The 115,343-nt window shown below is 47.0% G+C and carries 120 protein-coding genes, 1 riboswitch and 1 other annotated feature (2 of these 122 running past the window's edge); of the genes, 103 read left to right on the top strand and 17 right to left on the bottom strand.

The genetic code is table 11. From position 1 onward, the window contains the following. From lysA to ytfJ, 12 genes are all read left to right on the top strand, one after another. Positions 1-1,255, top strand: the 3' portion of a protein-coding gene (gene lysA, locus ACWGXJ_RS15015) for a diaminopimelate decarboxylase (protein WP_250268718.1). Its footprint begins 113 nt before the window's first position; the window shows 1,255 of its 1,368 coding nt (coding positions 114-1,368); the start codon falls outside the window, past its left edge; its stop codon occupies positions 1,253-1,255. Positions 1,256-1,417: 162 nt separating this feature from the next. Beyond that, entirely contained in the window at positions 1,418-1,852 is a 435-nt protein-coding gene (locus ACWGXJ_RS15010) for a peptidylprolyl isomerase (protein ID WP_013310775.1), read from the top strand. Between the two features lie 251 nt (positions 1,853-2,103). Then, entirely contained in the window at positions 2,104-3,117 is a 1,014-nt protein-coding gene (locus ACWGXJ_RS15005; RefSeq protein WP_452567070.1) for a 2-oxoacid:acceptor oxidoreductase family protein, read from the top strand. Further along, positions 3,117-5,405, top strand: coding sequence for a thiamine pyrophosphate-dependent enzyme (locus ACWGXJ_RS15000; protein ID WP_452567069.1), 2,289 nt, complete (start codon positions 3,117-3,119; stop codon positions 5,403-5,405). Before ACWGXJ_RS15005 ends, ACWGXJ_RS15000 begins: the two co-directional genes overlap by 1 nt. Before the next feature lie 219 nt (positions 5,406-5,624). Then, positions 5,625-6,092 carry an IDEAL domain-containing protein gene (locus ACWGXJ_RS14995; protein WP_013310772.1) on the top strand — a complete coding sequence of 156 codons (468 nt, stop codon included), beginning with the start codon at positions 5,625-5,627 and terminating at the stop codon, positions 6,090-6,092. A gap of 68 nt (positions 6,093-6,160) precedes the next feature. Then, a riboswitch (FMN riboswitch) is annotated at positions 6,161-6,334 on the top strand. A gap of 330 nt (positions 6,335-6,664) precedes the next feature. Next, on the top strand, positions 6,665-7,330 hold the full coding sequence (gene ribE / locus ACWGXJ_RS14990; RefSeq protein ID WP_165177259.1) for a riboflavin synthase: 666 nt from the start codon (positions 6,665-6,667) through the stop codon (positions 7,328-7,330). Between the two features lie 60 nt (positions 7,331-7,390). Next, positions 7,391-8,074: a 3,4-dihydroxy-2-butanone-4-phosphate synthase gene (gene ribB, locus ACWGXJ_RS14985; protein WP_029517303.1), complete on the top strand. Its 684-nt coding sequence runs from the start codon at positions 7,391-7,393 to the stop codon at positions 8,072-8,074. A gap of 78 nt (positions 8,075-8,152) precedes the next feature. Continuing rightward, positions 8,153-8,617, top strand: a complete 465-nt coding sequence (gene ribH / locus ACWGXJ_RS14980; protein WP_023989205.1) for a 6,7-dimethyl-8-ribityllumazine synthase — start codon at positions 8,153-8,155, stop codon at positions 8,615-8,617. Positions 8,618-8,790: 173 nt separating this feature from the next. Then, positions 8,791-9,585, top strand: coding sequence for a segregation and condensation protein A (locus tag ACWGXJ_RS14975; protein ID WP_029517304.1), 795 nt, complete (start codon positions 8,791-8,793; stop codon positions 9,583-9,585). Further along, positions 9,554-10,165, top strand: coding sequence for an SMC-Scp complex subunit ScpB (gene scpB / locus ACWGXJ_RS14970; RefSeq protein WP_452567068.1), 612 nt, complete (start codon positions 9,554-9,556; stop codon positions 10,163-10,165). Before ACWGXJ_RS14975 ends, scpB begins: the two co-directional genes overlap by 32 nt. A 166-nt stretch (positions 10,166-10,331) precedes the next feature. After that, the gene (locus ACWGXJ_RS14965; RefSeq protein ID WP_061829235.1) at positions 10,332-11,045 is read left to right on the top strand and encodes a DUF2953 domain-containing protein; all 714 of its coding nucleotides are present in this window, start codon (positions 10,332-10,334) and stop codon (positions 11,043-11,045) included. 166 nt (positions 11,046-11,211) lie between these two features. Next, positions 11,212-11,703 (top strand): GerW family sporulation protein, encoded by a 492-nt coding sequence (gene ytfJ, locus ACWGXJ_RS14960; protein ID WP_254351441.1) that lies wholly within the window; start codon positions 11,212-11,214, stop codon positions 11,701-11,703. A gap of 92 nt (positions 11,704-11,795) precedes the next feature. On the opposite strand, the gene ACWGXJ_RS14955 is transcribed toward ytfJ, so the two are convergent. Continuing rightward, the gene (locus tag ACWGXJ_RS14955; RefSeq protein ID WP_452567067.1) at positions 11,796-12,518 is read right to left on the bottom strand and encodes a protein-glutamine gamma-glutamyltransferase; all 723 of its coding nucleotides are present in this window, start codon (positions 12,516-12,518) and stop codon (positions 11,796-11,798) included. A gap of 206 nt (positions 12,519-12,724) precedes the next feature. Here ACWGXJ_RS14955 and ACWGXJ_RS14950 point away from each other — a divergent pair, with 206 nt between their 5' ends. The 6 genes from ACWGXJ_RS14950 to ACWGXJ_RS14925 all read left to right on the top strand — a co-directional run bounded on the left by ACWGXJ_RS14950 (position 12,725) and on the right by ACWGXJ_RS14925 (position 18,435). Further along, positions 12,725-13,987: a D-alanyl-D-alanine carboxypeptidase family protein gene (locus ACWGXJ_RS14950; protein WP_452567066.1), complete on the top strand. Its 1,263-nt coding sequence runs from the start codon at positions 12,725-12,727 to the stop codon at positions 13,985-13,987. A gap of 59 nt (positions 13,988-14,046) precedes the next feature. Beyond that, the gene (locus ACWGXJ_RS14945; RefSeq protein ID WP_452567065.1) at positions 14,047-14,790 is read left to right on the top strand and encodes a nucleoside recognition domain-containing protein; all 744 of its coding nucleotides are present in this window, start codon (positions 14,047-14,049) and stop codon (positions 14,788-14,790) included. A gap of 7 nt (positions 14,791-14,797) precedes the next feature. After that, positions 14,798-15,328, top strand: a complete 531-nt coding sequence (locus ACWGXJ_RS14940) for a spore maturation protein (RefSeq protein ID WP_013310760.1) — start codon at positions 14,798-14,800, stop codon at positions 15,326-15,328. A 78-nt stretch (positions 15,329-15,406) separates the two neighbouring features. Continuing rightward, positions 15,407-16,165 carry a pseudouridine synthase gene (locus tag ACWGXJ_RS14935; RefSeq protein ID WP_023989197.1) on the top strand — a complete coding sequence of 253 codons (759 nt, stop codon included), beginning with the start codon at positions 15,407-15,409 and terminating at the stop codon, positions 16,163-16,165. A 109-nt stretch (positions 16,166-16,274) separates the two neighbouring features. Then, a complete protein-coding gene (locus ACWGXJ_RS14930) occupies positions 16,275-16,991 on the top strand; it encodes a response regulator transcription factor (protein WP_039271023.1) in 717 nt (238 codons plus the stop codon). Between the two features lies 1 nt (position 16,992). Beyond that, a complete protein-coding gene (locus ACWGXJ_RS14925; RefSeq protein WP_071641423.1) occupies positions 16,993-18,435 on the top strand; it encodes an ATP-binding protein in 1,443 nt (480 codons plus the stop codon). Between the two features lie 221 nt (positions 18,436-18,656). Here the strand turns inward: ACWGXJ_RS14925 and serA are convergent, their stop codons facing one another. After that, positions 18,657-20,249: a phosphoglycerate dehydrogenase gene (gene serA, locus ACWGXJ_RS14920; RefSeq protein ID WP_452567064.1), complete on the bottom strand. Its 1,593-nt coding sequence runs from the start codon at positions 20,247-20,249 to the stop codon at positions 18,657-18,659. A 261-nt stretch (positions 20,250-20,510) separates the two neighbouring features. Then, positions 20,511-20,760, bottom strand: a binding site (T-box leader). Positions 20,761-20,945: 185 nt separating this feature from the next. Between serA and ACWGXJ_RS14915 the strand changes: the two genes are divergently transcribed. Both ACWGXJ_RS14915 and ACWGXJ_RS14910 read left to right on the top strand, forming a co-directional pair. Then, the gene (locus ACWGXJ_RS14915; RefSeq protein ID WP_039271027.1) at positions 20,946-21,533 is read left to right on the top strand and encodes a type II CAAX endopeptidase family protein; all 588 of its coding nucleotides are present in this window, start codon (positions 20,946-20,948) and stop codon (positions 21,531-21,533) included. After that, complete coding sequence (locus ACWGXJ_RS14910) at positions 21,530-21,871, top strand: hypothetical protein (RefSeq protein ID WP_039271029.1); 342 nt, start codon at positions 21,530-21,532, stop codon at positions 21,869-21,871. The genes ACWGXJ_RS14915 and ACWGXJ_RS14910 overlap by 4 nt, the downstream gene beginning before the upstream one ends. A 105-nt stretch (positions 21,872-21,976) precedes the next feature. Here ACWGXJ_RS14910 and ACWGXJ_RS14905 read toward each other — a convergent pair whose 3' ends face one another. After that, complete coding sequence (locus ACWGXJ_RS14905) at positions 21,977-22,903, bottom strand: polysaccharide deacetylase family protein (RefSeq protein WP_254351447.1); 927 nt, start codon at positions 22,901-22,903, stop codon at positions 21,977-21,979. Between the two features lie 94 nt (positions 22,904-22,997). On the opposite strand from ACWGXJ_RS14905, the gene ACWGXJ_RS14900 reads away from it, so the two are divergent. From ACWGXJ_RS14900 to spoIVA, 15 genes are all read left to right on the top strand, one after another. After that, complete coding sequence (locus ACWGXJ_RS14900) at positions 22,998-23,375, top strand: hypothetical protein (RefSeq protein ID WP_452567063.1); 378 nt, start codon at positions 22,998-23,000, stop codon at positions 23,373-23,375. Between the two features lie 197 nt (positions 23,376-23,572). Further along, positions 23,573-24,187 (top strand): genetic competence negative regulator, encoded by a 615-nt coding sequence (locus ACWGXJ_RS14895; protein ID WP_013310751.1) that lies wholly within the window; start codon positions 23,573-23,575, stop codon positions 24,185-24,187. 86 nt (positions 24,188-24,273) lie between these two features. Further along, on the top strand, positions 24,274-24,969 hold the full coding sequence (prsW, locus tag ACWGXJ_RS14890; protein WP_452567062.1) for a glutamic-type intramembrane protease PrsW: 696 nt from the start codon (positions 24,274-24,276) through the stop codon (positions 24,967-24,969). A gap of 265 nt (positions 24,970-25,234) precedes the next feature. Beyond that, a complete protein-coding gene (gene ypeB, locus ACWGXJ_RS14885) occupies positions 25,235-26,620 on the top strand; it encodes a germination protein YpeB (RefSeq protein WP_061829227.1) in 1,386 nt (461 codons plus the stop codon). A 165-nt stretch (positions 26,621-26,785) separates the two neighbouring features. Next, positions 26,786-27,445, top strand: coding sequence for a flagellar brake protein (locus ACWGXJ_RS14880; protein WP_069289830.1), 660 nt, complete (start codon positions 26,786-26,788; stop codon positions 27,443-27,445). A 129-nt stretch (positions 27,446-27,574) separates the two neighbouring features. Next, complete coding sequence (gene cmk, locus ACWGXJ_RS14875) at positions 27,575-28,282, top strand: (d)CMP kinase (protein ID WP_250261094.1); 708 nt, start codon at positions 27,575-27,577, stop codon at positions 28,280-28,282. Further along, positions 28,279-28,872 carry a lysophospholipid acyltransferase family protein gene (locus tag ACWGXJ_RS14870; RefSeq protein ID WP_013310746.1) on the top strand — a complete coding sequence of 198 codons (594 nt, stop codon included), beginning with the start codon at positions 28,279-28,281 and terminating at the stop codon, positions 28,870-28,872. The genes cmk and ACWGXJ_RS14870 overlap by 4 nt, the downstream gene beginning before the upstream one ends. Before the next feature lie 120 nt (positions 28,873-28,992). Beyond that, positions 28,993-30,219, top strand: a complete 1,227-nt coding sequence (rpsA, locus tag ACWGXJ_RS14865; protein WP_013371699.1) for a 30S ribosomal protein S1 — start codon at positions 28,993-28,995, stop codon at positions 30,217-30,219. Positions 30,220-30,366: 147 nt separating this feature from the next. After that, entirely contained in the window at positions 30,367-31,689 is a 1,323-nt protein-coding gene (gene der / locus ACWGXJ_RS14860) for a ribosome biogenesis GTPase Der (RefSeq protein ID WP_013310744.1), read from the top strand. A gap of 11 nt (positions 31,690-31,700) precedes the next feature. Beyond that, entirely contained in the window at positions 31,701-32,309 is a 609-nt protein-coding gene (gene plsY, locus ACWGXJ_RS14855) for a glycerol-3-phosphate 1-O-acyltransferase PlsY (RefSeq protein WP_039271041.1), read from the top strand. Beyond that, complete coding sequence (locus ACWGXJ_RS14850) at positions 32,302-33,342, top strand: NAD(P)H-dependent glycerol-3-phosphate dehydrogenase (protein WP_039271042.1); 1,041 nt, start codon at positions 32,302-32,304, stop codon at positions 33,340-33,342. Before plsY ends, ACWGXJ_RS14850 begins: the two co-directional genes overlap by 8 nt. 166 nt (positions 33,343-33,508) lie before the next feature. After that, the gene (locus tag ACWGXJ_RS14845; RefSeq protein ID WP_013310741.1) at positions 33,509-33,784 is read left to right on the top strand and encodes a stage VI sporulation protein F; all 276 of its coding nucleotides are present in this window, start codon (positions 33,509-33,511) and stop codon (positions 33,782-33,784) included. 178 nt (positions 33,785-33,962) lie between these two features. Next, positions 33,963-34,613, top strand: coding sequence for a hypothetical protein (locus tag ACWGXJ_RS14840; RefSeq protein ID WP_061829224.1), 651 nt, complete (start codon positions 33,963-33,965; stop codon positions 34,611-34,613). Between the two features lie 39 nt (positions 34,614-34,652). After that, complete coding sequence (locus tag ACWGXJ_RS14835; RefSeq protein ID WP_235309581.1) at positions 34,653-35,003, top strand: 2Fe-2S iron-sulfur cluster-binding protein; 351 nt, start codon at positions 34,653-34,655, stop codon at positions 35,001-35,003. Positions 35,004-35,424: 421 nt separating this feature from the next. Next, positions 35,425-36,903, top strand: coding sequence for a stage IV sporulation protein A (spoIVA, locus tag ACWGXJ_RS14830; protein WP_023989182.1), 1,479 nt, complete (start codon positions 35,425-35,427; stop codon positions 36,901-36,903). A gap of 181 nt (positions 36,904-37,084) precedes the next feature. Here spoIVA and ACWGXJ_RS14825 read toward each other — a convergent pair whose 3' ends face one another. Further along, on the bottom strand, positions 37,085-37,996 hold the full coding sequence (locus ACWGXJ_RS14825; RefSeq protein ID WP_452567061.1) for an MmyB family transcriptional regulator: 912 nt from the start codon (positions 37,994-37,996) through the stop codon (positions 37,085-37,087). A 131-nt stretch (positions 37,997-38,127) separates the two neighbouring features. On the opposite strand from ACWGXJ_RS14825, the gene ACWGXJ_RS14820 reads away from it, so the two are divergent. The 5 genes from ACWGXJ_RS14820 (at position 38,128) to ACWGXJ_RS14800 (ending at position 43,521) form a co-directional block, all read left to right on the top strand. Then, on the top strand, positions 38,128-39,060 hold the full coding sequence (locus ACWGXJ_RS14820; protein WP_061829222.1) for a zinc-binding dehydrogenase: 933 nt from the start codon (positions 38,128-38,130) through the stop codon (positions 39,058-39,060). Positions 39,061-39,311: 251 nt separating this feature from the next. Next, the gene (locus tag ACWGXJ_RS14815; RefSeq protein WP_452567060.1) at positions 39,312-40,433 is read left to right on the top strand and encodes a sugar ABC transporter substrate-binding protein; all 1,122 of its coding nucleotides are present in this window, start codon (positions 39,312-39,314) and stop codon (positions 40,431-40,433) included. A gap of 67 nt (positions 40,434-40,500) precedes the next feature. Next, positions 40,501-42,018, top strand: coding sequence for a sugar ABC transporter ATP-binding protein (locus ACWGXJ_RS14810; protein ID WP_452567059.1), 1,518 nt, complete (start codon positions 40,501-40,503; stop codon positions 42,016-42,018). Continuing rightward, positions 42,015-43,001 carry an ABC transporter permease gene (locus ACWGXJ_RS14805; RefSeq protein WP_452567058.1) on the top strand — a complete coding sequence of 329 codons (987 nt, stop codon included), beginning with the start codon at positions 42,015-42,017 and terminating at the stop codon, positions 42,999-43,001. The genes ACWGXJ_RS14810 and ACWGXJ_RS14805 overlap by 4 nt, the downstream gene beginning before the upstream one ends. 247 nt (positions 43,002-43,248) lie before the next feature. After that, on the top strand, positions 43,249-43,521 hold the full coding sequence (locus ACWGXJ_RS14800; RefSeq protein ID WP_013310732.1) for an HU family DNA-binding protein: 273 nt from the start codon (positions 43,249-43,251) through the stop codon (positions 43,519-43,521). Between the two features lie 71 nt (positions 43,522-43,592). On the opposite strand, the gene ACWGXJ_RS14795 is transcribed toward ACWGXJ_RS14800, so the two are convergent. Next, positions 43,593-43,886 carry a hypothetical protein gene (locus ACWGXJ_RS14795; protein ID WP_250261099.1) on the bottom strand — a complete coding sequence of 98 codons (294 nt, stop codon included), beginning with the start codon at positions 43,884-43,886 and terminating at the stop codon, positions 43,593-43,595. Positions 43,887-43,923: 37 nt separating this feature from the next. Here ACWGXJ_RS14795 and mtrB point away from each other — a divergent pair, with 37 nt between their 5' ends. The 29 genes from mtrB (at position 43,924) to ACWGXJ_RS14650 (ending at position 69,856) form a co-directional block, all read left to right on the top strand. Continuing rightward, on the top strand, positions 43,924-44,154 hold the full coding sequence (gene mtrB / locus ACWGXJ_RS14790; protein WP_013310730.1) for a trp RNA-binding attenuation protein MtrB: 231 nt from the start codon (positions 43,924-43,926) through the stop codon (positions 44,152-44,154). Positions 44,155-44,252: 98 nt separating this feature from the next. Then, positions 44,253-44,804, top strand: coding sequence for a hypothetical protein (locus ACWGXJ_RS14785; RefSeq protein ID WP_452567057.1), 552 nt, complete (start codon positions 44,253-44,255; stop codon positions 44,802-44,804). 116 nt (positions 44,805-44,920) lie between these two features. Beyond that, the gene (locus ACWGXJ_RS14780; RefSeq protein ID WP_452567056.1) at positions 44,921-45,790 is read left to right on the top strand and encodes a heptaprenyl diphosphate synthase component 1; all 870 of its coding nucleotides are present in this window, start codon (positions 44,921-44,923) and stop codon (positions 45,788-45,790) included. Between the two features lie 9 nt (positions 45,791-45,799). Next, positions 45,800-46,528, top strand: coding sequence for a demethylmenaquinone methyltransferase (locus ACWGXJ_RS14775; RefSeq protein WP_061829257.1), 729 nt, complete (start codon positions 45,800-45,802; stop codon positions 46,526-46,528). Beyond that, on the top strand, positions 46,521-47,393 hold the full coding sequence (locus ACWGXJ_RS14770) for a UbiA-like polyprenyltransferase (protein ID WP_061829215.1): 873 nt from the start codon (positions 46,521-46,523) through the stop codon (positions 47,391-47,393). Before ACWGXJ_RS14775 ends, ACWGXJ_RS14770 begins: the two co-directional genes overlap by 8 nt. Continuing rightward, a complete protein-coding gene (locus tag ACWGXJ_RS14765) occupies positions 47,393-48,052 on the top strand; it encodes a UbiX family flavin prenyltransferase (protein ID WP_061829214.1) in 660 nt (219 codons plus the stop codon). Before ACWGXJ_RS14770 ends, ACWGXJ_RS14765 begins: the two co-directional genes overlap by 1 nt. Next, on the top strand, positions 48,009-48,875 hold the full coding sequence (locus tag ACWGXJ_RS14760) for a menaquinone biosynthetic enzyme MqnA/MqnD family protein (RefSeq protein WP_452567055.1): 867 nt from the start codon (positions 48,009-48,011) through the stop codon (positions 48,873-48,875). The genes ACWGXJ_RS14765 and ACWGXJ_RS14760 overlap by 44 nt, the downstream gene beginning before the upstream one ends. Further along, positions 48,872-49,846 carry a polyprenyl synthetase family protein gene (locus ACWGXJ_RS14755; RefSeq protein ID WP_061829212.1) on the top strand — a complete coding sequence of 325 codons (975 nt, stop codon included), beginning with the start codon at positions 48,872-48,874 and terminating at the stop codon, positions 49,844-49,846. The genes ACWGXJ_RS14760 and ACWGXJ_RS14755 overlap by 4 nt, the downstream gene beginning before the upstream one ends. Before the next feature lie 110 nt (positions 49,847-49,956). Continuing rightward, positions 49,957-50,400, top strand: a complete 444-nt coding sequence (ndk, locus tag ACWGXJ_RS14750) for a nucleoside-diphosphate kinase (protein WP_061829211.1) — start codon at positions 49,957-49,959, stop codon at positions 50,398-50,400. Between the two features lie 30 nt (positions 50,401-50,430). Further along, positions 50,431-51,231: a CheR family methyltransferase gene (locus ACWGXJ_RS14745; protein ID WP_023989169.1), complete on the top strand. Its 801-nt coding sequence runs from the start codon at positions 50,431-50,433 to the stop codon at positions 51,229-51,231. 229 nt (positions 51,232-51,460) lie between these two features. Further along, positions 51,461-52,630: a chorismate synthase gene (aroC, locus tag ACWGXJ_RS14740; protein WP_452567054.1), complete on the top strand. Its 1,170-nt coding sequence runs from the start codon at positions 51,461-51,463 to the stop codon at positions 52,628-52,630. 1 nt (position 52,631) lies between these two features. After that, on the top strand, positions 52,632-53,726 hold the full coding sequence (gene aroB / locus ACWGXJ_RS14735) for a 3-dehydroquinate synthase (protein WP_235309590.1): 1,095 nt from the start codon (positions 52,632-52,634) through the stop codon (positions 53,724-53,726). Between the two features lie 2 nt (positions 53,727-53,728). After that, a complete protein-coding gene (gene aroH, locus ACWGXJ_RS14730) occupies positions 53,729-54,103 on the top strand; it encodes a chorismate mutase (RefSeq protein ID WP_452567053.1) in 375 nt (124 codons plus the stop codon). Between the two features lie 385 nt (positions 54,104-54,488). After that, complete coding sequence (trpE, locus tag ACWGXJ_RS14725) at positions 54,489-56,039, top strand: anthranilate synthase component I (protein ID WP_235309591.1); 1,551 nt, start codon at positions 54,489-54,491, stop codon at positions 56,037-56,039. 34 nt (positions 56,040-56,073) lie between these two features. After that, the gene (gene trpD / locus ACWGXJ_RS14720; RefSeq protein WP_452567052.1) at positions 56,074-57,120 is read left to right on the top strand and encodes an anthranilate phosphoribosyltransferase; all 1,047 of its coding nucleotides are present in this window, start codon (positions 56,074-56,076) and stop codon (positions 57,118-57,120) included. Continuing rightward, positions 57,110-57,904, top strand: coding sequence for an indole-3-glycerol phosphate synthase TrpC (gene trpC / locus ACWGXJ_RS14715; protein ID WP_061829207.1), 795 nt, complete (start codon positions 57,110-57,112; stop codon positions 57,902-57,904). Before trpD ends, trpC begins: the two co-directional genes overlap by 11 nt. After that, positions 57,901-58,572 carry a phosphoribosylanthranilate isomerase gene (locus ACWGXJ_RS14710; protein ID WP_250261107.1) on the top strand — a complete coding sequence of 224 codons (672 nt, stop codon included), beginning with the start codon at positions 57,901-57,903 and terminating at the stop codon, positions 58,570-58,572. Before trpC ends, ACWGXJ_RS14710 begins: the two co-directional genes overlap by 4 nt. After that, positions 58,569-59,765: a tryptophan synthase subunit beta gene (gene trpB / locus ACWGXJ_RS14705; protein ID WP_452567051.1), complete on the top strand. Its 1,197-nt coding sequence runs from the start codon at positions 58,569-58,571 to the stop codon at positions 59,763-59,765. The genes ACWGXJ_RS14710 and trpB overlap by 4 nt, the downstream gene beginning before the upstream one ends. Beyond that, complete coding sequence (gene trpA, locus ACWGXJ_RS14700) at positions 59,762-60,568, top strand: tryptophan synthase subunit alpha (protein ID WP_250268701.1); 807 nt, start codon at positions 59,762-59,764, stop codon at positions 60,566-60,568. Before trpB ends, trpA begins: the two co-directional genes overlap by 4 nt. Before the next feature lie 54 nt (positions 60,569-60,622). Continuing rightward, positions 60,623-61,726, top strand: a complete 1,104-nt coding sequence (gene hisC, locus ACWGXJ_RS14695) for a histidinol-phosphate transaminase (RefSeq protein ID WP_061829204.1) — start codon at positions 60,623-60,625, stop codon at positions 61,724-61,726. A 26-nt stretch (positions 61,727-61,752) separates the two neighbouring features. After that, the gene (locus ACWGXJ_RS14690) at positions 61,753-62,841 is read left to right on the top strand and encodes a prephenate dehydrogenase (protein WP_069289822.1); all 1,089 of its coding nucleotides are present in this window, start codon (positions 61,753-61,755) and stop codon (positions 62,839-62,841) included. Between the two features lie 856 nt (positions 62,842-63,697). Next, positions 63,698-64,294, top strand: coding sequence for an RNA polymerase sigma factor (locus ACWGXJ_RS14685; protein WP_172828252.1), 597 nt, complete (start codon positions 63,698-63,700; stop codon positions 64,292-64,294). Beyond that, positions 64,291-64,917 carry a hypothetical protein gene (locus tag ACWGXJ_RS14680; RefSeq protein WP_061829202.1) on the top strand — a complete coding sequence of 209 codons (627 nt, stop codon included), beginning with the start codon at positions 64,291-64,293 and terminating at the stop codon, positions 64,915-64,917. Before ACWGXJ_RS14685 ends, ACWGXJ_RS14680 begins: the two co-directional genes overlap by 4 nt. 70 nt (positions 64,918-64,987) lie before the next feature. Continuing rightward, positions 64,988-65,590 carry a histidine phosphatase family protein gene (locus ACWGXJ_RS14675; protein WP_452567050.1) on the top strand — a complete coding sequence of 201 codons (603 nt, stop codon included), beginning with the start codon at positions 64,988-64,990 and terminating at the stop codon, positions 65,588-65,590. Positions 65,591-65,756: 166 nt separating this feature from the next. Next, complete coding sequence (locus tag ACWGXJ_RS14670) at positions 65,757-66,866, top strand: hypothetical protein (RefSeq protein ID WP_452567049.1); 1,110 nt, start codon at positions 65,757-65,759, stop codon at positions 66,864-66,866. Between the two features lie 52 nt (positions 66,867-66,918). Then, complete coding sequence (locus ACWGXJ_RS14665) at positions 66,919-67,425, top strand: gamma carbonic anhydrase family protein (RefSeq protein ID WP_023989153.1); 507 nt, start codon at positions 66,919-66,921, stop codon at positions 67,423-67,425. A 22-nt stretch (positions 67,426-67,447) separates the two neighbouring features. After that, positions 67,448-67,627, top strand: a complete 180-nt coding sequence (locus tag ACWGXJ_RS14660; protein WP_013371655.1) for an IDEAL domain-containing protein — start codon at positions 67,448-67,450, stop codon at positions 67,625-67,627. A gap of 173 nt (positions 67,628-67,800) precedes the next feature. Next, on the top strand, positions 67,801-68,445 hold the full coding sequence (locus ACWGXJ_RS14655; protein WP_061829199.1) for a DUF1405 domain-containing protein: 645 nt from the start codon (positions 67,801-67,803) through the stop codon (positions 68,443-68,445). Between the two features lie 565 nt (positions 68,446-69,010). Next, positions 69,011-69,856 carry a sporulation protein YpjB gene (locus tag ACWGXJ_RS14650; protein WP_322171484.1) on the top strand — a complete coding sequence of 282 codons (846 nt, stop codon included), beginning with the start codon at positions 69,011-69,013 and terminating at the stop codon, positions 69,854-69,856. 77 nt (positions 69,857-69,933) lie between these two features. On the opposite strand, the gene ACWGXJ_RS14645 is transcribed toward ACWGXJ_RS14650, so the two are convergent. Further along, the gene (locus tag ACWGXJ_RS14645; protein ID WP_452567048.1) at positions 69,934-70,803 is read right to left on the bottom strand and encodes a YitT family protein; all 870 of its coding nucleotides are present in this window, start codon (positions 70,801-70,803) and stop codon (positions 69,934-69,936) included. Positions 70,804-71,017: 214 nt separating this feature from the next. Between ACWGXJ_RS14645 and ACWGXJ_RS14640 the strand changes: the two genes are divergently transcribed. The 16 genes from ACWGXJ_RS14640 (at position 71,018) to ACWGXJ_RS14565 (ending at position 86,370) form a co-directional block, all read left to right on the top strand. Continuing rightward, positions 71,018-71,347 (top strand): nucleotide pyrophosphohydrolase, encoded by a 330-nt coding sequence (locus ACWGXJ_RS14640; RefSeq protein ID WP_013310697.1) that lies wholly within the window; start codon positions 71,018-71,020, stop codon positions 71,345-71,347. Positions 71,348-71,397: 50 nt separating this feature from the next. After that, a complete protein-coding gene (locus ACWGXJ_RS14635) occupies positions 71,398-71,916 on the top strand; it encodes a tetratricopeptide repeat protein (RefSeq protein ID WP_013310696.1) in 519 nt (172 codons plus the stop codon). A gap of 31 nt (positions 71,917-71,947) precedes the next feature. Beyond that, positions 71,948-72,751, top strand: a complete 804-nt coding sequence (gene dapB, locus ACWGXJ_RS14630; RefSeq protein WP_069289816.1) for a 4-hydroxy-tetrahydrodipicolinate reductase — start codon at positions 71,948-71,950, stop codon at positions 72,749-72,751. Positions 72,752-72,807: 56 nt separating this feature from the next. Beyond that, the gene (mgsA, locus tag ACWGXJ_RS14625; RefSeq protein ID WP_013310694.1) at positions 72,808-73,245 is read left to right on the top strand and encodes a methylglyoxal synthase; all 438 of its coding nucleotides are present in this window, start codon (positions 72,808-72,810) and stop codon (positions 73,243-73,245) included. Further along, entirely contained in the window at positions 73,242-73,934 is a 693-nt protein-coding gene (bshB1, locus tag ACWGXJ_RS14620; protein ID WP_061829194.1) for a bacillithiol biosynthesis deacetylase BshB1, read from the top strand. The genes mgsA and bshB1 overlap by 4 nt, the downstream gene beginning before the upstream one ends. Before the next feature lie 85 nt (positions 73,935-74,019). Beyond that, entirely contained in the window at positions 74,020-75,183 is a 1,164-nt protein-coding gene (gene bshA / locus ACWGXJ_RS14615; protein WP_061829193.1) for an N-acetyl-alpha-D-glucosaminyl L-malate synthase BshA, read from the top strand. A 55-nt stretch (positions 75,184-75,238) separates the two neighbouring features. Continuing rightward, the gene (locus ACWGXJ_RS14610) at positions 75,239-76,561 is read left to right on the top strand and encodes a CCA tRNA nucleotidyltransferase (protein WP_322171486.1); all 1,323 of its coding nucleotides are present in this window, start codon (positions 75,239-75,241) and stop codon (positions 76,559-76,561) included. Then, positions 76,554-77,528 carry a biotin--[acetyl-CoA-carboxylase] ligase gene (locus ACWGXJ_RS14605; protein ID WP_452567047.1) on the top strand — a complete coding sequence of 325 codons (975 nt, stop codon included), beginning with the start codon at positions 76,554-76,556 and terminating at the stop codon, positions 77,526-77,528. Before ACWGXJ_RS14610 ends, ACWGXJ_RS14605 begins: the two co-directional genes overlap by 8 nt. 345 nt (positions 77,529-77,873) lie before the next feature. Beyond that, a complete protein-coding gene (gene panB / locus ACWGXJ_RS14600; protein ID WP_452567046.1) occupies positions 77,874-78,773 on the top strand; it encodes a 3-methyl-2-oxobutanoate hydroxymethyltransferase in 900 nt (299 codons plus the stop codon). Next, a complete protein-coding gene (gene panC, locus ACWGXJ_RS14595) occupies positions 78,770-79,708 on the top strand; it encodes a pantoate--beta-alanine ligase (RefSeq protein WP_452567045.1) in 939 nt (312 codons plus the stop codon). The genes panB and panC overlap by 4 nt, the downstream gene beginning before the upstream one ends. After that, positions 79,701-80,084 (top strand): aspartate 1-decarboxylase, encoded by a 384-nt coding sequence (gene panD, locus ACWGXJ_RS14590; RefSeq protein ID WP_013371641.1) that lies wholly within the window; start codon positions 79,701-79,703, stop codon positions 80,082-80,084. The genes panC and panD overlap by 8 nt, the downstream gene beginning before the upstream one ends. Positions 80,085-80,166: 82 nt before the next feature. Beyond that, a complete protein-coding gene (locus ACWGXJ_RS14585) occupies positions 80,167-80,799 on the top strand; it encodes a tetratricopeptide repeat protein (protein WP_061829188.1) in 633 nt (210 codons plus the stop codon). A gap of 155 nt (positions 80,800-80,954) precedes the next feature. Then, a complete protein-coding gene (gene dinG / locus ACWGXJ_RS14580) occupies positions 80,955-83,822 on the top strand; it encodes an ATP-dependent DNA helicase DinG (protein ID WP_061829187.1) in 2,868 nt (955 codons plus the stop codon). A 44-nt stretch (positions 83,823-83,866) separates the two neighbouring features. Further along, the gene (locus tag ACWGXJ_RS14575) at positions 83,867-84,520 is read left to right on the top strand and encodes a redox-sensing transcriptional repressor Rex (protein WP_023989135.1); all 654 of its coding nucleotides are present in this window, start codon (positions 83,867-83,869) and stop codon (positions 84,518-84,520) included. Continuing rightward, positions 84,507-85,808: an amidohydrolase gene (locus tag ACWGXJ_RS14570; protein WP_069289812.1), complete on the top strand. Its 1,302-nt coding sequence runs from the start codon at positions 84,507-84,509 to the stop codon at positions 85,806-85,808. The genes ACWGXJ_RS14575 and ACWGXJ_RS14570 overlap by 14 nt, the downstream gene beginning before the upstream one ends. A 37-nt stretch (positions 85,809-85,845) precedes the next feature. After that, entirely contained in the window at positions 85,846-86,370 is a 525-nt protein-coding gene (locus tag ACWGXJ_RS14565; protein ID WP_061829184.1) for a cell wall elongation regulator TseB-like domain-containing protein, read from the top strand. Positions 86,371-86,475: 105 nt separating this feature from the next. Here ACWGXJ_RS14565 and ACWGXJ_RS14560 read toward each other — a convergent pair whose 3' ends face one another. Continuing rightward, positions 86,476-86,724, bottom strand: coding sequence for a hypothetical protein (locus ACWGXJ_RS14560; protein ID WP_452567044.1), 249 nt, complete (start codon positions 86,722-86,724; stop codon positions 86,476-86,478). Positions 86,725-86,907: 183 nt separating this feature from the next. Between ACWGXJ_RS14560 and ACWGXJ_RS14555 the strand changes: the two genes are divergently transcribed. The 11 genes from ACWGXJ_RS14555 (at position 86,908) to ACWGXJ_RS14505 (ending at position 97,379) form a co-directional block, all read left to right on the top strand. Further along, on the top strand, positions 86,908-87,441 hold the full coding sequence (locus tag ACWGXJ_RS14555) for a hypothetical protein (protein WP_452567043.1): 534 nt from the start codon (positions 86,908-86,910) through the stop codon (positions 87,439-87,441). Continuing rightward, a complete protein-coding gene (locus tag ACWGXJ_RS14550; RefSeq protein WP_069289810.1) occupies positions 87,434-88,936 on the top strand; it encodes an AAA family ATPase in 1,503 nt (500 codons plus the stop codon). The genes ACWGXJ_RS14555 and ACWGXJ_RS14550 overlap by 8 nt, the downstream gene beginning before the upstream one ends. Before the next feature lie 136 nt (positions 88,937-89,072). Further along, entirely contained in the window at positions 89,073-89,945 is an 873-nt protein-coding gene (locus tag ACWGXJ_RS14545; protein WP_069289809.1) for a 3-hydroxyacyl-CoA dehydrogenase family protein, read from the top strand. Next, positions 89,942-91,138 (top strand): acetate/propionate family kinase, encoded by a 1,197-nt coding sequence (locus ACWGXJ_RS14540; RefSeq protein WP_013310675.1) that lies wholly within the window; start codon positions 89,942-89,944, stop codon positions 91,136-91,138. The genes ACWGXJ_RS14545 and ACWGXJ_RS14540 overlap by 4 nt, the downstream gene beginning before the upstream one ends. 132 nt (positions 91,139-91,270) lie before the next feature. Next, complete coding sequence (gene asnS, locus ACWGXJ_RS14535) at positions 91,271-92,566, top strand: asparagine--tRNA ligase (protein ID WP_341163904.1); 1,296 nt, start codon at positions 91,271-91,273, stop codon at positions 92,564-92,566. A gap of 3 nt (positions 92,567-92,569) precedes the next feature. Further along, the gene (locus ACWGXJ_RS14530; protein WP_069289808.1) at positions 92,570-93,298 is read left to right on the top strand and encodes a DnaD domain-containing protein; all 729 of its coding nucleotides are present in this window, start codon (positions 92,570-92,572) and stop codon (positions 93,296-93,298) included. Between the two features lie 70 nt (positions 93,299-93,368). Further along, entirely contained in the window at positions 93,369-93,989 is a 621-nt protein-coding gene (locus ACWGXJ_RS14525; RefSeq protein ID WP_155729679.1) for an RNA polymerase sigma factor, read from the top strand. Then, positions 93,986-94,456, top strand: a complete 471-nt coding sequence (locus tag ACWGXJ_RS14520; protein ID WP_061829178.1) for a hypothetical protein — start codon at positions 93,986-93,988, stop codon at positions 94,454-94,456. The genes ACWGXJ_RS14525 and ACWGXJ_RS14520 overlap by 4 nt, the downstream gene beginning before the upstream one ends. 95 nt (positions 94,457-94,551) lie before the next feature. After that, positions 94,552-95,820, top strand: coding sequence for a multi-tm2 domain protein (locus tag ACWGXJ_RS14515; RefSeq protein WP_069289806.1), 1,269 nt, complete (start codon positions 94,552-94,554; stop codon positions 95,818-95,820). A gap of 1 nt (position 95,821) precedes the next feature. Continuing rightward, positions 95,822-96,604 carry a hypothetical protein gene (locus tag ACWGXJ_RS14510; RefSeq protein WP_250261123.1) on the top strand — a complete coding sequence of 261 codons (783 nt, stop codon included), beginning with the start codon at positions 95,822-95,824 and terminating at the stop codon, positions 96,602-96,604. 163 nt (positions 96,605-96,767) lie between these two features. After that, on the top strand, positions 96,768-97,379 hold the full coding sequence (locus tag ACWGXJ_RS14505) for a flavin reductase family protein (RefSeq protein WP_250261124.1): 612 nt from the start codon (positions 96,768-96,770) through the stop codon (positions 97,377-97,379). 166 nt (positions 97,380-97,545) lie between these two features. On the opposite strand, the gene ACWGXJ_RS14500 is transcribed toward ACWGXJ_RS14505, so the two are convergent. The 7 genes from ACWGXJ_RS14500 to ACWGXJ_RS14470 form a co-directional block, all read right to left on the bottom strand. After that, positions 97,546-98,202: a methylthioribulose 1-phosphate dehydratase gene (locus ACWGXJ_RS14500; protein WP_254325424.1), complete on the bottom strand. Its 657-nt coding sequence runs from the start codon at positions 98,200-98,202 to the stop codon at positions 97,546-97,548. Beyond that, positions 98,203-98,880, bottom strand: a complete 678-nt coding sequence (locus ACWGXJ_RS14495) for a 2-hydroxy-3-keto-5-methylthiopentenyl-1-phosphate phosphatase (protein WP_452567042.1) — start codon at positions 98,878-98,880, stop codon at positions 98,203-98,205. Next, positions 98,877-100,088 (bottom strand): 2,3-diketo-5-methylthiopentyl-1-phosphate enolase, encoded by a 1,212-nt coding sequence (locus tag ACWGXJ_RS14490; RefSeq protein WP_452567041.1) that lies wholly within the window; start codon positions 100,086-100,088, stop codon positions 98,877-98,879. The genes ACWGXJ_RS14495 and ACWGXJ_RS14490 overlap by 4 nt, the downstream gene beginning before the upstream one ends. After that, on the bottom strand, positions 100,085-100,951 hold the full coding sequence (gene proC / locus ACWGXJ_RS14485) for a pyrroline-5-carboxylate reductase (protein ID WP_452567040.1): 867 nt from the start codon (positions 100,949-100,951) through the stop codon (positions 100,085-100,087). The genes ACWGXJ_RS14490 and proC overlap by 4 nt, the downstream gene beginning before the upstream one ends. Positions 100,952-100,990: 39 nt before the next feature. Next, complete coding sequence (locus ACWGXJ_RS14480; protein ID WP_452567039.1) at positions 100,991-102,283, bottom strand: glutamate-5-semialdehyde dehydrogenase; 1,293 nt, start codon at positions 102,281-102,283, stop codon at positions 100,991-100,993. A 12-nt stretch (positions 102,284-102,295) separates the two neighbouring features. Further along, positions 102,296-103,402 carry a glutamate 5-kinase gene (gene proB / locus ACWGXJ_RS14475; protein WP_452567038.1) on the bottom strand — a complete coding sequence of 369 codons (1,107 nt, stop codon included), beginning with the start codon at positions 103,400-103,402 and terminating at the stop codon, positions 102,296-102,298. A gap of 340 nt (positions 103,403-103,742) precedes the next feature. Beyond that, complete coding sequence (locus tag ACWGXJ_RS14470) at positions 103,743-104,924, bottom strand: aminotransferase class I/II-fold pyridoxal phosphate-dependent enzyme (RefSeq protein ID WP_452567037.1); 1,182 nt, start codon at positions 104,922-104,924, stop codon at positions 103,743-103,745. Positions 104,925-105,100: 176 nt separating this feature from the next. Between ACWGXJ_RS14470 and ACWGXJ_RS14465 the strand changes: the two genes are divergently transcribed. The 4 genes from ACWGXJ_RS14465 (at position 105,101) to ACWGXJ_RS14450 (ending at position 106,771) form a co-directional block, all read left to right on the top strand. After that, positions 105,101-105,919: a carbon-nitrogen family hydrolase gene (locus tag ACWGXJ_RS14465; RefSeq protein ID WP_452567036.1), complete on the top strand. Its 819-nt coding sequence runs from the start codon at positions 105,101-105,103 to the stop codon at positions 105,917-105,919. A gap of 22 nt (positions 105,920-105,941) precedes the next feature. Continuing rightward, complete coding sequence (locus ACWGXJ_RS14460) at positions 105,942-106,082, top strand: hypothetical protein (protein ID WP_452567035.1); 141 nt, start codon at positions 105,942-105,944, stop codon at positions 106,080-106,082. Positions 106,083-106,109: 27 nt separating this feature from the next. Further along, entirely contained in the window at positions 106,110-106,358 is a 249-nt protein-coding gene (locus tag ACWGXJ_RS14455; protein WP_452567034.1) for a hypothetical protein, read from the top strand. 272 nt (positions 106,359-106,630) lie between these two features. Beyond that, positions 106,631-106,771: a hypothetical protein gene (locus ACWGXJ_RS14450; RefSeq protein WP_023989112.1), complete on the top strand. Its 141-nt coding sequence runs from the start codon at positions 106,631-106,633 to the stop codon at positions 106,769-106,771. A 339-nt stretch (positions 106,772-107,110) separates the two neighbouring features. Here the strand turns inward: ACWGXJ_RS14450 and ACWGXJ_RS14445 are convergent, their stop codons facing one another. Further along, positions 107,111-108,028: a LysR family transcriptional regulator gene (locus tag ACWGXJ_RS14445; RefSeq protein ID WP_165177151.1), complete on the bottom strand. Its 918-nt coding sequence runs from the start codon at positions 108,026-108,028 to the stop codon at positions 107,111-107,113. 238 nt (positions 108,029-108,266) lie between these two features. On the opposite strand from ACWGXJ_RS14445, the gene ACWGXJ_RS14440 reads away from it, so the two are divergent. From ACWGXJ_RS14440 to hydG, 3 genes are all read left to right on the top strand, one after another. Then, positions 108,267-109,883 (top strand): alkaline phosphatase, encoded by a 1,617-nt coding sequence (locus ACWGXJ_RS14440; RefSeq protein WP_452567033.1) that lies wholly within the window; start codon positions 108,267-108,269, stop codon positions 109,881-109,883. A 249-nt stretch (positions 109,884-110,132) separates the two neighbouring features. Then, a complete protein-coding gene (gene hydE, locus ACWGXJ_RS14435) occupies positions 110,133-111,182 on the top strand; it encodes a [FeFe] hydrogenase H-cluster radical SAM maturase HydE (protein ID WP_452567911.1) in 1,050 nt (349 codons plus the stop codon). A gap of 58 nt (positions 111,183-111,240) precedes the next feature. Next, positions 111,241-112,653 (top strand): [FeFe] hydrogenase H-cluster radical SAM maturase HydG, encoded by a 1,413-nt coding sequence (gene hydG / locus ACWGXJ_RS14430; protein ID WP_322171499.1) that lies wholly within the window; start codon positions 111,241-111,243, stop codon positions 112,651-112,653. A 147-nt stretch (positions 112,654-112,800) separates the two neighbouring features. Here hydG and hydF read toward each other — a convergent pair whose 3' ends face one another. Next, a complete protein-coding gene (hydF, locus tag ACWGXJ_RS14425; protein ID WP_250261132.1) occupies positions 112,801-114,054 on the bottom strand; it encodes a [FeFe] hydrogenase H-cluster maturation GTPase HydF in 1,254 nt (417 codons plus the stop codon). Further along, positions 114,041-115,343, bottom strand: the 3' portion of a protein-coding gene (locus ACWGXJ_RS14420) for an aspartate ammonia-lyase (RefSeq protein ID WP_452567032.1). It continues 146 nt past the right edge of the window; only the last 1,303 of its 1,449 coding nucleotides appear in the window; its start codon lies beyond the right edge, outside the window; it ends in the stop codon at positions 114,041-114,043. Before ACWGXJ_RS14420 ends, hydF begins: the two co-directional genes overlap by 14 nt.

Genomic DNA, 115,343 nt, shown 5'->3' with positions numbered 1-115,343 from the left:
ACAGTTAGTCCGCCGGCGCTGCCGGGAGTATATAGAAGCTTTTCGTGAAACCGGATTGAAGTTTCAAGTCGCTTATGCAAGCAAAGCGTTTTGTGTTATGGCGATGTGCGCTTTAGCTGCTGAAGAAGGGATGTCACTTGACGTAGTTTCCAGTGGAGAATTGTTTACTGCGCTACAAGCAGGGTTCCCGGCAGAGCGAATCCATTTCCACGGCAATAACAAAACACCGGAAGAAATTGAAATGGCGTTAGATGCGCAAATTGGCTGCTTCGTCGTCGATAGCGAAATGGAGTTGCATTTGTTGCAGGCCCTTGCCTCCGAGAAAGAACAGCAGGTGAATATCTTACTGCGGGTTACACCAGGGGTTGAGGCGCATACGCATGAATATATGGCCACAGGTCAAGAAGATTCGAAATTTGGCTTTGACATTGGAAACGGTACAGCACGCCAAGCAGTGGAACAGGCTATCAAGCTAGACCATCTTAACCTGCTGGGGGTACATTCTCATATCGGTTCGCAAATATTCGAAGTGAATGGCTTCCAAATGGCTGCTGAACGGGTTGCAGCTTTTTCCAGAGAAATTAAGGAACAGCTTCAGTTTTCTTTCAAAGTGATTAATCTGGGTGGGGGATTTGGCATTCGCTACACAGAAGAGGACACACCACTGAAAGTATCAACCTATGTACAGGCTATCGGCGAAGCGGTGAAAACTTATTTTTCAGGACTTTACGATGAACTTCCAGAAATTTGGATTGAGCCGGGACGCAGTATTGTAGGCGATTCAGGTACGACCTTATATACGGTAGGAAGCATCAAGGATATTCCGCAGGTACGTAAATATATCTCGGTAGATGGCGGGATGACAGATAATCCACGCCCTGCACTGTATCAGGCCAAGTATGAAGCGATGCTGGCTAACCGAGCGCAGGATACGAACGAAGAGACGGTGTCCATTGCGGGCAAATGCTGTGAAAGCGGCGATATGCTGATTTGGGATGTAGAGCTGCCTCGTATAAATAGCGGCGATTTGCTCGCTGTTGCCTCAACCGGAGCCTACAATTACTCCATGGCGAGTAATTATAACCGAATACGTCGACCAGCAGTTGTATTTGTCAACAACGGTGAGGCCGAGTTGGTAGTGCGTCGGGAAACCTACGAAGATATCGTACGCAACGATGTTGTGCCACAGCGCTTGATTCGTGATCAAGCTAGTCCAGTGGTTCAGCCCAACGCCAAGATTACCGTTTCGTCCTGATTTTAGAATTGTAAGATCATGCAGGCCATTGAGTCGGTAATAATACACCGGGGACAATGGCTCTTTTTTTTGGACAAGACTTTGCTAAGCGCGGCAATTCATAGTAAACTGGAACTTGATGTTATTTAGTTCTCAAAACAGGTTGAAAAGGAGATACAAACAATGAAAAAAGGTAGAATAGATCTTGAAAACGGCGGTATCGTTGAAATTGACTTTTTCCCAGAAGAAGCTCCAAACACCGTTGCTAACTTTGAAAAGCTGGCAAACAGCGGTTACTACAACGGTTTGAGCTTCCACCGTGTCATTCCGGGCTTTGTTGCTCAAGGTGGTTGTCCAATCGGTAACGGTACAGGCGGTCCTGGTTACACGATTGACTGTGAAACAGCTACGAATACAACAAAGCATGCCAAAGGCGTTCTGTCCATGGCTCATGCAGGTCGCAACACAGGTGGCAGCCAATTCTTTATCTGCTACGCTCCACAACCACATTTAGATGGAGTACATACTGTATTTGGTAAAGTAACCAAAGGTATGGAATTCATTGATGCTGTAAAACAAGGCGACAAAATGAAAGAGGTTAAAGTATTTGACGTGTAATTTTACCGTTAATTACATGATCTTTTTCAAATAGCGTTGCACCTAAGCCGTTCTGTCTTTGGACAGGGCGGCTTTTGTTGTCTTTTGTTTGACGGTTTATTGATTTTCGCAATCACGTAGGCATTACAGTGCGTTAGATCACATTCGAAAAGTAAGTGTTGTGATAGCCTTTCGATAAGAATGCATTTTCCATTTATTTTATATGAGTATTCAAACTCAGTAAGGATTGGAAAAGAAGGGGGCTTATCACATTGTCTATTTTAACGCGCACAAATCGACTCGGATTTTTTGAAATCCGGCTGGAATCCATTGGTGGACTCGGCGCTAATCTGGCTGGCAAAATGTTGGCCGAAACCGGGGTGCTTGGTCTGGGGCTGAATGCTTCAAATTTTTCGTCCTACGGTTCGGAAAAAAAGGGAACTCCGGTTAAAAGCTTCGTCCGCTTCTGTGAGCCGGAGGTCGATATTCGGGATCACAGTCCGATTGAGCAACCGCATGTGGTAGGCATTTTCCATGAAACGTTATACAAAACGGTAAATGTAATCAGCGGACTGCCAGCGGATGGGATTGTAGTGGTTAATTCCACGCGTCCAGCAGAAGAAATACGGGCTGATTTGGGACTGGTATCCGGTACACTAGCGGTGGTGGATGCGATGGGCATCGCACTGGAAGAGCGGACCAAACTAAATACGTCCATGCTCGGTGCCTTGTTCCGTGTCTGTGATTTCCTGGACCCGGAAGCGATGAGATCGGTTATACGCAGTACCTTTGAAAAGAAAAATCCACTGTTAGTGGAACCTAATCTCCGTACATTTAACCGTGGTTATGAGGAAATGGAACTGCACGTATATCCAGTTACTGATGACGCAGAGGATCGGGTTTTTGAACGTCCGCAGCCATTGATGGGATACGAAACGCAACTACTGGGGGGCGTTATTGCAACTCAGGGAAACAGCATGACGAGAGATGTTAGTGGTTCACGTCAGGGGTATGTGCCTGAATATGAAGCTGATAAATGTACCCATTGTGCCAAGTGTGATTCGATTTGCCCGGATTACTGTTTTGTATGGGAAGAGCAAGCTGACAAACGCGGAAGAATGATGCCATTTTTGCAAGGGATTGATTACCAGTATTGCAAAGGATGTCTGAAATGTGTAGATATTTGCCCATCGGGGGCATTAAGCTCGCGTCGGGAGCAATGGGGATGGGCGGAACGGAATCGAGTTGCCCACCAATTTCCGGTATATGAAGGAGGGCGTGCGTAATGGCAAAACTGGAGGAAGAACTCAAACAGACAGGCGCCGCGCAAGTGACAACGTTCGAATCCGGTAATGAAATGGCAGCTACGGCGGCTGCGCAGATTAATTATCATATGATGGGATATTTCCCGATTACTCCATCTACTGAGGTAGCGCAGTATTTGGATCAGATGAGAACGAGAGGTCAGCATAATATTAAGCTGGTTGCAGCAGACGGAGAACACGGATCGGCAGGGATTTGTTATGGAGCTGCCGCAGCGGGAGCGAGGGTTGTGAACGCCACTAGTTCGCAAGGTTTCCTGTACATGCTGGAGCAGTTACCTGTTCAGTCAGGTACCCGTTTTCCAATGGTTATGAATCTGGTGACACGAGCTGTCAGTGGTCCCTTGGATATTCGCGGGGATCATTCGGATCTGTACTATGGTTTGAATACAGGCTGGGTCATTTTGACGGCAAGTACACCACAGGCTGTGTATGATATGAACATCATGGCACTAAAAATCGCAGAGCATAGCGATGTTCGGCTACCTGTAATGGTTGCATATGACGGTTTTTATACGTCCCATCAAAAACGTAAAGTGCAATATTTTGCAGATGCTGAGACCGTGCGCGGTTTTGTAGGTCCTAACCCGAACTTAAATTATCCGAATATTACTGATTTTGATCATCCTGTTACCGTAGGTGCGCATATGAATGGTGATGACCTGACGAATAATCATGTTCAGCTGTCCGAAGCACTGAAGCTGTCAGAAGGAGTATATGAGCAGGTAGCAGCAGAATATGCCGCTTTATCCGGTCGGGAATACCCGATTTTAGATCTGTATCAAATGGAGGATGCTGAGGTCGCGGTATTCCTGTTGAATTCGGCGGCTGAATCGGCTAAGGATGTGGCGGATCAACTCCGTGCGCGCGGGATTAAAGCTGGTGTGATACGTCCGAATATCATCCGACCGTTCCCAGCCGCACAACTGCGGGAAGCATTACGTGATGTCAAGGCGCTGCTGGTAGGTGAACGTGCAGACTCGTATGGGGCAGACGGCGGGAATTTAACGCATGAAATTAAGGCGGCCTTGCAGGAGGATCCACTGAATCGGACACTCGTGTTGAGCCGTATCTTTGGCTTGGGCGGCAAGGATTTTTATGCGGAAGATGCAGAGGCGTTCTTCCAGCTTGCGATTGAGGCGGCAGAGGCCGGACGAGCGGAGAAGCCCTTTGATTATTACGGTATTAATCCGGGTTCACCGGACAAGGTGATGCCGCAAGTTATGCAGCCGCCACGTGGCAATGCATACCGTACGGGCCTGATTCAGGTTACGCCGGACGAGGCGACCGGGAAGCTCAAAGTCAAGGTACCACCCCTGCGGTCGTTGACAACCAAACCACGCCGTCTTACACCAGGTCACGGGGCTTGCCCAGGATGTGGGGCATTGTCTGCGCTGGAACTGTTTTTCAAAGGTATTGAAGGGGATATTGTCGTGTTGTTCCAGACAGGCTGCGTATATGTGACGACGACAGGGTATCCATATACATCACACAAACAACCGATGATCCACAATCTTTTTCAAAACGGGGCCGCTACACTTTCAGGAGCGCTGGAAGCTTATATGGAAATGAAGCGCCGTAATGAAATTGAAATGTCGGACGACCCGACCTTTATCATGATCAGTGGTGACGGTGGGATGGATATAGGTATGGGTTCTGCCATTGGTGCGGCTCTGCGCAATCATAGGCTGATCATGCTGGAATATGATAACGAAGGGTACATGAATACAGGTTCACAGCAATCATACTCCACTCCGGTTGGTCACATGACCAGTACGTCGGGTGTAGGGAAAATGCAAAAAGGAAAGCAAGGACATCACAAGGATACCGTGCAAATCATGGCTGCTTGTAACATTCCGTATGCTTTTACAGCAGCTGAAAGTCATCCGCAGGATATGCTGCGCAAAGCAGCCAAGGCTCAATGGTATGCGAACAACGTGGGTACGGCCTATGGTAAGATCCTGTGCGCCTGCCCGCTGAATTGGAAATCCGAAGACAGACTGGGCACCAGCATTGTGGGCGCTGCAGTCGAGTCTTGTTTCTTTCCTTTGTACGAAATAGAGCAAGGCAGTACGACGATTACGTACAATCCGGAAGACAAGGGAAAACGGATTCCAGCTGCTGAATGGTTGAAATTAATGGGTAAAACGAAGCATCTTCTCAAGGAGGAGGCTACGCTGGCTACCTTTGAGCAGGAGATTGAGCGTCGCTGGACTATCCTGAAAAAGAAACATGAAATTTCAGAGCTATAATTACGTTTTTTGCATAATCATCGATTAACATTGTTAGCCGCTGTTACTGTAGTGGTTCAATCAAGATTCTTTGCGTTTATTGCGCAAAGAATCTTTTTTGTCGTTTATGGGTTGAAGCATAAAAAAACAGGTAATGATTTCCGATATAGGAGTGGAGGCCTATAAGAGGCACGTTAAAAAGTTTTCTTCTGAATTTTAAGATGCAATGAGGTGCAGGTAATGATTAAGCTGAATACAGTTGAAATAATCGAAATTATAAAGAAGCAGATCCCTAAGGTTATGAACATCAAGCCAGTGGAGCTAAAGTTTACGGATGATTTTGGACGGGCTTCGTTGGCAGCGACAGAACACAAATTCACGCTGACGAACCAGCATTATTCTGCCAAGGTGATGGATTGCGTGTTAGAAACACAGGTACGCCCCATTTTAATGTGCGAAATTATTTATTTTCTGAAATGCGAGTTTATTGACGGACATGTTGATGTGCGACTGGATTATGAAGCATGTTCTGAGGAAGGACGGGGACCGGTTGCTTCAGCCGTAATTACCTTTGATCATGCAACAGAGTTGGGAGTCGAGGAACTGGCCGATCTGATTGACTTGGCGCTTCATATGAATGATAAAACCTGGTTTGAAGAACTCTCCAGCCAATATGTCAAAACCAAAGCAGGAGCTTCTATTAGATAACTTGCTTTTTTTAGAAGTCGGTGCTAATATACGTAACAAGTTTAATGTTAATTCAATTAAATAAGAGCAAGATCCTTCGGGGCGGGGCGAAATTCCCCACCGGCGGTGATGACATGTTTGTGGATCGTTTTTGTGAGAAACAGCATGGCTTAGTCCGTGACCCGGATGCTGAATGATCGGCAGAAGGTGGACCTGGTGCAAATCCGGGACCGACAGTATAGTCTGGATGGGAGAAGGATACGAAGCGCATGTGCATGACGTGACATGTGCCGATTTTTAGCATACTCAATTGTGCGTACGGCTTATTTCGTTGTAGGACAGCATCGGGCGATAGCTTGCTTAAGCTTTCTTTTTGATGGTGTTCAGAGCGTATTTGGTTGTATCCTCAGTCATGCTTTCTATTGGCAAACCTATGATTTCATGTCGTCTTAAGATGCATATGAACTGCGCTTGTATACTACAAATGTGACTCTCATCACCCCCATGACGGATTGAATCCGAACTGGGGGTTTTTTGCGCTTATAGCTGATGAATTAGGGATAAACTGAAATGTAGTGGAAAGGAGTGAAGGCATGTTTACCGGATTGGTCGAGGAAGTGGGTCGCATTCAAACTATTTCCAAAAGCGGTGAAGCGATGGTGCTGGGGATTTCGGGTTCCGTGGTGTTGGGCGATTTGAAAATAGGAGACAGTGTCTCAGTGAATGGCGTTTGCCTGACGGCGATACAGATCGGTACGAAAGACTTTAAGGTTGATGTGATGCCGGAAACCTTTCGCAGCAGTAATCTGAAAGAGTTGAGATCAGGCAGCCGAGTCAACCTGGAGCGAGCGATGGCGGCGAGCGGAAGGTTCGGAGGACATATCGTGCAAGGACATGTGGACGGGACGGGAACGATTCGCGGGGTAACATCAGATCAGAATGCAGTTGTGTTCGAAATTGAGCCTAAAAATCAAACATTATTTAAATATATTCTTCTCAAAGGGTCAATCACAATTGATGGTATCAGCCTCACAGTCGCACAGCGTACGAGAGATACCTTTGCCGTATCCATTATTCCCCACACCTTATCCGAAACGGCCTTACAAGCCAAACGTGAGGGAGATACCGTCAATATCGAATGCGATATTTTGGGCAAATATGTAGAACAGCTTTTAAATTACAGAGGTGCAGCGGAGGCGGAGAGAGTAGAAGAAGCTCCTCTCAGTTTGGACTATTTGGCGAAACACGGCTTTGCCTGATATTGAAGGGTAAGCCTGTTTAGGAGCATTCGTGGCACAAGACATAAGGAGGAAAGTGTTATGGATAGAGGTAGCCAAACAAGTGCAATGGCAAACGTCATAGAGCATGGCGAGTTGGAACATGACGAAGAGATTCGTTTGGATTCCATCGAAGAAGCGTTGGAGGACTTAAAAAACGGTAAAGTTGTTATTGTAGTGGATGATGAACAGCGCGAAAATGAAGGCGATTTTATCGCTTTGGCTGAAAAAGCGTCGCCTGAGGTCATTAATTTCATGATTACAGAAGGTCGCGGGTTGGTCTGTGTGCCAATTACACGACAAAGAGCCGAGGCCTTGGAATTGCATCCTATGGTAGAGCAAAATACAGATTTCCACGGTACTGCCTTTACGGTATCGGTAGATCATATGGAGACAACAACGGGTATTTCAGCGGCCGAGCGCTCCTTGACTGTACGCGCCTTGGCAGACGAAGCAGTTACAGGCAGTGATTTCCGCAAGCCTGGTCACATGTTCCCGCTGATTGCTCGCGATGGTGGTGTCTTGCAGCGTGCTGGTCACACTGAAGCGGCTGTTGATCTGGCCCGACTCAGTGGCTTCAAGCCTGCTGGGGTCATTTGCGAAATTATAAAGGAAGATGGCTCAATGGCCCGCCTGCCTGATCTGGCAGTGGTCGCCAAGCGACATCAATTGAAGCTGATCAGTATTCAGCATTTGGTGGACTACCGTCGTCGTTTGTCATTGTAAAAATACATCTTGGTTCCAAGTAATCTGAAGTATTGTCCGAAGTCCCTAAATAATTAAACTAAGAGAGGTTGATTAAACATGGCACGTTTTCTAGAAGGTAATCTCGTATCGAACGGTTTAAAATATGGTATTGTGGTAGGCAGATTTAATGAGTTTATTACGAGCAAGCTGTTAAGCGGCGCAATTGACGCACTTCAACGACATGGTGCACAGGAAGATGAAATTGATGTAGCTTGGGTTCCGGGTGCATTTGAAATTTCACTGATTGCACAAAAAATGGCTGCAAGTGGCAAATATGATGCCGTAATTACGCTGGGTACGGTCATCCGTGGTTCTACTTCACATTATGATATCGTCTGCAATGAAGTGGCCAAGGGTGTGGCAGCGAGCAGCCTGAAAACGGGAGTGCCCGTTATTTTTGGTGTAGTGACTACAGAAAACATTGAACAGGCTATTGAACGAGCAGGTACGAAGGCTGGTAATAAAGGTTGGGATTCTGCATTGGCTGCGATTGAAATGGCCAATCTCGGCAAGCAATTTTAATTATAGGAATAGCTGAATAGAACGCTATAAACTGCAAGGTGAAAAAGGGATTGGATTGTTAAGCAAGGCGATGACGTATATACTACAGAAAGAGGGATTGATAACGTAGAGCATAAGTGCTATAGGGAAAGGTATTGTTGAATGATGATTGGAGTAAGGCAGGGGGAAGCACATTGACAGTCGTAAATTACAAGCTGGAAACATTCGAGGGTCCGCTGGATCTACTGTTGCATCTGATTGATAAAGCCGAGATCGACATTCAGGATATCCCGATTAGCGATATTACTGATCAGTATATGGCTTTTTTGCACAGTATGCAGGAGCTGGAACTGGACATTACGAGCGAGTTTCTGGTGATGGCGGCGACGCTCTTATCTATTAAGAGTAAATTGTTGCTTCCCAAGCCACCTGTGATGGAATATGACGATTTGGATTTTTATGAGGAAGAGGATTATGATCCACGTGAGGAACTGGTCCGCAAGCTGGTGGAGTATCGTAAATATAAAGGGATTGCTCGCCATCTAAGTGAACGTGAGTGGGAGCGGAGTCTAATTTATGGCAAGGAGCCAGAAGATCTAAGCGCATTCCTGCCTACTGAACCCGTAAATCCGGTACATGGGCTGCATGCAAGCGATTTGGTCGCGGCCTTTCAGCGTGCTTTGCGCAAAGCAGAACGACGTACGACGGTAACTCGTGTTCATCGGGACGAAATTTCAGTCAAGGACCGTATCCGGCAAGTTATCGGAGCTTTAGAGATGGTGGGGAATGGAGGACGGCTGCTGTTCTCTAAGCTGATGCATGAGGATATGTATCGGCATGAAGTGGTTGTGACCTTTTTGGCTATCCTTGAACTGATGAAAATGAAGCAAATTTTCTGTTATCAGGAGAAGCTTTTCGATGATATTGTAATGGAGTGGAGAGGGGATTTACGGGTTAATGGATTATCTGAAGCTGAAATCAATTATTGAGGGACTGCTGTTTCTCGCAGGAGAGGAAGGGTTGTCCACCAAGCAGATCGCCGACATTGTAGAGCAGCAGCAAGAGCTGGTTGAACAGTGCCTGGAAGATATGAAGCAGGACATGGAGCAGGGGGGAAGAGGCCTGCAACTTGTCCGTATTGCCGGTCATTATCAGCTTGCAACTTTATCCGAACATGCACCTTACTTTGAAAAGCTCGCATACTCTCCGGCACGTGCCTCACTGTCTCAAGCTGCTTTGGAGACGCTGGCCATTGTGGCCTACCGCCAGCCCATTACAAGAGTTGAAATCGAAGAGATTCGGGGGGTCAAATCCGAGCGGGCCATACATACACTGGTCAACAAGGAGCTCATTGAAGAGAAAGGTCGAGCTGAAGCCATCGGACGGCCAATATTGTACGGAACGACGAAATCATTTTTGGATTATTTCGGTCTGGGCTCTTTGGCAGAACTACCACAACCGGAGTTGTTCGAAGATTCGGACAATTTGGAGGAAGAGACTCAATTATTGTTCGAGCGTCTGGAGAGCAGCCAGCCTGCAGCCAACGATCTGGATCTTGAATCCCAATAAAGTTCATCCGGATCTTGCGGCTCACTTATGTAAAATTTCAAATAGACAGCCAGTCCTCAAGTATTTAGGGGCTGGCTGTTGGTATTTAAGATGCATGATTTTCCGGCGAACGGTCATACTATTTTTGCCATGATATTTATAGCAAAAAGGTAGGGAGGACTCGCCAGTGTGGAAATGGATCAGTATCGCCATCATCGTCGTTATATTACTTGTGCTGGCTATTCTGCTCTCTCGTATTCGATTGAAGCTGGATATTGCCAAACATGACAATGATGATCGGGCGCATCTAGAGATCAGATTTCTATACGGGATGATTAAAATAAATTACGATGTTCCGGCCATTCTCATAACAGGTTTGAAAAAAGGGCTTCTCTATCGGCTTGATCGCAACAAAAACATACATAAAACGGATGCTTCCGTGGATAGCGGTAATATTGATACAGAAAAAATCAAGCAATTTATATATGATATACGGGTTTTGCTCAAGGGAACGAAATCCTTCAATCGATGGTTGCGACATACATTGGCACATGTGACGATGTCCAAAATGGAGTGGTCCACCAACATTAGTCTTGCTGACGCGGCTTATACAGCTACCTCAACCGGTATTTTGTGGGGATTAAAAACGACCTTGATCGGTTTTGCTTCCAGCTTTGTGCGCATGGATTGTACCCCTAAGCTGTATGTTGTGCCGTATTGGGTGGATCGCTTGCGTTTTACCACCACTTTGAACTGTGAAGCAAACGTATCGCTCGGCTATTTAATTTTCTCCATGCTCATCTTAGCTTACCGCATATGGCGCGTTCCGGGTGGACCCGAGGCATGGAAGCGGGTTTTTTTCAAAAAAAATGAAGATCTTCAAGCTAACAATGAAAGATAAACAATGAAGTGTGGTGAAACTTAATCTTTCTGAACTTTGGGATTTCAGTGTCCTCCAGATTAAGACATAACCGAATCGGATGACATACATATTTCCTTGAACCCTTGCGCACAATAGCGAAAGAAAAGGCAATCTACGCTTGAGATAAGCAGAGGAGGAATTAATCATGTCAGATCACCCGATTCAAGGGCTCATGCAAACCGCAATGGAAAACATCAAAGCCATGGTAGACGTGAATACGATTGTGGGAGACGCGGTGGAAACACCCGATGGTTCCGTTATTTTGCCAATCAGTAAGGTAGGATTTGGTTTCGCTGCCGGGGGAAGTGATTTTAACGTAGACGAAGAGGCACTTCATACTTCCTCGGCTTCCGGTAATCATAGCGGGAAGGAAGTTCATCCTTTTGGTGGCGGTAGCGGTGGTGGTGTATCTATTCATCCCATTGCTTTTCTGGTTGTTGGCAAACAGGGGGCACAAATCGTTCCATTGGACAATCAAACGCATCTGATTGAGAAACTCATTGACTCTACCCCATACCTGATTGATAAGGTTCAGTCTATCTTCCAGAATACAGGCGGCAACGTGCAGACTCCACCTCCACAGGTACCTGTAGATATTAATATTGATCAAAGTAATTCTGGACCGGCTTACTTGTAAAAGTCATTGGAAATGAAATGCGTTCTCTCCGGAAGGTATCCCAAAGCCGAGTATAGGCTAAGGAATACCTTCTTTTCTGCTTACACTTGGTCCTATCCCAGAATATACTGCCTTCCCCCAATGACAGCATGTATACGGTGACTGTATTCCTGGTGATACAAAGTATGCAGCGACAATTCATTTTTCCGAATTCCTTCGGTAGCGAACTGCGATAAGTAGATGAAGTCCGGATAGACCACTTCATTCGTCAAATAAGCAGATACCGTGGCTTCCGGCCGACGATGTTGATTCAGGGAATCGATAATACCCTTCGCCGGCAAGATGCCAATCCCATGTCCATAAAACAAGTCTTCCTTCAGCTTAACGACATTTTCACCTTTCCATTCCAATGTTTCAGACGACACATCCGGATTGTTGAAATACAGAATATCGCCAGGAGCTGCTTTATGACTCCCTTGCTGCTGTATGAGCCTGAGGTCACTGTCATAGTGCCAGTCATACAGCAGCATATCTGCAAAAATCCGATTAAACTCACTTACCAGAATGGAATCCAGCACTCCTTTGTACAGCACAATAACCATAGCTGTTGCACATTCAAAAGCGTATTGATGACCGTTTAAAAAAATGTCTCTGATCCCCTCTGCCGGAGTGACACCTGCTTTAATCTGAAAACCACCCTTTTCCGTTAAATCCCAAAATTGCTGGTTGCAACGTGCGGTAGCAAAAGTGGCAAAGGATACACTGCTTCGATGCAATGCTTCTGCGGACTCTACAATCCGCGATCTTAAAATCATTTCAAACTGGAGACGCAGCATGATGTAACCCCCGATCCATATTTAACTTTGCTAACTAATATATATGTACTCGGGAGGGCAAGTTGCTTGGTTTATGCAGAAAGAAAGCAAAAAGAGAGCAGCTAATGGCTGTCCCGTAAAGGAATTTTCTGTTATAAAGGTGGACATACTTTGAACAGCTTGGACATAGAATGGTACAAGACTTGCTCAAAACCGGAGGAATCCAAATGTTTAAAAAAAAGCAACACATTCACGCGGACCACAGCTATTTTTTGAATAAGGCACGCGCATTTGTTTTGCCGCTGGTGCTTCTGCTTATTTTGTCATTGCCGCTTACGTTGCTGAGTCCACAGCCCGTTCGGGGAGCGATAAAAACAGAAGCAGCGCCGCCCGCATTAGGAACCCATGCACAGGCTGCTTCTTTAATTGATGTCACATCAGGAAGAATCATTTATTCTACCGAGGGTGACCGGGAGCTACGTATTGCCAGCCTGACCAAGATTATGACTGCAATCGTGGCCATTGAACATGGACGCTTGCAGGACCGGGTAAAGGTGAGTCCAACCGCGTATGCCAAAGAAGGGTCCTCGCTTTTTCTGCAAATGGGTGAACAAATGTCGCTGGAAAATATGCTGTACGGCTTAATGCTCCGTTCTGGTAATGATGCCGCTTCTGCCATTGCTGAGCATGTGGGGGGGACGGAAGAGGGATTTGTCCATTTGATGAATGACAAGGCGGTTCAGCTTGGGCTAAGCCACACACATTTTGCTAATCCTCACGGGCTGGATGCCGAGGGACATTATTCCTCAGCCAATGATATGGCCCGACTTACTGCTTATGCGCTGCATAATCCAACTTTTGCCCGTATCGTAAAAACAGAACTGAAAAAAGCACCGAATCCCAACGATTCTTGGGACTACTCATGGCACAACAAAAACAAAATGCTGCGGCTGTATGAGGGAGCTGACGGTGTGAAAACAGGCTTTACCAAAAAAGCGTTTCGTTGTCTGGTCAGCTCTGCCACACGGGACGGTCGCCAGCTCGCTGCCGTTACCTTGAATGACGGGGACGATTGGAACGATCATGCACGTATGCTTGATTACGGATTCCGATATTATCCGCTCATTCCGATTACGGACAAGCAGCAACCTATCGATGGTTACCCACTATTAACAGGTACAAGCTTTGCCTATCCTTTACATGATGGTGAGAAGACCCAGTTGCACAAAAGACTGGTGTTGTATAAAAATTCTGCTTCTGCAGACAGAGCGGACGTATCTTTTGGCTTACGAGGGCGGGTCGAATTCCTTTTAAAAGGTAAACTTATCGGTTCTGTTCCTGTGTATGAAAAAGGTAGTAAGCTGCCTGCTCAAAGTACCGTACAGCCACAGCAAGAGGCTCCAACTGCACAAGATCCTGCGAACAATACTCAGCAACAAGGTTGGACGAGCAGATGGAACGAAATCCTAAAAAATTTGTTTGGAGCCTAGGGCAAGTAGGAAATTAGAACTGGGACGTGTCACATCATTGGGAAAAGGAGGAATCAGCCATGATTCATCTCATATGGGTGGCTTTGATTTGTATTGGATTTGTATTTGCTGCCGCGCAGGGAAATATTGAGGTGGTGACGAAAGCAGCTTTTGACGGGGCAACTACGGGGGTTACAGTGTGCTTTGGACTGATAAGTGTGCTGGTGTTTTGGATGGGCATGATGAGGCTGGCTGAAGATGGTGGGCTCTTACAGAAAATATCCAAGCTGCTTTCTCCTTTGGTTGCCTTTCTCTTCCCTGATGTTCCGCGTAATCATCCCGCTATGGGTTACATTTTGTCCAATATGAGCGCCAATTTGCTGGGTCTGGGGAATGCAGCCACACCGATGGGAATCAAGGCTATGCAAGAGTTGCAGACGCTCAATCCAGATAAGCAAACCGCCACACCAGCCATGTGTACGCTGCTCGCCCTGAATACAGCCAGTATTACGCTTATTCCTACGACGTTGATCGCGATACGGCTTAATTTTCATTCCGCACATCCGGCAGAAATCGTTGGTACGACACTGGTAGCGACCGCAATAGCCACCTTTGCCGCAATTGCGGCGGACCGTTGGTACCGTAGTCGAGAATTGCGCCGCCGTCCTCCAGCGATTCCGCCGTCCCAGACATCCTTGGCACCACTCACCTCATCAGCACCAACATCTGCTGCCTCTTCAACTACGCTGCCCGTATCTTCACCTGCCGTTCCGCGAACGGGAATCACGGCTACCAAGGGCAGGGACACCACTTGGAAAGGATGAGGGAGGCATGCTTAATTTTATAAACCTCGTATCGACTTGGGCCATTCCGGTTATTCTCGCTTTTATTCCTTTATATGCATATGCTAAAAAGGTACCTGTCTACGATTCTTTTGTGGATGGAGCCAAAGACGGCTTTTCTACCGCCATCAGCATTATTCCTCATCTCGTAGGCATGATGGTGGCGATTAGCATTTTTCGAGCATCCGGCGCTTTAGACTATTTGATCTCCTGGGTAACCCCATGGATTAAACACTGGGGTGTACCCGGTGAGGTACTGCCTTTAGGCTTGCTTCGTCCATTGACGGGCACAGGTTCACTTGCGTTCACGACGGATCTAATTCGCACTTATGGCCCGGATTCCATGATCGGTCGGATCGCCTCAACGATTCAGGGCAGCACAGACACGACGCTATATGTGCTAACTGTATATTTTGGTGCGGTAGGTATCCGCAATGGACGGTATGCTTTGAAGGTAGGACTATTTTCAGATGTGGTTGGTTTTGTGGCAGCCATTGCCATTTGCCTGCTTGTATTTTAATTTCTGTATCGTTTTTTGAACGGGGGTTGTGATTTTGCTCATGGATGGGTATCATTAGCATGAGGTGAATTAGCGAACATGGAAAGATTGCAGAAAATATTGGCCCAAGCTGGTGTAGCTTCCAGACGTAAATGTGAAGAGCTTATTCAGGCGGGCAGCGTGGAAGTGAACGGGGTTGTCGTAACTGAACTGGGAACGAAGGCAGACCCTGATCAAGATATGATTACGGTAAAGGGACGCCCGATCAAAACCGAGAAAAAAATCTATCTGATGATGAACAAACCTAAAGGAGTCATTACGAGTGCTTCCGATCCGGAAGGCCGTAAAATCGTGTCAGACTATCTGAAAGGCGTTAAGGAACGCGTATATCCGGTAGGGCGTCTCGATTACGACACCGAAGGACTGCTGTTGCTTACCAATGATGGCGAGTTCGCCAATCTGCTCACCCATCCCAAGCATCATGTGCCCAAGACATATGTGGCAACAGTCAAAGGCGTTCCGCATGGTACTGAGCTGGACAAGCTGAAAAAAGGAATCGTGCTGGAAGATGGCATTACTGCACCAGCCGAGGTAGAATATAAAGACGTAGATCCGAATGGTAAGGAGTCTGTGATCCAAATTACCATTTATGAAGGCAGAAATCGCCAGGTAAGACGGATGTTTGAAGCCATTTCACACCCGGTCATCAGACTCAAGCGGATTGCCTTCGGTGATCTTTTGCTACAAAACTTGAAGCGCGGTCTAACCAGACCTCTAACCAAGGACGAAATTAACCGTCTCATTCAACTTGCCAAATCAGACAACACGAAAAAGAAACGGACAGGACGGGGGTCATAACCCCGGCCTTTTTGGTGTAAAGAGACTGTTGGATGAGAGTAAAGTTTGACCAAGCACGGGAAAATAGTAAAATAGAGAGAATGGTTTTTTTAGCGAAGGGGCTGGGAATATGTCAGAACAAAGCAACCGCATATTAATTGTAGATGATGAAGAACGCATTCGCCGCCTTCTGCGAATGTATCTGGAAAAAGAAGGATATGCAATTGACGAAGCTGAGGATGGTGAGATAGCCCTCCAAAAAGCGACTGCAAGCGATTACAGCATTATTTTGCTCGATGTGATGCTTCCGGGGATGGATGGGATTGAGGTGTGTACACGGCTGCGTCAGACTAAATCCACACCTGTAATTATGCTGACTGCCAAAGGTGAGGAAGTGAACCGTGTACAAGGCTTTGAAGTCGGAGCTGATGATTATGTGGTTAAGCCCTTTAGCCCGCGAGAAGTCATTTACCGGGTGAAGGCGATTTTACGCCGTTCGTCTGAAACTGCCTTTTTAACGAAAGAGGCGGTACCAAGCAATAGTATTGTTTTTCCGAATCTTATCATTGAGCATGATGCGCACCGGGTAACTGCGGGCGGGATTGAAATCAGTCTCACGCCTAAAGAGTACGAGCTGTTGCACTATTTGGCGGTGTCGCCAGATAAAGTCTTCTCGCGCGAAGAACTGTTGAAAGATGTTTGGAATTACGAATTTTTTGGTGATCTGCGTACTGTGGATACGCATGTGAAACGGCTTCGTGAAAAGCTGAATAAAGTATCGCCAGAGGCAGCGGCTATGATTACAACCGTGTGGGGCGTAGGTTATAAGCTGGAGGTTCCAAAATAACGTGAACTTCTGGAGATCGCTGGTAGGCAAGCTGTGGATCACCATCATTTGTCTTGTAGGCTCTGTGCTTATTTTTCTAGGGCTTTTTTTATTGCCGTACATCAACAGAAATTTTGCGGCGTATGAATCGACGGAAATCAAGCATTTGTTCACCTATACATGCATTGTCGGATTTTTATTGACGACCTTTTTTGCCTTATTCCTTTTTACTAAAATCACACAGCCTATGCAGCTGTTGATTCAGGCGGCGAATGCGATTCGTGAGGGAAGGTATGATACTCGGCTTTCGCTGGTGACCAGTGACGAAATTGGAGAACTGGCGAAAACTTTTAATCATATGTCTACGGAACTGGAAGCAACGATCCGCAGTCTGAATGAGGAGAAAAACCATTTATCCAGCGTACTGCGAAGCATGTCTGATGCCGTAATCACCTTCGACAGAAGCGGACAAATCATCTTGACGAATCCGCCGGCACAAAGTCTGTTGGATATCTGGAAAAAGCTGGAGTGGCAGGAGCGTGATCTGGAGGAGTTTGGAGCTTCTGTACCTGAGCCTTTGCAGTCTCTGTTCCATACCGTTATGGACAGGGGGGAAGATGTCGGAGACTATATCCATGTCAAGAAGGGCTCCTGGTCGGTGCAGATGGCGCCTCTGTATACGGATAATGCAATCCGCGGTGCAGTAGCTGTGCTTAGAGATATTACGGAAGAAGTGAAGCTGGAGAAGATGCGGAGCGATTTTGTGGCCAACGTATCTCACGAAATCCGTACACCTTTATCTATGATGCAGGGCTACAGTGAGGCGTTGCTGGATGGCATGGCGGGTTCCCCTGAAGAATCCGAGGAGCTGGTACAGGTCATCCATGATGAATCATTACGCATGGGAAGGTTAGTCAAGGATCTGCTTGATCTGGCCCGAATGGAGGCTGGTCATACAGACATGCACCGACAGGAAGTGGATGTGAATGAGCTGATCGAGCGTGTTCACCGTAAATTTACGGTACGTTCAAAGGAACAGGGACTGACACTCGATTACCATGAGCAAGGCCAACGTTTACTGCTGCCTGAGGCAGATGAAGACCGACTGGAGCAGGTATTGACCAACTTGCTGGATAATGCATTCAGACATACACCCGGCGGGAAAAAGGTTACTATTGCGGCGGATCGAATTTTGGGAGAACGGCATGAGTTAATCCGTATTCGGATTAAGGATGAAGGTGTAGGCATTGCCAGCGAGGATCTACCTTATATTTTCGACCGCTTCTACAAGGCAGATAAGGCCAGAGTACGTGGTGAGGATAAAGGGACTGGTTTGGGGCTTGCTATTGTCAAGAACATTGTAGAGGCTCACGGAGGCTCTGTCTCTGCTGCCAGCGTATTGGGGGAAGGGACGGAATTTACTATTTTGCTGCCCATCTCCAACAAAACAAAGCTGGGTCTGTAACAGAATTATAAGCCCCAGCTGATATACCCGGTTTGCAGGCATCCTCGGAAGAGGGTGCTTTTTGTTGAAAAATCAACATTTATTTTGTTCAACGTGGAACATCCTGTTTCATGCATGATGATTGCTCTCATGACAGATAACGGTATAAGAGAAAAAGACGCCTGGGTAGCCAGACGCCTCTCTTTATTATAAAACCATGGACTTCTCAATATTGTCTGGAACTAATTTAATACTACTTCTTGGGCAGTATTTAGTTCTGGCAAACCAACGAGTTGAATCAGCACGTCTTTTGGTACGGCTTTATCGACGGTCAGGATCATGATGGCTTCACCACCGACAATTTTACGCCCTACTTGCATGGAAGCGATATTGACGCCGTTCTCGCCAAGCAAGGTGCCAACACGACCGATAATGCCTGGTTTATCATTGTGGGAGATGAGCAGGAAATGAGCTTCCGGTGCCACATCTACCGGGAACTGGTTCAACCGAACAATACGTTCGCCATAGCCTGCCAGCAGGGTGCCAGATACACGTTGCTCTTCGCCGCTCTGCGTCTTGAGTGTAACGGTAATCAGGTTGGTAAAACCCTTGGTGGCGGGCGCCTGAGATACGACAAGATGGATGTCACGTGTTTTGGCCAGATGTACAGAGTTTACAATGTTCACATCGCTGCCCAGATGACGGCTAAGTACACCTTTCAAAATATAACGTGTCAGCGGCTGTGTATCCACAGTGGACAAATCGCCAGCGTAATCTACCTGAATTTCACGTACAGCCTGATTCGTGATCTGAGCGGCAAAGCTGCCCAGCTTTTCTCCAAGGGAGAAATATGGCTGCAATTGCGTCATGACGTTGGATGGTACTGGAGGCATGTTGACCGCATTTTTAAAAGGCTCATCACGCAAAATATGCAGCACTTGCTCGGACACATCGATAGCTACATTCTCCTGAGCTTCGACAGTCGAGGCACCCAGATGTGGTGTGACGATAATTTTCGGATGACTCAGGAATGGGTGATCCTGTGCTGGCGGCTCTGACTCGAATACGTCAAAGGCTGCACCGGCAACGATACCTTCATCAATGGCTTCAACAAGAGCCATTTCATCGATAACTCCACCCCGGGCACAGTTGATGATGCGCATTCCTTTTTTCATCACTTCAAACTGTGGACGAGCAATCATATGTTTCGTTTCCGGTGTTAATGGTGTGTGTACGGTCATAAAATCTGCGTTGCGGATAATTTCGTCCACGCTCGCCAGCTTAATGCCCAGCTTCTCAGCGCGTTCTTCCGTTAGAAATGGATCATAGCCGAGGATGCTCATGCCAAATGCTTTAGCACGTTTAGCCACCTCACTGCCGATACGTCCCATGCCGAGGACTCCAAGTGTTTTGTTACGCAGTTCGACACCGAGGAATGTTTTACGATCCCATGTACCGCCAATGGTTTTGGCATATGCCTGTGGAATATGACGTGCTAGAGCCATCATCATCGCAAAAGTGTGCTCACAAGTCGTAATCGTGTTGCCGTCAGGAGCGTTAATAACGATAATCCCGCGTTGTGTTGCTGCTTCGAGGTCGATGTTGTCCACTCCGACCCCAGCTCGCCCTACAACCTTGAGGTTCTTACCTGCCGTCATGATGCGTTCGGTTACCCGAGTTTGGCTTCGAACGAGTAATGCGTCATAGTCACCAATAATTTGAACCAATTCATCCTCGCTGAGACCTGTGTTCTTGTCCACCGTGACATCGTCTGCATCCATCAGCTGCTGGATGCCCAGGTCACTGATCGGATCGGATACTAACACTTTAAACATTTGGTTTCCTCCTCAAAGTTAACTTCTTTTATGGACAGGATGTACTTCAAACTGAAATACATTCCATAAAGAACATGAAAAAACTTGAAATGCTTCTAAAAGTACAGGAGAGCGGTGTGAAATACTAGTGTGATAACGCATTGACGCAGAAAAGGGATAAAATAGTATTATGCACCAAACTGACGATCAAAAGTCTTACGCGGAGGCGCTTTGCGGTTTTCGGGCATCAAAAAAACCCCCGAATCACATACTATCTCCATAGTAAGGGACGAGAGTTATCGTGGTACCACCCTAATTCGCAGCCATTTCGCAATGGACTGCCTTCAGCGGTCATAAAATGACCGAAAGGATAACGGTTTTCTGCCGATTGCATCTAATGCCGGGAAGTATTCCACAGACCTCGGTGCAATAACTCAGGAGCGCTGAAAGTAGTTACTTCGTCACCGGCTTCCACCCAAGCACCGGTTCTCTGAGGACGAAATCAATACCTTTTCTCCATCATTGTTGTTGTCGCTAATAATTTTTTCATAATGTATCATGGCTTACATGGGCATGTCAATAGGACATGCGACATGTGTGGATAGCCGGCTAGATATATAGCTACAGAATGCAGAAAATTAAGATTTAAGTCTTCTTGAATCCGCCCGATTTTTTGGCTATGATGCTAAAGAAGACTATGCAGAGGACTAACTAACTATGAAAAAGCTTAAAATGAAATGGAAAAGAGCGCAAATTCATGAATTGAACGACCGCTTGCTGCTTTACAATTTGTATCTAACTCAGGGGCTGACCCTGCTGATTGGCGCAATCTGGATATTTTTTCAGAAAAGAAATGTGTTAGAACTATTTGCATTGCCGAACACTCTGCACGTCTTATGGTGGGGATTGGGATTGGCCGCCGCTATGTTACTTGTGGATCTGTTGCTATCCCGGATTATGCCTGAGGATGCTATGGATGACGGTGGTATTAACCAAATGCTGTTTCAAAATCGTCCGGTGTGGCATATTATTTGTATAGCAGCTATCGTCTCTATCTGTGAGGAACTCTTGTTCAGAGGTGCAATTCAGTACAGCTTTGGTCCTTATTGGACAAGCATTTTGTTTGCGGTGATTCATATCCGGTATTTACGGCATTGGATTCCCACTGGCTGGGTTTTTCTTAGCAGTTATGGATTGGGCTACATATATGTGCAGACCGGTAGTCTGTGGGCACCGATCATTTGTCATTTTGTGATTGACCTTATATCTGGCTTAGCGTTACGTTTTCGGAGGTATGAAGAATGAATCAGGAACTTAGCAGAGTGCAGACCTATGGTAGCCGTCGAAATGGTCGCAAAGGCAAGGAGGAGGACAGGTCAAAATCTAAACCAGTTCGCTCCCGTGCTTCACGGCCCGTGCCAGAATTGGCTCACGTTGCCGCTGTACCAGAAGTTGCTGTGACGATGGAGGATGATACTCCTGCCAGTGAGTACCGAACGCGGGCAGAAATGTTTCCGTCCCGCCGTATTCGGGTAAGCAAGTGGTTTTTAAATTTTTTGAGTACTCTTTTTGTGCTGATTACTGCAGCGTTACTGTGGTGGGGCATCAAGGGTGCACCACCCATCAGTGAAATGCTTTGGTAAAGGCGCAAAATGATACGGTAAAAAGGCCTCCGTCTCCGCATGAATAGCGGAGAGTGGAGGCCTTTATTGCATCATCTACAGTTAAGACTGAGTATACGCAAGTCTCTATTTGCTGGCAGGAACTTCAATACTTTGAGGATCAACAAATTGGTACCCCTTTTGCTCAAGGCGTGTCAATAGACTGTCCAGAGCCTCAGCTGTCCATGGCAGTTCATGCATCAAAATATTGCTGCCTGGATGAAGTTGTTCCGTTACGTTTTTGAGAAGTGCCTCCGTTTTATTAGGCTGATTCTTTTTCATTGTCCAGTCCAGAGAACCGACGGACCATGTCATGTATAGGAGACCGTTTTCCTTAGCGACCATGCGACCTACGTCTCCGCCGGCACCATGAGGGGGACGGAAGAATACGGGGGCTTGTCCTGTAATGTCCTTAACAACTTTTTGTACCGATTCAATCTGTTTTTTGACCTCAGGCTCAGATTTATTCTTCAGCACGATGTGATCCCAGCTATGGTTGCCGATGGGCTGTCCACGGTCATGGATAAGCTTAAGCAACTCAGGATGCTCTTTTACACGGTAACCGTTTACGAAGAAAATCGCTTTCGCTTTGTGTTTATCGAGTACATCTATGATTTTGTTAATCATGGCTGCTTCCTTAGGACCATCATCAAAGGTCAGTAACACGACTTTTTTTTCGGTGCCTTGTTGGTTAGGAATTACATTGTAGGCTTTGTTCAAGTGATACATTTTGTTATTGGTAGTTGCAGATGTCGCAGCTCCTGTTTCGTTGCTTTCGCTGGTTTTATCATTTTGTGCATTGGTTTTACCCGCTGAGTTATGATCATCACTGCCTGCTTGCTTACTGCTGCTTTTTGGGGAAGAGACGCTGCTCTGATCTTTGGCGCTGTTACTTGAGTCAGACGCTACCGAATCCTGCTGTTTGCTTGTTGCCGCAGATTCCGGCTTGGTTGCAGTGCAAGCACTAAGCAGCAGACATGCGGTGAACAAAATGGCTGCTGTTTTTGTACCCATTATTTCATCTCACCTTCCTGTATTTTATACCGTATGAGTTTGTCACTACTGACGAACACTATGCTTGATTCTACCACAAAGGGAGGTTCTAATTGTGAAAACATCTTCATTTTTCCTGGGAATCGTCTTGGGCGCTGTCGCAAGCTCCTTGATCTCCCGCAACCGCAACATGTTGGGCTTATCCATGGACATGGGTGGAAAAAAAAGCGGCAATTTAGTGCAGAAAGCCCGTACTAAAATGATGGACGCGGCATTCCCCGGAATGGGCGAGATAACGCTCAATAAAGAAGACACCCATAAGGATCAAGACCATCATTCACAAACAGATAAAAGCGCTCATAACGCCCATACCGCCAAGAACAAAGAAGAGAATATGAAGTTGATTAAAGACTTCATCAGCACAAGTCCCGATGTTAAACGTGAGGTCGAGCAAATTTTGAAAGAAACTCATACAGCCGTACCGGGATTGTAACCCAGAAACCTTTATTCCGAATCATTTTGCGGCTTTTTTGTAAAAGCCGTTCAAATGATTCTTTTTTTTATCTTTTTATTGCGTGCATTTACGATTATAAAATGATAACATGATTACATAGAACCATTTTCATCACAGGCATCATAATTGCATCATAATCTGTTAATAACACTCGGCTGCCAGGAGGAGGGTCCAGTATGAAAATAGAAAGATTAAGTCAGGACAAGATACGGATTTTCCTTACCTTTGACGATTTGAGCGAACGCGGTATTCAAAAAGACGATATGTGGCAAGAAATTCCAAGAGTTCATGAGCTGTTTACCGAAATGATGGATCAGGCATACAGCGAACTGGGCTTCGACGCCACGGGACCGTTAGCTGTCGAAGTCTTTGCGCTTCCTGCTCAAGGAATGGTTGTTATCGTCACCCGGGGAAAATACGACCATCAACAGTATGGTTCGGGTCCCGATGAGGAGCTTCCAGAGGAAGTCTACGAAATGGAAGTCACGCTGGAGCATAGCGATTCCATCGTTTACGCGTTTAGCGATTTCGAAGTACTCATAGAAGCGGCTCATATGCTTCGTAGTAACACTACGGAAGCAGGTAAGCTGTATCATTATAGAGGAAAATGGATTCTGCACTTGGAACCAGAAGAAGTAGAGGAGTCCAAGCTTGCGGCTTTAATTGCGGTTCTTGCTGAATTTGGAGAAGGCTCATCCGTTACACCAGCTATGTTGGAAGAGTACGGCAAGCTGGTCATTCCTGAGCAGGCAGTTGCTGTCATCTGCACTCATTTTGACAGCCGTTCTTGATTCGTTTTATCGAAAGTGATATCGAAGTGAATTTGTCGGCTCTGCGCTAAAAGCAGGGCCGACTCATTTTTATGGAGGGATGATCGGTGGTTCTGTTTTCGGTTTTAGCGGCAGCCACAGCGCCGGGTCTCGCCTTATTGATGTATTTTTACTTGAAGGACAGGTATGATTCGGAGCCACTGCACATGGTTATTAAAGTGTTTTTGCTCGGCTTTTTGGTGGTTCTTCCTGTCATGATTTTTCAACGCGGGCTGCTGCTTTGGCTAGGGGATCACACGTTAATCCAGGTGTTCGGCATTTCAGCGGGAGTGGAAGAGTTTTTTAAATGGTTTCTGTTGTATCACATCATCTATAATCATACCGAGTTCGACGAGCCTTATGACGGTATTTTGTATGCGGCCGCAGTCTCACTCGGATTTGCAACAGTTGAAAATCTGTTATATGCCTGGGCGGGCCATGCTTCGATTAGCATGATGCTGATGAGATCATTGCTACCGGTATCCGGTCATGCGATGTTTGGTGTAATGATGGGCTACTACATGGGGAAGGCCAAGTTTTCAGAGGGCTTGAGGAGCAAATACATGTTGCTGCTGTCATTGGTGCTTCCATGGTTCTGGCACGGAGTATACGATTTGATTTTAACGAAATTTTCGCATGACTGGATCTGGTTTATCATTCCACTTATGGCATTTCTATGGTATGGAGGAATGGCGAAGATCAGTCGAGCTAATAACCGTTCTCCTTTTCGTTTGTTAAAACGGGAAGAAAAGGTTAACATGTAACAAAATGGGGCACACTGATCTGACAAACCTGTTAGAGAAAGAGGTGTCTTTTTTTTGCGTATAAAAGTAAGAATTCATTGTAAAAGATGTGGGGAACGTTTTGTGCTGAGAGGACGTATAGAGCAAGGACAGATTCAGACCGGCTTTAAACGCTGCATTTGCGATAACTGTGAGTTTATTGTTGAAGTCATGGAAAACCATGCATAAGAGAGCATTCTTCTTGTCACACTATCGGTAGTGTACTTGAAGAAAGGAGACTCCCAATATGTATAAGCGACTTAGTGCCGTATTGTTCCCGGTGGTTACCCTGATGATGATAGGAGCATTTGTGTGGGGTTATCAGCAAAGCCAGATGAGAAAAGAGGTGTCTCTTCAGGCAAATAGCATGTCGATAAAAGCGGAAAATCAATACCAGCGTGCGTTTCACGATTTGTCGTTTCATATGGATCAGCTGCATTCTCAACTCGGGAACGCGGTTGCTGTCCATAATACTTCACACGCGATGCACCGCAAATGTTTGATGAACGTGTGGAGGATTGCAAGTGAGGCCCAAAATGAGGTTAATCAGTTGCCTCTGAATGTAATGCCTTTTAATCATGCCAAGGATTTACTGTCACATCTATCCGCGTTTTCGTATCAGACCGCTGTCCGTGATCTGGATCACGAGCCTTTAAACGAGAAAGAAATTTCGAACCTGAAAACGTTATATAACAATTCCAAAGAAATTTCGAAAAACATGCAGGAAGTGCAGCAAAAGGTCCTTAGCAAAAATTTGCGATGGATGGATGTAGATATGGCGGCAGGTTCGCAAACTGGTCCGAAGGACAACACCATTATTGATGGCTTTAAAACCGTGGACAAAAAGGTGGAAAACTACAAGGAGCTGGATTGGGGACCGTCTGTAGCCAGCATCTATGATAAACGCTCTGTGAAAAAATTGAGTCTCCCGGCAGTGAATGCAGAACAAATTAAACGAAATGCCGCTGAATTTACAGGAAAACCGGAAAGTCAGATCCGTGTGAACGAAAACGGTAAAGGAACGGAATGGGCATCTTATACAGCTACCCTGCTAAATAAGAAGCAACCCGTGGCCAGTATGGATTTTACGAAAAAAGGCGGCAAGCTTATTTCTTATCATGACATGAGAGCTGTAGGTCCTAAAAAAGCAACACGTAATGAAGCGATTCGCTATGCTAGTGAATACCTTGAACAAAAAGGTTACAAAGGAATGAAGCCAGTTGCGTATGATGAGAGCGGGAATTTAGCTAATATTACATTTGCGAGTCAACAAGGGGACGTGATTATCTATCCAGAAAAAATCACAGTCAGATCAGGCCTTGATAACGGACAAGTGATCGGTTTTCAATCCAGTGATTATGTGTATGAGCATAGTCATCTCCGCCGCATTCCGCAAGCGAAATTGAATTTGAATGCAGCACGAGCAAAATTGAATCCTGAGTTTCGTGAAACTTACCACCGTAAAGCTTTAATTGAAAATGAACTTTCGAATGAAGTTCTGTGTTATGAATTTGGTGGTAAAATCAATGGTTCCGTTTACCGGATATATATTAACGCCAATACGGGGATGGAAGAAACGATTGAAGAGGTTAAAGATTCAGATGAACCTCAGGTTACTGCAAGTAATGCGTAGTTGATTACATGAAAATGAATCAATAGTCACTCTAAACCTCCTTCATGAAGGAGGTTTTTTGTGCTTTAGTCATAGATCGAACAAATATAATGCTTAATATAGGCACAAAGTCGTGGTATTATATACCTTAATTAGAGCTTTTAATGGACAAGGATGGTGGATCATTTGTTTCCCAAAATTAATGATGTGTTATACATACAAGTGGCTGGTACTGACCATAAGGACGAGATTTTTGAATTTAAGTCTCGTATTGCAGAAGAGGAGCCACAGAACTTTTTAATTGAAATTCCTATGTCACAAACAAGTGGGCATTTGAAAAAATTGTTTCTAGGAGAAGAACTGTCTATATTTTTTATGAGCGAGGGTGGGATTAAAAATTATTTTAATACCCACGTTACGGGTTTTAAAGAGGATATCCTCCGGATGGTTCGTATCCACAAACCTGCTCCAGACAGCATCAGCAAAATTCAGCGCCGCAACTTTCTTCGGGTTAAGGCCAACTTGGAAATTGCAGTAAAGCATGGTGCGAACGAGTCCAGATTTGTAGCAGAGACACATGATGTAGGAGGCGGGGGTGTTTCTTTTCACACCCAGGGAACTCATCATCTTGAAGAAGGAGAATCATTGTCTTGCTGGATTTTAGTTCCATATAAAAACGGTACTCAGGAGCATGTTCCGTTCCAATCTGAAATTGTGCGCATTCAGCAGATGGAAAACGGTCGCAAACTCATTATGCTGAAATATGAGGAAATCGCTGATCAGGAGCGCCAAAAACTGATTAAATATTGCTTTGAAAGACAGCTGGAATTCCGGGGGAAATCTTAATCATCCGAAATTTTTCTTTTTTAGTAAACCTGTCGCTTATTTTGCATCGCCTATAAATGTGTGGTATAATTTTCACGTCGCAGGCAATGCCTGCTTTTTTCTTGAGGTTAGGTTAGGAGGAATTCCCTGTTGGCAAGGCAACATGTATCTTCAAGTAACAAAATAAATGTAGCCATTGATGGACCTGCTGGTGCAGGGAAAAGTACAGTGGCCCGCCTGGTGGCGAAAGCACTTTCTTATGTATATGTAGATACCGGCGCCATGTACCGAGCAGCAACGTGGTACATGATGTGTAAGGAAATACCTGCAGAAAATGTACAAAAAGTGCTTCAACATGTACCTGAGCTGGTGATTGAATTAGTACCGGACCCCACAGGCCAAAAGGTTTATTGTAACGGGGAAGATGTAACCACTGTGATCCGTTCGATGGAAGTGACTAGCAACGTGTCACAGTATTCAAGTATTGCCGGTTTACGTACACGTTTGACTGAAAACCAGCGTGAAATGGCTGCGCGCAAGGGTGTCGTTATGGATGGTCGTGATATTGGAACAACTGTACTTCCCGATGCGGAAGTCAAGGTGTTCATGACCGCAAGTGTTCAGGAACGTGCCTCTCGCCGTTTTAAAGAACTGAGCGAAACTGATGATATCACTCTGGAGCAGCTAGAACGTGACATTGCGGCACGTGACAAGCTTGACGAGGAGAGGGAGGTATCCCCGCTTCGTTGCAGTGAGGACGCCATCGTGCTCGATACGACTCAAATGGGCATTCAGGATGTCGTTGATACGATCGTATCTTATTGCTTAACGGAGAAGGATGGAGAGATCAGCCAATGATATATACTGTATGCGCCAGTATTTTGCGTCTCATTTACCGCGTTCTGTTTAGACTTGAGGCGGTAGGCAGGGAAAATGTTCCTGCTGAGGGTGGAGTGCTGTTGTGTTCTAATCATATTAGTAATCTTGACCCTCCTACAGTCGGTATTTTGCTGAAGCGAAAGGTTCACTTTATGGCAAAAGCCGAGCTGTTTAATGTTCCTGTACTGGGTCCACTAATTGGGAAACTGGGAGCTTTTCCAGTCAAACGCGGTGGTGTAAGTAAGGAATCCATTAAGCTGGCATTGAACATTTTGCGTGATGGTAAGGTTATGGGGATCTTTCCCGAAGGCTCCAGAGGAGCTGGGGGAATCGGTAAAAAGGGTGCTGCAAGCTTTGCGCTACGCAGTGGAGCGGCTGCCGTTCCGGTCGCCATTATTGGTGATTACAAGCTTTTCCGTAAAACGAAAGTGTTATACGGTAAACCTGTCAATTTGGACGCTTACCAAAAGGGTGCCGATATCGAAGGAGATCCGCTTGAACTTGCAACAGAAGCAATTATGTCTCGTATTCGCACGATGAAGGAAACGGGTAAGCCTACGAATAACTGAAAGGCTTGCATGAATTGTGTCTAAGCTCGGAAAACTAGAACAAAAGTTTATTTATGTTTTGAACTCTGCCATGCGCAGGTTTAAATAAATGGTTTTTTTTGAATTGAGGAGGGTATTGACATGTCGGAAGAAATTAAAAATCAAGAAGCTGCTGAAGCGGCAAATCAAGACGAGCTCGATCAAATCGTCTCCCTGAAAAAAGGTGACACCGTTAAGGGTACAATCGTGAAATTGGAAGATAACCAAGCGGTAGTAAGCATTGGATATAAATACGATGGAGTTATTCCAATTCGCGAGTTGTCTTCTGGTTTGGATAACGCAGAAGAAGCAGTACAAGTAGGCCAAGAGGTTGAAGCTAGAATTATCAGCATTGACGATGGCAAGGAAAAACTTGTTCTGTCCAAACGTGCAATCGACAGTGAAAATGCTTGGGAAAAGTTGGAGCAACTGTTCGAAAGCAAAGAAGTATTTGAAGTTGTTGTGAATGATGTCGTTAAAGGCGGCATCGTGGTAGACGTGGGTCTGCGCGGATTCATCCCTGCATCCATGGTAGAACGCCACTTCGTTGAAGATTTCAGTGATTACAAAGGCCGCACATTGCGTGTTGTTGTAAAAGAACTGGATCGTGAAAATAACAAAGTGATCCTTTCTCAAAAAGACGTTCTGGAAGCAGAATTCGAAGCCAACAAGCTTAAAGTAATGGCTGAGCTGAAAGAAGGCCAAGAAATCGTAGGTACGGTTCAACGTCTTACTCAGTTCGGTGCTTTCGTAGATGTTGGCGGCGTGGACGGTCTGGTTCACGTATCTGAAATTGCTTGGACTCATGTCGATAAGCCTTCTGATGCAGTTTCTGAAGGAGATCAAGTGAAAGTGAAAGTCTTGAAAGTAGATCCTGAAAAAGGAAAAATCAGCCTGAGCATGAAAGCTGCACAGCCTGGTCCTTGGGAATCGGCTGCTGGACAATTCAACAACAATGACATCGTAACAGGTGTTGTAAAACGTCTGGTTAACTTCGGTGCATTCGTTGAAATCGCTCCTGGCGTGGAAGGTTTGGTTCATATTTCCCAAATTTCCCACAAACACATTGGAACTCCACAAGAAGTTCTGGAAGAAGGACAAGAAGTGAAAGTTAAAATTCTTGAAATGAATCCTTCCGAAAAACGTGTTAGCCTGAGCATTAAAGAAACTGAGGAAGCTCCTGAAGCTGCTCCTAAAGCAGAAAGAGCACCACGTGCATCTCGTGCACCTCGTGAGGAACTGAATAATCCTAACGTTTCCCTCAATAATTCCGGTCTGAGCATTACGCTCGGCGAGCGTTTTGGCGATAAGCTGAACAAATTTAAATGAGTTTAAATCAATACATTTTATAATAAGCATAACGTACACCATCGGCGGACCCAGAGGGTTCGCCGATTGTTGTTACGTGACCATATCGCCAATAGGTATGTTTTTTGCTATGATGATAGCGGAAGAATTGACAGGAGGAGTGAATTTATGGCAAGACCCGTTGTGGCTATCGTTGGTCGTCCGAATGTGGGTAAGTCCACTATTTTTAATCGGATTATCGGGGATCGTTTGTCCATCGTGGAAGATAAACCCGGAATCACTCGTGACCGTATATACGGTATATCGGAGTGGAATGGTAAATCCTTCAGTATTATTGACACCGGCGGCATTGAGATTGATGGTGAGGATGTCATTTTAAAATCCATCCGTATGCAGGCCGAACTTGCAATAGAAGAAGCAGATGTAATTGTATTCATGAGTGATGCGAAAGCAGGAATTACACAGTCAGATGAAGAGGTAGCTCAAATGTTATATCGTTCGGGTAAACCGATCATCGTAGCTGTCAACAAGGTGGACAACCTCAGTCGCGCCGATCTGATTTATGAGTTTTATTCTTATGGATTTGGTGATCCAATTGCTGTTTCTGGTAGTCATGGCACAGGGATAGGCGACCTGCTAGATGCAATTACGTCCAATTTGCCTGAGCTGGAAGAAGATCACTATGATGAAGACGTTATTCGTGTTGCCTTGATCGGCCGCCCGAATGTAGGTAAATCTTCACTGGTTAACGCCATTCTGGGAGAAGAACGGGTTATCGTTAGTGACATTGCGGGCACGACGCGTGATGCAATTGATACACCTTTTGAAAAAGACGGTCAAAAGTATGTGCTGATTGATACGGCAGGTATGCGTAAACGTGGCAAAGTATATGAAACGACTGAAAAATATAGTGTAATGCGTGCCATGCGTGCCATTGAGCGTGCAGATGTTGTACTGGTCGTTATTAACGGCGAGGAAGGCATTATTGAGCAGGATAAGCACATTGCTGGCTATGCTTATGAAGCGGGTAAAGCGTCTCTGTTTGTCGTTAACAAATGGGATGTCGTGGACAAGGACGATAAAACGATGCACCAGTTTGAAACGAAAATTCGCGATCACTTTCTGTTTATGACATATGCTCCGATTGTGTTCTTGTCTGCAAAAACGAAGCAACGCCTGCAAAAGCTGCTTCCTGTTGTACAGCATGTGGCACAGCAGCATGTATTGCGTATTCAGACACATTTGCTGAATGATGTAATTTCCGACGCGGTTGCCATCAATCCTCCACCAACAGACAAGGGACGTCGTCTGCGTATTAACTATGTGACCCAGGTTGCTGTTAAGCCGCCTACGATGGTTGTATTCGTAAACGATCCAGAAATAATGCACTTCTCGTATGAGCGTTATCTGGAGAACAAAATTCGCGCCGCCTTCAATTTTGAAGGAACTCCAATTCGTATCTTTACACGGCGCAAGTCTGACGAAAGTTAGGAGCGAATAGGTTGATTTTACAAATCGTTGCCATCGTACTCAGTTACTTGCTTGGCTCTGTCAGCTTTAGTTTGCTGTATGGAAAATTAAAAGGAATCGACATTCGCCAGCATGGAAGCGGCAATGCCGGTGCGACGAATACGCTGCGTGTGCTTGGAAAAGGCCCAGCTATTCTGGTACTGCTGCTGGACGTACTTAAAGGGGTTATTGCAGTGCTAATAGGGCACTGGTTAGGTGGAGAATCATCCTGGGTATCGGGTTTGTGCGGCATTGCAGCGATTGCGGGCCATAACTGGCCGATATATTTTCACTTCCGTGGAGGAAAAGGTATTGCGACTGCTATTGGTGTATTGGCATCGCTTGCCTTACTGCCCGCACTATATGCCGGAATCATTGCGATACTTGCAATCGTAATGACGCGTTACGTATCCTTGGGATCGCTCATATTTGTCATTTTGACTCCCTGGATATTACTCGTGCTTGGTTATGCATGGCCGTTATTTTGGACGGCTCTAATCATTTGTCTGTTCGCTGTGTGGAGACACCGTACCAACATAGTCAAGCTGGTACGTGGGAATGAGAACAAGCTTGGCTCCAAAGGAGGAGATCGTCTTGTCTGAGAAAATAGCTGTGCTGGTCGCTGGGAGTTGGGGAACAGCCCTGGCTTCCGTTCTTGCGGCCAATAACAACGATGTCTCTGTCTGGACGAGAAACGAGCAGCAAGCAGCTGAAATCAATGAGAAGCATACGAATGAGCATTATTTACCAGGCTCCATTTTGTCTGACCGCATTTCAGCTACAACTGATATGCAGACTGCGGTATCTGGTGCTAAAGCAGTGATTATCGTATCTCCTTCGGCTGCTGCTCGTCAGGTAGCACGTAGTCTGAAAGCTCATTTTAGCAAGGATATGCTGGTAGTGCATGCCATTAAAGGTTTTGAAACTGAAACGCTTAAACGTATGTCCACGGTGATCTCGGAAGAACTGGAAGTCGCTGAGGGTGATATTGCTGTGCTGTCTGGCCCGAGTCATGCGGAAGAAGTGGTGAGGAAATGTCCTACAACGGTCGTTGTAGCTTCCTCCAATGAGAAGGCTGCACAAGCCGCACAGGGGCTGTTCATGAACTCCTATTTCCGCGTCTATACAAACCGTGATTTGCTCGGTGTGGAACTTTCCGGGGCGCTAAAAAACATTATCGCATTGGGTGCGGGAATGTCAGATGGACTTGGTTTCGGTGATAATGCCAAAGCGGCTTTATTGACCCGTGGATTGGCTGAAATTACCCGTGCCGGAGTTGAGATGGGCGCTAACCCACTAACCTTTGCCGGCCTGGCTGGTATTGGCGATCTAGTGGTCACTGCAACGAGTCGTCACAGTCGCAACTGGCGTGCAGGGTCACTATTGGGACAGGGCCAACAGCTTGATGCTGTGCTGGAATCTATGGGCATGGTCGTAGAAGGTATTCGAACGACAAAAGCGGCATACGCCATCTCTCAAAAATTAGGTGTTCAGATGCCTATTACAGAGGTGCTGTATGGAGTACTGTTTGAAGGACGTGACGTCCGTAAGGCCGTTGAGGCGCTGATGGGTCGCGATCCTAAGACCGAGATGGAAGTCATGCCACTTCAAACTTGGGAGCAATGGCATTCTTAAGGGCACGGATGAGCTTTAATAATATAAAGGCTGTCTCATGGTAGATTTTTTCTATAATGAGATAGCCTTTTTTAGTTAGGCGTTTGGCATGTCTTATGTACGCTTAATCACCTTTTGTCTCCGCCACTCATAGACTGAGTTGAGCAATGGCGGAGGAGGGGAGATTGTGAATAAAAACTTTCCGAAAGATGCATTGAAGGCCATTAACAAAAAAGGCGGCAAAAACATATCCGAAAATGCAGTGAAAAAGCTGGCAGGCACGGTAAAGGCGGACACGCTTCAAAGCGAAGCGCAACTGCGTCAGCTTATCAAGCAGGTGTCTGCGATGGCCAACATTCCGGTGTCGGAAGATACAGTAAGGGATATTGTTGGTGCCGTCAAAAAGAGCGGAATGAATCCTTCCAATATGGAAGCGTTGATGAAAATGATGATGAAAAAATAGACCGCTGGCCGCACGCCAGTTAGTATTATTCACCGTGAACCGGGAAGGTTCGCGGTTTTTTTTGTATTTTGGAGTAGGTAACCTCTTTTTCAGTACACAAAATATCGAACTGCCCTGTCGAACATGTTATAATGATGCCCATCAGGAAACGGAAGGAAAGACGGAAAAGGAGGCAATAATGTTGAAGGAGGCAATATCATCAGTGTTAGTAGACAGGCTTCCTCACAATCTGGCAGTTGCGCTGAGTAGCTTGGCAGAGAGCTGGTCAACAGTGTCGGTTCCGTGGATGCTGGGCGGGAGCTGTTCACTACTTGTGCAAGAAGTTGAACTGGATCGCCTGCCTCGGGACATTGATATTTATGCGGATATTCATGCCGCAAAGCAGCTTCATTCGCACCCCCTGGGTATGAGTATAGATCGACAGCAGGTTGACCGTAGCGGCTCTTACGTTTCATTGCTGAGCCACTATGATCTGGAGGGATTTCCAGTCGAGTTGGTGGGAGGATTTGAGGTATTATGTGGCGGAGCGCTATACCGCTTAGAGATCGAGCGACTACTTTGGTCGACTGGTGTTCAGCTTGAGCTGGGGAGTGCTTCACTGCGCCTGATGCCGCTCAGTCATGAACTTTTATTCAATATATTGCGAAATCGACCCGATCGGTACAAAGCGATTGCCGATGTCATGAAGCGCGACCCGCGACGTCATATAATTGTACTGAAGCAGTTACTAGTCAGTAATATTTGGAATGAGGAGCAATTGGACAAGCTTGCAGAACTTCTGCCTTGGCCAGAGTTACACTCTGTCATCCAGAAGGGCAATGAGGTATAAGCTGTGTGTGTTAGGATAAAGAGGACTGGAGGACCGTTCATGAATGTGCAGATTACGTTCAAGCCGTCAGGCAGGCGCGTGCAGGTCGGTCAGGGCACGTCATTGCTTCAGGCTGCTCGTAAAGCGGGTGTATATATTCCCACTCGTTGTGATGGAAAAGCAGCCTGTCTGATGTGTAAGGTACAAATATCACCGGGATGGGCTGAATTCGCAGGTCAACCAAGCGATGCAGAGCAGCGGAAGCTGGGACCTTTACTGGATGAAGGAATACGCTTATCCTGCCAGGCCCGTGTCCAAGGCGATATGGAGGTAACCATACCGGAGGATAAGCTCAAGGCGGCTATCAGGCGGCAACTGGAGCGTCAGGCGATGGATGATGAACTGTGGTAATGCCGATTATGTCAGGAGAATAAAAAAAGGATGGTTTCCGACGACTCTAAACAGTCAGGAGAAACATCCTTTTTTTATTTAGTCTAGCGACAAAGTCATGGGATAGCCTTGCCCCGCATATATTAGGTGAGTGGACCCAAACGTAAAATATCGTTTCTGCAATGATCGCTCTGTCGTAATCTATTTTTCAAAAAACTAAACATATTTTACGGAGGGGATACATATGATGGTATCAGTCCAAATGCATGTACGAGTTTACGCCGTTTCGCCGATTCCATCAGTCTCCTGAATCTCGGCGGCGGACGACTTCCGGGCATTTTAAAGGCTGTTCTGCCGCATCTGGGATCAAGCAGTTGGTTGAACACGAAGCGGATGCTCTTTAAGCATTTTTCCTTCGGAGACTTTTGAGGAGGGGATTTCATTGGAGAAAGTGGACATTTTTAAAGACATTGCCGAACGCACCGGAGGAGACATTTATCTTGGGGTCGTCGGCGCAGTCCGAACAGGAAAATCAACGTTTATCAAGCGGTTTATGGAGACGATTGTTCTGCCAAACATTACAAGTGAGGCGGACCGTGCCCGCGCCGTAGACGAGTTGCCGCAAAGTGCGGCAGGCAAGACGATCATGACGACGGAGCCTAAATTCGTACCGAATAATGCCGTCCAGATCAAAGTAACGGAAGGACTGGATGTGAATGTACGTCTGGTTGACTGTGTAGGATATGCAGTAGAAGGAGCAAAAGGTTACGAGGATGAAAATGGTCCGAGGATGATCTCCACACCATGGTTCGAAGAACCTATTCCTTTTCAGGAAGCGGCAGAAATTGGTACACGCAAGGTTATTCAGGAGCATTCGACGCTCGGTGTGGTAGTCACTACAGACGGCACGATTGCGGAAATCCCGCGCAGCTCTTATGTAGAGTCGGAGGAACGCGTCATTGAGGAGTTGAAGGAAGTTGGCAAACCATTTGTTTTGGTTATCAACTCCACGCATCCGCGCAGTGATGAAACACTCCAGCTTCGCAGTGAGCTGGCTGCCAAGTACGATATACCCGTCATGACACTCAGCGCGGCGACTATGACGGAAGATGATGTTACAGGCGTACTTCGTGAAGTATTGTATGAATTTCCGGTGCATGAGGTGAATGTAAACCTGCCGAGCTGGGTCATGGTACTGAACGAAGAGCACTGGCTGCGTAGCAATTATGAAAATTCCGTTCGCGATACGGTTAAAGATATTCGACGCCTGCGTGATGTAGATCGAGTGGTCGGCCAGTTTATGGAATATGAATTCATCGACAGGGCCGGGTTGAGCGGGATGAATATGGGGCAGGGCGTAGCTGAAATTGATCTGTATGCTCCTGATGAGCTGTACGACCAGATTTTGGTCGAAGTCGTCGGGGTAGAGATTCGCGGCAAGGATCATTTGTTACAAATGATGCAGGATTTTGCCCATGCCAAACGGGAGTACGACCGCTTCGCTGAAGCGCTGGAAATGGTCAAGACAACGGGATATGGCATTGCCGCGCCGTCGTTGTCCGAGATGGCACTAGACGATCCGCAGTTGATTCGTCAGGGTACAAGGTTTGGTGTGCGGCTCAAGGCAACAGCACCTTCCATACACATGATTCGTGTCGATGTGGAATCGGAATTTGCTCCGATTATCGGAACAGAGAAGCAAAGTGAGGAGCTTATGCGCTATCTGATGCAGGATTTTGAGAATGACCCAATCAAAATTTGGGAGTCAGACATTTTCGGACGTTCGCTGCATTCTATTGTACGGGAAGGCATTCAGGGTAAAATCGCCATGATGCCGGACAATGCACGCTATAAGCTGCAGGAAACGCTGGGTCGTATCATTAATGAAGGCTCCGGCGGTCTCATTGCTATTATTCTTTAAGGCTAAGCCACACCAAAAAATCTTTAAGAGAACTACCGTAGAGAGCAATTTGCTCTCTACGGTTCGCAGAAAACAAAATATTAGACTGACCTCCAAAACCAGACAGGGGTAGCCATGGACGAGAAAATAAAGTCCTAGACTACCTCTGTTTTTATTGAGCTTTTCGTTTCTCATTGACTGGCTATTCATTAAACGCGAAGTTCTGACATTCTGCAGGACACCCCAAATATTCAAATACTCTGCGTGCAGGTTCGTCTATTGGTAAGTACACTTCAATTCCAGGATACATGTGGCTGCTTACAGAAAGATGAATTTGCTTGTAACGAATAGGGACAAAATCGGCCATGGTTCCCATTCTGGCCAAAATGATTTTGGATTGCTCAACTTCATTTGCTGAGTCCTTTGGCTGCATATTCCAATATTTATTGAGGTCGTCGTATTTTCGAAATCTGTCAATTAACTTTTTATACCCATGGTCGTATCGGGAAAACATGTTATTCCTTCTAAAAGCTTGTATCCCATAAATAGCATGAGACTCCCATTGTTCGAACGACTCAGTATCGAAGGTGGAACGGGGCCGAATGGAAAAATCGGAGTTAAAATGAAAATCAACTTTATTCAGCTTGCCATTCATAAAAGAATCATAGGGGATATCAAATAACTGGCGAAACGGCTCATTTAACCCCTTAATATCTAAGGTATGAGTGACGATCATTGCCGGAAAAGGCAGATTACTTATGATCTGCTGCGCTTGCTCCAGCGCCAGCTCCAGAGACCGTCCTTCCAATTCGTAATGGATCGGAAGATAATCGGCGGCGAGGAGAAGATCGTTGCGCTCATCTGAAGTGCACTCCAGATACTCAGCAATATGGATCATCGTTTGCCGATCCGGTATTCGACGAGACCGTCCAACCAATAGATTTTTATATGTAGGACAGGCCTCATCATTAAGCTCCTGCTGAGTAAATCGTTTCAATAACGGGTGAGATTGCTCGGTATATTCCCGCTGGCGTTTTATACGAACAGCTTCAATCTCTCCCAATACGATTTTTAATGTTTTGTGCTGGAAGTCCTCATCCTTGTGCATGGTCATCTCTTTTCAATCCTTTTCATAATGAGGTGTAGTTCTACACTTGGTACACATGATTCCCTACAGTATACTACATTGTGAAAAAGGGGAGCTATTTACAAAGGGTTCTCAATGACAAACATGGAGGAGATCATATGGTTCGTGCAATTGTAACAGATCCGTTTGCTTCAGGATATTTTGCGATAAAGGAAGTTGCCGCCCCACAGGCCCAGCCTTGGGAAGCGATCGTTCAAGTACAAGCCTTCTCTCTTAATCGGGGTGAAGTTGTAGATGCAAGAAATAATGGAGGACAGATCAGACCAGGCTGGGATTTTTCTGGGATCGTCGTTGAGCAGGCTAAAGATGGCACGGGTCCGAAACAGGGAAGCCGTGTCGTAGGCCTTCTCTTGATGGGAGCATGGGCCGAACAGGTTGCTGCTCCTACTTCATTACTGGCTGAATTTCCCGATGATATTACCTTTGCCCAGGCGGCTACTTTACCAGTAGCTGGTCTGTCAGCGCTCTATACGCTTAGAAAAGGAGGAATGCTGCTCGGTAAGCGAATGCTGATTACTGGCTCGACTGGCGGAGTTGGAATTTTTGCACATCAGCTAGCCGCGCAATCTGGAGCTTTTACAGTAGGTGTTGCCAGAACAACGGAAAAAGCCTTACTTGTTCAAGAGGCTGGTGCTAATGAGGTTATTGTTGGAGATACCGCGATTCCATCGGTTGATGCATTTGGACCTTATCATCTAATTATAGATTCAGTAGGTGGTGATACGCTAGCTGCCTTACTGCCTCAGCTTGTGCCAGACGGAATATGTGTATCCATGGGACATTCGTCCTCACCTTACGCAACGATTAATATCAGGGGCTTAGGTGGTAGAACCTTGTATAGCTTCTTTTTAGGAGAGGAGATAAATCGCTATTCGCCGGCGGAAGATCTGAAATTATTAGGTGAATTTGTTTCCAAAGGCCAGTTAGTACCAAGGATCGAAGTGGAGACATCCTGGAAGGAAATTGGAACTATTGCCCAACAACTGATAGATCGGAGGTTCTCCGGTAAAGCAGTGCTCCAAATAAATTAGATGTGAGCTTTCTCATATTTAAAATAACAAAACAGGATTGTATCTTCGGACTAGGCTCCGTCCTGATTTCATATTTAAGCAGCAACCGTTTTCTGGTATTCAATCGGGGGGCGGTTGTTTGTTGTGTTTTGGCTTTAAAACCGGAAATTTTTCTATATTTCATAAAACCTATTTACATACTTGGTTTAAAGCGATATATTAAGTATCAAATTTGAATCATTTTGTGGATTGAACGAGGGGGAAATGAAATCATGAATATCCAAAAAGAGCTCCAAAGAAACAAAAAGCTAGGGCTAGGGCTAGGGGCTATCATGCTACTGGTGCTGGTTTTGCTGGTCACTGCATGCGGCGTGCCGAAAACAGAGAGCGGCACTCAAGGGACAAGCACTGCGGGATCGAATACAACAAACGGAAAAACGGACAATTTAAATCTAAAGGGTAAACGGGTTGCGTTGATCATGGAGTTTAACACGGGCACATTTTCGCAACAGTATGTTCAAGGCGTGGAAGAGGAAGTTAAGAAATTTGGCGGTACGCTGACTAAGTTTGTGGCAGATAACGATAAGGCTAAAATGGCTTCTCTGCTTGATAGTGCGATTAACCAGCAGTTTGATGTCATTTTGACTGATCACGGTGATGCATTGCTGGAGACAGGACTGAAAAAAGCAATTTCCCGCAATATTCCGGTTATCGTGTTCGATGCTGCCGTCAATGTTCCGGGTGCGGTAGTGCTCTCACAGGATGACCAAAGCATGGCTGAGTTGACGCTGGAGCAAATGAAAAAGGATATCGGCGGCAAAGGTAACATTGTGAAAGTATGGGTTGCTGGATTTGCACCGATGGAACGTCGTCAGGTTGCTTATGATGCATTTTTGAAATCCAATCCGGATATTAAAGAAATCGCGACTTTTGGTTCGGCTCAGAATCCTGCTTTAGATACGCAAGCCAAAATGGAAGCTGTATTAAAGCAATATCCTAAGGGCGAAATTACAGCCGTCTGGGCGGCTTGGGATGAATTTGCCAAAGGCGCAGCCCGTGCGATCCAACAAGCGGGACGTACGGAAATTAAGGTCTACGGCATTGACATGAGCGACGAGGACTTGCAAATGATCCAGGACCCGAAAAATCCTTGGGTGGCCTCGGCAGCCGTTGATCCAACAGATATCGGGCGCGTACAAGTGCGCTATGCATATCAGAAGCTGCATGGGGATAATCCGGAGGAGAAAGTCGTATTGAAGGCTGTATATGTGCAACGCGAAGCGCTGCCAGATAAGCAAATTTCCACATCCGAGCTGTCCCAATATGTGGAGGGATGGGGCCAAAGTGAGCAGGGCTATAAGGATTGGATGAAAGAATATGAAACATCCAAATAAAAAGTTTGCATCATGCAAAAGGCGCGCTTCGGCGCGCTTTTATCATAAGCAGGCGTGAGGGGGCACCATGAGTTCACAAGTATATACATTGGAGATGAAGAAAATCAGCAAACAGTTTGCTGGTGTAGATGCGCTGCGAGCCGTGGATTTTACGGTGCAGGGTGGCGAAATTCACGCTCTGCTGGGCGCCAACGGGGCAGGGAAAAGCACATTGATGAAGATTTTGTCCGGTGCGTATCGTTCCGATCAGGGAGTTATCGAAGTTGATGGCAAGGAACTGATCATTAGTTCACCGTGGGAGGCCAAAAGGGCGGGAATCCACTGTGTGTATCAGGAGGTTGATTCAGCGCTTGTGCCTCAGTTAACCGTCGCTGAAAACATTGTAATGGACGATTTGTCTGCACCTGATGGTCGATGGTGGGCTGCGCCGGGGGCTATGCGCAGACGAGCGCGTGAGGCATTAGCTCGTCTAGAGGTAGATATTGACGTTCGACGATATGTGTCTGAACTGACGTTGGCAGAAAAACAACTTGTACTTATCGCACGTATTCTGACACAGCAAGCAAATACCATCATTTTTGATGAGCCTACGGCGCCGCTCAGCGAGGAAGAAACGCGACGTTTGTTCCGTACAATCCATACACTCAAGGATGAGGGTGTTGCATGTATCCTCATCACACACCGATTGCCGGAGGTTATCGAACACAGTGACCGTGTTACGGTGATGCGTGATGGCGAGCGCGTGTCCACGGGACCTGCTTCTGATTTAAGTGTAGGCGACATCGTTACGCATATGCTTGGAAAAACATTTGAAGAGGAATTCCCAAAAACAGAGGTACCGATTGGTGAAACGATATTGGAAGCAAAAGGGCTTCACAAAGGATTACGAGTGCACGGCGTTGATTTACAGGCCCGACGTGGTGAAATTCTCTCTATTGTGGGTTTGGTTGGTGCAGGCAAGACGGAGCTGTCACGACTTCTTACAGGAGCAGACAAGCCGGATAAGGGAGAGCTGACCTTTAAAGGTCGCTCCATTCGATTGAGAGAGCCAGCGGATGCGGTAGCTCGAGGAATTGTGTCCATACCCGAGGAGCGACGTAAGCAGGGGGTGTTGATTGAGGAGAGTGTGGAAAGAAACCTCAGCCTTCCGCTTTTGGACAAGCTGAGTGTCCTTGGTTTCATCAGTCGGCGTAAAGAACGAAATAACGGTAATGGGATTGTCGCCTCTCTCGGTATTAAGACGCCATCGCTCCGTCAGAATGTTAAATATTTAAGTGGCGGGAATCAGCAAAAAGTTGCGATTGGGAAATGGCTGCATTCCGGAGCGGATGTATTTGTTTTTGACGAGCCAACCAAGGGTGTGGATATAGGGGCAAAAAGTGATATTTTCCGTATCATTGGCCAGTTGGCGGAGCAAGGAAAAGCAATCATCTATCTAACCTGTGAATTTGCTGAAGGGATTGGCATTGGTGATCGGATTGCAGTGATGTATGATGGCAAAATTATAAAGGAATTTGCGCGGGGCGAAGTGGAACAGGAACAGCTTCTGTTGTATGCCAGCGGCGGTGAAGAGGTGCATTCATGAAGGAAAAATGGTTAAACGTCTCATTTCGTTACGGTGCCGTAGTTGTCATTATAGGTGTATTGGCGTTTTTTTCATCTACATTACCTTATTTCTGGACTTATGATAATTTAATGGATATTCTAGGATCGATTGCCATTGTTACTTTCGTTGCCATTGGTGTGACGTTGTCCCTTATCGTGGACGGTTTTGACCTGTCGGTGGGAGCTACAGTATCTTTGACAACGGTCGTTTCAGCTTCTTTGATGGTCTGGTATGAGCAGCCTGTTGCGGTGGTCATTATTGTGTCTCTGATTGTCGGCGCTTTGGTAGGACTGTTAAATTCATTATTGATCATTAAATTGCGTATTCCTGATTTGCTCGCAACCCTTGCAATCATGTATATTGTAAGCGGGATTCACAAAACGTACGCCCAGGGCTATACCATATACAATCATATGCAGTTTCCTGATGGCAACAAGGCGCCGGGGGAGATATCTCCTGCATTTCTTTTGCTGGGGCAAGGTAAATGGTTGGGTATCCCGATTTCGGTTATTCTACTGTTGCTGGCTGTGGCGGCGGTGCATGTTTTCTTGACCTATACAAAGCATGGGCGTCAAATGTATGTAACGGGTGGAAATGAGGAAGCTGCTCGTCTGTCGGGCATACGGGTAAAAAAAGTCCGTACTCTGGCCTATGTTGCTTCAGGCGTATTTGCGGCGATTGCCGGAATTTTGTATGCCTCGCGAGTAGGCTCAGGCCAAATTGACGCAGGTTCCCCTTTGCTCATGGAGGCGGTAGCTGCAGTATTCGTCGGTTTTTCGGTCTTTGGTGCTGGTAAACCCAATGTCATTGGTACATTTATTGGTGCGGTATTGATCGGTGTATTGGTTAATGGACTAACGATGATGAATGTGCAATATTTTGCCCATGATATTGTCAAAGGAGTAGTGCTGGTACTTGCGCTGGCCGTTACTTTTTACGTGTTAAACCGTCGTCGTACTTGAAATTGTCTGTGGACTGTATTACTATAAACCTTGTTCCACGCAAGAAGGGTGCCATAAAACGCCAGTTTCGGCCTATATTGCGGAGGTTAGGTATATTCTATGTATATTTAACGACGAAACGGAAACAGATGATAACATTATGGAAGGCAGTACGCCGCCCGGGTTATTTTATACAGGCGACCTCATATCGGTCATTAACACCGATAACCTTAATGCTGGACTACACTTGAATTGGGAGGTGAATATTATGAATAAAACGGATTTGATCAATCAGGTTTCTGAAAGCACTGAATTGTCCAAAAAGGACGTAACCAAAGCAATCGATGCAGTATTTGAGGCGATCTCTGGAGCGCTGCAAAGCGGAGATAAGGTGCAACTGGTAGGTTTTGGGAACTTTGAGGTTCGTGAACGTTCCGCACGTAAAGGACGTAACCCGCAAACAGGAGAAGAAATCGAAATCCCTGCGAGCAAAATTCCGGCATTTAAACCGGGTAAAGCGCTCAAAGACGGAATTAAATAAGATTTCTTACATATTCCCAATGCGCTGAAAAGACCGTGAATTTGATTCACGGCCTTTTCTTTTTGCCCTGTTTACTTCGTGGTAGAGGTGCTATGGTCTGAAGAAGAGGAAGCTGTTCTGGCGTTTCGCGAGGCATAAGCGATCAGCACCAGGGGTTCACCCGTTAGCTCAGCAAATTCATGCTCTAGCTGTTGAAGCCGTTCGATTTGGGCAGGGCTGAGATTGGCGGGAAGATAGTTTTTCATCAGATCCGTTCCTTTCTTTAATGGATGGGACTGCACGGATAGTATGGCTCGGGACACGCTAATTGTTGCAGGTAGCTCGGGAAGCATGTAGTTGACAAAACTAGCTTGAATCTCCATCATAAAAAGTATAGCTTCGGCTCTCAGGGAGGAAAAGAACATGGAAGATAACGTGACGGGTAGCAGTGAGTACGTCGTAATTAAAGCGAAAAGCAACGGATGTCAGGTTTTTGGTCTGACCAGAGGTCAGGATACACGCTTGCATCATTCAGAAAAATTGGACAAGGGCGAGGTACTGATCGTCCAATTTACGGATCATACTTCTGCTATTAAAATTCGCGGCAAAGCCGTTGTGATGACCAAGCACGGGGTAGTAGATACGGAGGATTAAAATGCAGGCATAGCCTGCTTTTTTTTGTTGTAGAATGAGAGTGAGGACCTTTACCGTAGCAAACCCACATTATGAGGTAGAGGTCAGGGGAGGCTCTGATGAAACCTTGGATTGTATTCGGTGGCTCCATTCTCATAACCATCGCAGCAGCTGTGTTGCTACCGTCCTTACAGGTGCTGGACTCAGGAACCGCAGCAGTTCGTGAGACACAGGCGACGATTTCACCTCAGCAACGGGTGCTGCTGTCGGATGACAATCTGGTGGATACGCTGAACGAGCTGCCGTTGACCACACCGATTGCAAGCGCAAGCTGGGAACATTCAGTCCTGACCCTGGATGTCAAGCTGTCCAAGGAAGAAACTGCCCCACTAGAGATTTATCAAAACATGGCGGAGCTTGCCGCTTTTAGCTTTTACGGAACGACGAATGTACGGCAATTGCTGCTTCGGGTGGTGACGCAGGACGAATGGTCAGGAGAACGTCATTTGCTGCTTGCATCAGATATACGCCGGAACGAGTGGACGAACGAGGCATTGGAACAGCTGAGAAGCCGGGAAGGCGCGGAATTGCCAGAGGATTTGAAATCCCGTTTCCGCATTACAGTAACGCCCATGTGGCAAACCAGGTTTAACGGTGTATATACAGATTAGATGTTTCTGCCGGTGGACCTACAGTACTTTAGTCGCGAATCATTTTAAATTGTGATATAATATAAGGCATTGCAATTATTTGAGTATAGCAGAAAGTCATGTCTCGGAGGCTTAGGATGAAACCGTATCGCGTACCCCAATTAGCAAGGAAATATGTGGAATACGACATGATTCAACAACATACGGAAATGCCGGCTTTTCCTGACAGCCGTACCCGTTTGATGTTTGTGTTTTTGAACCGGAATGCGCAGGAGCTGCATGCCAGTGAGGACGAACTGTACGCATTGGTAACCTCACTTGTGCAGATGGGGCTGGATACGCATGATATGATTGATACTTTATCCGGTATACGGAGCCCGGAGGAGATGCGTTCCAGGCAGCTGAAAGTGTTAGCAGGGGACTATTTTAGTAGTCGTTTTTATCAGCTGCTTGCACTGGCAGGCCGCATCACGGCCATTTCGAAGCTGAGTGATGCTGTATGTGAAGTGAACGCAGGGAAAATGAGTCTGTACTGGGGAATGAAGCAATTCCGATTGGATGCAACTCAGTATTTAACTCAGATGGTTCGTTTCAAAAAGGAGCTTTTTTTATCATTCACTTCACTTGTAGCAGAACAGGATCAGGAAATTTGGAAGCAGCTTCTCAACAAATTTGCCCTCTGTGATACCTTAGTGGAGGAATGGGGCAAGCGGACAGAACCGGACAAGTCCCGTTTCGGATATATGTTCTGGCATATTTATGGTAACGGGGACCGGAGCGAGCAGGCATTGCTTTCAGAGAGTAGTACTGGCACTGAAGCATGGCGTAAGCTGGTTCTGAAATACAAAGCCGAGGATGCGATACTGGACAAGCTTCGCACGGCTGTTACACACATCCGGCAGATCCTGTCAGATGATCAAAATACGGGGATCGAGGAATTTGAACGCATGCTTGAGCCTTTCATGAAGCTGCTAAATAGTCCGCACCCAGTTGTGAGGGAAGGTTAGGTGAACGTGATGGGATCAAGCGACACCAAGCCGAAAGAACAATTCGTTCATGGCGTGTTTGAAAGTATAGCAGGTAAATACGATTTGATGAACGATATACTGAGCTTTCGCAGACATAAGGCTTGGCGGAAATTTACGATGAAAAAAATGAACATGCATCGCGGCGATACGGCAATTGATCTTTGCTGTGGCACATGTGACTGGACGCTTGCGATGGCGCGTGCAAGTGAAAGTGGTCACATCGTAGGACTGGATTTTAGTCAGAACATGCTCAATGTTGGCGAGCGTAAGATTACATCAGAATCCCGTGAAAAGCAAATTAAGCTTGTTCAGGGCAACGCGATGGAACTACCTTTTGAAGATAATTCATTTGATTATGCGACGATTGGTTTCGGTCTGCGCAACGTGCCTGACCTGCGCCAAGTGTTACAGGAGATGCAACGAGTCGTCAAACCTGGCGGGCAGGTCGTATGTCTGGAATTGTCCAAACCTACTTGGCAGCCGTTCAAGGGGATTTACTACACATATTTTCAACACATCTTGCCCATGCTCGGCAAATTGTTCGCCAAACGTTATGAGCAGTATAAATGGCTCCCTGATTCGTTGGCGCTTTTTCCAGGAAGGGATGAGTTGGCTGGCATCTTCCGTGAAGTCGGATTGAAGGATGTTCAGGCTCATTCTCTCACCGGAGGCATTGCGGCATTGCACATTGGAATCAAGGAGAGTCAGCATGTTTAAGAAAATTGCTATTTTTTTGGAAATGATTAAAATTGAACATACGTTATTTGCGCTCCCATTTGCATTCATGGGGGCTGTATTGGGGTCTGTTGTCGTGACAGGCAACCTTCCCTCCTGGCCGCAGATCGGCTGGATCCTGCTAGCTATGGTTGGCGCACGTAGCGCGGCTTTTGGCTTCAATCGTATGATTGACCGGGTGATTGACGGGAAAAATCCGCGCACAGCAGGACGCGCTATCCCGGCGGGGTTGCTCAAATCGAGCGAAGTGGTGATTTTCATTATCGTCAGTTTGGTGTTGTTATTCTGGGCATCATTCAAGTTAAGTCCGCTGGCGTTCAAGCTGTTTCCGCTGGCCTTTTTTATGCTCGTTTTTTATTCTTACACCAAGCGTTTCACTTGGCTTTGCCATATTGTACTTGGTCTGACCATTGGTTTGGCGCCACTAGGCGCGTGGGTTGCAGTAACGGGACAAATAGATTTGACCGCTATCGTACTATATCTCACGATTGCATTTTGGACGGCGGGATTTGATGTAATTTATGCTTGTCAGGATATAGATTTTGACCAAAACGAAGGAGTTTATTCTATTCCTGCCCGTTTTGGTGTAGCAGGTGCGCTGAACATCGCTCGGGCATTCCACGTCATTACGGCGATCGGATTTATTGTATTGTTCTTTATTGCAGATTTAAGCTGGTGGTATCTGGCGGGCATGATTATTTCGTACATTATTTTATTTTATGAACACTATATCGTATCTCCAAAAGATTTGAGTCGATTGCAGACGGCATTCTTTACTATGAACGGTGTACTTAGCACTGTCGTATTTGCCTTTACACTGATTGATTTGGTGGTGCGTCAATACTAATGAATAATCAGGTGAGCGGACATCAAGGCAAACGAATCGTTATTGGCATTACAGGCGCGAGCGGAAGCATTTATGGTGTGCGACTGGTAGAGACTCTGCTGGACTTGCAATACACAGTTCACCTGATCGTTTCCAATGCTGGCTGGCGGGTGTTGAAAGAGGAGTTGGGCTGGAATGTGACTGACCGGGAAGGGGCTTTGAATGAACAATTCGGAGGCCGTCCCGGTTCTCTTGTATACCATCCGTTCACAGATATTGGAGCTTCGATTGCGAGCGGCTCTTATTTGGTGGATGCGATGATTATCATGCCATGCTCGATGGGGACGTTGTCAGCAGTGGCACACGGTTCGTCCGATAATCTCATGGCGAGGGCAGCGGACGTGATGATGAAGGAAGGTCGTCCGCTGATCCTTGTGCCTCGTGAGACGCCTCTACATGCCATTCATTTGGAAAACATGCTTAAGCTTGCGAGACTCGGCGTCAAGATGATTCCGGCTATGCCGGCTTTTTACTTTCATCCCAAGACGCTGGATGATATTGTGCTGTTCCTCGTAGGCAAAGTATTGGACAGCTTGCGTATAGAACATCAACTGTTTACGAGATGGGGGGATTCCGATGCCGACACCGGACACCAAGACAATCACAATCGGAAAAATTAAATATACAAACGCTTGGCCTATTTTTCATTTTTTTAATCCTTCTAAGCTTCTCCATTCGGCGGAGATGGTTTCTAAAGTTCCGGCTGAATTAAATCAAGGTATGCTGAATGGGAGTTTGGATATTAGTGCGATGTCCTCCTTTGCGTATGCATCGGGTGCTGAGGAAATGCTATTGTTGCCAGATTTATCCGTCAGTGCAGATGGTCCTGTGCAATCCATTTTACTATTTTCACGCAAGCCGCTGGACGAAATCAAAAATGGAACCATTGCACTTACGAATACGTCTGCTACATCCGTGAATTTGTTGAAAATTTTGATGCAAAAGGCATGGGAAGGTCAACCTTCCTATTTTGACTGTGAACCGGATCTTGACTTGATGCTGGAACAGGCAGATGCAGGGCTATTGATTGGAGATCACGCAATTAAGGCATCTTGGCGAAGTGAAGATCTGTATGTTACGGACCTCGGAGAAGAGTGGAAGCGCTGGACGGGCTACAGTATGACTTTTGCTGTATGGGCAGTACGACGTGCTGTTGCTGCTCAGAATCCTGCCGCGGTGGCTGAAATTGCGAGTGCGTTCCGCGCAAGCAAGAAACGTAGTCTGTCGGACCTGACGCCTGTTATTTCTGAAGCATGCGAGGAAATTGGAGGTCTGCGAGATTATTGGGAGCGCTACTTTACTAATCTGTGTTATGATTTTGGAGAGAAGCAACAACAAGGTTTAGAGCTTTATTTTCAGTATGCGCATGAACTGGGGCTGCTTGACCGACGAGTGAAGCCGCTTCTCTGGAGTGACAATACGCTGACACGGGTGAAAGAATGAAACGATTGGATTTGTTTGGTTTATTAAAGAAGGATATGAACTTTATAGAAGAAGAGTTGTACCGCAGTATCGACAGTACGGAGCCGTTGATTAATGATACGTCGCTTCATCTGCTTAAAGCAGGGGGCAAGCGTTTGCGTCCCGTATTTGTATTGCTGGGAGGCAAGTTTGGAGAATATGATCTGGACAAGCTCAAGCGTATAGCGGTACCTCTAGAACTGATTCATTCTGCCTCTCTCGTTCACGACGATGTGATTGACGATGCGGAAATGAGACGCGGTCAACCCACCGTGAAGTCCAAATGGGACAATCGGGTGGCTATGTACACCGGAGACTACATATATGCACGTGCGCTGTCTATTGCTGCTGGACTGCCGAATCCCGACATTCACCGGGTTCTGTCTAAAGCGCTGGTGCAGATGTCCATTGGTGAAATGGAACAGATTCGTGATTTTTTTAATGTGGATCAGAGTGTGCGTAATTATTTGCTTCGCATACGGCGCAAAACAGCATTGTTGATTGCGGTTAGCTGCCAGTTGGGAGCTATGGCTGCAGGGGCACGGGAAAGTATCAATTCCCTTCTGTACAGCTATGGCTATAACGTAGGTATGGCTTTTCAAATTCAGGATGATCTGCTCGATCTGTGTGGCACGGAAAAAAAGATTGGCAAGCCGCCGGGCAGCGATATGAGACAGGGGAATATCACGCTTCCGGTGATTTATGCGCTCGAACAGCCTGAGCTGCGTGCAGATCTACTGGCCGAAATCCGCCGCATTCAGGATGGGGATGGGCAAGGAGATGCACGCAAAGCGGTGGATATGATCAAAAAAAGTGAAGGAATCGCTAAAGCTGAAATTCTCGCCGACCGATATATTAATAAAGCGCTAAACGCGCTGGACTTACTACCGGATGTCAAAACAAAAAAGACGCTACGCGATATTGCTCATTTTGTAACACGCCGCTCCTACTAAAGTTGTGTTTTGGGTTTGCTGTGACAAAATACTTTAACCGTTTCCAAGCTTTCTGTTACAATACAGTTTAGTACTGTATAAATACATTAGATTGGATTGGGAGTGAGCCGATGGATCGTACTTTTTTGATGGTTAAACCGGATGGTGTACAACGTGGACTGATTGGACGTATCATCAGTCGTCTGGAAGACAAAGGCTTCAAAATGGCGGCTGGCAAGCTTGTGCAAGTATCAAGAGAACAGGCAGAACGGCATTATGCAGAGCATGTGGGCAAGCCTTTTTTTGAAGAGCTTGTAGGCTTTATCACATCAGGCCCTGTGTTTGCTATGGTATGGGAAGGGGATAACATCGTTACGCTCTCCCGCTTGTTGATTGGTAAAACACAAGTAACCGAAGCTCTTCCGGGCACAATTCGTGGAGACTTTGCAGCACATACACCGTTTAACCTCATTCATGGTTCAGATTCACCGGAGAGCGCAGAGCGCGAGATTGCAAATTTTTTCTTGCCGGAAGAATCCGTTCGGTATGAAAAAAGTGTGGCGACCTGGGTATAAGTTTAATTACGTATGAAGAAGGATGGTAGCATGACGGATATGGAACTGGGTCAGACGGACCCCGATTACACAGCGTTTATCCGCAAAATCAAGGACAGCACAGGTATTGATCTTGCACAATACAAAGAAGCACAGATGAAAAGGCGGTTAACTACGCTTCGCAACAAAAACGGGTTTCCCAGTTTTGTTTCTTTTTATGATGCCATGATGAAGGAAAAACCTCTATTCTATGAATTTCTGGATCGGATGACGATCAATGTTTCGGAATTTTGGCGAAATCCCAATCGGTGGGAAGTGCTGCGGGATACAATCTTGCCACAACTGCTTGTAGGAAAGCAGAAGCTTAAGCTGTGGAGTGCGGCCTGCTCGACTGGTGAAGAGCCTTATAGCCTGGCTATGGTTCTCGACGGTAAAGGGATTTTAGGAAATTGCTCCATTACAGCTTCCGACATTGATGATGGTGCATTGGCAAAAGCCAAGGAAGGTAAATATTTGGAGCGTTCGCTCAAGGATGTACCTGAGCAGGTAGCTAGCAAATATTTCAAGCCGGATGGTGCGATGTATCGAATTGATGACCGTTTGAAACAAGCCGTGAAATTTCAAAAGCAAAACTTGCTGCTGGATCGGTTTGAGGATGGCTATGATCTCATTATCTGTCGAAATGTAATGATTTATTTTACAGAAGAGGCCAAACATACGTTGTATCAAAAGTTTGCAGCCAGTCTTCGTCCCGGCGGTGTGTTATTTGTCGGTAGCACAGAGCAAATCTTTTCTCCTAACCAATATGGTCTGGAATCGACGGAAACCTTTTTTTATCGTAAAAAAGCATAAGCCTGCATATATCATCCAAAGTTTTGTAGGAACTTATTTATATCTTTGAGTAATTGATGGTTGGCTTATCAGCAAAGCACGTCCTTTAGCTCCTTTGGCTAAGAGGCGTGTTTTTGTTTATCTGCATACACGTGGCTTTTCTTGTCAAAGAAAGGTGCGTATACTATAATGAAGCACAGTTAAAGGTTTTAGCGATGCACAGTTTAACAGTTTAAAGGGGGAACGCGTCATGAGTTTACGTTATTTAACCGCGGGGGAAACGCATGGTCCCCAGCTAACTGCCATTGTAGAGGGTATGCCGAGCAATTTAAAATTGGATTTTGAGGAATTGAATTTTCAGCTGCACCGTCGTCAGAAAGGATATGGACGGGGTCGGCGTATGCAGATTGAAAAAGATACGGCGAAAATTGCCGGAGGCGTACGTCACGGCTATACCACGGGGGCACCGATTGCGCTGGTTGTGGAAAATAACGATTGGAAGCACTGGCAGAACATTATGAATATTGAGCCTATTGAAGGCAGTGATGAGGAAAAACGTCGGGTTCACCGACCACGTCCGGGTCATGCGGATTTGAATGGCGGAATGAAATACAACCTGAAGGATCTTCGTAACGTGCTGGAGCGCTCCAGTGCACGCGAAACAGCAATTCGTGTGGCATGCGGCGGTTTGGCCCGTCAATTGCTGGCTGAGTTCGGAATCAAGGTGGCAGGTCAGGTCATCCGCATTGGGGAAATCGAAGCTCCTTACCGTGATCTGCCGATTGATGAGCTGATTGCCGTGACAGAAGCCTCCTCGGTGAGAGTAACCGATCCAGAAACCGAAAAGAAAATGGAAGCATATATTGATCTGATCAAGCAAGAAGGTGATTCAGTCGGTGGGGTAGTGGAATGTATTGTAGAAGGTGTTCCGATTGGTCTGGGCAGTCATGTACAGTATGATCGGAAGCTGGATGCACGTATCGCACAAGGCGTCATGTCGATTAATGCATTTAAAGGCGTGGAAATCGGCATTGGCTTTGAAGCAGGAGAATTGCGCGGTTCACAGGTGCATGACGAGATCCTATATGATGAGGAACGTGGATATCACCGTCGTACCAATCGTTTGGGCGGTTTTGAGGGTGGCATGACGAATGGAATGCCAGTTGTGGTTCGTGGCGTAATGAAGCCGATTCCCACACTTTACAAACCTCTGCAAAGCGTCGACATTGATACAAAGGAAGCGTTCACTGCGCAGGTTGAGCGTTCGGATGCATGTGCAGTACCCGCGGCAAGCGTAGTTATGGAGCATGTGGTAGCTTGGGAGATTGCAAAAGCTTTACTAGAAAAATTCGGCGGGGATTCGATTGAAGAGATTCGCGCGAATATTGCATCCTACGAAGAACAACTGGAGCGGTACTAAGATGAGTACGCTGACGGTACAGCTTGGCGAACGTTCTTATCCTATTCATATCGGACGAGGGCTGTTGCATCGAGCCGGAGAGTTGTTGAAGGAACGAGGAATTGCGCAAAAAAGCCCGTTGTTGATTGTTTCTGACGAAAATGTAGCAGGATTCTACTTGGCCACATTGGAAAGCAATCTTCAGGCATCTGGCTACAAGACGGTGTCCTTTGTCGTTAAGCCAGGTGAAACCTCCAAGTCGCTGGCTGTATTTGAGCAGGTCATAACAGCAGCCATTGAGGGCGGCCTGGATCGCAATTCAGCCGTTATTGCACTTGGTGGTGGTGTGGTGGGCGATTTGGCTGGATTTGTGGCGGCTTCTTATATGAGAGGTGTCAAGTTTGTACAGATCCCCACTACGATCCTTGCCCATGACAGTAGCGTGGGCGGTAAGGTTGGTATCAATCATCCATTGGCGAAAAATATGATAGGAGCCTTCCACCAACCGGAACTTGTATTGTATGACGTAGATACGTTGTCAACATTACCTCCTCGTGAGGTATCTGCGGGGCTTGCTGAAATGATCAAGCATGGCTTGATCTGGGATGCTGATTTCGCCCAGTGGTGCCGTGACCATGCGACTGATTTACTTGCGCTGGATGCGACAGCTCTGGAGTACGGTCTGGAAAAGGGATGTTCCGTAAAAGCCGAAGTGGTGTCGCGCGATGAACGAGAAAATGATTTGCGCGCTATTCTAAACCTAGGTCATACGATTGGTCATGCGATTGAAGCCATTGCGGGATATGGTGAGTTTTTACACGGGGAAGCCATTTCTATTGGTATGGTCGGCTCCGCACTTTTGGGCGTGAAGCTGGGGGCAGATCCTTCTTTGGTAGATGAAACGAAGGATATGTTGTCTTCGCTACGGCTACCGACCTCCCTTCCGTCACATCTCGATACAGATCGGCTGCTGGACGCGATGATGCATGACAAAAAGTTCAAAGAAGGCAGCATTACTTTTGTCGTCCCACGTAGCATCGGGCACGTGGAGGTTGTGAAGGATATTTCCGTCTCTTACATCCGACAAGTTATTGAACAGTTAAAAGAGGGGGCGTAACGATGTACAATCGGGGAATTCGTGGCGCGACGACCGTAGTGAATAATGAAGAAAACGAAATTTTGGAAGCAACATGCCAACTACTGGAGGAAATTGTATCCTACAATGAAATTCAGCCGGAGGATATTAGTAACGTATGGATTACGGTGACCCATGACCTGGATACTGCCTTTCCAGCCAAGGCCATTCGTCAGCTTGATGGCTGGGATATGGTTCCGCTCATGTGTGCATTAGAAATTCCTGTGGCAGGCAGTTTACCCAAGTGCATTCGTTTGATGGTACAGGTAAACACCAATAAATCCCAGCGTGAAATTAAACATGTATATTTGAACGGAGCGCAGGCGTTAAGACCGGATCTGGCTTCCCAAGGGAAATAAGCGCCCGTTTTTAAAGTTGATGGTTGCCAAAGTAACATCCCATGAGATATAGTGTGTGTAGCAGAGTTAAGTAGAGTAGAGTTAGCCAGAGACAGAGTTGAGATGAGAAGAGTGCAGCCTTAGTCAATTCCATATGAGATTACAGAGACCGGCGGTAGCAGGTAAGCTTTTGTCTATGAAGAGATATTCTTCTACAGAGAAGCTTATTTGAGGCAACCTGCGCGGTTAGACAAAAGGGATGAGTGTATACTTATCTATTTGCTGTAGTCATTTACATATGGAGCATTCTTATAATTTCAATAACTGACAGCCTCTACCTTACCGGTAGAGGCTTTTTTATATTCTCTCCTTTGGTTCTGCGCCAATTTGGAAAGGAAGTGATCTCATGTTAACGCCGCATGTGGAGCAAGTGATAACGATGGCGAATGAATTTAACCTGATTCCTGTGTACAAAAAAGTGCTGGCTGATATGGAGACGCCGATTCGGATTTTCCGTCGGTATGCCGAGCGGGACCGTGCCTTTCTGCTAGAGAGTGTAGAGGGAGGCGAACAGTGGGCGCGACATTCATTCATCGGTACAGACCCGTTTCTAATGGTCTCGGGTAAAAAAGGACGTTTAATATTGGAACAACACGGTAAACGGCAAATATTAAACGACAAGCCGATTGAAGCGCTCAAAGCATTGCTTCGTAAATACCGTAGTCCGAAACTGAAAGAAATGCCTCCATTTACAGGCGGGGCTATCGGATTTTTTGGATATGACCTGCTTCAATATTATGAAAAGCTACCAGAGCATTCGGTAGATGATTTGAATATGGATGATATTCGTTTTATGTTCTGCGATCAAGTCATTGTTTTTGATCATGTGAAGCAGCAAATTTTGCTGGTCGGCAATGTTCATGTAGGCGAAGGGTTCCGCGATGAGGACATTCGTGCTGCTTATGCTGACGTGGAACGCAAGTTGGAGGAAACGGCACAGTATTTGCGCAAGCAGTCTCAGCCTGAGCGATTAGGATCAGCCTCCATTCCTGATGATGTGGAACTGGGTGAGATCCAATCCAATGTGACGAAGGAACAGTTTATATCAAATGTAGAGCAGGCGAAGGAGTATATCCGCTCCGGTGATATTTTTCAGGTTGTACTATCCCAGCGTTTTCACATTGATACAGAGGCTTCACCTTTACAGGTATACCGCGTGCTGCGCACGATGAACCCGTCGCCATATATGTATTATTTGAAAATGGATGACGAGATCATCGTAGGCACTTCGCCTGAGGCACTCGTCAAGGTGGAAAACGGCCGGGTAGAAACCCGTCCTATTGCAGGAACGAGACCGCGTGGGGTAACGGAGACAGAAGATGTGGCACTTGCTGAAGAACTGTTAAACGATGAAAAAGAACGTGCAGAACATCTGATGCTGGTTGATTTGGGAAGAAATGATTTGGGCCGTGTATCACAGTTTGGCACAGTCAAATGCGATACGTTCATGGAGATTGAACGCTATTCCCATGTCATGCACATTGTATCCAATGTGTCAGGTGAGCTACGGGAGGACAAAGATTTCTTCGATGCTTTCCTGTCTTGTCTGCCAGCCGGCACCGTATCGGGGGCTCCGAAGCTACGAGCCATGGAGATTATTGCTGAGTTGGAGCGGGAAGCACGCGGACCCTATGCAGGGGCGATTGGATATTTAGGCTTCTCAGGTAATATGGACGCTTGCATTACGATTCGCACGATTGTGTTTAAAAAGAACCGGGCCTATGTCCAGGCAGGCGCTGGAATTGTGTGGGACTCGGTTCCGGAAAGCGAGTATCAGGAGACGGTGAACAAAGCGAAGGCATTGCTGAAGGCAATCCGTACGGCAGAAGTGATGTTCCCGGCAACGACACAGCCCTATAACAGCGTCATCAACCAGGATTATTTGTACACTCCGTAACACACAAAAATCTGATTTTGAGGAGGAGACGACAATGGAACGACATGACATGATGCAAGTGGGGTTAAGCCGGATCATTGAGGGACAGCACCTTTCGCGTACGGAGGCCCGTAGCGTAATGGAACAGATTATGAGTGGAAGTGCTACACAGGCGCAAATTGGCGGGCTGCTGACGGCTCTTCGCCTCAAAGGGGAAACGGTAGATGAAATCACTGGTTTTGCCGAGGCTATGCGTAGCTACGCTAGTCCAGTGCAAGCTGAAGAAGGCAGCGGTCGTCTGCTGGACACATGTGGAACCGGAGGTTCAGGGATTCACAAGTTTAATATTTCCACGATATCCGCGATCATCGCAGCTTCGGTGTCTGTACGGGTAGCAAAGCATGGCAATCGTTCTGCAAGTGGCCGTGCCGGGAGTGCTGATGTCCTGGAGGCATTGGGAGTCAACATTCATTTGACGAGTGATCAGGCTAGGTCATGCCTGGACCGAATCGGCATCTGCTTTTTATTCGCACAGCTGTATCATCCGTCTATGAAGCATGCCGCCGCGCCGCGCCGCGAGCTGGGTGTGCGGACGGTATTCAATATGCTAGGTCCTTTGACGAATCCGGCTGGTGCGGATCGGCAGCTGTTGGGCATTTATGACGCCAACAAAACGGAAGTCATTGCCGAGGTATTGAAGCAGCTCGGCTCCAAACGGGCCATGGTTGTCAGTAGTCTGGATGGGCTAGATGAAATTAGTATTTCAGCTGCGACACGAGTATCCGAACTGAAGGACGGCAAGGTTCACACGTTCGAGCTTCATCCGTCGGATCTGGGCTTGCAGACGCATTCTCTTGATCAGGTGCTGGGCGGCGACGCACAGGTTAACGCAGATATCATACGACGAATTTTAAACGGAGAGCATGGAGCTTATCGGGATGTTGTGTTAGCGAATGCAGGAGCGTGCATTTATGTATCAGGTGCAGTGGCTACCTTGACGGACGGAGTAGCACGAGCGGCAGAAGCCATTGACTCGGGACTGGCAATTTCCAAGCTGGATCAATTAATACAGGCAACGGGGGAATATCAATATGTATCTTGACAAAATTGTGGTGACGAAGCGACAAGAAGTGGAGCAGCTTAAGAAGCATTTTCAAATAAGTAAAGCTGAACGATTAATTGCTGATTTACCTGCGACGAGAGGATTCGAAAATGCGATCGCGAGCAGACGCAATCGTCCGCTCGGACTGATTGCTGAGGTGAAGAAGGCTTCCCCATCCAAAGGGCTGATTCGACCGGATTTCCATCCGGTGGACATTGCACGTGCATATGAGGGAGCAGGAGCGGATTGCATTTCTGTACTGACAGATGTGACGTATTTTCAGGGGAGCCCTGAATATTTACAGCAAATTCGCGATCAGGTGAAGATTCCGCTGCTGCGAAAGGATTTTATCATTGATGAACGGCAAATATATGAAGCTCGTCTGCTGGGAGCGGATGCGGTGCTATTGATTGCCGCTATCCTGGAACCCCGTGTATTAGGGTCTTTTTTACAGATTGCCAAGGACCTCGGGCTGGACGCGTTGGTAGAGGTGCATGACAGTGAGGAGCTTAAAGCGGTGCTGGAGCTGGGGACAGCAACCTTAATTGGCGTAAATAACCGAAATCTGCGGACATTCGAGACTCGTCTCCAGACGACAGAGGAGCTGATCTCACTAATTCCTAAAGGGGTTACGTTCATCAGTGAGAGCGGAATTGCGGGACCGGAAGATGTTAATTATCTGCATTCGGTAGGTGCACACGGTATCTTGGTGGGGGAGCATCTGATGCGCAAGGAAGATGTAGGACAGGCTGTAGCCGAATTGATGGACGGGGTTAAAGCATGAACAAAACGGGTGTAAAAATTTGTGGACTTCAAAGCGTTGAAGTGCTAAAATCTATGGTAAACTTACCGGTCGATTATATAGGTTTTGTGTTTGCTGACAGTAAGCGCCGGATTGACGGCGTACAGGCTGGAAAGCTGCTTCGCGTATTAGATGAATGGACCTCAGGCAGCAGACCGCGCAGCGTGGGTGTATTTGTGAACCCTGGTGATGCACTGTTAAATGATGTGATGGAGAAAGCACCCTTGGATGTCATACAGCTGCATGGACAGGAGAGTCCGCAGCGCTGTCGGGAGATTAGGGAGCATTTTGGTATACAGGTATTCAAGGCATGGTCTGTGGACAGTCAAGGACAAACAGAACGCTCGGCGGACGAATTGGATGCCTATGTCGGGACAATTGACGCTTTATTGCTGGATACATACGATCCCCTGTATGGCGGCGGCTCCGGAAAAACGTTTGCGTGGGATCGAATTCCTGCCTATCAGGCTTGGACCCATCAATATGGAATTCCTTTGTTTGTAGCCGGCGGGTTGACTGCCGATAATGCGGAAAAGCTGGTTCATGAGTATCATCCCCATGGGCTGGATGTATCCAGCGGTGTAGAGACGAACGGAGTCAAGGACATTGCAAAAATCACAGCATTTGTGGAAAGGGTGAAGCAGGCATGACACAATTACCTGATAACAACGGACGTTTTGGAACATTTGGAGGACGTTTTGTACCGGAAACGTTGATGAACGCACTGATTGAATTGGAGGATTCCTACCGTAAGTACGCGGATGATCCCGAGTTTAAAGCAGAGTTGAACGGGCTCCTTAAGGACTATTCTGGTCGGGAAACGCCGCTTTATCATGCGGAGCGTCTGAGTCAGCATTTGGGCGGAGCTAAAATTTACTTGAAGCGCGAAGATTTAAATCATACCGGTGCCCACAAAATCAATAATGCATTAGCTCAGGGATTGCTGGCGAAGCGTATGGGGAAACAGAAGGTCATTGCTGAAACAGGCGCAGGACAGCATGGTGTCGCGACAGCGACTGTGGCTGCGTTGCTCGGATTGGAATGCAAGGTGTTTATGGGCGAAGAGGATACTGTGCGCCAGCAGCTGAACGTCTTTCGGATGCAGCTTTTGGGTGCAGAGGTCATTCCGGTGACATCAGGTACACGTACACTTAAGGATGCAGGGAATGAAGCTTTGCGTTACTGGGTCAGCCATGTCCATGATACGTTCTATATTTTGGGTTCAGCTGTCGGCCCACATCCGTATCCGATGATGGTGCGGGACTTCCAACGCGTGATTGGTGATGAAACACGTCGCCAGATCCTAGAGAAGGAAGGCAGACTTCCGGATGTCATCGTGGCAGCGATCGGTGGCGGAAGCAATGCCATCGGCATGTTTTATCCTTTTATTGAGGATCAGGGTGTCGCATTGATTGGCGTGGAGGCCGCTGGAAAAGGTGTCGAAACGGAATTCCATGCAGCTACGATGACCAAGGGAACACAAGGGGTCTTCCAAGGCTCTATGAGTTATCTGCTTCAGGATGAGTACGGACAAGTGCAACCTGCGCATTCCATCTCGGCTGGATTAGATTATCCAGGTGTTGGACCGGAGCATTCATACCTGAAAGATATTGAGCGGGCCAAGTATGTTCCGATCACGGATCAGGAAGCGCTGGACGCGCTTCAGCTCCTCTGCCGTACCGAAGGAATACTTCCTGCATTAGAGTCGGCACATGCTGTTGCGCAGGTCGTCAAGCTGGCACCTACGTTGACGGCAGATGATATTATCGTTATTTGTTTGTCTGGACGCGGGGATAAAGATGTGGACTCCATTATCAAGTATTTGGGAGGAAAACCGTCATGAATTTAATTGATCAGGCGTTTGGTCGCCTTAAAAATGAAGGCAAAACGGCATTAATCCCTTTTCTGACGGTAGGCGACCCGGATGTGGATACTACAATAGAGATCATTCGGCAGTTAGAGTCGGCCGGAGCTGACATATTGGAACTGGGTGTACCCTATTCCGACCCGCTGGCTGACGGTCCTGTAATTCAGCGCGCGTCTGAGCGTGCACTGAAACGGCAAATTTCCATTCGCACGTGCATGAAGACAGCTTCTCTGGCCAGGGCGGCAGGTTCAAGTCTGCCTTTTATTCTGTTCACGTATTATAACCCTGTATTACAGATGGGTATGGATGCTTTCTTTGCAGGCTTGCAGGAGCACGGTATCAGCGGTCTGATTATTCCGGACCTTCCGCTTGAGGAAGCGGAGGAGCTGGGAGGACGGGCCGCAGAGGTGGGTGTGCATCTGATTCCTCTGGTGGCTCCAACTTCTGAACAGCGGATCGAACGAATTGTCCGTCAGGCCCGTGGATTTGTATACTGTGTATCTTCGCTGGGTGTAACTGGGGAAAGAGCTTCCTTTTTTGAAGGTATAGAGGGCTTTATCGCGCAGGTCAAACGGCATACGGATATTCCGGTAGCGGTCGGTTTTGGGATCTCTACTCAAGAGCAGGTAGCCCGGTTTTCAAACATTTGTGATGGAGTTGTGGTCGGCAGTGCAATTGTACGTCAGGTGGAGGAGGCCATTCCATTGCTGAATGATTCTGCGCGCAGGCAAGAAGGTCTTTTGCAAATTCATAATTTTGTGGCACAATTAAAGCAGTAACTGTCAAAATAGAAAGTAATAAATATGTTTTGATTGGATAGAGGAGGTAGGGGCATGCAACCTAAACCGCATATTGTACATTTGCCAGTATATCAGCCCGGTAAACCGATTGAAGACGTAAAACGTGAGCTGGGACTCGATGAAGTCATCAAGCTCGCCTCGAATGAGAATCCGTATGGTAGCTCTCCCAAAGTGTTGCAGGCCATTCAGCAGGAGTTTGCCAACATTAGTGTATATCCTGACGGAAGTGCCGTAGCTTTGACACAGGCACTAGCTAAACGGACGAGTTTAAAAGAGGAACAGTTTATCTATGGCTGCGGATCTGACGAAATTATTGCGTTGATTACGCGTGCTTTCCTCCTTCCCGGGGAAGAAAGCATTATGGCCGATCAGACATTTTCCGTATACAAAAGTAATGTGGAAATTGAGGGAGCGGTTGCAGTTGAGGTGCCTTTGCGTGACGGTGTACATGATTTGGATGCTATGCTGTCTCACATCAATGACCGTACAAAAATTATTTGGATCTGTAATCCAAATAACCCGACGGGCACGATTGTACCTGAAGCAGAGCTAATTGCGTTTTTGGACCAAGTACCAAAGCACATCATGGTTGTTCTGGATGAAGCCTATGCCGAGTTTGTGACGGATCGCTCGTATCCCGACGGCATTCGTTTGTTGCCAGCGTATGAAAACCTGGTTGTACTACGCACCTTCTCCAAAATCTATGGGCTTGCTTCGCTGCGCATTGGTTATGGTATGGGAGCCGAGTCAATCATTCGCTTGATAAATCAGGTTCGTGAGCCGTTTAATACATCACGGGTAGCGCAGGCTGCGGCCATTGCTGCCTTGGAAGATCAGGAATTTGTTCAAGAATGCCGGGATCGTAATGCAGAGGGCAGAGCTTATTTGCAAAATGAGCTCAAGCGTCTGGGGCTGGAGTCTTTCCCGGCACATGGTAATTTTATTATGCTGGATGTACGTCGTCCATCCGGTGAGATATTCCAGGAGTTGCTTCGTAAAGGTGTGATTATTCGCGCAGGTCATCATAAATATCCGACATATATTAGGGTGTCGGTTGGATCACAGCCGCAAAATGAGTTGTTTATTCGTGTGCTGGAACAGGTCCTGGGGGCGGAAGCGGCGAAAGTACGCCTATAATTTCCGCAGATGGGATTTGATAATTGATGAAGATTGCCATTTTCGGCGTGGGACTGATTGGTGGGTCCCTCGCACTTTGTTTTAAAGGGAAGCCGGATATTACTGTTGTCGGCCATGCCCATCTCCCTGAACTGATGGAACCGATGTTAAGCCGTGGTGTCGTGGACACCGCGACTCTTTCGGTTGAAGAAGCGGCAGAGGATGCCGATTTTATTTTTTTATGCGTACCTGTGGGCTTATTGGAACATTATCTCGAACTGTTAAGCAAGCTACCGCTTAAAACGGGTTGTATTATTACTGATGTAGGCAGCACGAAATCGGCAATTGCCAAAAAAGCATCAGAAATTTCTTTGCGCAACGCTTACTTTATCGGTGGTCATCCGATGGCCGGTTCGGAGCGTTCCGGTGTAAAGGCTGCTTCCGCATTGTTATTTGAAAACGCATATTATGTGCTTTCCCCGGCAGAGGGTGTGCCTGAGGAAGCATACAGTTCACTGGAACGTTTATTAAAATATACTAGTGCTCATGTTGTGCGTGTCCAACCTGATATGCATGATGATATTGTCGGTGCGATTAGCCATCTTCCGCACATTATTGCAGCGGCGCTGGTGAATCAGGTGCGAAAGCACAATGATGAAAATCCGTTGTACCGTACATTGGCTGCGGGCGGGTTCCGTGATATTACACGGATAGCCTCTAGTGATCCGGTTGTGTGGCGGGACATCTTACTGAGCAATCGTGAAGTTTTACTAGGCCTGTTGGAAGAATGGAACGGACAGATTGAGCGTTTTACCCATTTACTGAGAATACAAGACGGTGAGGGAATCGCTGACGAGTTTTTGACAGCTGGGCACTTCCGCAGTGAACTGCCAGAGCGTCGCAAAGGAGTCATCGTCTCCACGTTCGATCTGTATATTGATGTACCGGATACCCCAGGGATTATCGGGCGAATTGCTATGGAACTGGGGAATCACAGCATTAATCTGAGCAATATGCAAATCATTGAAAGCCGGGAGGATGTCCCAGGCATCATGCGGCTTTCCTTCCGTCAAGAGCAGGATTGGGAGCGTGCCAAGACTCTGCTGGATTCGATGGGGTATAAAGTGGTGGTGTGAAGGGTGGAGAAAGTATGAGTGTTCGTTAAGGAGGTACACCGCTCCGCGATCCATTTGATCTTACGATCGCTGTTGCAGGGGGATTCTCTGGACTTTTTAAATTATCTAAAGGTAAGAATCCCCCTGCAAAGGCGAACGCTACGCTTCTCTAGATTCAAATGGATCGCTGCGCTACGGATCGCCTTAAAAGTACTATGCTTTCTGGGAGTGAAATAATAGGAAAAGTTTTAAAGCGGGTGAAGAAACTTTCGCCCGCTTTTTTGTTATTTGAAGAACAAATGAGACAATCCTTCTCACTAATTATTATTAAAGAAAACAAAAAAAGACCACCCGGGTAAAGCCCCGGGTGGTAGCTACTTTTAGTGAAGTAGCTGAGTAGGATAGGAGTGGAGAGAAACCATACTGTACTTTTATTATATGTATACGTTTTCATTTTGTCAATAATTTTTTTGAAGCGTTTTCTTTTTGTGTTTTTTTCCTTATTGATGTATTTGAATAGAACATTTTCAATGGGGTTGTCATTTAATCTTGAAAAAATTTAAAATCCCCTGAAAAGCTGTATAAATGAATCAGGTGCCAGCGTTAGGGAGGCATTGATAGAAATCGTGGGGATTTTGGACTTTTTTACTGACGGACATTTTGTGGTACAATGGGTAAGTCCATTTTGGATGTTGAATATTGTTGGGGATAGCACCGTTAATGTTGGCACTACATAGGGTAAGAAAATAACAAATGTTCCATGATGCTGTTTCATCCATTTGCGCAGAGGGCGCAACTTTTTTTGACCTGTTCGGTATATATAGACAGAATCGAACGGGAAAACAGCACATGTATGGGCGAGGAGGGTCTCACTCGGATGATGACAGATTCCCAGATGATTCAGGAAATCAAACAAGGTAATGTTGAGGTTTATTCAGAATTAATGAGGCGGCACCAACGTAAAATTTTAGCTTTTGTTTATCATATGCTGAAAAGTTCGAACCTGGAAATGATTGCTGAGGACTTGTGCTCAGAAACGTTTTATAAAGCGTATCGGAGCCTACACTCTTTTCGCGAGGTAGACGCATCGTTTTCCACTTGGTTATATACGATTGCACGCAATACGGTGCTAAGTGAGCTTCGCAAGCACCGTAGCGGTCAGGTTCCATTGGAGGAGAGCGGTTATGTACCGGTAGCTCCATCGGATGTCATTCCGGAGCAGGCCGTCCTTCGCGGTGAGAAGGTAGAGATGGTTCGTGAAGCGATCAATAGATTGCCTGAGAAGCAGCGATCTGCGCTGATTTTGCGTGAATATGAGCAATTGGATTATCAGGAGATTGCGACTATTTTAGGACAGACGGTCAGTGCGGTGAAGTCATTGCTTTTCCGGGCAAGATCCAGTGTGAAGACGCAGTTGGAGCCTTATTTTTTTGAGCCTCTCTATGAGGAAAACGAAGGGATGAGCAGCCAATGAAATCCAGGGACACTGAGGATTTGTTCGCTACAGGCAAAAATGTATCGAAACAAGACTCGGAGCGCAGACGGGCCAAAAGCTCGTCTGCTGGGTGGGAGCATGGTTCGGAAGAAAAAGAGTGGAATTTGTCAAAAGAAAATCGGTCCGATATTCGTGATATTTCCTTTGAAATAACAGATGAAAAGCTAGAGGCAATGAATCGCAGAGTCATGGATCGAATTTATGAAGAATCACCGTGGCTTGTTCCGGGCGAGCATCGACGTGCGCGTGTGAACCCAGCAGCCCGTAAGTATATGTCTGTATGGATCGCCGGCTTCTTGGCCGTATTTTTATGTAGCTTCTTGTTTTTGAACTGGAACGGAAGCTCCTCTCAGGAAAATCCCCCTCAAGCAGCTCCTGTCATGGACACAGGTATTTTACCGACAGGCCTGTTGAAAACTACAAGTACATCTCCACAATATCAATACCACATTAAAGATGTGAATAGTGGCATTATGGACCCGCTGGTTGCTAGCATTGTTCCTACTTATCCGCAATACTGGATGTTGTTGTCTGTATTGGCACTTGCGCTTGCTTTATTTTCTCTGGGCTGGATCCATCGGGCGAGAAGGGTCAGAAATTAGCAGGACAGCTGGGCTCCAATATGAATTCATAACAATGCCTGAATAACAAAACAGCGGAGGAAACGACACGATGCTTATTGGCTTGATCAGACATGGATTGACGGATTGGAATGCGGTAGGGAAAATCCAGGGTCACAGTGATATTCCCTTGAATGAGGAAGGGCGTCGGCAGGCACGCTTGCTGGCAGAACGATTAAAGGAAGAACCTTATCATTGGGACGGGCTTATTACAAGTAGTCTCTCCAGAGCGAAAGAGACTGGGGAGATTATTGCTTCTGCTCTGCATCTCCCGTTGTTAGAGCCTGATGATCGGCTAAGAGAACGTGCTTATGGTCAGGTCGAGGGCATGACCCAGGCCGAGCGTGAAGAGAAGTGGGGAGTCGACTGGCATCTGCTGGATCTAGGGCAGGAAAGCGATGCGGATCTTCAGCTTCGCGGGCTAGCTTTTATGGAAGCCATTTGGACGGAAAATCGGGGCAAGAATCTGCTGGTCGTTTCCCACGGCGGTTTTTTGGCTAATTTGTATAAGGCTCTGTATCAGGAAAAATTCACGGAACGAATCGGCAATTTGTCACTTAGTGTTCTCCAGCGTGAGGATATGGATTGGGCACCACTTTTGTATAATTGCACGAAGCATTTGCGAGAGAAAAGTGACTGTAACTCAAAAAGTTAGTGAAAGACCAAGGCTTCTACTCATTGTAGGAGTCGTGGTCTTTTTTATTTTTTAATTATAGCTTTGCAAAAAAAGAGGTTTAGAGTCTGAACAATCCGTCAAAGCTGTGGGTACAACAGGTAAGAATCAATTCCGGATGACAGTCCAGTGACGAGGCGATGGAACAATGAATCTGGCGGATATGCTGACATTTGCGGATATTGTGCATTTGAACAGAATCGCGGTGTATTACGATTGTGACTGTAAACCTAATTCCAAACATGAGTTGATCCAGGGGATTTTGACGAAGCTCGGCAGCAGTAGTTTTTTTGAGACGCAGGTCAAGGAGCTGAGGTTGTCAGAGGTAAGGTTTTTGAACGCGTTGCTGTTCGATGACCGACCGTATTTCAGCATGGAGGAATTGATTGCAATAGCCAAACAGTCTGTTGAGGAGGACGAGAATCCTGGTGAGCGGCCAAGGGATATTGTGACCCGTCTGCGTTCTAGTGGCTGGTTGTTCAACGGTTCGACGCACAATACGAGGTATTTGTTCCAAATTCCGTTGGATATGAAGGAGCGCTTTCGACGTGTTATGGTACATGACTTCCAAAACGGAATGACCCGGGTAAGCGAACCGTCGTCGTACCGGGATGAAGGGCATCTGCTGGCAGAGGATTTACGGCTTTTCCTTCAATACATGGGGCAGCATGAGGTTCCGCTAAATCCCGAGGGAGCTTGGTATCGTCGCAATCAGCAGCAGCTGATGGAACATTTGCACATTGCGGAGCCGCTTTTGGGTAAAGGAGGATGGCGTTTCGGGTATGGCTCCTCTTTTAAGTTTTATCCAGACCGAATGGCACTACTTTATGATTATGCCCGTCACTCCAAGTACATTGAGAAGAAAGGGGACCAAGTTGTGCTGACGGCAAAGGGAGAAGCGCATCAGGAGCATACAATTGAGGAAGAAATGATACAGCTATTCAGGTTTTGGTTAAGATTGTATAAAGGAGCCGTTCCTAATTTGCTGTCTCTAGTCTACTGGATTGGAGAATGTGCCAGGCCCTGGACGTCCTCAGAGTCGCTTTTTGTACATATCGGCCCACTGATTCGACCGTTTTACTATGATACGCCCCGTTCGGTCTTTGATCAGAGGATTATACGAATGATGCTTCACTTGGGTATGCTTCGTCAGGGTGAACATTCGACGGGACCATCTGTACAGATGACGGCCTGGGGGCTGAAATTGGCGGGAGAGTGCCGCATTGGGCGGAACGACTCGGGTATACGGCTCCATTGACAAGCAGCACACATATTGATAGAATTTCACCCAAAATGAGAGGGTGAAGTTGTTGCTGATTCACTATAACGGAAACATGCCACAGCTCCATTCATCTGTCTATATGGCAGAAGGAGCAAAAATCGTCGGAAAAGTAACGATCGGTCAAGATTCCTCTGTATGGTTTAATGCCGTACTGCGCGGAGATATGGCGCCTATCATCATCGGTGAACGCTGCAATATTCAGGACGGTGTCGTGGGACATGTGAACACGGATCAGCCCCTGTTGCTGGCGGATGATATTTCGGTAGGTCATGCTGCAATAATCCACGGTTGTACGGTAGGCAAAGGCACTTTAATCGGTATGGGGGCCATTGTACTCAACGGAGCGGAGCTTGGTGAATATGCTTTAATAGGAGCAGGGTCGGTCGTTACGGAAAATACCAAAATACCACCCTATACTCTTTCTCTCGGTACACCTGCCAAAGTGGTGCGCGAATTGACAGATGCAGATTTGCAGCGGATGTCACGAACGGCACTCAGCTATGTGGCGAAAGGAAAAGAATATAGGATCTCTTAAACTCATGTTGGAGGTGCATCCTATGGATAAAATGAAGGTTACTTATGAAGTAATGTTGGGCCTGTCTGCTGAAATGGTTTTGGACGAGGCATTACGTAAACACCGGAGTGAAAAACTCTACAAGGATATTGATGAGGCGCTAGCCTCCGGAGATGAAGTAGCTTTTCGTCATCTTACGGATGAGCTGAAAGCAATGAGTTAGAACAATCTTAGGAATCCTAAGTTGGATTTCAGACGAATCTTTAGTTCAAGATTATAATCATCAAACCTGACTGTAGCGGCGGTCAGGTTTTTTTGATACGCTTGGATATGATATAGTCTTTGTAGGATGGGACCTGTACAAGGCAACTGTCGTATGAACGGAGGATGAAGGACGTGTCGTTATCTTATTTGTGGAGCCGGTCGTTCTTGACGAGCCGGCCTTTTTTGTGGCTGCTGTTCTGGTGTAATCTGGTCGGAACGGTGTATGGGTACATATGGTATGGGGGGCAGTTGGAATATACACTAAATTATCACCCAATGTGGCAGATTGTATTTGTGCCTGATAGTCCGACGGCGAGTCTGTTTTTTACGATCTCTATAGCATTTTTGCTCTATTCTCCGCGTCTCAAGAGTTTGAAGGTCATTCGCCAGATCATCGAGGCGTTGGCTGTTGTCACGAGTGTAAAATATGGCATCTGGGCTTCAGCTATTATTTTTTGGGGAGTTGCGCAGGGGGGACATATGATATGGCAGGATTGGATGCTGGTGGCATCTCACACGGCAATGGCGGTCGAAGCACTGCTGTTCGTGCGTTTTTTCACCTGCAAATGGACTGCTTTATGCCTAGCCGCACTCTGGACATTGTTAAATGATACGATGGATTATACATTTGGTATATATCCGTATCTTCCGAGGACGCTAACGGATGATGTACCACAAGTGCGTGCTTTTACCTATATACTGACCCTTGTCAGTATTATAGCGGCATGGCTTGCCATGTTTGCTCGCAATCGAATGGGAGTAGAAGTGGAGAAATAGAGATGAACATTGTTATAAACCAAAAAGAATATATATTTAAAAAAGGAACCGTGATGATCATAAAATAAGAAAGAACTTTAATCATTTAGCCAAACAAAGTTTTGGTTTTGATTTTGAAGCTTGGTATCAATTGGGCTTTTGGAATGATAAATATATCCCTTACGTACGGCAGGGCAACTGTGATGCTATGTATTTGTTCGCAATGATAGTGTGAAGAATTGTACACTAATTTCGGGTTTGTTTCAGCACAAGAATATCAATTGAACCGGAAAGTAATCATAAACCACTTGGACATTAAAGTTGAGAAATTGAACCTGGAAGAGCAGTCGGATTTAAAGTTACTGAAAAATAAAAGTGCTAGATTAAATCCGTATTCACTTTTTGCTGCGGAAAGTAGTGAATGGCTGGTCTTATTCTATGCATCTCTTTTTTTAAAGATAATTTTATGTATATACCTCAATATGACACGATTGTGGTTGCAGATTTTGAGGGGGATACCATTTGTCTTAAAGCAAGTTCTAGTCTCGGTAACCTTGCCATACAGTAAGGTGAGGAGGGATGTCCCATGATTAGGGGTCAGGCGTTGCAAATTATGATACGTATTGTTTCGAGTGTTGTTTTATCTATGGTCCTGCTGCTGTCCGTCTGCGTCCCTCCAGGTGTGGCAGAAGCGCGTGATCAGTCAAAACCCGTAGGAAATACAAAAGAGATTGAGGAACTGGATCATGCAGCTGCGATACTGTACCGAGATGTGATGGACGGGAACATTGAAAAAGCGCGCGCGGATGTAGCCGAGGTGAGTCGATGGTTTGGCACTGGACAGGTGCAGGCAGCGTTATCTGTAGAGGCCATTCATGCTTTGTCCGGCAGTATCCTTGAGGTGCAGCAAGCTACACAGTCCGTCCAAGCATCACCGGATGAATGGGTGAAGGCTGCGGCCAATTTACGACTTGCGACAGATGCGCTTGCACATCCGCGTCAGCCCTTATGGCAGCAGTATTATAAGATTTTAAAAGAAGATGTTAGTGGCTTGAACAGCCAGTTTGCTAAAGGCAACATGAAGGGTTTCAAAGCTGGAGCCGCGGTGCTGGAGGACCACTATGAGACGATCCGTACAGCAGCATTAATTCATGGCAGAACAAGTGAAGTTGTCCGGGCTGATTCATGGATTTCCTACGTCAAAGGATTGGGGGATCAGCAAAATGCAGATGCCTCAGCGATTAGAGGGGCGTTGGATCAGGGAAATCCGACGTTTAATGCCTTGTTTGGACGTGAAAAAGACGCCACTGCCCTGGCGCCATTTATCCCGCGTGAAAGTGAGCGCCGGGCAGAATTGGCAATCGGCATGATTGTTCTGCTGGCGCTGGCCTATGCAGGTTATCGTAAATATCGAGCTGGTTTCTCTGGATAACGATGCAAAATTCGAATATTCGTGTCGTTGGCTGCTGAGCCATCCATATAGGTTAGCCCATCGCCCGGATTTCCGGGCTATTCCTCTTTGAACCCCTCTCCATGTACATCATGCACATCCTGTATGATAATAAACGCCCGTGGATCAACCGATTTAACAATTTGGTGCAAACGTCGTATTTCCTGACGAGGCACGACACAATAGGCAACATGCTTGGCCTGCTTGGAAAATGCACCTACAGCCGGAATAATAGTAACTCCACGATCCATGTCCCTAATAATAATATCCGCAATGTCCATCGTGTGGTCGCTGATAATCATAAAGGCCTTGGCAGAATAGGCCCCTTCTTGTATAAAATCAATAATTTTGGACGCGATGAACACGGCGACTAATGTATATAGAATTTTTTCTTTTGGTATGTAAAGTAGTGAAGCACCGATAATGACAATATCAATGACCAGCAGAATCCTTCCCATACTCCAGCGAAACTTCCGGTTTAGAATACGAGCGATTATATCCGAGCCGCCCGTGGTGCCGCCAAAGCGGAACACAATACCTAATCCGGCCCCAAGCGTAACCCCCGCATATAATGAAGAAAGTATAAAATCGTGTTCAGTTTGAAATGTTCCCATCCATCCGAAATGAATCATTTTTTCATACAACCACAGAAAAAAAGTGAGCGACCCGATACCTACCCCTGTATATAGAATTTGCTTGCCCCCAAGCATTTTCCACCCAATTAAAAATAAAGGAATGTTCAGCAGCAATGTGGAGAGAGAGGGTGAAATCGAAAAAGCATAATTGAGCAGCAGGGTGATCCCTGTAATACCACCTTCCATCAGTTTACTGGGTATTATAAAATAAAGCAGACCGAATGCATAGATGGCGGTCCCGAACACAATGGGTAAAATCAGTTTAAGCTGTTCCATGGACTTGGATATCTTCATATGATCCCTCGCAGTAGCAGTTTAAGGAAGAACGACTTCATGCTGATTTTGCTAAATCGCAGCTCCTTATATGTAGTATACCTTTTTACGCTATCTTTAAAAGACTGATGACTGTAAGTTGGGATCATAAGTACACAATTAAAAAAAATTTGTTTTAAAATGTGCTTTACGATAACATATGAATAAACCTGCACATGGGGGGATTGCGTGTTTCATGGAAAAATCATTAGATGAAATTCAACGTGAGGTAGACCAGTATATATCTCAATTTAAGGAAGGGTATTTTAGCCCTTTGGCGATGTTGGCTCGGATGTCTGAGGAAGTCGGGGAACTGGCGAGGGAAGTCAATCACTCCTTTGGCGAGAAACCGAAAAAAATGGATGAGGCGGACAATTCGATTGAGCTGGAGCTGGGGGACATTTTGTTCATCACAGTTTGCTTTGCGAACTCGCTAGGTATAAATTTGACCGAGGCTCATGATAAGGTCATGCAAAAATTTAACACACGTGACGCGAATCGCTGGACCAAAAAGGACACCGATTAGGCGTTTTGTACATATGCTGTACCAAACCGGTTACCCGGAGGTGCAGTGTCATGAAGGCGGAGGAATACGTTCAGAAAGCTTATCAGTGCATTTTGCAGAACGATTTTGAGCAGGCCGTGGAATGGTTTGAAAAAGCAATTTCAGCCCAGCCTGATCATGCGGAGCATTATTTCCGGTGCTCGGTTACCTATGCTCGTAGTGGTCGTTTGGAGCAGGCTCTCGCATATGCAGAGCATGCGGTTCGTCTCGCTCCACAGCAGGATGAATATGTTCTCCATCTGCATGCGCAGGAAGCCAGGCAGCATACGGAGAAGGCCAGAAAAATGCTGGATGTCGACAGAGCTACGCCACAGGTGCGTCAGGATGCGATTTTGCTATTGGAACGAGCAATAGCCCTCGATCCGTTATGTGGGGATGCTTTTTTGCTGCTCGCATTGATTTATGATGAATTGAATGAGTATAAGCTAGCTGTGCAGGCTGCTCGCGAGGCGGCTGCACTGTTTCCTCACAATGTGCAGCTTGCCAACCTCATGAAGAAGTTATGCCAGCAGATGAATGAACAGATCTAACACAAATGGATGCATAAGGAGTTGTAGGGATATGTCAGAACCAATAAAAGTGGCTGTTGTAGGAGCAGCAGGGCGTATGGGCCGTGAAGTTGTCAAATTGGTTCTTCAGGATGAGGAACTACAGCTTGTGGCCGCAGTGAACAGAACACATGCCGGCAGTGATGCCGGCCTTCTCGTCGGATTACCGGAAGCGGGTATCGCTATTGTGGAGGACGTGGAGCAGGCTTTACTGGATAGTCGAGCGGATGTCATGGTCGATTTTACGGGGCCGCGTTTTGCGTACGCACATACAGCGCTTGCTATCAAGTATGGAGTACGTCCGGTTATCGGAACGACAGGGTTTACCCCCGAACAGATTAATGAACTGGACAAGCAGTGTCGTGAGCAGCAAATTGGTGGTCTGATCGCGCCGAACTTTTCGATTGGAGTCATTTTGATGATGCGGTTTGCGGCTCAGGCAGCGAAATACTTCCCGCATCTGGAAATCATCGAATATCATGGTGACCAAAAATTGGACGCGCCATCGGGCACAGCCATTAAGACCGCAGAGCTGATCGCCGAACAGCGTGAAGAGCTACGACAGGGTAACCCGGAAGAGGAAGAAACGTTAGAAGGATCACGGGGGGGGTACTATCAAGGGTTCCGTGTTCACAGTGTCCGTCTTCCCGGTGTGTTCGCACAGCAAGAAGTAATCTTCGGAGGGTTTGGACAATCTCTGAAAATTCGTCAGGATTCTTATGAACGAGCGGGCTATATGCCGGGTGTTAAAATCGGTATTCAGAAGGTCATGGAGCAGCCAGGGCTTGTGTATGGATTTGAGCATTACATCGATTAAGAATACGCGAATGATTTGACGAACGAAATTATAGAATGAGGCAGGAGGAACTTTGAATGTTAAAGATTGCATTTATAGCGCATGACCGAAAAAAGGATGAAATGGTAAATTTCATAACGGCCTATGAGCATGTTTTTACAGATCACCAGTTATTTTCAACAGGTACAACAGGTCTGCGCATTATGGAGCAAACCAAGCTTCAAATTCACCGTTTCATGTCCGGGCCGCTTGGAGGAGATCAGCAAATCGGGGCTATGGTTGCACAAAATGACATGGACTTGATTATATTTTTGCGTGATCCGCTTATGGCCCAGCCGCATGAGCCGGATATTAGCGCCCTGTTACGTCTGTGTGATGTACAAGGGATTCCTCTGGCAACCAACGTTGCAACTGCTGAAATACTGGTTAAGGCGCTAGACCGTGGCGATTTTGCTTGGCGTGAGCTGGTACATAAATATAAACCGGGGATTGACCAGCAAGGTGATATAAAATGACACTGGACATCTTGATTTTCGGAGCCCATGCCGACGATGCAGAAATAGGAATGGGAGGCACGATTGCCAAGCATACAGCCGCTGGTTTAAAGGTGGGCGTGTGCGATTTGACGCGGGCTGAAATGTCATCTAATGGTGATGTGGATACTCGTATGGCAGAGGCAGAACACGCTGCAAAAGTACTCGGACTTGCCGTGCGGACGAATCTAGGTCTGCCGGATCGTGGATTATATGTAACTCCAGAACATGTAGCTGCAGTTACAGCAGAAATACGGCGCCATGCACCGAAAGTCGTATTTGCTCCTTATTGGGAGGATCGGCATCCAGACCATGTCATGTGCAGTAAGTTAGTGGAGGAAGCGGTATTTAACGCCAAGTTGCGACGTTTTATGCCAGAAAATCCTGCGGTACAGGTAGAGCAATTATATTTTTATTTTATTAATGATATTGGCAGAACGGATTTGATTGTGGATATCACCGAGCATTATGAAGCCAAAGAACGGTCTTTGTTGAGTTATGCTTCGCAATTTCAGGCAGCACCTGGAAAGGATACAGTATCCACACCCTTAAATCAGGGATATGTGGAACGCGTAAAAGCTCGCGACTCGTTGTTGGGTCAACGCAAACTGATTTCGTATGCAGAAGGCTTTGCGTCCAAAACGCCATATCTGGTTAAGCTATTCACATAAGAATTCTATACTGGAGCATTTTGCAGAATGTTAAAATAAATCGGCAGGAAAGTTATCACTGATGAGCGGAAGGAGGCAGCTTAGCTTGAATGACAAATTGAAAATTGGAATTACCTGTTATCCGTCGTTGGGTGGCTCCGGCGTAGTGGCTACTGAGTTGGGTAAGTTGCTGGCAGAAAAAGGGCATGAGGTCCATTTTATTGCCAATAGCATTCCGTTCAGATTAGGCGGGGCGTTTCAGAAAAATATTTTTTATCATGAGGTTGAAGTTAACGATTATTACGTGTTTAGATATCCACCCTATGATTTGTCACTGGCGACCAAAATGGCCCAAGTCGCACAAATGAAGAATTTGGACGTACTCCATGTTCATTATGCGGTACCCCATGCAGTATGCGCTTACTTGGCAAAGGAAATGGTGGGTGATCATCTGAAGGTGGTAACCACCTTGCACGGTACGGACATTACAGTGTTGGCACAGGATGAGTCGTTGAAGGACCTGATTCGGCTGGCTATTAACAAAAGTGACGCTGTGACAGCGGTTTCCAAGGATTTGATTCGGGAGACGATAGATGCGTTGGAAATTACACGACCTATTGATTTAACCTACAATTTTGTAGATAAACGGGTATATTATCCACGAGATGCCGCGGCGCTTAGAAGAGATTTTGCCCAACCGCATGAAAAAATAATGATGCATATTTCCAATTTCCGTCCTGTCAAAAGGGTGGGAGATGTGCTGGATATATTTGAAAAAGTGCAACGTAAAGTACCTGCGAAGTTGCTGTTGGTGGGAGAAGGACCGGATCTTCCAAAAATCCGTTGCAAAATCGAGAATTTGGGTCTGCAAGATAAGGTCTTCTTTTTAGGTAAGCAGGATCAGATCGCAGAAGTGATTTCTATGGCGGATGTGCTGCTGCTTCCCTCGGAAAAAGAAAGTTTTGGTCTGGTTGCACTGGAAGCAATGGCCTGTGGAGTCCCGACAATCGGTTCTCAGGCAGGGGGAGTACCTGAACTCGTTGTGCATGGAAGCACGGGGTATCTTGCTGAAATCGGTAATACTGAGGCAATGGCTGATTATGCAGTAGAGCTGTTGTCCGATGAAGCGATGGCGGAACGTTTCCGTGAAGCGTGTCTGACCCGCGCCCGTACCGTTTTTTGTGATGAGCTGATTACCCGTCAATATGAAGAGATATATTACCGTGTGTTGGGACGCGAGGTGCCGGATCTTAAACCGATCAGCGTTTAAGAGGGCGGACTCGCGTCCGTTTTTTATATTGAATACTTGCAAAGGGGGAAACCCTATGAATACAAATACTTGGCAATATGCTGACCAAGAGATGGCATTTCATGGCAGAGAGGTCATACATACATTAACCGCAGCAGGCCACGAAGCCTACTGGGTCGGTGGCTGTGTGCGGGATGAGCTATTAGGAAGAGCCATTCATGATATGGATTTGACTACTTCGGCTGAGCCTGAACAGGTCATAGCGCTATTCCCTCACGTCATTCCGACAGGAATTCAGCATGGGACGGTTACGGTCATGCAGGGAGGCCATGCGTTCGAGGTAACCACTTTTCGTACGGAAAGTGGTTATGCCGATCACCGCCGTCCAACGGAAGTTGCCTTCGTAAAGGATATCCATGAGGATCTGATGCGACGGGATTTTACTATGAATGCGATTGCGATGGCAGAACACGGAGAGCGTGTTGACCCATTTGGAGGAGAAGCCGATTTACGAGCCGCTCTCGTTCGTTGTGTAGGCCGAGCCGAGGAACGTTTTGAAGAGGACGGGTTACGAATGCTGCGTTGCATCCGTTTTGCCTCTGTGTTTCGGTTCCGTGTTGCTTACAACACCTGGAAAGGCATGATTCGGCGCAGAGAGGGACTTCGTTACATAGCCATGGAACGTGTGCGGGTCGAGCTGGAAAAGATGCTTGCGGGCCCTGACCCTTTACGTGGGTTGGAGATGCTGAGCCGTAGCGGATTGCTCGGTTGTACGAAGGTTCCGGTTCCCTGGGAACAATGTGAAGTAGGGGCGCTCAAGGGGATCGTTCAACTGCAAGAAGAACTGCGGTGGGGCCTGCTCTTAATGTCTTGTAGACTTACCTCAAAGGCAGCGGACGAGCTACTAAGAGCTTGGACCTTTTCCAACGCGGTACGACTTCGGCTGGTTCATCTGCTGGAATGGGAGACCGAATTAATCTACAGTGCTGGTGCCATAGCTGGCGATTCCGTTCCGGAGGAGTCTGGCATTGTCAACGATGAGGCGCTGCGTCGTAGCTGGATTCGTCTGCTAATTAGACTGGGAAAAGATACAGCTTCAGACTGGCTTGATCTTTACAAGACACTGCCTGCTTCATTCCGCGGATTACCGCCGTGGGTAGAAAAGCATGTGGCGAAAACAGCCGAACTGGCAAGCTCGTGGACAAAGCAGGCTGTAGTCGTTCGTATCAAAGATTTAAATATTACAGGAAATGAACTGGTTCAGGCGATAAATCGACCAGGCGGACCTTGGCTGGGTCAGATGATGGAACAGCTTTTACAAGCTGTTGCCTGCGGAAATATTCCGAATGAAACAGAAACATTGCTTCAGGAAGCGAAACGGGTGATGAGTAGTGAATAATCATGAAAGATTGTTAGGCATACTGGAGGAAGGTACATCCGATTACGTATCAGGGGAGGAAATCAGCCGACGCCTCTCGGTTAGCCGAACAGCAGTATGGAAGCAGATCAACAAACTGCGTGAGTTGGGCTACAACATTGATGCCTCCTCGCGTCGGGGTTATCAATTGATATCCCGACCGGATCGGCTGCAAGTCTCCAAATTGGCCAATATGTTAAATACTCAATCGTTTGGCCAGCGTATCGTTGTACTGGATTCGACGGTTTCCACTCAGCAAGATGCCATGCGTTTGGCAGAAGAGGGCGCGCCAGAGGGGACAGTAGTGCTTGCAGAGGAACAAACGGCAGGTCGGGGACGTTTGGGACGGAAGTGGTATTCCCCTCGTGGCAAAGGAGTCTGGATGAGCATTGTGTTGCGTCCTACCCAGCCCTTGGCTTTTACCCCCCAGCTAACGCTACTTACAGGTGTAGCAGTGTGTAGGGCCATTCGTCGGCTGACGGGTGTGGAGGCTGGTATCAAATGGCCAAACGACGTGCTGATTCATGGTCGCAAAGTATCCGGTATTCTGCTGGAATCTGCAACAGAGGATCAACGGGTTCGATACTGTATTGCAGGGATTGGCATTGATGTGAATTTAAATAAAGAAGATTACCCGGAAGAGTTATCGCAGGTGGGAACGTCCTTGAAAATAGAAGCAGGGCGTGAAATTGACCGTACTGTGCTGATCGCCTCAGTGCTGGAAGAGATGGAACAGCTAAGTAAGTTGTATGCCGAGCAGGGGTTTCAGCCTATAGCCATGCTGTGGGAGGCTTTGTCCGTGACTATGAACCGTAGCATACGGGCACATACCGGACAAGGGGTAACTGTAGAAGGCACAGCTGTTGGCTTGGATCCTTCCGGGGCACTCGTAGTAGAAACGGATCAGGGAGAGCGAATTCAGGTCATTTCAGGGGATATACAATTGTAGAAGCAACCCTAGCTATGAAAACGACCGAAATCGTTCTATTCCCTGTGCAAAACTTCACGTGAAAAAGCTGATGTTTTTTGTTATACTGTGCAGGAGGCGGCATCGGACGGTCCGAGCTGCACTCCAGGGGCACATGCTCTACTTTAGCAAGTTTGTAAGACCATCATAACTTCATTTGAAGGTTACGTTGGATTCTGCTCTGAGCCGAACAGGACCGAGACAGAAGGGACGATCTCAAAATGAGTGTCTTTTTTGGCTGTTCGGACCTTTTGATGACGCAGATGTATAGGCGTTCATAAAAGGTTATTTTTTGTGCCAAAAAAAGATGGAAGGGAGCCATTTACAATGGCAGGAAAACAAGCACTGAATATTGTGAAAATGAAAAAGATGAAGAAAGAGGGCATTCCGCTCAGTATGCTGACCGCCTATGATTATCCATCGGCTAAAATAGCCGAGGAGGCGGGAATTGACATGATTCTCGTGGGTGACTCGCTGGGTAACGTAGTTCTTGGTTACGATTCAACCATCCCTGTAACCTTGGATGATATCGTGTACCATTCCCGGGCAGTCGCAAGAGGCGCGGAACATACATTTATCGTAGCGGACATGCCTTTTATGACATATCACAGCAGCGTATCAGAAAGTCTTCAGGGCATCCGCCGTCTGATGCAGGAAGGACATGTGCATGCTGTTAAATTGGAGGGCGGAGCTGAAATTGCTGATGTTGTAAAAGCAACTGTTCAGGCAGGTGTGCCTGTATTGGGACATATCGGGCTTACTCCGCAATCGGTTAATCAAATTGGCGGCTATCGCATTCAAGGCAAGGACGAAGCGGACGCACGCCGGTTAATGGCGGACGCCAAGGCGCTGGAGCAGGCGGGTGCTTTTGGCGTTGTATTGGAACTGGTAACTGAGGAAGTGGCAACAGCGATTTCTAAAGAGCTTTCCATTCCAACCATTGGAATTGGTGCTGGACGTGGATGTGACGGTCAGGTACTCGTTTATCACGATCTGATTCAGTACGCATCGCCTTATTTCAGCAAACGCTTTGTTAAAACCTATGCCGATGTAGGCGGCTTGATCCGCAGCAGCATTGAGCAGTATGTGAGTGATGTAAAAGGGCGGGCATTTCCGGCCGCGGAGCATGTGTTCAGCGCGGATGACCGCGTTGTGGAATCCCTGTATGGTAAGGCAAAAGGACAGACACAGGAACAAGCTAAGGAAAAGGTGGAATCACGATCATGATCATCGTAAGAGAAGTGGCTCAGCTGCGCAAGATTATTGCTGAACGTCGGCAGCTTGGGACAAGCGGGACAAAAAAGGTACACGGTTCTACCTCTTTACAGCAACATAAAGTCGGCTTTGTACCAACAATGGGATACCTGCATGAGGGGCATGCGAGCTTGATGCACAAGGCGCGTGAAATGGCGGATACGGTGGTGCTTAGCATTTTCGTAAATCCGATTCAATTTGGACCGAATGAAGATCTAGACAGCTATCCTCGCGATGAAGCTCGTGATTTGGAGGTAGCGCGGCGCGAAGGCGTGGATATTGTTTTTTTACCAACTGTAGCAGAAATGTATCCACAACCAACCCAAACCAAAATTCGTGTATCCGCTTTGACAGATCGTTTGTGCGGTGCTTCCCGTCCCGGCCATTTTGATGGTGTGACTACGGTGGTAGCCAAACTTTTTAACATGATAGGTCCTGATTTGGCTTTCTTTGGAATGAAGGATGCGCAGCAGGTTGCTGTGCTCCAGCAGATGGTGACTGATCTCAATATGAACGTGACTATCGTACCTTGTCCCATCGTCAGAGAGGCGGATGGTTTGGCCCTCAGCTCCCGTAATGTGTATTTAAGTGCAGAACAGCGCGAGCAGGCGTTGGTGCTGTCTCAGTCACTGCGTAAGGTGCAAGAAGTGAGCGAAGATATAGTAACAAACACAATTACGATTCGTGAGCTACATCAAATGGTGGAGTCCACCATTACTTCCTCTCCTTTAGCAGAGATTGATTACATTGAAATATTAACTTTTCCCGGTCTGGAGCCCCTTCTTCCCGAGCAGCGGCTATGTGATGTTCAGGAAGACGTCATCGTAGCGCTGGCTGTGAAATTTGGCAATACCCGACTGATTGACAATATAAGAATACAGAAGGCGGAGGTGCTTTCCCATGTTTAGAACCATGATGAAATCCAAAATTCACCGCGCTACGGTTACGGAAGCTAACCTGAACTATGTGGGGAGTATCACTATAGATGAAGATCTCATGGAGACATCGGATTTGTTGGAGAATGAAAAGGTTCAAATTGTAAACAATAACAATGGAGCTCGACTGGAAACCTATGTTATCCCCGGACCGCGTGGGAGCGGCGTAATCTGTCTCAATGGTGCGGCAGCCCGTTTGGTGCAGCCTGGTGATACAGTCATTATTATTTCCTATGCTTCCATGTCGAATGAAGAGGCCAAAACATACAAACCAACAGTGGTATTTGTTGATGAGCATAATAAACCAGCCCAAACGATGAACAAAGAAGTACACGCGACGATCATGTAATGAATGGGAGTGCGGATGAAACCCGTCTTTTAAGCGAAAAATGTGAGTGTATTAATCCATCTTTCATAAGGGCGGGATGCACATGTTCCAGCATGTATTCGCAGAAATGAACAGCATGTTAGATGATATCGTGAAGCATTACCCATCAGCCCAGGGCTCCCGCAGGCAGGAGCTGCTACAGCACTGGAGTCTGCTGCGGAGAATGAGTGACGGAATTATGGATGAGTGGCTGGCCTTTGAGGAAAAAATGGTTTGCCTGCGTGCGGCCGGGTTTTCCGCGGAGACCGATATGTCTGACACGGAGCTGCCTGAAAAAGAGCTGCCAGCTTTTAATCGGGGGCAAGGGTATTATCGATTACTCATGTACCCTGAGGCGATCCAACAATTTGAGCAGGTACTCCAGCATTTTCCGAACAGCTGGCAGAGTCGCATGTATATGGGAATGGCCTATTTTCAACTAGATGATCCAGCAGAGGCTGTATGCCATTTTCAGAAGGTGCTGGACCTGACTGAGCAGGCAGGACTGAAGGCGGTCATCTATAATGCGCTAGGCTGTCTGTTGGCAAAGCAGGCTGACGTAGAGGAGGCGCAAAAATGTTTTGCTCTCGCACATCAGTTCGATCCTGCGTTACCCGAGCCGCTGCACAATATGGAAGCCTGTCTGTCCGGTACCGAAAAGCTTCGATACGACAGCTCCATGATGACCTGGATGTAGTTGTCAGACACCGAGCAAGACGATGCATGCCCACCTCTCAGGCGGCGTGTGCATCGTCTTTTTTGGCTGTCTTAATTTCCAAACAGGCGATCTTCTGCTATGCTAATATACAGAGTTATTATTTTTGTAAGTGTCATAAGAAAGGATTAGCCCGAATGAAATTTGCGGTATTGGATTTTGAAACGACAGGCACCCAGTCCGCGGATGACATCATTCAAGTCGGACTTGCAATTATAGATCATGATAACAGCATTTCCCGTGTTTACGGCTCTTATGTAAACCCTGGCAGATCTATTCCCCCTTTTATCACCGGATTGACCGGAATTACAGACGATGACGTCAAGGATGCTCCTGCACTTGAAGAAATGATGATGGAGCTCGTGCCTATGCTGGACGATGTTGTACTGGTCGGTCATAATGTGGCGTTTGATTTTAATTTTTTGCAAAACGCTCTGGATCGGTGCGGATATTTGCCGTTTAGCGGAAGAATCTTGGACACAATGGATTTTCTGAAAATTATGTTTCCATCGCTATCTTCGTATCAGTTGGGTTTTGTGTCTTCTGAGTTTGGGCTGGCGCATGATCGCCCTCACCAAGCAGACAGCGACGCGTTGGCTACGGCTGAGGTGTTTTTAAAGTGTCTGGGTGAGCTTCAAGCATTACCTTTGATAACGATACAGCGGCTTAGCGATTTGTTTGCAGAGGAAGACAGTGACCTTGGATGGTTTCTTGATGGGGTGCGTGAAGAGAAAGAGCTTGATCCTATTCAGGATCTGGAGGGACATCAGTTTTTTCGTCAGCTTGCGCTAAAAGTGGAAGATTGGACGGAGCTAGCTGCTCCGCGTAGAGAAGATGACCCGAATCCACTGTCAGGTGTTTCCTTTGAGGAGTACATGGATGATGTGCGGGACAATTTGCGTTCATCCTTGAGCCAATATGAGGAGCGCGAGGCGCAGATACAGATGATTGAGGGTGTAAATCAGGCACTGAGTGAAGACAAGCATCTACTGATCGAAGCAGGTACAGGAACAGGGAAGTCCCTCGGCTATTTGCTCCCATCGCTGTATCACAGTGTGAAAAAAGGACAGCGAGTTATGGTAAGTACACATACGATCAACCTGCAGGAGCAATTACGCGAGCGCGACATTCCGATGCTGACCAAGGTGATTCCGTTTCCGTTCCGGGCTGCTATTTTCAAGGGTCGGGGACATTATTTGTGTCTGCGTAAGTTTGAACATAAAATAAACAGAAGAGACTTCGCGACACCGAAGGAAGATTTAATTACAGCTGCTCAGATGATCGTCTGGTTGACGCTAACAGAAACCGGTGATGATGAAGAACTGAATCTGAGCAACCGTGGTGGAGATTTCTGGGAAACGGTGGCGAGTGATTCAGAGTCCTGTCTTGGTCGTTCTTGCCCATGGTTCCGCAAATGCTATTATCATCGTGCACGCCATGAAGCAGGGATAGCGGATGTTGTTATTACGAATCACTCTAAGTTGTTTACAGACGTCAAAGCTAGTCACCAGTTGTTGCCGAGCTATGAACATCTGGTGATTGATGAAGCCCATCACCTGGAGGAAGTAGCTGGTAAGCACCTAGGTATGCATATGAAATATTTCACACTCGTGCATACACTGACGCGACTGTTCAAAGACAGCAAGAATGGACAACTGCCTTCACTTCGTCAACAGTTGGCGAAATCGGGGCACGAGAAGTCGACGGATTGGGCCTCAACCATCGATCAGATGTATCCGCTCGTGTTAGAGGTTAAGGAAACTTGGGACCTGCTAAGCGACAAGCTGTTTGGCATGTTGCCAGAACGAAGCGATGCGACACCGGGTGAAACAGGACAGTTTTCTTCCCGTCTCAAACCTTCAGCCAAGCCTGCAAAGTGGGATCAGGCGGGGGCTTTGGAAAATCAGCTATATGTAACGATGAGTGAAATTTTGCGCAAGGGCGACAAGCTGATGCTGGACGTCAAGGAAGAGCATGACGATTATGCGGCGGATAGCCTTATTACAGATATCACGGGTCTGCTCAAGGATCTGGCGGGGATTCGAGAAAATTTGCGCTTTTTTATGCGACTCGATGATGAAACAACCGTATACTGGCTCGAAGCGAGTGGGCAATTCCGCAGTAAATCATTACAATTTTATGCGGTGCCTGTCGATGTGAGCCGCCAGTTGAAAGAAATGTTTTTTGACAAAAAAAGAAGCATTATTCTGACGTCTGCTACCTTATCGGTAGATAAGTCGTTTCAGTACATGATCGATCAGCTCGGCTTGCAGGAAGCCGCAGATCAAGAGCGGCTGATGACTTCGCAGCTCCCGTCACCGTTTAATTACAGGGATCAGGTGTTGCTGGTCATTCCACGGGATTTCCCAAGCGTGAAGGGCAGTGTAGGAGATGCACACTTTGTAGATATGCTCGTTAGCTCTCTAGGAGCGACTGCTCAGGCGACGCGGGGGAGAATGCTCGTTCTGTTTACTTCCTATCGGATGCTCCGGCAAGTGTATGAGCCGCTCAAAGAGGCCTTAGCATCCAGCGAAATTACTGTGCTGGGACAAGGAGTGGACAGTGGGAGTCGCAGCAAGCTAACCCGCCGTTTTCAGGAAGCCAAAGCTTCTGTATTGCTGGGAACCAGCAGCTTCTGGGAAGGCGTCGATATTCCGGGGAAGGCTCTGACTTGTCTAGCCATTGTTCGCTTGCCATTTCAACCGCCGAATCACCCGTTGCTGGAGGCAAAAAGCGAGCTGCTCCAGCAGCAGAAGAAGAATCCATTTATGAAGCTGTCTGTACCACAAGCGGTCATTCGCTTTAAACAGGGATTTGGTCGGTTGGTTCGTACAGCGAGCGACCACGGGGTCGTTATCGTTTACGATACACGTGTGATCGAATCCTATTACGGAAAGCACTTTTTGTACTCGTTACCGGGACCAAAAATGGAGCATATGCCATCGGAGCAAATGGTGCCCCGCATCGCCGAATGGCTCCAATCCGCCCCGGAGACCGAGGCATAACGGACGGACACTAAGTATGTTCGTTACAATTAGGGGGAGCAAGTATGAAATCAGATAAAATTTCAGAGGCTGTCGTACGGAGGTTACCCGTATATTTACGTTATCTGAATGCACTTCACAAACGGGAGGTGGCTACGGTCTCTTCTCAAGAGTTGGGACAGAGGCTAGATTTGAACCCGGCCCAAATCCGTAAAGATCTCGCCTATTTTGGAGATTTTGGTCGGAAGGGTATCGGTTATGATGTTTCTTATCTAATTGAGAAAATACGCCATATCCTGAAAATCGATCAGCAAATTAATGTAGTATTGGTCGGAGCGGGTAATCTGGGGCAAGCCCTTTCGAATTATAACGCTTATTTAAAAGACAATATGAAGATTGTAGCGGTATTTGATGCGTTTCCGGATAAGGTAGGGACCAAGATCAATACATTGGTCGTGCAACCGATGGATGAACTGGAAGCGACTGTGAGAGAAAAAAACATTCGAATCGGGATTATTACCGTACCTGATTTTGAAGCACAGCACGTGGCTGACAGGCTTATTGAGAGCGGAATTGGAGCGATCCTGAACTTTGCACCGACTACTCTCAAGGCACCGGCCAACATTCGGATTCATGCCACAGACTTTACAACTGATTTGCTTAGCCTCGCTTATTATTTGGAGGACGGAAAGGAAGAAACACAATATGACAGTGAATAAATGGATGATTAAAAACGGCTCTTTTGCCGTAAATGGACCAGAAGCTGGGGTAATCCATGGTTTTATGATTGTGGAAGATAGCCGCATTACTTACATTGGCGAGACTTTGCCTTCCGGTGAGGAAGAGACGGAAGCGATCGATGGTAAGGGGCTTTTGTTTTTACCTGGTCTGATTAATACTCATGGTCATGCGGCGATGTCTCTGCTGCGTGGGCATGGAGATGACTTGGCACTTCAAGTATGGCTTCAGGAAAAAATGTGGCCTATGGAAGCCAAGTTTACATCTACGGACGTGTACTGGGGTACGTCGTTGTCTGTGCTGGAAATGCTGAAAGGTGGTACAACGACCTTCCTGGACATGTACGATCATATGGATGAGGTGGCTCGTGTAGCTGAAGAGTCAGGTATTCGTGCAAGTCTGATGCGTGGAGCAATTGGACTATGTTCGGAGGAAGAACAGCGAATCAAGCTGGCTGAGGCCGTGACTTTTGCGCGTAACTGGCATGGTAAAGCAGACGGGCGTATTACAACGATGATGTCACCGCATGCGCCATACACCTGTCCACCTGCGTTTATTGAAAAATTCGTACAAGCTGCGCATGATCTGGATTTGCCGCTGCATACGCACATGTCTGAGACGATCGCCGAAGTGGAGCAAAACGTACGAGACTACGGTTTGCGTCCAGTTGCACACTTGGATAAGCTTGGCTTTTTCTCCCGTCCCTCGCTTGTTGCCCATGGCGTTCATTTGAACGACGAAGAAATAGCTTTACTGGCTGAACGTGGTGTAGCGGTTTCGCACAACCCAGGTAGCAACTTGAAGCTGGCAAGTGGTGTGGCAAGAGTGCCTGAATTGCTGCGTGCAGGGGTTACCGTTTCTCTCGGAACGGATGGTCCTGCCAGTAATAATAATCTGGATATGTTCGAGGAAATGCGTCTGGCAGCACTTATTCACAAGGGTGTATCTGGTGACCCTACGGCAGTTCCTGCAAGTGAAGCGCTGCGTCTGGCAACAGAATACGGTGCAAAGTCAATTGGTTTAAAAGAAGTAGGAGCGTTGGCAGCAGGCAACAAGGCTGACTTTATCGCGCTGGATCTGAATCAGGCACATTTCTTGCCGCGTACAGATCTTATTTCCCATGCGGTATACTCAGCAAGCGCCAAAGACGTGGTTCACGTATGGGTAGACGGTCGTCAAGTTGTGAAAAACGGCGAATGCCTGACTATGGACGAGGAACGCATCAAACATGAGGCACAAGCCGCCTTTGAAGGGCTGCTGTCGCGCTAATTCAGGTGTCACATCCCCTTAGAGAGGAAGCACGGGTTTGAAAAATAAGAAAAAGTGGATAGCGGTCGCCATTTTGGCCGTAATACTGATCCTGGTCAGCATTTTCTGGTATTATTCCTATGTTACTCAAGACCAGGTGGCTGAGAAAAATGCCGCTATCATTAAGGCCAAGCAATCAGGTGGTCTGGTTAGCACGACTCAAACATGGAAGTCTGTGTGGGATCAGGTATATTGGGTGGTTCAAGGGAAAAATGCACAGAATGAAAATATAATGGTGTGGGTTCCTTTTCAAAAAGTGGAAGGACAACCTAACGTACCTGCCGCAGATAATAGCGGTGTTCACACCGAACTGCTGAAGAATGGAGTCGATGAGCAAAAAATGACGGCAATAATTCAGCAGCAGCTTCCAGGTGCAAAAATTGTAAGGCTTCAGCCGAGTGTGTTCAATGGCGAATATGTGTGGCAGTTGTTTTACGATGATGGAAGTCATCATTACTACACCTTTTATCGTTTCTCAGATGGGGTAGCGACGGGTGTAAAATATACTTTGCCCAATAACTAGCTGGTTGAGGATTAGCAGATGTGGAATGAATGACTAGTAAATAATTGAAAGCTTAATGAAAAGACGTAAATGCGATGAAATTCGTATTTACGTCTTTTAGTCTTGCTATGCCGTAAAATGGGCTGAAACCAGTAAAGCATCTTTACCTATCATCTTCTCTCCTAGGGCAAATTCATCTTTATGGCGGGCAGTACGGAGTGGAGGATTTGAATCTGGAGAAGCGGAGCGTTCGCCTTTACCGCCGGATTTTCTCCGTAAGAATATAATCGAGAAAAATCGGGTGGCAACAGCGATCGTAAGATCAAATCCAACGCTCAGCGTCTCGCTCCACCTTAACCAAAGATTTTGCCTCATCACAACTCCTCCACACATTGCCTTCGATATTAGATATACGTTATGATATACTATATTTTATAAGTGATAGACAAAAATGATAGAAAAAAGAATTGCTGATCGCTGTAAGATCATGCAATTTGGTTGTTTGTTGACATTCGTCCCGTTTCTTCTGGGTTTTACATTTTGAGAGGAGGATGTTGTTTGAAATTGCGTGCAGTTCCTATCGTTGTGGCGGCAGTTTTGGCAGCTTTGCTGCTATTTGGGGGATGGTTCATTTACCGTCAGGTTACAATGCAAAGCCCTCTGGAAAAACTGGTTTCTCAATATCCAGGCGTGACAAGCGCTCAAATAGATATTAAACAGGATCATGTTGTATTGAAACTAGATCTCAAACCACAGGCGGATGTGGCCGGATTAGTCGATGTGGTTAAGCAAAAAGGACAAACCATCATTGGCAGCCGTACCATTAAGCTGGATATTGAAGATCGTTCCAATTCAGCACTGAATCAATGGTGGTCTGAGGCTATGTTTCCTGTAGCCGAAGCGATGGAAAATAAAAAGTATACTCAAATTTCATCTACAGTTGAGCAGATGAAAAAGAAAAAGACGGGTATCAAAGCTGATACCGACATGGATTCGAACAATGTCTATATCCGACTCAGCGAAGGGAAAGCGACCAAGTTTATCGTTTTGCCACGTCAATCTCAGCAAATGGGGGTATGGCCTAATGCCTAGATGGATCAAGGAAACATTAATCGGCATAGTGCCGGTGACTATTATATTTCTCGTTTTTATTGGGGTGAATATTATCCCTCTTCTAGTAGCTGGCGTGATGCTCAGCGGCTTGTTAATGCTCATGCATGCGCGTGGCGGTTTGGCCGTAGGTGCTGGACAAGAACGTAAACGCAAAAAAAATGGTCCGGACAAACTGACGTTTGAGGAAATCGGTGGGCAGGAAAGCGCTAAGCAGGAGCTGCGTGAGGCCCTGGACTTTTTGAATCGACATGATGAAATTTCCAAGTTTGGTATCCGTCCATTAAAAGGTGTTCTGCTCACAGGTCCTCCGGGAACAGGGAAAACACTGATGGCGAAAGCAGCCGCACACTATACTAATTCTGTATTTGTTGCAGCCTCAGGTAGTGAATTTGTTGAAATGTACGTTGGTGTTGGCGCGGGTCGTGTCCGTGAGTTGTTTCGGGAGGCACGTACTCGTGCAGCCAAGGAAAAGAAGGAAAATGCGATTATTTTTATTGACGAGATCGACGTAATTGGTGGTAAACGTGAGGGTGGACAGCAACGAGAATATGATCAGACTTTGAATCAGTTGCTGACAGAAATGGATGGCATTTATTCGGCAGATACACCGCGGATTTTGATCATTGCAGCAACAAACCGTAAAGAAATGTTGGACAGCGCCTTAACGCGTCCAGGACGTTTTGACCGTCATATTCAAGTGGATTTGCCTGACAAGAAGGGCCGTCTTCATATTCTTAAAATTCATGCCAAAAACAAACCGATTCAGGAAGATGCGAATCTGGACAAAATTGCTGAGGAATCTTACGGGTTTTCCGGCGCACAGCTGGAGAGCGTGATGAATGAAGCGGCAATCTATGCGATGAGACAGGATCAGAAAATGATTGCGCAGAAGCATCTGTCGATGGCAATTGACAAAGTAATGATGGGTGAAAAGACAGATCGAGAATCGACGTTGGAAGAGAAAAAACGTGTAGCGATTCATGAACTGGGACATGCTATTATGGCCGAAATTGTTCGTCCCGGTAGCGTAAGCCAGGTAGCACTTAGCCCACGTGGGAAAGCGCTTGGCTATGTGCGCCACAATCCACAGCAAGAGCATTATTTATACACCAAGCAGTTCCTGGAGGAGCAGATCATGATCTCACTCGCAGGGGCTACGGCGGAAGAAATGTACTATGGCGGTCGCAGTACCGGCTCAAGTAATGATTTTGAGCAGGCGCTGAATATCGTCCATACGATGATGACTTCCGGTTTGACTTCACTTGGCATTATTAACATGGAAATGGTAACCAAAGAAGAACTTATGCGGGAAAATGGCGAGATTATGGCTGACCTGCACACCCGAACTTTGGAGTTGCTGGAAAAGCATCGTCCTGTGTTCGACAACTCACTTGACATCCTGATGAAGGAAGAAACTCTGTCTGGAGACCAATTTAGATGTCAATTTAGTGAAAATGCTTTATTACCAGCATAATTTTTTATGCTGGTTATTTTTTTTTACTTTTAGTCCGTGCTAAGATATTATTATCTATTGGGACATAAACATGTATTTTTCGACAAAGAAGGATACAATATATGAGAGTGACCAGGAAAGGGTGGAGTAAAGAATCATGCAATTTAAAAAAATCGGCGTCATCGGCGGCGGCACCATGGGACAGGGGATTTCTGAAATGCTCGCGTCCAAAGGAATCGATGTGCTGCTGGTAGAGCAGACACCAGAGAAACTAGACTACGCCTACAATATGATTGAAACGAGTCTGGACAAACAACTGGAAAAGTGGGCAATTACTCAAGCTGAGAAAAAATTGATCTTATCCCGTATTCAAAAAGTAATCCATTTGGCGGAGCTCGGCAGCTGCGATATGGTCATTGAGACTATTACAGAGAATCTGGACGAGAAGAAAGCAGTGTTCCAAGAGCTAGACTATGTGTGTCCAAGCAATATTATTCTTGCAAGTAATACATCCACGCTGAGCCTGACCGAGCTTGCTAGCTCGACCAAGTATCCTGAGCGTGTTATTGGTATGCACTTTATTTATCCAGTATCCCGTATTGATCTTGTAGAAATTATTCGTGGTTTGAAAACTTCGGACGATACATTTGAACACACTAAAATGTTCGTGGAAGAAATAGTGGAGAAAAAAGGAGTCATGATTTATGAATCTCCTGGATTCGTAACAAGCCGGATTATCTGTCTGCTGATTAACGAAGCGGCCCATGTACTTCAAGAGGGCGTGGCTTCCGCTGAAGATATCGATGACGCTATGCGAATCGGCTATAGCTTCCAAAGCGGTCCTTTGGAAATGGCTGACCGCTTTGGTCTAGATTCCGTTTTGGCTGCTCTGGAGCGTATGTTCCGTGAATTCGGCGAATTGAAATATCGTCCGTCCATCGTACTGAAGAAAATGGTGCGTGCAGGTAATCTGGGCGTGAAATCGGGCGAAGGCTTCTTTAAGTACGACAAGGATGGTGACCGGATATGAAAATTCTCGTAATCAATGCAGGGAGTTCTTCCCTGAAATACCAATTGTATGATATGACGGACGAGTCCGTTCTGGCAAAAGGATTGGTAGAGCGCATCGGTATGGATTCCTCCATTCTTACGCATAAGCCAACCAATAAAGAAGAATACACCGAAGTTAGCGAAATTTTGGAACATACTACAGCCATCCGTAAAGTGCTAAACGCACTCACAGATGCTGAACATGGTGTAATCTCCAGTACTAGTGAAATTCAGGCTGTGGGCCACCGTGTGGTTCATGGAGGCGAAATCTTCAAACAGTCTGCAGTTGTAACGCCTGAAGCGAAGAGTGAAATCCGCCGCTTGTTTGACCTGGCACCACTGCATAACCCTGCTTCCATGATGGGGATTAAAGCGGCTGAATTGAATATGCCAGATGTACCGCAGGTTGTGGTATTTGATACCTCGTTCCATCAAACCATGCCTGAAAAAGCTTATATGTACGCCATTCCAAGAGTGTTGTACAATAAGTATAAGGTTCGTCGTTACGGTGCCCACGGCACTTCCCATGATTTTGTAAGTAAGGAAGCCGCCAAATTCCTTGGTCGTCCTTTGGAAGACCTGAAGATTATCACTTGTCATATCGGTAATGGTGGTAGTGTAACAGCAGTTCAAGGCGGTTTGTCTGTTGATACTTCCATGGGTATGACTCCACTGGAAGGTCTTATGATGGGTACTCGTAGTGGTGATTTGGACCCAGCAATCGTACCTTATGTCATGAACAAAGAAGAATTGACTGTCAATGAAGTCAATTCCATGCTGAACAAGCATAGTGGACTTTTAGCTATTTCCGGTATCAGCAGTGACATGCGTGAAATCACAGAAGGTATGGAAAAAGGCGAAGCTAATTCTACATTGGCATTCGAAATGTATGAATACCGTCTGCGCAAATACATTGGATCGTATGCTGCCGCAATGAACGGGGTAGACGTAATTGCATTTACAGCAGGTGTAGGCGAGAACTCCATCGTTCTGCGTAAGAGAGTGTTGGAGCAATTGACATTCCTCGGTATCGAGCTGGATGAATCGTTGAATGCTATTCGTTCTGGCGAGCCTCGCCGGATTACAACTGCAAATTCAAAGGTAGAAGTACTGATCATTCCAACGAACGAAGAACTGGTTATTGCCCGTGACACGTTCCGTCTGGTTCAGTAGTTCGGTTCGAAAGTATAAACTTTATGCATGCGGACTTACGTTTGAGTTCCGCATGCACCAAACAGCGAGAGCAAACAGCCTGACCCAGGGGGAAGGGCTGTTTGATTTTCGGTTAAGAGGAGAGAGACGGTCATGACGAATAAAAGTACGATTGCCCAAGTGGGCCGCCATGTAGGGGGAACGGTTACAATCGGTGCTTGGGTAAACAATAAACGATCTAGTGGCAAAATTCAGTTCCTGCAACTGCGCGATGGTAGCGGGTATATTCAAGGGGTTATCGTGAAAAGCGAAGTGTCCGAGGATATTTGGAATGACGCCAAATCCTTGACTCAAGAGAGCTCCCTTTACGTTACTGGAGTGGTGCGTGAAGAACCGCGTAGCCAATCGGGCTTTGAATTAACGGTTACAGGCATTGAAATTATTCATTTGACCGAAAACTACCCGATTACACCCAAAGAGCATGGTGTAGATTTCCTGATGGATCATCGTCACTTGTGGCTGCGTTCCGCCAAGCAACGTGCTGTTCTGATCGTACGGGCGGAAATTATCCGTGCTGTACAGGAATTCTTTAACGGCAACGGCTTTACGAAGGTGGACCCACCCATTTTGACTCCTTCCTCTGCAGAAGGCACAACAGAATTGTTCCACATTAAATATTTTGATGAAGATGCGTATTTGACACAAAGCGGACAGTTGTATATGGAAGCCGCGGCAATGGCGCTGGGCAAAGTATATTCCTTTGGTCCAACTTTCCGTGCGGAAAAGTCCAAAACACGTCGTCACCTGATTGAGTTCTGGATGATCGAGCCTGAGATGGCTTTTGTAGATCATGAAGAATCCTTGCGCGTTCAGGAGCAGTTTGTAAGTCATATCGTGCAATCTGTTCTGAAAAATTGTGCGAAGGAGCTTGAAACAATCGGACGCGATGTTTCGAAGCTGGAGCAAATTCAAGGCGAATTCCCACGTATTACGTATGATGAGGCGATTGCCTTCCTTCAAGGTGAAGGTTTCGATATCCCATGGGGAGAAGACTTTGGTGCTCCTCATGAAACGGCGATTGCTGAAAGATATAACAAGCCTGTGTTCATTACACATTGGCCGACTCATATTAAGGCATTCTATATGAAACCAGACCCGACCCGTCCAGAGGTTGTTTTGTGTGCCGATATGATCGCTCCTGAAGGCTACGGCGAAATTATCGGGGGTTCCCAACGGATTGATGATCCAGCATTGATGGAAGAACGTTTTAACGAGCATAACTTGGCTCGTGAAGCCTACCAATGGTATATGGATCTGCGCACCTATGGTACCGTTCCGCATTCCGGCTTTGGACTGGGCCTGGAGCGTACAGTAGCATGGATTTGTGGACTCGATCATGTACGTGAAACGATTCCGTTCCCACGTATGCTGTATCGTTTGTATCCGTAACCGATGACCGGATCATTCGACAAGACATCAGCGGCAGAATGGGCGGAGGGAGTAGCCTTTGCTATGGAAGCCGGAATGGTCCAGATTCCCTACGCCCTGCTCAAGCATTATCGGACACTTCGGCTGACGGATGGTGAAATGCTGCTACTGATGCAGTTGCTTGCCTTTAAACAAGCGGAACGTAATGAATTTCCGACATGGGAACAATTGCAGTCACGTATCGGATGCACTGCGAACGAAATCGCACTCTATTTCAGTAAGCTCATGAAAGAAGGATTTTTGAGAATCGATTCCGTAGAAGACCGCAGCTCATCCGTACAATTCGAACGTTACAATTTGACGGGGCTGTACCGTAAGTTGGCAGAATGTATGATCGCTGAGCGTAATGAGCAGCACGATGAAGATGACATTTTGTTTGCCGGAAAGCCGGATTTACTGAATGGAATATCAGAATCCCCGCTTACAGAAGAACGGAATTTGTTCACGATTTTTGAGAAAGAATTCGGGCGCCCATTGTCACCGATGGAATACGAGACGATCACCAGCTGGGTGGATCAGGATCGGTATCCCGAGGAGCTGATTTTGCTGGCTTTGAAGGAAGCGGTATTTGCAGGGAAAGTACATTTCCGGTATATAGACCGTATTTTGCTGGAGTGGAGCCGAAACCGTGTTCGTAATGCACAGGATGCCAAAGAATACGCCCAGCGATTCCGTGGTGGCGGACGCAATTGATATATCGGTCTAAATAGGCTTTAATGATAGAGGACACACCATTCCGTCAGGAGGGTGTGTCCTTTTTTAAATATTTTTTTTCGAAATATGCAGGGGAAGGAAATTTCCTGGCGTCTATAGTATTGGGAAGGGGGAGAGCGTCATTGATATAGAGAGAATCATTGAACGAATACGGTCCGGTGACCGGCAGGCGTTCCGTGAGATCGTAGAGCTGTACAGCAAGCATGTATTTCATATCGCCTATTCGGTACTGCATGACAGCAAGGAAGCCGAAGATGCCGCGCAGGAGGCGTTCGTTCAGGTGTACAAGTCTCTCCCCCAATACCGGAACGAAGGATTTAAAACGTGGCTGAGCCGAATTGCGCTCCACAAAGCGCTGGATATTAAGCGCAAACAGGACAGACGACCCGCAGAGCTTATAGACGTGGCACAATCCCTTGTACAGCTCCCTTCCCGGGATGAGGATGTGCTGGCCCGTCTCATCCGCGAGGAGCAAACTGTAGAACTATCGCAAAAAATTGCCCAGTTGCCCCAGCAACATCGGGATATTATTCAAGCCTATTATATGCAGGGCAAAACTTACGATCAAATTGCAGAAGAGACGCAGGTAGCTTTAAAAACAGTAGAGTCGAGACTCTATCGGGCGCGGCTATGGATTCGAAATCACTGGAAGGAGGAGGAATGGCAATGACTGACCAACAAGATAAACCGTGGATTGAAGGGAAATCGAATGACTGGCATGCTTACATTGCAGGAACTTGCACGATAGAAGAATCTGCCCGGCTGGAAAAGCTACTGCTGGAAGACGAACAGGCGCTGATGTTATATCTTGTTGCACTGGAGCAACTGGAGTCAACTTTAAAAGATTATTCTGCCTGGATGGATACGGAGCGCTTCACAGATCAGGTAATGGCCGTTCTTCCCGAGATAGAAGCTGAACCGAGTCAAGTTATGTTCAAAAAACGCCGCTGGTTTGAAAAACCTGTGTTTCATTATGTTGTCGCCGCAAGCCTAACGTTGATCTTGTTGTCCAGTGGAGCCTTTGACAAAATGATGCCGCAAACAGACGGAAAGCCAATTCCTCCAAAAGAACGCGTTTCTTACAGTGAAGAGGTCATGCGAGCTACAACAACCTGGCTCGATAAATTAAAGCCCTAAATCATCGGATAAAGGCTGAGATGAAAAAACTCAAAAATAACAACCTTCAATTGGGAACTTTATCAAAATCCCATAAATAGAAAGGAAGTGTAGCGATGCCTTATACGGAAAGAAGCAAGCTCTTGGCATTTCTATTGAACATCATTCCCGGTGTGGGACACTATTACTGGACCCGAAAAGCCAATGTGTTTGTATACACCATTTTGTTTTTCGGATGTTTGGCAGGAGGATTATTTCTTGCATTCGTAGTAAGAGACGAATCGCCTTTATTATTCGGTATGTTTGTTGCCGCCCTTTTTTGGGGACTCAGCATGCTGCATATCATGATTAGCTTGTTGCGTTATGATCCTCGTGCAGTCGCTGCTCCATACCCCCCTCATGCAGGGCCCAATCCATATGATTTTTACTCGCAAAATGGACCTTATGGACAGGCTGGTTTAACAGGGGAGGTACCGGAGGGGGCAACACACGCAGATACGGATGTACCGGGAGCAGGAATGGGATATGGCCCGGGCTATAATAACCATTATCAACAAGGACACTATGGTATGGCAGGATCACCTGCTTTTCAAAGAGGATCGGAGAATGAGCGCTTTTTTACGATTTTGCTGTCGTTCATTCCTGGATTGGGGCACCTCCATTTGGGGCTGATGCAGCGTGGTTTATCTTTTTTACTGTCCTTTTTTGGCTTTGGTGCGATTCTTATCTTTATTACTAGCATTACTAACGAATCCGGATTTTTGGCCTTTGCGGGCGTGTTGCCGATCATTTGGCTGTATTGCATGTTTGATGCGGTGCAGCATGTACATCGCAAACAAGCTGGAGAAATTCTTCAGGACCGGACTTTGTTTGAGGAACTGGAGCATGGAAGAATCGAGGGACGCCGAAGTAAAATGCTGGCTACCATTTTATCGGTATTTCCCGGTGCCGGACATATGTATATAGGTTTGCAAAAGCGTGGACTCCAACTCATGCTTTTGTTTTTAGGAGGCATCTATGTACTGGATGTGCTGCATCTTTCACTCTTTTTGTTCCTGCTTCCGGTGGTTTGGTTTTACAGTTTTTTTGATGCATTGCAGCAAGTAAGCCGTTATGGACGGGAGCCGCTGATCGACAAACCTGTGATCGGTATGTTTGCACAATATCACCGCTGGGTAGGCTTGGGGTTACTATTGCTGGGCGCCTATTACATCTTAATCAACGTACTAGTTCCTACTCTGGATCGTCTATTTCCAAACGGAGAGATTTATAATTTGGTTGACATGTATCTACGGACGATTATCGTATCCTTATTGTTGATCGGCGGTGGTATTTGGATGATGATTGGGAATTCCAAATCTAAACGAGTAAAGGAGAAGCAATAGAATGGATACTGAATTTTCAAAGAGTGAGGCTCCCTTAAAGGGAGTCCATCCTCCTCATAGCGATGGAGGAGGCGCCACAGGTATATTGGGTACATCATCTAACAAAAATAGCTCCTCTAAAGCGTCAAACACGCCGGCAGGGGTGTGGAAAGTTGGAAGGCTGTCAATGGGACTTTTCCTTGTCCTGCTGGGGGGCGTAACGTTTGCCTCCAAGTTTTGGGGAGCGGGCATTCTGGACCAGGCGTTGACCTGGTGGCCTGTCGTTTTTGTTTTGCTGGGATTGGAAATTTTAATGTATACTGCTTGGAAAGGGACGCGTGAGCGCATTGGTTATGATTTGTTCAGTATGTTTATTACGGCGGTATTGGTTTTTTGCTGTATCGGATTTGCCTTGGTCAGTTCATTGGGAATCACTCCACAAGTCAGAGAAATAATGAGTTCGGTTCAGGAAACAAGGGTTCTCCCAGACTGGCATGAAAAACTACCTGCCGGAGTGAACAAGGTGATTGTACAGGGGGAAGATCCTTATGCGGTCAAAATTGACGCAACCACCTCACCAGAGGTGCATGTGTTTGGAAGTTATGTATACACAGGCAAAGAGGACGAAATAAAAGGGCAAGATTTATATCAGACCAAGCAAATCGGCGATACCTTGTATGTATTACTGGGTCAAATTCCGACACGTTTTATGCAGACTCAGCAGCAGCTTGATGTTACGATTGCTGTACCTGAGGGAACTACGGTTACTGTGCGCGATAGCCGAGGAAATATAATTGAAAAATAGGGAGATCTTCCGGCTTCAACTTTACATTTCGTATCATTCACGCGATACTGGAAGGGAGGCCTGAGATGTCATCCATGTCCTAGCTAATGGTGTATTTGCTTATCAGGCGAAACTTGATGATGTGCAGTCGAATAGCGATTGTGATCGGAAATGAGGGAGAAAAATGATTTCGTTGAATCCTGATACGCTTACAGGGCGTGAAAATTATAAGCTGTTGACCGGAAGTATCATCCCAAGGCCGGTAGCCTTTGTAACGACTTTGAGCAGCGAAGGGGTGCTGAATGGTGCGCCGTTCAGTTATTTTTCCATCGTAGCCTCTGAACCGCCACTGCTGTCTGTATCCGTACAACGTGTCGATGGAGTATCCAAAGATACAGCACGTAATGCGATGGAGCATAAGGCATTTGTCGTACATATCACAGACGAGGACAATGTGGGAGCGGTGAATGTGACGGCTTCCCGTCTGTTGCCGCAGGAGAGTGAGGTTGCACTGGCAGGCCTTACCCCAGTCAAAAGTACAAAAATCGAAGTTCCCGGTGTGGCAGAAGCGAAAATACGTATGGAATGTATTCTGGAACAGGTTATACCGTTGGGAGGTCAGGAGGACACACCTGCCTGTGATCTGTTAATCGGACGCGTAGTGCAGTATCATTTGTCCGAGGAAGCATACCAAAATACGTATGTGATTGCTAAGGAGTTGCGTCCAGTAAGTCGGTTGGCTGGGAACAACTATGCGAAGCTAGGAGAGCAATTCACGCTGGAGCGTCCCCAATAGGGGGCGTTTTTTTACAGCATGCCTAAGATTTTATGTGGCTAGTAGAATAGAATACCCTAATTATAAAAAAGAGAACGTTCCTGTGCTATCGCTTAGGCTCCGTTCTCGATATTCAATGGCCACTTTTACAAATAATGATAAGCATCTTTGATATTTATGAGTTTATTTACTTCAAAGTTTTCAGCAGCAGGGAGCGATAGGTCGTTTCAAACAAAAATTCAAACGCCTCCAAATGCTTTTTAGCCTCAAATACATCACGGCCCCACGCATAAATGCCGTGGTTACGCAATAAAATTCCAGGCACCTGATCATTCAGCACACCGGGCACCAGCTTGGCAATCGAGGCAATATCTGCGTAATTAGGCAGTACAGGAATATCAATCGCAGCATTTTCGTCCCAAATGTTAAAAGCCTTGATCAGCTCAATACCTTGGATAGGTACAGCGCCTTGCTCACCGTAATATTCGGAAATCAGATTATTAAACACGGTATGCACATGAAAAACGGCTCCGCAGCCTGTCAGGCGGTAAATTTCGCAATGTATAAGCGTCTCTGCGCTTGGCTTGAGGTTTGTCGCTTCTGCCGCTTTTCCGTACTGGTCTACGAACAGAAAATCTTCCGGAGTACGCTTGGTTTTATCCTTGCCGCTGGCGGTGACTGCAAAATAAAATTGTTCGGGATGAAAGTCACCGATTCGGATCGACAAATTGCCGCTCGTGCCTGGGAACCAGTTGCGAGATGCGAATAGTTCTTTGACATCAGCGAGTTCTTCCAGTGCGCGGCGTTTTTCTTCCAATGAAATGTCTGCCAAGTTAAAACTCATTTACACCACCCCTTGCTCCTGTTTTTGCTTTAAATCCTCGATAATGTCATCAAATGTTTCAAAGGGTACATGTGGTACGCCAAGCTCTTGACACTTTAAAGTCAGATGCGAACGGGAGTACACAAGATCGGCAATTTTGGCTCCTTCAAAATCGGTCAGGCTGTCGCCGATCAAAATCCGTTCGTATTGTTCGGAAGGATATTGACGAATCACAGTCGTTTTACACATGCCACAATCATTTGTACACGGTTCCTCACATGGATGCGGCCACGTAATCTGGATGCGCTCCCCGGAAAAATCCGCTTCGTTGCAATAGACGTGGTCGTGTGGAATGTCAAAGGGTTTTAGCAATGGATCAATAAAAAAATCAATGCCGCCACTGGTGACGAAAAATTGAATCTGCTGCTCTCGTACATAGTCCAAAAAGCGTGCAAAGCCCTCGCGTATACCAGCTTGTCCAAGTACATATGAGATAATTTCTTCCTTTTGCTCCGAAGGCATCAGGGCGAACATCGCACCTACGCCTTCACGAATGGATGTATGCCCATTTACGATTTGATGCATGATGGGCTCACAGCCTGTAGGTTGAAAATGCTTCATAATGGCGACAATATTGTCGCTGTTCGTAATTGTCCCGTCAAAATCGCAAAAAATGACGGGCTTCTTTGCTATGCTCATCGTTCGCCTCCCCATGTGTCGAGCGCAGATTGTAGCTCGGGGTGAGTACGGGCATATTCTGCCAGGGGGACATTCTTCTGTACCGCTTCAATCGCCTGCACAAAGGCGCGCCCACCAGCTTCTGTACCCAGCGGATGTCCGTGAATGCCGCCCCCAGCGTTGACAACAACGTCAGTACCAAAATCACGTACAATGAGCGGCACGAGGCCCGGGTGAATCCCTGCGGAAGGGACCGGCATACTGGCCTTCAGCGGTAGATCAGGGTTGATCAGCTCATCGCGGATCGCCATGTTTTCCTCACGCGGCATCGTCACTGAGCCGTAGGGAGAAGGGAAGAGGACGAGGTCAGCCCCAGCCAGCCGCATAAGCTGACCGAGTAGGACGGAGGCCGAAATACCATAATGCGGCGATGGATAAGCAGCTCCCGCCAACGAAGGATGGGCAGCAATTGGCACCGAGACGGCGGGATCGCTGCTAAGTTCATGCAGCACATCGTAACCGTAGGCCAACACGTTAAACAGTAACGCGTTGGCACCCGTATCAATGGCCTTGAGAGCTTGTGTCTTAAGCTGCGAGGTCGGTCCAGTTAAATTAGCGGCATACAGCAGCTTTTTACCGGTTTCACGCTCAGCCGCTTCGGCGGCTTTGATGCAGGCTTCGACACGTTTTTCAATCGGCGTCAGCGCGTTTTCAAATAAGATCTCGTCGTCCTTGATCAGATCAACACCACCGAGAGCCTGCCGGGTAAACTGTTCACGAAGTTCGTCCAAATTGAGGCCAATTACAGATTTGAAAATGCTCATGAGCAGGGGGCGATCATACACGCCAAGCAGCTCACGCAAGCCGCTGATACCGAATTTCGGTCCTGGAAAAGCAGAGCGGAATGCTTCCGAAAAGCCCAGCTTCGTAAGCTTAATTCGGCCGTCCATCGAAATTTTGCCGAAGACTGTGACCAGCAGTGCGGGAATATCCCGGCTGAAGTTGACATCCGGGTAAGCGATGGTCAGGTCCGCGTACCGTTCACCGGGACCTCCATCGTGAATATCCACAGAATGAACCGAGCCAAGATGTTTTTGCATCGCGTCCCGTTTGGCTTGCGGGAGCTCAGTCCAGCTGCCCACCGTCATGCCGATGGCAATAGATTGGGCCTTTTGGTTAAAATCGGCTTTGTCATCGTATACCCGGTAGGTCGCCAAGCAATAGCTCATTCAATTCCCTCCTTGAGTACAGCTCCCATCTCGCGGGATCGTTCAGCGCACCGCTGCACCGCCGCAATCACCGTTTCGTAGAAGTCACCTTTGTCCAGCATTTCCAATGCAGCTACCGTAGAGCCATTAGGAGACATAATTTTGTGGCGAAGGGCAGAAGGCTCCTCTCCGGTTTGCTGCACCATACGTGCCGCTCCAAGCGCGGTTTGCACCGTTAGTTCGTGCGCTTGCTCAGGGGTCAAGCCACCACGGATTCCTCCGGCAATCATGGCTTCCATCAGGTAGTAGACATACGCAGGGCCGCTTCCAGATATTCCGGTCAAAACATCCATTTTCTCTTCTTCTATAACCGTTACCGTACCTACAGATTCGAACATTGTAAGCACGTTTTTACGCTGTATTTCGCTGATCTCCTTGGAAAAGCTAATACCTGTGGCTCCCAGCCCAATTGAGCTGGATGTATTGGGCATCGTCCGTGCGATCGGCTGCTTGCGACCCAGCAACGTTTGCATCGTACGAATAGACAATCCGGCGATTACCGAAATGATCAGCTGCTCATCAGACAGAAGTGGGCCGAGCTGTCCAAGTGCTTGTGCAGCATCCTTGGGCTTCATGGCAAGCACAATGACCGGAGAACGACGCAGAAGCTCGGTTTTGGCGGCATCCTCGGTTTGGAACAAGACTCCATATTGCTTTTTAAGTTCCTCAAGGCGAGCCTGATTACTGCGGTTGATGACGGTAATACCACTAGGTTTGACAACAGAACGAGCTGTCATTCCGCGAATAATAGCCTCTGCCATTGATCCTGCCCCGAAAAATGTAATTTGCTCATTAATTAAAACCTTTGTTTGTGATTCACACATAGATTCATAACCTCCAAGGATACAGATTGATTTAAGTTATTATTCCCTGATTTGTCCAGTACCGTACACGCGATATTTGGTTGAAGTCAAGGCAGGCAATCCCATTGGACCGCGGGCATGTAATTTTTGTGTGCTAATTCCGATCTCGGCACCAAACCCAAATTCGAAGCCATCCGTGAAGCGAGTGGATGCATTGTGGTACACGGCTGCCGCGTCCACTTCTTGCAGAAAACGCTCGACATGGGCTTTGTCCTCGGTGACAATACACTCTGAATGCATCGTACCGTAACGGGCAATATGCTCCAGTACTTCGTCCAGATCGTCCACGACCTTTACGTTCATAATGTAATCATTATACTCGGTGCCGTAATCCTCTTCTGTAGCAGGAACAACCCAAGGAGCCAATTCTCGTGTGCGTGCACAGCCGCGTAGCTCAACCCCCGCACCACGAAAGCGTTCTGCCAATCCTGTTAAATGTGCTTTTGCATAATCCAAGTGTACGAGCAATGTTTCCATCGAGTTACACACGGACGGTCTTTGCACCTTGGCATTCAGTGTAATCGCTTCGGCCATTGCGGTATCCGCTGTAGCGTCCAAAAAGGTATGGCATACACCAGCTCCAGTTTCGATGACAGGTACGGTAGCGTTCTGAACAACATTTTGAATGAGTGAACGCCCACCGCGTGGAATAATTACATCCAGCAAGCCGTTCAAGGTGAGCATTTCGTTGACCGAGGCACGGTCTGAATCTTCAATAAGTTGAAGCGCCTCGCGCGGCACAGCGGTTGCGTCTAGTGCCTGCTGGAGTACTTCGATAATCTTGCGGTTGGAGAAGAGGGCGGCCGAACCACCGCGTAGCACAACCGGATTGCCTGTTTTCAAGCACAGGCCCGCGGCATCCACGGTTACATTTGGACGCGCTTCATATATGATGCCGATGACACCCAGTGGTACACGTATCTTCTCAATTCGCAGACCGTTTGGACGTTCAATTTGCTCAAGGGTGTCGCCGACCGGGTCAGGCAGTGCCACAATTTGGCGTAATCCTTCGGCAATAGCTTCGATTCGGTCCTCGGTCAGCTTGAGGCGGTCGAGCAGCGATTCCGATGTTCCCTGTTCCCGTCCACGTTTCAGGTCATTATGGTTTGCTGCAATCAGCTCTTCAGTATGATTTACTAGAGCTTCAGCCATAGCAAGCAATGCTTCGTTTTTCTGTGCTGTAGTCAGGCGGTTCATGACCCCGGCACTTTTTTTAGCAAGATTCGCTTTGGTTCGTACTTCGCTAAACTGATTCTCCTCAGTTGCAGCTGTGTTAGTCGTTAAATCACTCATGTTACGGCCTCCCTACATACATAATGTAATCCATTCATCCCTGTGGATCACCTCAAGCCGGTGAATGGGACCAATTTTGCCCACAACCTCGCCGCTGGGTAATCCTTGTACATTCCGGAGCTGTTCATCGTCATAATTGACGATGCCGCGTCCTAACACTTTATTTTCCGGTCCGAGCACCTCAACGACATCTCCGGCATGAAAGCTGCCCTCGACACGTCGTACGCCAACCGGAAGTAGACTGTGTCCTCCGTGAACCAACGCTTCCTCAGCTCCTTCATCTACATGCACCGCGCCCAGAGGGGTGGACATAAATCCAAGCCACTGTTTTTTCATCGGAAGTGAAGAGAGATGGGTGTCAAAATAAGTTCCCGGTCCGTGTCCTTCGACGGCTGCGTCTAGATCACCATTCGCGCTTACGCGTCCCACATATACAGGTACACCGCCGCGTGTAGCGACTTTGGCAGCTTCGATCTTGGATCGCATGCCGCCAGTACCTACAGACGATCCAGAACCTCCAGCTAATGCATAAATCTCCTCTGTAATTTCTTCGATACGTTCAAAACGTACGGCATTCGGATGCTTGCGCGGATCTGCCGTATATACGCCATCGGTGTCCGTAATGATAATCAGATGCTGAGCTTTGACCAGATTGGCAACCAGCGCGGACAGCATATCGTTATCGCCGAATTTCAATTCGTCAATCGATACAGTATCATTTTCGTTAAAGATCGGGATAACCTGCTGGCGCAGCAATTCTTCTACGGTCATTCCGGCATTATTCATCCGTTTGCGGCTCAAAAAGTCACTACGGGTTAGCAGAACCTGCGCGATCACTAGGTCAAAATCTTTAAAAGCCTGCTCATAGGCCTGCATGAGAAGAGCTTGGCCAACAGCCGCTGCCGCCTGCTTTTCATGCAATAGCTTAGGGCGAAACGGGTATCCAATCTCCCTGAATCCGGCGGCTACTGCGCCTGATGTAACCAGCAGCACTTCATGACCTTTTGCACGAAGCAAGCTGATTTCCCGGGCAAAATAAGCGATGGCTTCCCGATTCAAACCACCTTCCACTCCAGTCAGAGAGCTGCTTCCGATTTTAATGACGATTCGTGTTGACAAGACGTCCACTTCCTTAATTTTACTCTTTTTAATGCAAAAAAACTTCCATCCTTTGTATGCAAAGGACGAAAGTTAGTGCTTCCGCGGTACCACCTTCATTGATGATTCATGATCATCCCACTTGAAACCTGTTAACGGCAGGGACCGCCTGATTGCGCAGGGCGCTCGGGGATAGGAGTTGGGAGAGAGTCCAGGTAAATTCTTGCAGCCTATCGGAATTTACTCTCTGAACAGGACCGAGTCTCTCTTAATAGTCCCTTCAACGCGCTAAATGATATTGGATACAGAATACCACGAAAAGACCAGGTTTGGCAAAGAAGTTGTAGCTGGAAAATACGGCTTAACCAAACAGGTTTAGCTTGCCAATTCGATCAGCCGCCTCGGTCAGTCGAGTTTCTGAGCTCAGCAGCCCCGCTCGCACATATCCTTCGCCGCCGCTCCCGAAGCCGATCCCTGGAGCGACAGCCACCTTGGCTTTCCGCAACAGCAGATCGGCAAAAGAAGCCGAAGTATAGCCCTGCGGCACAGGCAGCCAACTGAAAAAGGAGCCACTTGGGCGCGTCGCCTTCCAGCCTATTTGCCCAAGTGCATCATAAAAAGCGTTACGGCGTGATTCATAGCGGGCTACCAGCTCGCCTACGCAGTTCTGCGAGGCCGTCAGGGCTGTCGCCGCTGCTGCCTGAATGCCGCCAAACAAGCTTACATAAATATGATCCTGTAGCAGATTAATCATCGAGATAATTTCGGCATTACCGAGCGCGAAACCAACACGCCAGCCCGCCATATTGTACGTTTTGGACAAGGTATAGAACTCAATCCCCACGTCTTTAGCACCCTCTGCCTGGAGGAAGCTCACCGGACGTTCGCCATCAAATCCAATAGCGCCATAGGCGAAATCACTGGCAACCACAATACCGTTACGTTGCGCGAATTCAACCGTATCCTCGTAAAAAGAAAGTGGAGCCGTTGCCGAGGTTGGATTATTCGGATAGTTAAGGAACATTAACTTGGCGCGGCGGCGGCGTTCCTCGGAAATGGCTTCATAATCGGGCAGAAAACGGTTCTCTTCCTTTAATGGGAGAAAAGACATTTCCGCTTTAGCCAAGGCTACGCCAGACCAGTAGTCCGGGTAGCCGGGATCAGGGACGAGGCACACATCGCCGGGATTGAGTAAGACTTGCGGCAGCTGGACCAAACCCGTTTTTCCGCCAAACAGGATGGCGACCTCGGTTTCAGGATTGAGCGTCACACCGTAATCCTCCTGATAGCGCTGGGCAACGGCTTCCTTGAGAAAGCTGTAACCGCGAAATGGCGAATATTTATGATACAGCGGATTATCCGCTGATTCCTGCAAAGCTTTTACAATATGGGAAGGAGTGGGAGTGTCGGGGTTCCCCTGTCCGAGATTAATGACATCATGCCCCGCCGCGATTTCACGGTTTACATTTTGTACAAGTGTGGCAAAAAATTGAGTGGGTAACTGTTTCATGACGTCAGCGGAGGGAATAGAAAAATGAGTCATCAATTCACACGACCTTTTGGAATAGTTTAAGAAATAATCTATCACGATTTTACCGAGTTGTATAGGGGGAATTAAGCTTGCATGGTTGCGTAATCCAGACTGATCGGGCTATGATGGGAGAAAATACCGGAGAATGGGTCGCGGGAAGCTCCGGCTCACAAGGAGGATGAAGGATTTTGACGTATCAGGAAGCTCAGCCGTTCACTGTTGCACTCATACAAGCTCACATAGAGATAGGAAATCCCCCGGAAAACCGCAGTCATATCCAAGCTTTAATGGAACAAGCGATGAAAGTCGAACTAAAGCCGGATCTGATTGTCCTGCCGGAAATGTGGAATACGGGCTATGCCTTGGATCGCATTCATGAGCTGGCGGACAAGGAAGGGACGGAGACTCGGGCATGGATAGCAGCATTCGCCGCCACCCATCAAGTGAACGTAGTAGCTGGGTCAATCGCAGAGAAAAAAAGCGACGGTCATGTGTATAATACGATGCTCGTTTTTGACCGCACAGGCAGAGAGGTTGCTTCGTATTCCAAAATTCATCTATTCCGACTTATGGATGAAGAAAAATATTTGCAGCCTGGCGAAGAAAAGGTTTTATTCGCACTGGATAGCGGGATTCAGGCAGGTGCGTCAATCTGCTATGATATCCGTTTTCCTGAACTAGCCCGAAGTTTGGCCTTGTCGGGCGCAAATTTGCTGATCGTACCCGCGGAATGGCCTCATCCCCGGCTTCATCACTGGCGTACCTTGCTGACCGCACGTGCTATAGAAAATCAGATGTATGTCATTGCTTGTAATCGGGTAGGTCGTAGCGGAGAAACTGATTTCTTCGGGCATTCGCTCATAATTGATCCATGGGGAGAAATCATTGCCGAGGGTGGAGAGCAGGAGGAGATTCTCACAGGAACAATTGAGTCTGTCTTGGTGCAGGACGTGCGTGGTCGTATTCCGGTGTTTGAAGATCGGCGTCCCTCACTGTATGACCGATAATCAGTGCAGAAAGGAATACTCCATGCTTAAGGAACGCATTGATTTTTTGTGTAAAAAGAAAAACTTGTCCCGTAAAGAGCTGGTAGACGGGCTGGTGACACCCGCACATTTTGCGAATATACTGGCTGACCGTTACCCGTTGGCAGAGGATCTGGCCGAGTAAATTGCTGAGCGTTTAGGTGTAAACCCATTGTACCTCTTGCGTGTAGCGGCAGAGGATGAGGGGACGCTGGCTACAGCGGATAAGATTTTCACAGAGCTGTCCAAGCTGGCTAATCCTGCCACGGAAAGCTATGTGGATCAGCTGGAGGATCGCAACGATTCGCTTGTGGTGGATATGACGACTTATTTGATGAAGGCCGTATATTACCAGCAATTAAATGACCCAACGGCCTATGAATATTTACATCAGACAAAATTAAGCTTAAGTTTAAGCTGAGTGTAACGAAAAACAAGGCGATACATTTAATGTAACCACGCAAAAGGATGTTTTTTCTTCCCAACTATCCAAACTGCAGCAGGGAAGTATTATAGAGGTCATTTATTCACGTCAAGATCCTTCAAAATTAGTCTTTAAAACACAAGTGAGTGAAGCCGAGGTACAGCAAGCATTTGGTTCTTCTCGATAATAAAAAAGTTTTTCGATACCTGTTTCAGATACAGCCCATAGGTGTATTATAATAGTATCCCGACACCAGGAGGTTGATAACGATGGATAACCAAAGTAGATCCGAACTGGCGAATAGGGATGGCCTGTCACGGCCGAGAGGCTTAAATAGACAGGTTGTCGGAAACAATTATGAAATGGGCTATGATCAGGATAAAAGTCCACCAGATTTAGGGAGACCCTGATCACAAAAAGGCGAGGACAGGCACTTTGGGATCACACAGCACATTGGAACTGAGGTAGGACACTCTTGGGAGACCAAGGCTAGAGACCTTAAGGAAAGAAGTGATGCGGGATGGATAAAGTGGAGTTTCCGAGCAAGCGTAAAGTAATCAGGCGAGGCTGACAGGAAATTCAAATGAACATGAAATGTGGTTCGTTGAAGACAGATGGAAGCAACATCGCAACAGTGTAATCGAACCCGTAAAGTAAATGAAGTATTGAAAGTATAGGGGTGAAGCCCCGGGACCGCCTTCTTCTCTGGCTTTGGCTAGGGAGGAAGACGGTCCTTTTCACATTGGAAGCTACTTTTGAGAAAGTTGCTCGACCGTTTCTCGGAAGGTATCAATAAAGGCTTCGGCAGCTTTAGACAAATAACGTCCGTTTCGGTAAGCAATGGCCAGGGTACGGCTAGGGGTAGGTTCGGCGAGTGGCAATAATGCTGGAACAAACTCGCTGCTGGCGGCCCGGGCGATAAAACGGGGGACGAGTGTCACTCCCATACCTGTCGCTACGAGCGATTGGAGCGTCTCCATATTAGTGCTCTCAAACACCACATTAGGTTCAAAGCCCGCTTGATGACACAAATCCATCGTCAGCTTGCGAAAGCCTTGCCCTTTTTTCAGCACGACAAAAGGCTCATCTTTCAGTTCTTCCATATGCACAGGCTGTGGATGGCCTCCGTTTTTACGCAGGGCTAGGGGGTGACCTGGAGGAACGGCTAGATCAATCCACTCTTCACCGATGGGCACATAGGAAAGTGTAGGTTCAACTAATGGAAGAGATAGCAGGCTGAGATCTGTATCCCCACTGGCAGTTTTTTTCTCCAGATTCATGGATGAATCCTCGACTAACACGATTTCAATGTCGGGATGAGCCTTTTTGAATACAGGCAGCACATGCGGCAGCAAATGAGAACCTGTGATAGGCATACTGCCAACCACAACCTTCCCTTTTCGCAGTTGAGAAATGTCGTCCATTTCCTGCCGGAGCTGCTCGACTGCATCGACTATTTTTTTTGCCTTTTCTACAAAGCTCGCTCCTGCATGTGTTAATTCCACCGTGCTGGTGTTGCGTTGAAATAAAAGTACCCCAAGTTCTTTTTCCAGTTTGGATAATTGTTGGCTCAAAGAGGGCTGAGCAATATGCAGTTTTTCTGCTGCTCGTGAGAAGTTTTTTTCCGCTGCAATTTGCAGGGTGTACTGAAGCTGTCTGAATTCCATCGAATTTTGCGCCCCTTGTCTTATAAGCTTTACCTATTACATTATAGACTGATTATACAATAATAAAATGAAATTCCCAATCTTAACGAATCTCATGTGTCACAAGTTTTATATAGATGAAGCGTTTTTATACAAATAGAGTCTTTTAATACAGATAAGCAATTCATTTAACATTCTCCTGATAAAACGTGATTAATCTTAGTTCTGGTGTACAAAAAAGTGTCTGGGAGGAAAATGAATGCTAAAATGTTGGGGGATACATACGAAAAAATCGGTGGCTGCACTCGTAGCGACTATGATGCTAGCAGTAAGCGGTGGGACGGCGATGGCAGTCGAAAAGGACACGTCGATTAAAAACGTAATTATTTTGATTCCAGACGGTATGGCTAATGACGCCACTGCACTGGCTAGATGGTACAAAGGCTCCTCCTTAACGTTAGACAGCATGGCAAGCGGCATGGTGCGTACGCATTCTGCGGATGCTCCAATTGCCGATTCTGCTCCAGCGGGTACTGCTTTTGCCACAGGACATAAATCACATACTGGGTATGTAGGTGTCCTTCCTGATGAAGCGACAATGCCTGGACAACAACCCATTGCAGCGGGTGACGCCAAAAAGCCTGTAGCTTCCATTCTTGAGGCTTCCAAGCTGGCAGGAAAATCAACCGGAATTATTGCGACTTCCGAGATTATGCATGCGACACCAGCTGATTTTACCGCACATTATCCTGATCGTAAAAATTATGATGCACTCAGCATGCAGCAAGCCTACAACGGGGTTGACGTAGTGTTAGGTGGAGGCGGCAAGTTTTTGGAGGCAGCAGGGCGTAAAGATGGCCAAGATTTGGTAGCCCAAATTAAAGACCAGGGTTATGACTTTGTCACGACACCTGAAGGGTTGAAAAAATCGACCTCCAGCAAGCTCTGGGGCAGCTTTTCTCCCGAAGCCCTTGCGTATAACCTGGATCGCGATGCATCCAAGGAACCTAGTCTGGCGGAAATGACATCGAAAGCCATTGATGTGTTGTCCAAAAACGATAAAGGCTTCTTCTTAATGGTAGAAGGCAGTAAAGTGGATTGGGCCGCCCATGCAAATGATCCAACCGGAATTATCAGTGACGTGCTTTCATTTGACGATGCAGTGAAAGTTGCTGTGGATTACGCCAAACAAAACCAAAATACAGTCGTCGTAGCAGTGACAGACCACGGAAATGGTGGATTGACGATTGGTAGCAGCGATACAACTAGCAATTATGATAAAACACCTTTAGCTTCTTTTATAGACCCGCTGAAAAAAGCGAAGCTGACGGGTGAAGGCTTGGAAGCCAAGCTGAATGCAGATCGCAGCAATATTAAAGAGGTGCTTTCCACATATTTTGGCATCACTGATTTGACAGACGAAGAAGTAAAAACCATTAAAGATGCCAAAGAAGGCAGCATGAACTATGCTGCTGGACCGATCATTAGCAAACGTGCAAATATTGGCTGGACTACAGGCGGACATACAGGAGGCGATGTCGTGTTGTACACGTACGCGCCGAACGGAGATCGTCCAACCGGTGTAATCGACAATACAGATGTCAATAAATATATGACACGTGTACTCGGACTGGATTTGGATACGGTCAGTAAGCAGCTGTTTGTTCCTGCAAAAGCTGCTTTTGAAGCTAAAGGATCCAAGTTTACTGCGGACACGAAAGTCATTACAGTGACCAAAGGCAGTAACAAGCTGGAGCTTCCAGTATACAAAAATATAGCTACGCTGAATGGTAAAAATACCACGCTCAACGGTGTAGTTGTATTTAACGGTGTTGATTATTTTGTACCCCAGCAGGCGATTGATTTGATTCAGTAGTAAGCAGAACCATCGACAAGGGCTGTTTCTTCCATTAGAGGAAGAGACAGCTTTTTTTGTGTTGATATAAATGTGTATTTTTTGGGGCAGAAGTTGGAGGCGGTTTTTATAAGATGGGATTTTTTGTGAAACTAATCACGTTACAACCTCTCCGATATTGCTAGAATAATACATGTACGGTACAAGCCGTTGATGATGTGAAGTCCGGATGGACGAGGGAAGAAGGGATGAGTCACGGACGAATTATTACTGCGTCTAGCTGACGGCAAGGAATGGACGCATACGGAAATGATGGAGCTGCTGACACGTCTGGATGATGAGCCGACGCTGCGGGCTCAACTGAGACACCTGGCAGCTCGCACTAAATTGGAGCGCTATGGCAAAGGTGTTTTTTTACGGGGATTAATTGAATTCTCCAGTATATGTCGTCAGGACTGCATGTACTGTGGGCTGCGCGCTTCGAATAAACAGGCAGATCGTTACCGTTTGAAGCCAGAAGAAATTCTGGCCTGTTGTGCGGAGGGGTATGAACTCGGTTATCGGACCTTTGTGCTGCAAAGTGGGGAAGATTACTGGTTTACAGCAGCCCGGCTGACGAAATTGATTCGGGAAATTAAAAGCCGTTTTGCGGATGTGGCGGTTACACTGTCCATCGGTGAACGGGATGATGAAACTTATGAGCAATTATACGAGGCTGGCGCGGACCGTTTTTTGCTGCGGCATGAGACAGCTTCTCCCCATTTGTACGCCAAGCTGCATCCGACGATGACGATGGAAAGCAGGCGCAGCCGTCTGCTGGCTTTGCAACGAATCGGTTTTCAGATCGGGGCCGGATGTATGGTGGGGTTACCAGGACAAACGAATAGTGAATTAGCAGACGATTTGGTTTATCTACACAGCCTGTCACCAGATATGATCGGGATTGGTCCCTTTTTACCGCATAGCAACACGCCACTTCGGGATGCCAGTCAGGGGAGCATGGAAAAGGCACTCGATATTATTTCGTTATCCCGATTGGTCGTTCCAGATGCACTTATTCCGGCGTCTACGGCAATGGGAACGATTCATCCCCAAGGCAGGGAGAAGGCGCTTCAGGCGGGAGCGAATGTGGTGATGCCCAATTTGTCGCCACTGGCGGTGAGACCTAAGTATGCGATTTATGAGAATAAAATATGTTTGGGCGATGAGTCTGCCCAATGTCGACATTGCCTGGAACTGCGGATTCGCGGAGCGGGATTTGAAGTCGATATGGGGCGCGGCGATAGTTTGAGGGTGCAACGACAGCTTATGAGACAGTAAACTTTGTGAGGCCATAACGGAAACATTGCAGTAACCATAAATAAGGAGATGGGTATACGTGAGTGGAGTACGAGAGAAAGTGTCGGCGGATTTTATTAATGAAGCAGAAATTATGGCGGCAGTGGAGCAGGGGAAACAAGAGGCAACAGATCGACACCGTATTTTAGAAATTTTAGAAAAGGGGAGAGCCTGCCGGGGACTGAGTGCGAGTGAAGCGGCGGCTCTTTTGCATGTGGATGATCCTGAATTATTGGAAGAGATGTTCAAATCTTCGAGGGCAGTCAAAGAACAAATTTATGGCAACCGGATTGTGCTGTTCGCCCCTTTATATGTAAGCAACCACTGCGTGAATAACTGTGAATATTGTGGTTATAAACATACCAATGACAGCTTTACTCGTAGCCGTCTGACACCGGAGGAATTGGTGGAGGAGGTTAGAGTGCTTCAAGAACTGGGACACAAGCGGCTCGTGCTGGAAGCGGGGGAAGACCCAGTCCATTGTCCCATTGACTATATCGTCGATTGTCTGCGTCAGATCTATGAGGTCAAGGTAGATAACGGCAGCATACGGCGGATCAATGTGAATATTGCATCCACAACCGAGGAGGACTATCGGAAGCTGGCAGAGGTAGGCATTGGTACGTATATTTTATTTCAGGAAACGTATCATCGGGAAAGCTATCGTAAATTCCACCTACAGGGACCAAAGCGGGACTTTGATTGGCACACCACCGCAATGGACAGAGCCATGCGTGCGGGTATAGATGATGTGGGGATCGGTGTGTTGTACGGCTTGTATGATTTCCGCTATGAGACCGTCGCGATGCTGAAACATGCTGAGCACTTGGAAGAAGCCTTTGGCTGCGGCCCTCACACGGTTTCAGTTCCACGATTGCGTCCGGCTGAAAATGTAGACTTGGAGCGATATCCGTACCTGGTCAACGATGATGATTTTATGAAAATTGTATCCGTTCTTCGACTGGCTGTCCCTTATGCTGGCATGATCCTGTCCACTCGCGAGGAGCCGGAATATAGAGACCGCGTCATTGGTTTAGGCGTGTCGCAGATTAGTGCAGGTTCAGCTACAGGTGTAGGGGCATATGCAAAACAGGAAACTGATGATAAGCCTCAATTTGAGGTGGGGGATCATCGCTCACCATCGGAAATTATTAAAAGTTTGTGCCGTGGCGGATATATGCCGAGCTACTGCACAGCTTGCTACCGTGAGGGGCGAACTGGGGATCGTTTCATGGAGCTTGCCAAATCAGGACAAATTCATAATGTGTGCCAGCCGAATTCGCTGCTGACCTTCCAAGAATATCTGCTGGATTATGGGGATGAGGAGGCGCGTGAACTGGGAGCTGCCGCTCTGCGAGAGAATCTGGAGCGTATACCACGTGAATCGACGCGCCGTTTGACGCTTGACAGACTGGAACGACTGGAAGCAGGCGAACGTGATTTGTATTTTTAGTAATTTATATTATTCGTAGTATCATTTCACGCTATGAAAATTCTCATGGTTTATAATAGAACTTGAAAATGAAAAGCAGTCGCGTTGGAATCAGCGCGACTGCTTTTGTGTGTCTGGAAAAAAATATTAATGATGAGATGAGGTCTTTTAGGAATAACTGCCGGCTTCTACAGCTTGCTCCCATGCCAGCATAGCAGATGGGAAGCATTCAATAGCACGGGGAAAGACCCCCTGTACATAAGCGATGAAAATACCATAGTTCACAATCGGCACCCCGGCAGCTTTTGTTTCCGACATTCGATGAAGCATCGTACGCCGATTGAGCATGCATGCACCGCAATGAATAACCAGTGCGTATTCGCTCAGATCATCAGGGAAGCTGGAGCCGGATGCATGCTCGATGATGAGACGTTTGCCTATCGTTTGGCGGAGCCAGCGGGGAATTTTCACTCGACCAATATCGTCAGATTGGCATTGGTGAGTGCAGGCTTCGGCAATGAGTACACGGTCTCCATCCTTGAGGCGATCAATGGCTCTTGCACCTCGTACCAGTTCGTCCAGATCGCCTTTATGACGGGCAAACAGGATGGAAAAAGAGGTAAGAGGCACATCCTTAGGCGTGTCGGCCGCTACTTTCATAAAAACCTGTGAATCGGTAATGACCAAGCGAGGCTTGCGTCCCAATCTCTCCAGCGTCAATCGTAGTTCATGTTCTTTGGTCACTACAGCGATGGCATCACTCTCTAGTGTATCGCGGATTGTTTGCTGCTGTGGCAGGATCAATCGGCCTTTTGGTGCAGCTTTGTCGATGGGAACGACCAGCACAACAACATCGCCGGGTGACAACAGGTCACCGACGATACGGAAACGATCCTCGTTTTGAGGGAGCGTATTAGTAATAGCCTTTTTCAGTTCCGTGTCTCCCCAAAGCAAAGATGCACTGAAAGGAATCAGGGTGAGATCCAGTTCAGTTGCCAGCTTTGTAGCCGTTTTATCTGATTCAGTAAGGGTATCTATTTTATTCAATACCCCAATAACAGGAATCTTTTTGGTGCGGAGCTTTTCGAGTAGCTCATGCTCGAATGGTCCGACACCAACGGTGGCGTCGATAACGAGCAGGGCCAAGTCTGTACTATTAAGTATTTCGAGCGTTTTGTTGCGGCGCAGCTCTCCGATCTCACCCTCATCGTCCAGTCCGGCGGTATCCACCAGAACAATGGGACCCGCAGGGAGCAGCTCCATTGGTTTGAAAACGGGGTCCGTGGTCGTACCACCTACAGGAGATACCACAGCGGCGGGCTGACCGGTCAGGGTGTTCAGAATGCTGGATTTGCCTGCGTTGCGGCGACCGAGCAGGACGATATGTGGTCGGTTGCTACGAGGGGTATCATTCATTCCCATGGTGAGTTCCTTCTTCCTGTCCCGGAATTCCGGGCTTGGTTACTGTATAGGGATGGCATAATTGGTCAATCCGCGAACGGGTCAGTAGGCCGCGATCTTCTACAATATCCTCTGGTGCGCGACCTTGCACAATGGCTGCAGATGCAATAGAGGCAGCTTCATCATAGCCAAGCTCCGCGACCAGCGCAGAAGCCATCACGGCTGAGTTACGCAGATTTGTAGTACAGCGTTCCTCACGCACGATCAGGCCGCGCACACATCGCTCCTCGAATAGTCGAACCGCGCTGTTCAGAATATGTAGCGATTCCAGCAGCGATTCGGCAATCAGCGGCAGGAATGCGTTTAGCTCCAACTGACCGGAGGCAGCGGCCATAGTGATAGCCGCATCTTCGGCTATCACACGCATGGCTGTGAGTCCTGCCATTTCAGCTATTACCGGATTGACCTTGCCAGGCATAATAGAGGATCCCGCCTGAACTGGAGGCAGCGTGTATTCGCCAAAACCACCGAAAGGACCAGAGGCCAGTAGGCGAAAATCGCCAGATATTTTGTACAGATTGACGGCAGCTGATTTGAGTAGACCGGACACCTCGACAAAGACATCCATATTTTGAATCGGGTCCATCGGGTGGTCACTGCGACTCAGTCCAAAGCCAGTCTCATCCGCCAGCTTTTCGACCATCCGATAGCTGTATGCGCGGGGCGCGTTCATACCTGTGCCAATCGCCGTGCCCCCAATAGGGATTTCCCGCAGCCGCTCTTCAGCTTTATAGAGACGCCAGCGGTCGCGCGCTATAGCCTTTGCGTAGGCACCAAAGCCCTGCCCGGCCATCATGGGCAGAGCATCCATTAGCTGAGTGCGGCCTAGCTTGAGCAAGTCGGCATATTCTGTTTCTTTGTGCTGTAAAGCATCCTGTAACGAAGACATCGTGTCACATAAAGGCCGAAGCAGCCGTATCGCTGCAATTCGTAGCGCTGTCGGATAGACATCATTCGTAGACTGGCAGCAGTTCACATCATCCAGCGGATGTAAAATCTCATACTGCCCTGGTCTGCCTCCTAGCTGTACGATGGCCAAATTAGCAATGACCTCATTTACATTCATATGGGTACTGGTGCCTGCGCCGCCTTGCATGGCATCCACGGTAAACATATGTTGATGCCTCCCGGCGAGTAATTCGTCGCAGGCATTTACAATGGCAGAGGCCCGTTGGGCAGGAAGCCGGTTCTGCTCACCATTCACTTGAGCGGCTACTTTTTTTACCAACACAAGAGCGTGGATCAAGTTA

It is taken from the genome of Paenibacillus sp. S33 (genome assembly GCF_053615415.1).
Note: the sequence above shows the minus strand (reverse complement) of the source record. Positions and strands in the feature narration are given on the sequence as shown.

What these genes read in the sequence shown, in the direction of transcription:
- ACWGXJ_RS14870 (WP_013310746.1), top strand. Translation starts at nt 28,279, where the DNA reads ATGATATATACTGTATGCGCCAGTATTTTGCGTCTCATTTACCGCGTT.
- ACWGXJ_RS14760 (WP_452567055.1), top strand. Translation starts at nt 48,009, where the DNA reads ATGCCGACACCGGACACCAAGACAATCACAATCGGAAAAATTAAATAT.
- ACWGXJ_RS14440 (WP_452567033.1), top strand. Translation starts at nt 108,267, where the DNA reads ATGCTAAAATGTTGGGGGATACATACGAAAAAATCGGTGGCTGCACTC.
- ACWGXJ_RS14560 (WP_452567044.1), bottom strand. Translation starts at nt 86,724, where the DNA reads ATGAGGCAAAATCTTTGGTTAAGGTGGAGCGAGACGCTGAGCGTTGGA.
- trpB (WP_452567051.1), top strand. Translation starts at nt 58,569, where the DNA reads ATGACACAATTACCTGATAACAACGGACGTTTTGGAACATTTGGAGGA.
- mgsA (WP_013310694.1), top strand. Translation starts at nt 72,808, where the DNA reads ATGTTAAAGATTGCATTTATAGCGCATGACCGAAAAAAGGATGAAATG.
- ACWGXJ_RS14460 (WP_452567035.1), top strand. Translation starts at nt 105,942, where the DNA reads ATGCTTAAGGAACGCATTGATTTTTTGTGTAAAAAGAAAAACTTGTCC.
- ACWGXJ_RS14815 (WP_452567060.1), top strand. Translation starts at nt 39,312, where the DNA reads ATGAATATCCAAAAAGAGCTCCAAAGAAACAAAAAGCTAGGGCTAGGG.
- trpC (WP_061829207.1), top strand. Translation starts at nt 57,110, where the DNA reads ATGTATCTTGACAAAATTGTGGTGACGAAGCGACAAGAAGTGGAGCAG.
- ACWGXJ_RS14490 (WP_452567041.1), bottom strand. Translation starts at nt 100,088, where the DNA reads ATGAGCTATTGCTTGGCGACCTACCGGGTATACGATGACAAAGCCGAT.
- ypeB (WP_061829227.1), top strand. Translation starts at nt 25,235, where the DNA reads ATGTATAAGCGACTTAGTGCCGTATTGTTCCCGGTGGTTACCCTGATG.
- ytfJ (WP_254351441.1), top strand. Translation starts at nt 11,212, where the DNA reads ATGTCAGATCACCCGATTCAAGGGCTCATGCAAACCGCAATGGAAAAC.
- aroC (WP_452567054.1), top strand. Translation starts at nt 51,461, where the DNA reads ATGAGTTTACGTTATTTAACCGCGGGGGAAACGCATGGTCCCCAGCTA.
- ACWGXJ_RS14530 (WP_069289808.1), top strand. Translation starts at nt 92,570, where the DNA reads ATGACCGGATCATTCGACAAGACATCAGCGGCAGAATGGGCGGAGGGA.
- ribH (WP_023989205.1), top strand. Translation starts at nt 8,153, where the DNA reads ATGGCACGTTTTCTAGAAGGTAATCTCGTATCGAACGGTTTAAAATAT.
- ACWGXJ_RS14710 (WP_250261107.1), top strand. Translation starts at nt 57,901, where the DNA reads ATGAACAAAACGGGTGTAAAAATTTGTGGACTTCAAAGCGTTGAAGTG.
- panC (WP_452567045.1), top strand. Translation starts at nt 78,770, where the DNA reads ATGATCATCGTAAGAGAAGTGGCTCAGCTGCGCAAGATTATTGCTGAA.
- ndk (WP_061829211.1), top strand. Translation starts at nt 49,957, where the DNA reads ATGGATCGTACTTTTTTGATGGTTAAACCGGATGGTGTACAACGTGGA.
- ACWGXJ_RS14775 (WP_061829257.1), top strand. Translation starts at nt 45,800, where the DNA reads ATGGGATCAAGCGACACCAAGCCGAAAGAACAATTCGTTCATGGCGTG.
- ACWGXJ_RS14635 (WP_013310696.1), top strand. Translation starts at nt 71,398, where the DNA reads ATGAAGGCGGAGGAATACGTTCAGAAAGCTTATCAGTGCATTTTGCAG.
- aroH (WP_452567053.1), top strand. Translation starts at nt 53,729, where the DNA reads ATGTACAATCGGGGAATTCGTGGCGCGACGACCGTAGTGAATAATGAA.
- ACWGXJ_RS14480 (WP_452567039.1), bottom strand. Translation starts at nt 102,283, where the DNA reads ATGAGTGATTTAACGACTAACACAGCTGCAACTGAGGAGAATCAGTTT.
- ACWGXJ_RS14640 (WP_013310697.1), top strand. Translation starts at nt 71,018, where the DNA reads ATGGAAAAATCATTAGATGAAATTCAACGTGAGGTAGACCAGTATATA.
- ACWGXJ_RS15000 (WP_452567069.1), top strand. Translation starts at nt 3,117, where the DNA reads ATGGCAAAACTGGAGGAAGAACTCAAACAGACAGGCGCCGCGCAAGTG.
- ACWGXJ_RS14540 (WP_013310675.1), top strand. Translation starts at nt 89,942, where the DNA reads ATGAAAATTCTCGTAATCAATGCAGGGAGTTCTTCCCTGAAATACCAA.
- ACWGXJ_RS14680 (WP_061829202.1), top strand. Translation starts at nt 64,291, where the DNA reads ATGAAATCCAGGGACACTGAGGATTTGTTCGCTACAGGCAAAAATGTA.
- trpA (WP_250268701.1), top strand. Translation starts at nt 59,762, where the DNA reads ATGAATTTAATTGATCAGGCGTTTGGTCGCCTTAAAAATGAAGGCAAA.
- ribB (WP_029517303.1), top strand. Translation starts at nt 7,391, where the DNA reads ATGGATAGAGGTAGCCAAACAAGTGCAATGGCAAACGTCATAGAGCAT.
- ACWGXJ_RS14660 (WP_013371655.1), top strand. Translation starts at nt 67,448, where the DNA reads ATGGATAAAATGAAGGTTACTTATGAAGTAATGTTGGGCCTGTCTGCT.
- hydF (WP_250261132.1), bottom strand. Translation starts at nt 114,054, where the DNA reads ATGGGAATGAATGATACCCCTCGTAGCAACCGACCACATATCGTCCTG.
- ACWGXJ_RS14785 (WP_452567057.1), top strand. Translation starts at nt 44,253, where the DNA reads ATGAAACCTTGGATTGTATTCGGTGGCTCCATTCTCATAACCATCGCA.
- ACWGXJ_RS14930 (WP_039271023.1), top strand. Translation starts at nt 16,275, where the DNA reads ATGTCAGAACAAAGCAACCGCATATTAATTGTAGATGATGAAGAACGC.
- ACWGXJ_RS14895 (WP_013310751.1), top strand. Translation starts at nt 23,573, where the DNA reads ATGAAAATAGAAAGATTAAGTCAGGACAAGATACGGATTTTCCTTACC.
- ACWGXJ_RS14795 (WP_250261099.1), bottom strand. Translation starts at nt 43,886, where the DNA reads ATGATGGAGATTCAAGCTAGTTTTGTCAACTACATGCTTCCCGAGCTA.
- ACWGXJ_RS14915 (WP_039271027.1), top strand. Translation starts at nt 20,946, where the DNA reads ATGAAAAAGCTTAAAATGAAATGGAAAAGAGCGCAAATTCATGAATTG.
- ACWGXJ_RS14650 (WP_322171484.1), top strand. Translation starts at nt 69,011, where the DNA reads ATGATTAGGGGTCAGGCGTTGCAAATTATGATACGTATTGTTTCGAGT.
- der (WP_013310744.1), top strand. Translation starts at nt 30,367, where the DNA reads ATGGCAAGACCCGTTGTGGCTATCGTTGGTCGTCCGAATGTGGGTAAG.
- trpE (WP_235309591.1), top strand. Translation starts at nt 54,489, where the DNA reads ATGTTAACGCCGCATGTGGAGCAAGTGATAACGATGGCGAATGAATTT.
- ACWGXJ_RS14585 (WP_061829188.1), top strand. Translation starts at nt 80,167, where the DNA reads ATGTTCCAGCATGTATTCGCAGAAATGAACAGCATGTTAGATGATATC.
- panB (WP_452567046.1), top strand. Translation starts at nt 77,874, where the DNA reads ATGGCAGGAAAACAAGCACTGAATATTGTGAAAATGAAAAAGATGAAG.
- ACWGXJ_RS14955 (WP_452567067.1), bottom strand. Translation starts at nt 12,518, where the DNA reads ATGCTGCGTCTCCAGTTTGAAATGATTTTAAGATCGCGGATTGTAGAG.
- ACWGXJ_RS14840 (WP_061829224.1), top strand. Translation starts at nt 33,963, where the DNA reads ATGTTGAAGGAGGCAATATCATCAGTGTTAGTAGACAGGCTTCCTCAC.
- ACWGXJ_RS14945 (WP_452567065.1), top strand. Translation starts at nt 14,047, where the DNA reads ATGATTCATCTCATATGGGTGGCTTTGATTTGTATTGGATTTGTATTT.
- ACWGXJ_RS14575 (WP_023989135.1), top strand. Translation starts at nt 83,867, where the DNA reads ATGAAATCAGATAAAATTTCAGAGGCTGTCGTACGGAGGTTACCCGTA.
- ACWGXJ_RS14495 (WP_452567042.1), bottom strand. Translation starts at nt 98,880, where the DNA reads ATGAGCATAGCAAAGAAGCCCGTCATTTTTTGCGATTTTGACGGGACA.
- ACWGXJ_RS14520 (WP_061829178.1), top strand. Translation starts at nt 93,986, where the DNA reads ATGACTGACCAACAAGATAAACCGTGGATTGAAGGGAAATCGAATGAC.
- ACWGXJ_RS14645 (WP_452567048.1), bottom strand. Translation starts at nt 70,803, where the DNA reads ATGAAGATATCCAAGTCCATGGAACAGCTTAAACTGATTTTACCCATT.
- dapB (WP_069289816.1), top strand. Translation starts at nt 71,948, where the DNA reads ATGTCAGAACCAATAAAAGTGGCTGTTGTAGGAGCAGCAGGGCGTATG.
- ACWGXJ_RS14770 (WP_061829215.1), top strand. Translation starts at nt 46,521, where the DNA reads ATGTTTAAGAAAATTGCTATTTTTTTGGAAATGATTAAAATTGAACAT.
- bshB1 (WP_061829194.1), top strand. Translation starts at nt 73,242, where the DNA reads ATGACACTGGACATCTTGATTTTCGGAGCCCATGCCGACGATGCAGAA.
- ACWGXJ_RS14905 (WP_254351447.1), bottom strand. Translation starts at nt 22,903, where the DNA reads ATGGGTACAAAAACAGCAGCCATTTTGTTCACCGCATGTCTGCTGCTT.
- ACWGXJ_RS14505 (WP_250261124.1), top strand. Translation starts at nt 96,768, where the DNA reads ATGATTTCGTTGAATCCTGATACGCTTACAGGGCGTGAAAATTATAAG.
- ACWGXJ_RS14570 (WP_069289812.1), top strand. Translation starts at nt 84,507, where the DNA reads ATGACAGTGAATAAATGGATGATTAAAAACGGCTCTTTTGCCGTAAAT.
- ACWGXJ_RS14780 (WP_452567056.1), top strand. Translation starts at nt 44,921, where the DNA reads ATGAAACCGTATCGCGTACCCCAATTAGCAAGGAAATATGTGGAATAC.
- ACWGXJ_RS14755 (WP_061829212.1), top strand. Translation starts at nt 48,872, where the DNA reads ATGAAACGATTGGATTTGTTTGGTTTATTAAAGAAGGATATGAACTTT.
- ACWGXJ_RS14935 (WP_023989197.1), top strand. Translation starts at nt 15,407, where the DNA reads ATGGAAAGATTGCAGAAAATATTGGCCCAAGCTGGTGTAGCTTCCAGA.
- rpsA (WP_013371699.1), top strand. Translation starts at nt 28,993, where the DNA reads ATGTCGGAAGAAATTAAAAATCAAGAAGCTGCTGAAGCGGCAAATCAA.
- aroB (WP_235309590.1), top strand. Translation starts at nt 52,632, where the DNA reads ATGAGTACGCTGACGGTACAGCTTGGCGAACGTTCTTATCCTATTCAT.
- ACWGXJ_RS14500 (WP_254325424.1), bottom strand. Translation starts at nt 98,202, where the DNA reads ATGAGTTTTAACTTGGCAGACATTTCATTGGAAGAAAAACGCCGCGCA.
- ACWGXJ_RS14470 (WP_452567037.1), bottom strand. Translation starts at nt 104,924, where the DNA reads ATGACTCATTTTTCTATTCCCTCCGCTGACGTCATGAAACAGTTACCC.
- ACWGXJ_RS14825 (WP_452567061.1), bottom strand. Translation starts at nt 37,996, where the DNA reads ATGACCATGCACAAGGATGAGGACTTCCAGCACAAAACATTAAAAATC.
- ACWGXJ_RS14810 (WP_452567059.1), top strand. Translation starts at nt 40,501, where the DNA reads ATGAGTTCACAAGTATATACATTGGAGATGAAGAAAATCAGCAAACAG.
- ACWGXJ_RS14610 (WP_322171486.1), top strand. Translation starts at nt 75,239, where the DNA reads ATGAATACAAATACTTGGCAATATGCTGACCAAGAGATGGCATTTCAT.
- ACWGXJ_RS14445 (WP_165177151.1), bottom strand. Translation starts at nt 108,028, where the DNA reads ATGGAATTCAGACAGCTTCAGTACACCCTGCAAATTGCAGCGGAAAAA.
- hisC (WP_061829204.1), top strand. Translation starts at nt 60,623, where the DNA reads ATGCAACCTAAACCGCATATTGTACATTTGCCAGTATATCAGCCCGGT.
- serA (WP_452567064.1), bottom strand. Translation starts at nt 20,249, where the DNA reads ATGTTTAAAGTGTTAGTATCCGATCCGATCAGTGACCTGGGCATCCAG.
- ACWGXJ_RS14675 (WP_452567050.1), top strand. Translation starts at nt 64,988, where the DNA reads ATGCTTATTGGCTTGATCAGACATGGATTGACGGATTGGAATGCGGTA.
- scpB (WP_452567068.1), top strand. Translation starts at nt 9,554, where the DNA reads ATGGATTATCTGAAGCTGAAATCAATTATTGAGGGACTGCTGTTTCTC.
- ACWGXJ_RS14800 (WP_013310732.1), top strand. Translation starts at nt 43,249, where the DNA reads ATGAATAAAACGGATTTGATCAATCAGGTTTCTGAAAGCACTGAATTG.
- ACWGXJ_RS14685 (WP_172828252.1), top strand. Translation starts at nt 63,698, where the DNA reads ATGATGACAGATTCCCAGATGATTCAGGAAATCAAACAAGGTAATGTT.
- ACWGXJ_RS15010 (WP_013310775.1), top strand. Translation starts at nt 1,418, where the DNA reads ATGAAAAAAGGTAGAATAGATCTTGAAAACGGCGGTATCGTTGAAATT.
- ACWGXJ_RS14515 (WP_069289806.1), top strand. Translation starts at nt 94,552, where the DNA reads ATGCCTTATACGGAAAGAAGCAAGCTCTTGGCATTTCTATTGAACATC.
- ACWGXJ_RS14910 (WP_039271029.1), top strand. Translation starts at nt 21,530, where the DNA reads ATGAATCAGGAACTTAGCAGAGTGCAGACCTATGGTAGCCGTCGAAAT.
- ACWGXJ_RS14835 (WP_235309581.1), top strand. Translation starts at nt 34,653, where the DNA reads ATGAATGTGCAGATTACGTTCAAGCCGTCAGGCAGGCGCGTGCAGGTC.
- ACWGXJ_RS14940 (WP_013310760.1), top strand. Translation starts at nt 14,798, where the DNA reads ATGCTTAATTTTATAAACCTCGTATCGACTTGGGCCATTCCGGTTATT.
- proC (WP_452567040.1), bottom strand. Translation starts at nt 100,951, where the DNA reads ATGTGTGAATCACAAACAAAGGTTTTAATTAATGAGCAAATTACATTT.
- ACWGXJ_RS14545 (WP_069289809.1), top strand. Translation starts at nt 89,073, where the DNA reads ATGCAATTTAAAAAAATCGGCGTCATCGGCGGCGGCACCATGGGACAG.
- ACWGXJ_RS14805 (WP_452567058.1), top strand. Translation starts at nt 42,015, where the DNA reads ATGAAGGAAAAATGGTTAAACGTCTCATTTCGTTACGGTGCCGTAGTT.
- ACWGXJ_RS14670 (WP_452567049.1), top strand. Translation starts at nt 65,757, where the DNA reads ATGAATCTGGCGGATATGCTGACATTTGCGGATATTGTGCATTTGAAC.
- asnS (WP_341163904.1), top strand. Translation starts at nt 91,271, where the DNA reads ATGACGAATAAAAGTACGATTGCCCAAGTGGGCCGCCATGTAGGGGGA.
- ACWGXJ_RS14745 (WP_023989169.1), top strand. Translation starts at nt 50,431, where the DNA reads ATGACGGATATGGAACTGGGTCAGACGGACCCCGATTACACAGCGTTT.
- dinG (WP_061829187.1), top strand. Translation starts at nt 80,955, where the DNA reads ATGAAATTTGCGGTATTGGATTTTGAAACGACAGGCACCCAGTCCGCG.
- panD (WP_013371641.1), top strand. Translation starts at nt 79,701, where the DNA reads ATGTTTAGAACCATGATGAAATCCAAAATTCACCGCGCTACGGTTACG.
- ACWGXJ_RS14765 (WP_061829214.1), top strand. Translation starts at nt 47,393, where the DNA reads ATGAATAATCAGGTGAGCGGACATCAAGGCAAACGAATCGTTATTGGC.
- ACWGXJ_RS14450 (WP_023989112.1), top strand. Translation starts at nt 106,631, where the DNA reads ATGGATAACCAAAGTAGATCCGAACTGGCGAATAGGGATGGCCTGTCA.
- ACWGXJ_RS14950 (WP_452567066.1), top strand. Translation starts at nt 12,725, where the DNA reads ATGTTTAAAAAAAAGCAACACATTCACGCGGACCACAGCTATTTTTTG.
- ACWGXJ_RS14510 (WP_250261123.1), top strand. Translation starts at nt 95,822, where the DNA reads ATGGATACTGAATTTTCAAAGAGTGAGGCTCCCTTAAAGGGAGTCCAT.
- ACWGXJ_RS14550 (WP_069289810.1), top strand. Translation starts at nt 87,434, where the DNA reads ATGCCTAGATGGATCAAGGAAACATTAATCGGCATAGTGCCGGTGACT.
- ribE (WP_165177259.1), top strand. Translation starts at nt 6,665, where the DNA reads ATGTTTACCGGATTGGTCGAGGAAGTGGGTCGCATTCAAACTATTTCC.
- trpD (WP_452567052.1), top strand. Translation starts at nt 56,074, where the DNA reads ATGGAACGACATGACATGATGCAAGTGGGGTTAAGCCGGATCATTGAG.
- ACWGXJ_RS14995 (WP_013310772.1), top strand. Translation starts at nt 5,625, where the DNA reads ATGATTAAGCTGAATACAGTTGAAATAATCGAAATTATAAAGAAGCAG.
- ACWGXJ_RS14820 (WP_061829222.1), top strand. Translation starts at nt 38,128, where the DNA reads ATGGTTCGTGCAATTGTAACAGATCCGTTTGCTTCAGGATATTTTGCG.
- ACWGXJ_RS14690 (WP_069289822.1), top strand. Translation starts at nt 61,753, where the DNA reads ATGAAGATTGCCATTTTCGGCGTGGGACTGATTGGTGGGTCCCTCGCA.
- mtrB (WP_013310730.1), top strand. Translation starts at nt 43,924, where the DNA reads ATGGAAGATAACGTGACGGGTAGCAGTGAGTACGTCGTAATTAAAGCG.